The 115,343-nt window shown below is 64.8% G+C and carries 97 protein-coding genes, 4 tRNA genes and 3 rRNA genes (1 of these 104 only partly in view); 51 read left to right on the top strand and 53 right to left on the bottom strand.

Annotated features, from left to right (window positions below):
• Positions 1-53 precede the first annotated feature (53 nt).
• From ACTDXD_RS12635 to ACTDXD_RS12625, 3 genes are all read right to left on the bottom strand, one after another.
• Complete coding sequence (locus ACTDXD_RS12635) at positions 54-557, bottom strand: cysteine dioxygenase (protein ID WP_440127332.1); 504 nt, start codon at positions 555-557, stop codon at positions 54-56.
• Positions 558-743: 186 nt separating this feature from the next.
• Entirely contained in the window at positions 744-1,637 is an 894-nt protein-coding gene (locus ACTDXD_RS12630) for an amidohydrolase family protein (protein WP_440127331.1), read from the bottom strand.
• Between the two features lie 41 nt (positions 1,638-1,678).
• Positions 1,679-4,411 carry a calcium-translocating P-type ATPase, PMCA-type gene (locus tag ACTDXD_RS12625; RefSeq protein ID WP_440127330.1) on the bottom strand — a complete coding sequence of 911 codons (2,733 nt, stop codon included), beginning with the start codon at positions 4,409-4,411 and terminating at the stop codon, positions 1,679-1,681.
• Positions 4,412-4,531: 120 nt separating this feature from the next.
• On the opposite strand from ACTDXD_RS12625, the gene ACTDXD_RS12620 reads away from it, so the two are divergent.
• Positions 4,532-4,951, top strand: coding sequence for a pyridoxamine 5'-phosphate oxidase family protein (locus tag ACTDXD_RS12620; RefSeq protein ID WP_440127329.1), 420 nt, complete (start codon positions 4,532-4,534; stop codon positions 4,949-4,951).
• A 37-nt stretch (positions 4,952-4,988) separates the two neighbouring features.
• Complete coding sequence (locus tag ACTDXD_RS12615; protein ID WP_440127634.1) at positions 4,989-5,867, top strand: cation diffusion facilitator family transporter; 879 nt, start codon at positions 4,989-4,991, stop codon at positions 5,865-5,867.
• An 8-nt stretch (positions 5,868-5,875) separates the two neighbouring features.
• Here ACTDXD_RS12615 and ACTDXD_RS12610 read toward each other — a convergent pair whose 3' ends face one another.
• Positions 5,876-6,478 (bottom strand): LysE/ArgO family amino acid transporter, encoded by a 603-nt coding sequence (locus ACTDXD_RS12610; protein WP_440127328.1) that lies wholly within the window; start codon positions 6,476-6,478, stop codon positions 5,876-5,878.
• A 72-nt stretch (positions 6,479-6,550) separates the two neighbouring features.
• On the opposite strand from ACTDXD_RS12610, the gene ACTDXD_RS12605 reads away from it, so the two are divergent.
• Positions 6,551-7,438: a LysR family transcriptional regulator ArgP gene (locus ACTDXD_RS12605; protein ID WP_440127327.1), complete on the top strand. Its 888-nt coding sequence runs from the start codon at positions 6,551-6,553 to the stop codon at positions 7,436-7,438.
• A gap of 36 nt (positions 7,439-7,474) precedes the next feature.
• Positions 7,475-8,062 carry a DUF1707 SHOCT-like domain-containing protein gene (locus ACTDXD_RS12600; RefSeq protein WP_440127326.1) on the top strand — a complete coding sequence of 196 codons (588 nt, stop codon included), beginning with the start codon at positions 7,475-7,477 and terminating at the stop codon, positions 8,060-8,062.
• A 3-nt stretch (positions 8,063-8,065) separates the two neighbouring features.
• Here ACTDXD_RS12600 and ACTDXD_RS12595 read toward each other — a convergent pair whose 3' ends face one another.
• From ACTDXD_RS12595 to ACTDXD_RS12575, 5 genes are all read right to left on the bottom strand, one after another.
• Positions 8,066-9,967: an ABC transporter ATP-binding protein gene (locus ACTDXD_RS12595; protein WP_440127325.1), complete on the bottom strand. Its 1,902-nt coding sequence runs from the start codon at positions 9,965-9,967 to the stop codon at positions 8,066-8,068.
• Positions 9,964-11,691, bottom strand: coding sequence for an ABC transporter ATP-binding protein (locus ACTDXD_RS12590; RefSeq protein WP_440127324.1), 1,728 nt, complete (start codon positions 11,689-11,691; stop codon positions 9,964-9,966). Before ACTDXD_RS12590 ends, ACTDXD_RS12595 begins: the two co-directional genes overlap by 4 nt.
• 42 nt (positions 11,692-11,733) lie before the next feature.
• Complete coding sequence (locus tag ACTDXD_RS12585) at positions 11,734-14,070, bottom strand: MMPL family transporter (protein ID WP_440127323.1); 2,337 nt, start codon at positions 14,068-14,070, stop codon at positions 11,734-11,736.
• 48 nt (positions 14,071-14,118) lie between these two features.
• Positions 14,119-14,709: a TetR family transcriptional regulator gene (locus ACTDXD_RS12580; RefSeq protein WP_440127322.1), complete on the bottom strand. Its 591-nt coding sequence runs from the start codon at positions 14,707-14,709 to the stop codon at positions 14,119-14,121.
• Positions 14,710-14,806: 97 nt separating this feature from the next.
• Positions 14,807-15,268, bottom strand: a complete 462-nt coding sequence (locus ACTDXD_RS12575; RefSeq protein ID WP_440127321.1) for an RrF2 family transcriptional regulator — start codon at positions 15,266-15,268, stop codon at positions 14,807-14,809.
• A 138-nt stretch (positions 15,269-15,406) separates the two neighbouring features.
• Between ACTDXD_RS12575 and ACTDXD_RS12570 the strand changes: the two genes are divergently transcribed.
• Positions 15,407-16,342 carry a sterol desaturase family protein gene (locus ACTDXD_RS12570; protein WP_440127320.1) on the top strand — a complete coding sequence of 312 codons (936 nt, stop codon included), beginning with the start codon at positions 15,407-15,409 and terminating at the stop codon, positions 16,340-16,342.
• Here ACTDXD_RS12570 and ACTDXD_RS12565 read toward each other — a convergent pair.
• A complete protein-coding gene (locus ACTDXD_RS12565) occupies positions 16,320-17,009 on the bottom strand; it encodes a YceI family protein (RefSeq protein ID WP_440127319.1) in 690 nt (229 codons plus the stop codon). The two genes, ACTDXD_RS12570 and ACTDXD_RS12565, sit on opposite strands and share 23 nt — an antisense overlap.
• Positions 17,010-17,083: 74 nt before the next feature.
• Entirely contained in the window at positions 17,084-17,695 is a 612-nt protein-coding gene (locus ACTDXD_RS12560; protein ID WP_440127318.1) for a TetR/AcrR family transcriptional regulator, read from the bottom strand.
• Between the two features lie 179 nt (positions 17,696-17,874).
• On the opposite strand from ACTDXD_RS12560, the gene ACTDXD_RS12555 reads away from it, so the two are divergent.
• Together ACTDXD_RS12555 and ACTDXD_RS12550 are read left to right on the top strand one after the other, a co-directional pair.
• Entirely contained in the window at positions 17,875-18,810 is a 936-nt protein-coding gene (locus ACTDXD_RS12555) for a metal-dependent hydrolase (RefSeq protein ID WP_440127317.1), read from the top strand.
• On the top strand, positions 18,810-19,964 hold the full coding sequence (locus tag ACTDXD_RS12550; protein ID WP_440127316.1) for a DUF7802 domain-containing protein: 1,155 nt from the start codon (positions 18,810-18,812) through the stop codon (positions 19,962-19,964). Before ACTDXD_RS12555 ends, ACTDXD_RS12550 begins: the two co-directional genes overlap by 1 nt.
• On the opposite strand, the gene ACTDXD_RS12545 is transcribed toward ACTDXD_RS12550, so the two are convergent.
• A complete protein-coding gene (locus tag ACTDXD_RS12545; RefSeq protein WP_440127633.1) occupies positions 19,956-21,413 on the bottom strand; it encodes an MFS transporter in 1,458 nt (485 codons plus the stop codon). The genes ACTDXD_RS12550 and ACTDXD_RS12545 overlap by 9 nt on opposite strands.
• 176 nt (positions 21,414-21,589) lie before the next feature.
• On the opposite strand from ACTDXD_RS12545, the gene ACTDXD_RS12540 reads away from it, so the two are divergent.
• On the top strand, positions 21,590-22,129 hold the full coding sequence (locus tag ACTDXD_RS12540; RefSeq protein ID WP_440127315.1) for a TetR family transcriptional regulator: 540 nt from the start codon (positions 21,590-21,592) through the stop codon (positions 22,127-22,129).
• Positions 22,130-22,256: 127 nt separating this feature from the next.
• On the opposite strand, the gene ACTDXD_RS12535 is transcribed toward ACTDXD_RS12540, so the two are convergent.
• From ACTDXD_RS12535 to ACTDXD_RS12525, 3 genes are all read right to left on the bottom strand, one after another.
• Positions 22,257-22,347 (bottom strand) — tRNA-Ser (locus tag ACTDXD_RS12535).
• A gap of 46 nt (positions 22,348-22,393) precedes the next feature.
• Positions 22,394-22,870, bottom strand: coding sequence for a nucleoside deaminase (locus tag ACTDXD_RS12530; protein ID WP_440127314.1), 477 nt, complete (start codon positions 22,868-22,870; stop codon positions 22,394-22,396).
• Entirely contained in the window at positions 22,871-23,407 is a 537-nt protein-coding gene (locus ACTDXD_RS12525) for a tRNA adenosine deaminase-associated protein (protein WP_440127313.1), read from the bottom strand.
• A gap of 66 nt (positions 23,408-23,473) precedes the next feature.
• Between ACTDXD_RS12525 and ACTDXD_RS12520 the strand changes: the two genes are divergently transcribed.
• Together ACTDXD_RS12520 and ACTDXD_RS12515 are read left to right on the top strand one after the other, a co-directional pair.
• On the top strand, positions 23,474-24,415 hold the full coding sequence (locus tag ACTDXD_RS12520) for a prephenate dehydrogenase (protein ID WP_440127312.1): 942 nt from the start codon (positions 23,474-23,476) through the stop codon (positions 24,413-24,415).
• Positions 24,412-25,749, top strand: coding sequence for an amidase (locus ACTDXD_RS12515; protein ID WP_440127311.1), 1,338 nt, complete (start codon positions 24,412-24,414; stop codon positions 25,747-25,749). Before ACTDXD_RS12520 ends, ACTDXD_RS12515 begins: the two co-directional genes overlap by 4 nt.
• Here the strand turns inward: ACTDXD_RS12515 and ACTDXD_RS12510 are convergent.
• A complete protein-coding gene (locus tag ACTDXD_RS12510; protein WP_308198856.1) occupies positions 25,746-26,357 on the bottom strand; it encodes a putative glycolipid-binding domain-containing protein in 612 nt (203 codons plus the stop codon). The genes ACTDXD_RS12515 and ACTDXD_RS12510 overlap by 4 nt on opposite strands.
• Before the next feature lie 280 nt (positions 26,358-26,637).
• On the opposite strand from ACTDXD_RS12510, the gene ACTDXD_RS12505 reads away from it, so the two are divergent.
• Entirely contained in the window at positions 26,638-27,840 is a 1,203-nt protein-coding gene (locus ACTDXD_RS12505) for a GIY-YIG nuclease family protein (RefSeq protein WP_440127310.1), read from the top strand.
• A 111-nt stretch (positions 27,841-27,951) separates the two neighbouring features.
• Here the strand turns inward: ACTDXD_RS12505 and rrf are convergent.
• The 4 genes from rrf to ACTDXD_RS12485 form a co-directional block, all read right to left on the bottom strand.
• A 5S ribosomal RNA gene (gene rrf, locus ACTDXD_RS12500) occupies positions 27,952-28,068 on the bottom strand.
• Positions 28,069-28,204: 136 nt separating this feature from the next.
• Positions 28,205-31,339: ribosomal RNA gene (locus ACTDXD_RS12495) — 23S ribosomal RNA — on the bottom strand.
• A 304-nt stretch (positions 31,340-31,643) separates the two neighbouring features.
• Positions 31,644-33,165, bottom strand: a 16S ribosomal RNA gene (locus ACTDXD_RS12490).
• Together the 16S, 23S and 5S rRNA genes form the textbook arrangement of a ribosomal RNA operon.
• 483 nt (positions 33,166-33,648) lie before the next feature.
• Positions 33,649-34,245, bottom strand: a complete 597-nt coding sequence (locus ACTDXD_RS12485) for an AAA family ATPase (RefSeq protein ID WP_440127309.1) — start codon at positions 34,243-34,245, stop codon at positions 33,649-33,651.
• A gap of 108 nt (positions 34,246-34,353) precedes the next feature.
• On the opposite strand from ACTDXD_RS12485, the gene ACTDXD_RS12480 reads away from it, so the two are divergent.
• Together ACTDXD_RS12480 and ACTDXD_RS12475 are read left to right on the top strand one after the other, a co-directional pair.
• Positions 34,354-35,499 carry a DNA cytosine methyltransferase gene (locus ACTDXD_RS12480; RefSeq protein WP_440127632.1) on the top strand — a complete coding sequence of 382 codons (1,146 nt, stop codon included), beginning with the start codon at positions 34,354-34,356 and terminating at the stop codon, positions 35,497-35,499.
• A gap of 24 nt (positions 35,500-35,523) precedes the next feature.
• The gene (locus ACTDXD_RS12475; RefSeq protein WP_440127308.1) at positions 35,524-35,937 is read left to right on the top strand and encodes a very short patch repair endonuclease; all 414 of its coding nucleotides are present in this window, start codon (positions 35,524-35,526) and stop codon (positions 35,935-35,937) included.
• A 48-nt stretch (positions 35,938-35,985) separates the two neighbouring features.
• Here the strand turns inward: ACTDXD_RS12475 and ACTDXD_RS12470 are convergent, their stop codons facing one another.
• Together ACTDXD_RS12470 and ACTDXD_RS12465 are read right to left on the bottom strand one after the other, a co-directional pair.
• Positions 35,986-37,134, bottom strand: a complete 1,149-nt coding sequence (locus ACTDXD_RS12470; RefSeq protein ID WP_440127307.1) for an acyl-CoA dehydrogenase family protein — start codon at positions 37,132-37,134, stop codon at positions 35,986-35,988.
• Complete coding sequence (locus ACTDXD_RS12465; protein ID WP_440127306.1) at positions 37,134-38,366, bottom strand: acyl-CoA dehydrogenase family protein; 1,233 nt, start codon at positions 38,364-38,366, stop codon at positions 37,134-37,136. Before ACTDXD_RS12465 ends, ACTDXD_RS12470 begins: the two co-directional genes overlap by 1 nt.
• 287 nt (positions 38,367-38,653) lie before the next feature.
• Between ACTDXD_RS12465 and ACTDXD_RS12460 the strand changes: the two genes are divergently transcribed.
• A complete protein-coding gene (locus ACTDXD_RS12460) occupies positions 38,654-39,547 on the top strand; it encodes a TIGR03619 family F420-dependent LLM class oxidoreductase (protein ID WP_440127305.1) in 894 nt (297 codons plus the stop codon).
• A 14-nt stretch (positions 39,548-39,561) separates the two neighbouring features.
• On the opposite strand, the gene ACTDXD_RS12455 is transcribed toward ACTDXD_RS12460, so the two are convergent.
• Complete coding sequence (locus ACTDXD_RS12455) at positions 39,562-40,383, bottom strand: class I SAM-dependent methyltransferase (RefSeq protein ID WP_440127304.1); 822 nt, start codon at positions 40,381-40,383, stop codon at positions 39,562-39,564.
• A 143-nt stretch (positions 40,384-40,526) separates the two neighbouring features.
• Here ACTDXD_RS12455 and ACTDXD_RS12450 point away from each other — a divergent pair, with 143 nt between their 5' ends.
• The 5 genes from ACTDXD_RS12450 to ACTDXD_RS12430 all read left to right on the top strand — a co-directional run bounded on the left by ACTDXD_RS12450 (position 40,527) and on the right by ACTDXD_RS12430 (position 45,752).
• Positions 40,527-41,705 carry a Rieske 2Fe-2S domain-containing protein gene (locus tag ACTDXD_RS12450; RefSeq protein WP_440127303.1) on the top strand — a complete coding sequence of 393 codons (1,179 nt, stop codon included), beginning with the start codon at positions 40,527-40,529 and terminating at the stop codon, positions 41,703-41,705.
• 32 nt (positions 41,706-41,737) lie between these two features.
• On the top strand, positions 41,738-42,919 hold the full coding sequence (locus ACTDXD_RS12445; RefSeq protein ID WP_440127302.1) for an acyl-CoA dehydrogenase family protein: 1,182 nt from the start codon (positions 41,738-41,740) through the stop codon (positions 42,917-42,919).
• Positions 42,920-42,960: 41 nt separating this feature from the next.
• Positions 42,961-43,866, top strand: a complete 906-nt coding sequence (gene bphC, locus ACTDXD_RS12440) for a biphenyl-2,3-diol 1,2-dioxygenase (RefSeq protein ID WP_440127301.1) — start codon at positions 42,961-42,963, stop codon at positions 43,864-43,866.
• A gap of 180 nt (positions 43,867-44,046) precedes the next feature.
• The gene (locus ACTDXD_RS12435) at positions 44,047-44,802 is read left to right on the top strand and encodes an IclR family transcriptional regulator (protein ID WP_440127300.1); all 756 of its coding nucleotides are present in this window, start codon (positions 44,047-44,049) and stop codon (positions 44,800-44,802) included.
• Positions 44,799-45,752 carry an alpha/beta hydrolase gene (locus ACTDXD_RS12430; protein WP_440127299.1) on the top strand — a complete coding sequence of 318 codons (954 nt, stop codon included), beginning with the start codon at positions 44,799-44,801 and terminating at the stop codon, positions 45,750-45,752. Before ACTDXD_RS12435 ends, ACTDXD_RS12430 begins: the two co-directional genes overlap by 4 nt.
• Here the strand turns inward: ACTDXD_RS12430 and ACTDXD_RS12425 are convergent.
• Positions 45,734-46,423, bottom strand: coding sequence for a PadR family transcriptional regulator (locus tag ACTDXD_RS12425; RefSeq protein ID WP_440127298.1), 690 nt, complete (start codon positions 46,421-46,423; stop codon positions 45,734-45,736). The genes ACTDXD_RS12430 and ACTDXD_RS12425 overlap by 19 nt on opposite strands.
• Before the next feature lie 121 nt (positions 46,424-46,544).
• Between ACTDXD_RS12425 and ACTDXD_RS12420 the strand changes: the two genes are divergently transcribed.
• Entirely contained in the window at positions 46,545-46,823 is a 279-nt protein-coding gene (locus ACTDXD_RS12420) for a hypothetical protein (protein WP_247273605.1), read from the top strand.
• 32 nt (positions 46,824-46,855) lie between these two features.
• Here ACTDXD_RS12420 and ACTDXD_RS12415 read toward each other — a convergent pair whose 3' ends face one another.
• The 6 genes from ACTDXD_RS12415 to ACTDXD_RS12390 all read right to left on the bottom strand — a co-directional run bounded on the left by ACTDXD_RS12415 (position 46,856) and on the right by ACTDXD_RS12390 (position 51,277).
• Positions 46,856-47,698 carry a mycofactocin-coupled SDR family oxidoreductase gene (locus tag ACTDXD_RS12415; RefSeq protein WP_440127631.1) on the bottom strand — a complete coding sequence of 281 codons (843 nt, stop codon included), beginning with the start codon at positions 47,696-47,698 and terminating at the stop codon, positions 46,856-46,858.
• A gap of 17 nt (positions 47,699-47,715) precedes the next feature.
• Positions 47,716-48,510 (bottom strand): SDR family oxidoreductase, encoded by a 795-nt coding sequence (locus tag ACTDXD_RS12410; RefSeq protein ID WP_440127297.1) that lies wholly within the window; start codon positions 48,508-48,510, stop codon positions 47,716-47,718.
• Entirely contained in the window at positions 48,507-50,144 is a 1,638-nt protein-coding gene (locus tag ACTDXD_RS12405; RefSeq protein ID WP_440127296.1) for a flavin-containing monooxygenase, read from the bottom strand. The genes ACTDXD_RS12410 and ACTDXD_RS12405 overlap by 4 nt, the downstream gene beginning before the upstream one ends.
• 138 nt (positions 50,145-50,282) lie before the next feature.
• A tRNA-Arg gene (locus ACTDXD_RS12400) sits at positions 50,283-50,355 on the bottom strand.
• A 43-nt stretch (positions 50,356-50,398) separates the two neighbouring features.
• Positions 50,399-50,490 (bottom strand) — tRNA-Ser (locus tag ACTDXD_RS12395).
• Between the two features lie 76 nt (positions 50,491-50,566).
• Positions 50,567-51,277: a dienelactone hydrolase family protein gene (locus ACTDXD_RS12390; RefSeq protein WP_440127295.1), complete on the bottom strand. Its 711-nt coding sequence runs from the start codon at positions 51,275-51,277 to the stop codon at positions 50,567-50,569.
• A gap of 62 nt (positions 51,278-51,339) precedes the next feature.
• Here ACTDXD_RS12390 and hisC point away from each other — a divergent pair, with 62 nt between their 5' ends.
• Both hisC and ACTDXD_RS12380 read left to right on the top strand, forming a co-directional pair.
• Positions 51,340-52,419 carry a histidinol-phosphate transaminase gene (gene hisC, locus ACTDXD_RS12385; RefSeq protein ID WP_440127294.1) on the top strand — a complete coding sequence of 360 codons (1,080 nt, stop codon included), beginning with the start codon at positions 51,340-51,342 and terminating at the stop codon, positions 52,417-52,419.
• Between the two features lie 98 nt (positions 52,420-52,517).
• A complete protein-coding gene (locus ACTDXD_RS12380; protein ID WP_440127293.1) occupies positions 52,518-54,203 on the top strand; it encodes a bifunctional metallophosphatase/5'-nucleotidase in 1,686 nt (561 codons plus the stop codon).
• Positions 54,204-54,224: 21 nt separating this feature from the next.
• Here the strand turns inward: ACTDXD_RS12380 and ACTDXD_RS12375 are convergent, their stop codons facing one another.
• From ACTDXD_RS12375 to ACTDXD_RS12365, 3 genes are all read right to left on the bottom strand, one after another.
• Complete coding sequence (locus tag ACTDXD_RS12375; protein WP_440127292.1) at positions 54,225-55,196, bottom strand: alpha/beta hydrolase; 972 nt, start codon at positions 55,194-55,196, stop codon at positions 54,225-54,227.
• Positions 55,197-55,341: 145 nt separating this feature from the next.
• Positions 55,342-56,013 carry a response regulator transcription factor gene (locus ACTDXD_RS12370; RefSeq protein WP_440127291.1) on the bottom strand — a complete coding sequence of 224 codons (672 nt, stop codon included), beginning with the start codon at positions 56,011-56,013 and terminating at the stop codon, positions 55,342-55,344.
• Positions 55,998-57,332, bottom strand: coding sequence for a sensor histidine kinase (locus tag ACTDXD_RS12365; protein ID WP_440127290.1), 1,335 nt, complete (start codon positions 57,330-57,332; stop codon positions 55,998-56,000). Before ACTDXD_RS12365 ends, ACTDXD_RS12370 begins: the two co-directional genes overlap by 16 nt.
• Before the next feature lie 133 nt (positions 57,333-57,465).
• Here ACTDXD_RS12365 and ACTDXD_RS12360 point away from each other — a divergent pair, with 133 nt between their 5' ends.
• From ACTDXD_RS12360 to ACTDXD_RS12345, 4 genes are all read left to right on the top strand, one after another.
• Complete coding sequence (locus tag ACTDXD_RS12360) at positions 57,466-58,353, top strand: ABC transporter ATP-binding protein (protein ID WP_440127289.1); 888 nt, start codon at positions 57,466-57,468, stop codon at positions 58,351-58,353.
• Complete coding sequence (locus ACTDXD_RS12355; RefSeq protein WP_440127288.1) at positions 58,350-59,897, top strand: hypothetical protein; 1,548 nt, start codon at positions 58,350-58,352, stop codon at positions 59,895-59,897. The genes ACTDXD_RS12360 and ACTDXD_RS12355 overlap by 4 nt, the downstream gene beginning before the upstream one ends.
• Positions 59,884-60,528 carry a hypothetical protein gene (locus ACTDXD_RS12350; RefSeq protein WP_440127287.1) on the top strand — a complete coding sequence of 215 codons (645 nt, stop codon included), beginning with the start codon at positions 59,884-59,886 and terminating at the stop codon, positions 60,526-60,528. Before ACTDXD_RS12355 ends, ACTDXD_RS12350 begins: the two co-directional genes overlap by 14 nt.
• Positions 60,529-60,669: 141 nt before the next feature.
• Complete coding sequence (locus ACTDXD_RS12345) at positions 60,670-61,161, top strand: DUF222 domain-containing protein (protein ID WP_440127286.1); 492 nt, start codon at positions 60,670-60,672, stop codon at positions 61,159-61,161.
• 130 nt (positions 61,162-61,291) lie between these two features.
• Here ACTDXD_RS12345 and ACTDXD_RS12340 read toward each other — a convergent pair.
• Positions 61,292-61,379: transfer RNA gene (locus tag ACTDXD_RS12340), tRNA-Ser, on the bottom strand.
• A gap of 27 nt (positions 61,380-61,406) precedes the next feature.
• On the bottom strand, positions 61,407-61,877 hold the full coding sequence (locus ACTDXD_RS12335) for a MarR family winged helix-turn-helix transcriptional regulator (protein ID WP_346777576.1): 471 nt from the start codon (positions 61,875-61,877) through the stop codon (positions 61,407-61,409).
• A gap of 111 nt (positions 61,878-61,988) precedes the next feature.
• On the opposite strand from ACTDXD_RS12335, the gene ACTDXD_RS12330 reads away from it, so the two are divergent.
• Positions 61,989-62,975 carry an NAD(P)H-quinone oxidoreductase gene (locus ACTDXD_RS12330; protein WP_440127285.1) on the top strand — a complete coding sequence of 329 codons (987 nt, stop codon included), beginning with the start codon at positions 61,989-61,991 and terminating at the stop codon, positions 62,973-62,975.
• Positions 62,976-62,977: 2 nt separating this feature from the next.
• Here the strand turns inward: ACTDXD_RS12330 and ACTDXD_RS12325 are convergent, their stop codons facing one another.
• On the bottom strand, positions 62,978-64,177 hold the full coding sequence (locus tag ACTDXD_RS12325; protein ID WP_440127284.1) for a cysteine desulfurase-like protein: 1,200 nt from the start codon (positions 64,175-64,177) through the stop codon (positions 62,978-62,980).
• Between the two features lie 154 nt (positions 64,178-64,331).
• On the opposite strand from ACTDXD_RS12325, the gene ACTDXD_RS12320 reads away from it, so the two are divergent.
• The 6 genes from ACTDXD_RS12320 (at position 64,332) to ACTDXD_RS12295 (ending at position 70,797) form a co-directional block, all read left to right on the top strand.
• Positions 64,332-64,910, top strand: a complete 579-nt coding sequence (locus ACTDXD_RS12320; RefSeq protein WP_440127283.1) for a bacterial proteasome activator family protein — start codon at positions 64,332-64,334, stop codon at positions 64,908-64,910.
• A 59-nt stretch (positions 64,911-64,969) separates the two neighbouring features.
• Positions 64,970-65,824, top strand: a complete 855-nt coding sequence (gene wzt, locus ACTDXD_RS12315) for a galactan export ABC transporter ATP-binding subunit Wzt/RfbE (protein WP_440127630.1) — start codon at positions 64,970-64,972, stop codon at positions 65,822-65,824.
• Positions 65,817-66,707, top strand: a complete 891-nt coding sequence (gene glfT1, locus ACTDXD_RS12310) for a galactofuranosyltransferase GlfT1 (RefSeq protein ID WP_440127282.1) — start codon at positions 65,817-65,819, stop codon at positions 66,705-66,707. The genes wzt and glfT1 overlap by 8 nt, the downstream gene beginning before the upstream one ends.
• A 97-nt stretch (positions 66,708-66,804) precedes the next feature.
• Positions 66,805-68,589, top strand: a complete 1,785-nt coding sequence (locus ACTDXD_RS12305; protein ID WP_440127281.1) for an AMP-dependent synthetase/ligase — start codon at positions 66,805-66,807, stop codon at positions 68,587-68,589.
• A gap of 173 nt (positions 68,590-68,762) precedes the next feature.
• A complete protein-coding gene (nhaA, locus tag ACTDXD_RS12300) occupies positions 68,763-70,055 on the top strand; it encodes a Na+/H+ antiporter NhaA (RefSeq protein WP_440127280.1) in 1,293 nt (430 codons plus the stop codon).
• 49 nt (positions 70,056-70,104) lie between these two features.
• The gene (locus ACTDXD_RS12295; protein WP_440127279.1) at positions 70,105-70,797 is read left to right on the top strand and encodes a universal stress protein; all 693 of its coding nucleotides are present in this window, start codon (positions 70,105-70,107) and stop codon (positions 70,795-70,797) included.
• A 33-nt stretch (positions 70,798-70,830) separates the two neighbouring features.
• Here ACTDXD_RS12295 and ACTDXD_RS12290 read toward each other — a convergent pair whose 3' ends face one another.
• On the bottom strand, positions 70,831-71,340 hold the full coding sequence (locus tag ACTDXD_RS12290) for a BCCT family transporter (RefSeq protein ID WP_440127278.1): 510 nt from the start codon (positions 71,338-71,340) through the stop codon (positions 70,831-70,833).
• Positions 71,341-71,391: 51 nt separating this feature from the next.
• Positions 71,392-71,916 carry a MarR family winged helix-turn-helix transcriptional regulator gene (locus ACTDXD_RS12285; protein WP_169689281.1) on the bottom strand — a complete coding sequence of 175 codons (525 nt, stop codon included), beginning with the start codon at positions 71,914-71,916 and terminating at the stop codon, positions 71,392-71,394.
• A gap of 47 nt (positions 71,917-71,963) precedes the next feature.
• On the opposite strand from ACTDXD_RS12285, the gene ACTDXD_RS12280 reads away from it, so the two are divergent.
• Entirely contained in the window at positions 71,964-73,103 is a 1,140-nt protein-coding gene (locus ACTDXD_RS12280) for a PLP-dependent aminotransferase family protein (protein WP_440127277.1), read from the top strand.
• An 11-nt stretch (positions 73,104-73,114) separates the two neighbouring features.
• Positions 73,115-73,963 (top strand): galactan export ABC transporter permease subunit Wzm/RfbD, encoded by an 849-nt coding sequence (gene wzm, locus ACTDXD_RS12275; protein ID WP_440127276.1) that lies wholly within the window; start codon positions 73,115-73,117, stop codon positions 73,961-73,963.
• On the opposite strand, the gene ACTDXD_RS12270 is transcribed toward wzm, so the two are convergent.
• The 3 genes from ACTDXD_RS12270 to rfbB form a co-directional block, all read right to left on the bottom strand.
• Positions 73,951-75,456 (bottom strand): glycosyltransferase family 39 protein, encoded by a 1,506-nt coding sequence (locus tag ACTDXD_RS12270; protein WP_440127275.1) that lies wholly within the window; start codon positions 75,454-75,456, stop codon positions 73,951-73,953. The two genes, wzm and ACTDXD_RS12270, sit on opposite strands and share 13 nt — an antisense overlap.
• Before the next feature lie 6 nt (positions 75,457-75,462).
• Positions 75,463-77,367: a glycosyltransferase gene (locus ACTDXD_RS12265; RefSeq protein WP_440127274.1), complete on the bottom strand. Its 1,905-nt coding sequence runs from the start codon at positions 77,365-77,367 to the stop codon at positions 75,463-75,465.
• A 147-nt stretch (positions 77,368-77,514) separates the two neighbouring features.
• Entirely contained in the window at positions 77,515-78,522 is a 1,008-nt protein-coding gene (gene rfbB / locus ACTDXD_RS12260; RefSeq protein WP_440127273.1) for a dTDP-glucose 4,6-dehydratase, read from the bottom strand.
• 33 nt (positions 78,523-78,555) lie between these two features.
• On the opposite strand from rfbB, the gene rfbA reads away from it, so the two are divergent.
• Entirely contained in the window at positions 78,556-79,431 is an 876-nt protein-coding gene (gene rfbA, locus ACTDXD_RS12255) for a glucose-1-phosphate thymidylyltransferase RfbA (protein WP_440127272.1), read from the top strand.
• Positions 79,432-79,435: 4 nt separating this feature from the next.
• Positions 79,436-80,017, top strand: coding sequence for a dTDP-4-dehydrorhamnose 3,5-epimerase family protein (locus tag ACTDXD_RS12250; RefSeq protein ID WP_440127271.1), 582 nt, complete (start codon positions 79,436-79,438; stop codon positions 80,015-80,017).
• A 52-nt stretch (positions 80,018-80,069) separates the two neighbouring features.
• Here ACTDXD_RS12250 and ACTDXD_RS12245 read toward each other — a convergent pair whose 3' ends face one another.
• Both ACTDXD_RS12245 and ACTDXD_RS12240 read right to left on the bottom strand, forming a co-directional pair.
• Positions 80,070-80,912, bottom strand: coding sequence for a DUF559 domain-containing protein (locus tag ACTDXD_RS12245; protein ID WP_440127270.1), 843 nt, complete (start codon positions 80,910-80,912; stop codon positions 80,070-80,072).
• A gap of 121 nt (positions 80,913-81,033) precedes the next feature.
• The gene (locus tag ACTDXD_RS12240; protein ID WP_440127269.1) at positions 81,034-81,513 is read right to left on the bottom strand and encodes a GtrA family protein; all 480 of its coding nucleotides are present in this window, start codon (positions 81,511-81,513) and stop codon (positions 81,034-81,036) included.
• 128 nt (positions 81,514-81,641) lie between these two features.
• Between ACTDXD_RS12240 and ACTDXD_RS12235 the strand changes: the two genes are divergently transcribed.
• The 3 genes from ACTDXD_RS12235 (at position 81,642) to ACTDXD_RS12225 (ending at position 85,830) form a co-directional block, all read left to right on the top strand.
• Positions 81,642-83,066 (top strand): FAD-binding protein, encoded by a 1,425-nt coding sequence (locus ACTDXD_RS12235; RefSeq protein ID WP_440127268.1) that lies wholly within the window; start codon positions 81,642-81,644, stop codon positions 83,064-83,066.
• A complete protein-coding gene (locus tag ACTDXD_RS12230) occupies positions 83,066-83,827 on the top strand; it encodes a decaprenylphospho-beta-D-erythro-pentofuranosid-2-ulose 2-reductase (RefSeq protein WP_440127267.1) in 762 nt (253 codons plus the stop codon). The genes ACTDXD_RS12235 and ACTDXD_RS12230 overlap by 1 nt, the downstream gene beginning before the upstream one ends.
• A gap of 122 nt (positions 83,828-83,949) precedes the next feature.
• Complete coding sequence (locus ACTDXD_RS12225) at positions 83,950-85,830, top strand: galactan 5-O-arabinofuranosyltransferase (RefSeq protein WP_440127629.1); 1,881 nt, start codon at positions 83,950-83,952, stop codon at positions 85,828-85,830.
• Here ACTDXD_RS12225 and ACTDXD_RS12220 read toward each other — a convergent pair.
• On the bottom strand, positions 85,808-86,242 hold the full coding sequence (locus ACTDXD_RS12220) for a DoxX family protein (RefSeq protein WP_440127266.1): 435 nt from the start codon (positions 86,240-86,242) through the stop codon (positions 85,808-85,810). The genes ACTDXD_RS12225 and ACTDXD_RS12220 overlap by 23 nt on opposite strands.
• A gap of 125 nt (positions 86,243-86,367) precedes the next feature.
• Between ACTDXD_RS12220 and ACTDXD_RS12215 the strand changes: the two genes are divergently transcribed.
• The 5 genes from ACTDXD_RS12215 (at position 86,368) to ACTDXD_RS12195 (ending at position 89,507) form a co-directional block, all read left to right on the top strand.
• The gene (locus tag ACTDXD_RS12215; protein ID WP_440127265.1) at positions 86,368-86,679 is read left to right on the top strand and encodes an SAV_915 family protein; all 312 of its coding nucleotides are present in this window, start codon (positions 86,368-86,370) and stop codon (positions 86,677-86,679) included.
• On the top strand, positions 86,676-86,951 hold the full coding sequence (locus tag ACTDXD_RS12210; protein ID WP_440127264.1) for a hypothetical protein: 276 nt from the start codon (positions 86,676-86,678) through the stop codon (positions 86,949-86,951). Before ACTDXD_RS12215 ends, ACTDXD_RS12210 begins: the two co-directional genes overlap by 4 nt.
• Complete coding sequence (locus ACTDXD_RS12205) at positions 86,948-88,108, top strand: hypothetical protein (RefSeq protein ID WP_440127263.1); 1,161 nt, start codon at positions 86,948-86,950, stop codon at positions 88,106-88,108. The genes ACTDXD_RS12210 and ACTDXD_RS12205 overlap by 4 nt, the downstream gene beginning before the upstream one ends.
• A 287-nt stretch (positions 88,109-88,395) precedes the next feature.
• Positions 88,396-88,776: a hypothetical protein gene (locus ACTDXD_RS12200; protein WP_440127262.1), complete on the top strand. Its 381-nt coding sequence runs from the start codon at positions 88,396-88,398 to the stop codon at positions 88,774-88,776.
• Positions 88,770-89,507 carry a hypothetical protein gene (locus tag ACTDXD_RS12195; RefSeq protein ID WP_440127261.1) on the top strand — a complete coding sequence of 246 codons (738 nt, stop codon included), beginning with the start codon at positions 88,770-88,772 and terminating at the stop codon, positions 89,505-89,507. The genes ACTDXD_RS12200 and ACTDXD_RS12195 overlap by 7 nt, the downstream gene beginning before the upstream one ends.
• On the opposite strand, the gene ACTDXD_RS12190 is transcribed toward ACTDXD_RS12195, so the two are convergent.
• Positions 89,483-89,902 (bottom strand): hypothetical protein, encoded by a 420-nt coding sequence (locus ACTDXD_RS12190; RefSeq protein WP_440127260.1) that lies wholly within the window; start codon positions 89,900-89,902, stop codon positions 89,483-89,485. The two genes, ACTDXD_RS12195 and ACTDXD_RS12190, sit on opposite strands and share 25 nt — an antisense overlap.
• Before the next feature lie 331 nt (positions 89,903-90,233).
• Between ACTDXD_RS12190 and ACTDXD_RS12185 the strand changes: the two genes are divergently transcribed.
• Entirely contained in the window at positions 90,234-90,800 is a 567-nt protein-coding gene (locus tag ACTDXD_RS12185) for a helix-turn-helix transcriptional regulator (protein ID WP_440127259.1), read from the top strand.
• Here the strand turns inward: ACTDXD_RS12185 and ACTDXD_RS12180 are convergent.
• Positions 90,745-93,522: an FAD-binding and (Fe-S)-binding domain-containing protein gene (locus ACTDXD_RS12180; RefSeq protein WP_440127258.1), complete on the bottom strand. Its 2,778-nt coding sequence runs from the start codon at positions 93,520-93,522 to the stop codon at positions 90,745-90,747. The two genes, ACTDXD_RS12185 and ACTDXD_RS12180, sit on opposite strands and share 56 nt — an antisense overlap.
• A gap of 82 nt (positions 93,523-93,604) precedes the next feature.
• On the opposite strand from ACTDXD_RS12180, the gene ACTDXD_RS12175 reads away from it, so the two are divergent.
• From ACTDXD_RS12175 to ACTDXD_RS12160, 4 genes are all read left to right on the top strand, one after another.
• A complete protein-coding gene (locus ACTDXD_RS12175) occupies positions 93,605-96,862 on the top strand; it encodes an arabinosyltransferase domain-containing protein (RefSeq protein ID WP_440127257.1) in 3,258 nt (1,085 codons plus the stop codon).
• 44 nt (positions 96,863-96,906) lie between these two features.
• The gene (locus tag ACTDXD_RS12170; protein WP_440127256.1) at positions 96,907-100,218 is read left to right on the top strand and encodes an arabinosyltransferase domain-containing protein; all 3,312 of its coding nucleotides are present in this window, start codon (positions 96,907-96,909) and stop codon (positions 100,216-100,218) included.
• 180 nt (positions 100,219-100,398) lie between these two features.
• Positions 100,399-101,385 carry a hypothetical protein gene (locus ACTDXD_RS12165; RefSeq protein ID WP_440127255.1) on the top strand — a complete coding sequence of 329 codons (987 nt, stop codon included), beginning with the start codon at positions 100,399-100,401 and terminating at the stop codon, positions 101,383-101,385.
• Between the two features lie 60 nt (positions 101,386-101,445).
• Complete coding sequence (locus ACTDXD_RS12160; RefSeq protein ID WP_440127254.1) at positions 101,446-102,093, top strand: TetR/AcrR family transcriptional regulator; 648 nt, start codon at positions 101,446-101,448, stop codon at positions 102,091-102,093.
• Here ACTDXD_RS12160 and ACTDXD_RS12155 read toward each other — a convergent pair whose 3' ends face one another.
• Entirely contained in the window at positions 102,094-102,720 is a 627-nt protein-coding gene (locus tag ACTDXD_RS12155) for a TetR/AcrR family transcriptional regulator (protein ID WP_440127253.1), read from the bottom strand.
• 77 nt (positions 102,721-102,797) lie between these two features.
• Between ACTDXD_RS12155 and ACTDXD_RS12150 the strand changes: the two genes are divergently transcribed.
• Positions 102,798-103,208, top strand: a complete 411-nt coding sequence (locus tag ACTDXD_RS12150) for a RidA family protein (RefSeq protein WP_440127252.1) — start codon at positions 102,798-102,800, stop codon at positions 103,206-103,208.
• 61 nt (positions 103,209-103,269) lie between these two features.
• Here ACTDXD_RS12150 and ACTDXD_RS12145 read toward each other — a convergent pair whose 3' ends face one another.
• The 6 genes from ACTDXD_RS12145 to ACTDXD_RS12120 form a co-directional block, all read right to left on the bottom strand.
• Positions 103,270-104,811 carry an acyl-CoA carboxylase subunit beta gene (locus ACTDXD_RS12145; RefSeq protein WP_440127251.1) on the bottom strand — a complete coding sequence of 514 codons (1,542 nt, stop codon included), beginning with the start codon at positions 104,809-104,811 and terminating at the stop codon, positions 103,270-103,272.
• 7 nt (positions 104,812-104,818) lie between these two features.
• Positions 104,819-109,723, bottom strand: coding sequence for a polyketide synthase Pks13 (gene pks13 / locus ACTDXD_RS12140; RefSeq protein ID WP_440127628.1), 4,905 nt, complete (start codon positions 109,721-109,723; stop codon positions 104,819-104,821).
• A 50-nt stretch (positions 109,724-109,773) separates the two neighbouring features.
• Positions 109,774-111,663 (bottom strand): long-chain-fatty-acid--AMP ligase FadD32, encoded by a 1,890-nt coding sequence (gene fadD32 / locus ACTDXD_RS12135; protein WP_440127627.1) that lies wholly within the window; start codon positions 111,661-111,663, stop codon positions 109,774-109,776.
• 650 nt (positions 111,664-112,313) lie between these two features.
• Positions 112,314-113,270, bottom strand: coding sequence for a cutinase family protein (locus ACTDXD_RS12130; protein ID WP_440127250.1), 957 nt, complete (start codon positions 113,268-113,270; stop codon positions 112,314-112,316).
• A gap of 31 nt (positions 113,271-113,301) precedes the next feature.
• Entirely contained in the window at positions 113,302-113,865 is a 564-nt protein-coding gene (locus ACTDXD_RS12125) for a DUF732 domain-containing protein (protein WP_440127249.1), read from the bottom strand.
• Between the two features lie 156 nt (positions 113,866-114,021).
• A protein-coding gene (locus ACTDXD_RS12120) for an alpha/beta hydrolase-fold protein (protein WP_440127248.1) crosses the window boundary here: on the bottom strand, positions 114,022-115,343 show its 3' portion. The gene runs 574 nt beyond the window's last position; 1,322 of the gene's 1,896 nt are visible here — the last part of the coding sequence; its start codon lies off the right edge, out of view; it ends in the stop codon at positions 114,022-114,024.

The following is a 115,343-nucleotide window of genomic DNA, read 5'->3' as shown; positions in this document are numbered from 1 at the left end:
GACGATTCGAGACGACGTGAGTTATGCCATGCCCCGCATCACCGATCCGGGCACTACCACTTCGTGCCTGCGCGCTCCGAAGCGAGCAGCCGGAGCGCGCCGTCGTCGATCCGGTACCGGCTCATCGTCGACAGGGCCGGCGCGTACACGTGGACGCTGATGGCTGGGACGTCAGACTCGTTCGCCACCTCGTGAATGTGGCGGGCGCCGAACCCGCGAACCTCACCGGATCGAATTTCGTTCCGCGACAACGTCACCGGCGATCCGAGCAGGACAGCGTCGGGCGGCGCGTGCACGGTGGTCTCGGTGAGCACGCCCCGCGCCACCGCGAAGGCACCCGCGCTGCCGCCGTGATCGTGGATCTCGGTCCGCTGACCGGGGAGCCAGGTGAGCAACCACACCTCGTGGTGGTCGACGACGGGCAGCCGGGTGTACCAGCGCTCCTGCTCGTCGAATCGAACGGCCGACAGCCATCGGCCGGGATCGCGTGCGATCTGCAGCGCGAGGGAGGTGAGATCGAGGTCGGCACGGATGGGCAGGTCTGGCTGAGTGAGCATGGGGAACGTCCTGAAATCGGGGCACAGAGGTACCCGGGCGGAACAGAAGAGAGCGGCGATTTCAGCGACAACAGCAGCGATGCGCGTCGTCGGCACGGTTCGAGCCCGTGCAGAGACCGCGGTGCGCGTTCGCCGGGAAGTTCACGCAGACCATGTCACCGGTTACGGAACCGCACGTCAAGAGTTCTACTCACCACCGTTCGAAAAGAAACGTGCCGGATTGCCCGTGCGCAATCGCACGCCGACCGAGCCGCCGAGTGCGAGAGGTGCGGCGTAGGGACGGTCGGACCCGAGCAACACCCGGTCCTCGCCCAGATGCGCCAGCACCGTTGCCACGATCTCCCGCCCGTACGACGACGTCTCCATGTACACACCCGGTGCGGGCACATCCACGGGCCCGCCGCGGGTGGCCATGCGGTCGGCGTGCAGTGGGGCCAGGCCCGCGAGCATGGCGAACAGCACCCGCAGCCTCGGGAATCGGCGCGCACCGAACTCGTGCCAGGCGAACCATGCGGTGTGCATCTGACCGACGTACGACACCATCGCCGGCCACCACGCCGGCACATCGGGCGCCGCTGCCGGACCGGGGTGAACGAACAGCGGTGCGCCTGCACGCTCGAGTTCTGCCAGCAACGGCGCGCACCGATCGAACCCCTCCCGATCGATCAGTGCGGTGGCCGGTATCTGCAGGCCGACGCACCCGGCGTCGAGCACATCGCGCAGCATCCGCGGGTCGGGCTCGACGACATTCGCGGCCGCCCACACGCCGAACGGCGCAGGCAACGCCAGCGCACCGTGGTGGTAGGCGTCGAGCAGTGGGCCGGACTCGCCCGAGGGAAGTACCTCGATTCCCAGCGCACTCGACATCGACACCAGGGCGAGATCGATTCCGTCCCGGATGGTGAGAGCAGCTCTCGCGGGAACCGAATGGTCGGCGGGATCGACCTGATAGGGCGGCTCGCCGGACAGGTGCAGTGTCCAGCCGTCGAGCCGGGGCGGGCTGCTGCGGTCGCGGAGGGCGTCGACGAACGACGACGGCCACAGGTGCTGGTGTACGTCGACGCGGGGTCGTCGCTTCATGTGCTCCAGCGTTGCCTCCCCCGCGGTATCGAGTCAACCGTTCACGTCAGAACGGGCCTCTCGACTCGTGCCGACCTCCTCGCCTCGACTCGTCGCGCCACGAACTTGCCGATCTCGTCGACCCACAACACCGTCGATCCCACCGCGACCGCGAGCGCCCACTGGTACGACGTCAGTGAGGTGGTGTCGAAGAATCCCTGCAGCACGCTCATCTGCACCACACAGATCTGCATCACGATGACCGCGACAATCGCGATCCAGATCGTGTGATTGGTCAACGTCCGCATCGAGAACACCGAGCCGAGGTTCGATCGCACGTTGAAGAGATTGAAGACCTGGTAGAACACGAACGTCGTGAATGCGAGGGTTGTCGCGAACAGCGGGTCGGAGGCACTGTCGGGGAACCACTTCGGACCGTAGTAGAGGACCGTGATCGTTCCTGCGGTCATCAGCACGCCGAGACCGAGGATCCGCTGTACGCGATCCCGGGTGAGCAATGCTTCCTTCACCGGTCGCGGCGGCCGGTTCATGGCGTCCGGCTCGGTGGGGTCGACTCCGAGGGCCAGCGCGGGTGGACCGTCCATGATGATGTTCACCCAGAGGATCTGCAGTGCGGTGAAGGGTGCGCCGCCCGCCAGCCCGAGCACACCGGCGGTGAGGAAGATCAGCACGAATCCCCACGCCGTGGTGAGCTGGAACTTCACGAACTTGACGATGTTGTCGTAGATCCCCCGGCCCTCGGACACCGCTGCGACGATCGTCGCGAAGTTGTCGTCGGTGAGGATCATGTTCGCAGCGCCCTTGGAGACGTCGGTGCCGGTGATGCCCATCGCGACACCGATGTCGGACTGCTCCAGCGCAGGCGCGTCGTTGACACCGTCGCCGGTCATGGCAACGATCTGGCCATCTGCTTGCAACGCCTTGACGAAACGGATCTTGTGTTCGGGCGCTACTCGGGCAAGGACACCGAATTGTGCTGCTGTCCCACGGAATTCGTCGTCACCGAGCGCATCGAGGTCGGCGCCCGCTGCGGCTCGCCCGCGGATACCCAGTTCGTCGGCGATCGCCGACGCAGTGACGAGGTGGTCACCCGTGATCATGTGCACCGAGATGCCGGCATTGTGCGCCACCTCGATGGCATCCTTCGCTTCGGAGCGTGGCGGGTCGGCAATGCCCACGATCGCGTACACGGTCAGACCGGCCACCGCGTTCTGCAGTGCCTCTGCGTCGCCGCGAGGTACCGCATCGAGTGCGCGGCCGGCGATCATGAGAGTGCGCAGCCCCTCCGAAGCAAGATCCTCGACCGCGCGACGTATCCGCGTGCGGGTGGAGTCGTCGAGCGGGACCGTGCCGCCGGCACGCAGGGTCGACGAAGCTCGCTCGAGCAACACACCGGGCGCGCCCTTCGCGAAGCACTGATAACCGCCGTCCGGACCGGTGTGGAACGTCGCCATGTACTTGTAATCCGAGTCGAACGGCACTTCCTCGATCCGGGTCAGAGCCGTCCGGCTGCCCTCGACGTCGATTCCACCCTTCTCCGCGAGCACCACCAGCGCACCTTCGGTGGGGTCGCCGACGAGGATGCCGTCGCGTACCGTCGCGTCGTTGCACACGGCCATGCCGAGCAGAGCTTCGGTGAGATCGGGGACGGGCCTGCCGTCACCAACGAGAATCTTGCCCTCGGTCCCGTATCCCGTGCCGGTGACGCGAAAGCTGCGGCCGTGCACCAGCAACCGCTGCACCGTCATCTCGTTGAGCGTCAAAGTGCCGGTCTTGTCGGTGGCGATGTGGGTGGTACTGCCGAGCGTTTCGACAGCAGCGAGTTGCTTGACGATCGCGCCCCGAGCCGCGAGCCGCGACGCGCCCATCGCCAGCGTGAATGCGACGACCGCGGTGAGCCCTTCGGGGATGGTCGCGACCGCGAGTGATACGGCGGTGACGAGAAGTTCGGACCAGGTCTGTCCGCGCAGTAGGCCGAGGACGAACACGAGCGTGACCGTGATGACCGCAATGATCGTGAGAGTCTGCGCGAGCTGTCCGATGCGCCGCTGCAGCGGAGTCTGTTCGGCACCGGCGGTACCGAGGAGCGCGGCGATCGCTCCCATCTCGGTGCGCATGCCGGTGTCGGTGACGATCATCGAGGCGCGGCCGCGGGTCACCTCGGTGTTCATGAACAGCATGTCGTGGCGGTCGCCGAGTGGGGCGTGGGGGTCCTCGACAGGATCGACGGTCTTGTCGACGGGTTGTGACTCACCCGTGAGTGCGGCTTCTGCGACCTGGAGTCGTACAGCGGCGACGAGACGGCCGTCGGCGGGCACCGAGTCGCCGGCCTCGAGTTGGACGATGTCACCTGGGACGAGATCGGCGCGGGACACTTCGACGCCGCGTCCGTCACGCAGGACCCGCGCGGTCGAGACCGACATCTGCTTCAGTGCCTGCAGACTGTTCTCGGCGCGGGCTTCCTGCACGTAGTTGAGGACAGTGTTGAGGACGATGACCGCGAAGATGACGACGGGAGTCTCCCACTCCCGCGACACGGTCGCGCTGACGACGGCCGCGACGACGAGAACGAGTGTCATCTTGTCGGCGAGCAGCGAGAGTACTTTCCGCCACGCGGGAATGCTCTTCGCCTCGTCGAGCACGTTGAGCCCGTACTCCGCGCGGCGGCGCTCCACGTCATCCGCGGCCAGCCCCCGATCAGGGGCGACATCGAAGGACTCGGCGACATCGTCTGCGGGTCGGGTGTGCCACTCCGTCACGGTCTCGGCTGCCATCGACATTCCTCCGCGTGCTCGGTGGGTCGTTCTCACCGTAACTGCATGTGGTACTTCTGCGCTGGGCGTACGTTCGTGATGTGGTGGAAGGGCAGCGTCGAAATTCGAGTAGGAGCAGCGATGAGCGATTTCCCGAAATCGGATCAGCCCGTCGTTCGCCTGTCCGATGAACAGGCCTGGGAACGACTCGCGTCCGAGAAGGTGGGACGCCTCGTCACGGTCGTGGGTGAGCGTCCCGAGATCTATCCCGTCAACTATGTCGTGTCGGACGGCAAGGTGTACTTCCGGACCGGGGAGGGAAGCAAGCTCTCCGAGCTGACCGTGCATTCCACCGTCGCGTTCCAGACCGATCACATCCACGAGGACACCGCGTGGAGCGTCGTCGTGCACGGGAGCGCTCGCGTGCTGCGGAGCTTCGACGACGCTGCCAGGATCGATGCGCTGGGCCTGACCCCGTGGGTTCCGACACCGAAGTTCAACTACGTCGAGATCACGGCGACAGAGATCACCGGCTTGCAGTACAACCTCATAAAGGGCTGATACGGCGGTGACCTCGACGCAGTCGAACCGGCTGCTCATGCGGTTCATGTGGTTGTCGGTCGCGGCGGCACTGACGACGATGGCCCTCAAAGCCCTTGCCGCGTGGTTGACGGGATCGGTGGGTCTGTTCTCCGACGCCCTCGAGTCCGGCGTCAACCTGGTCGCAGCGATCGTGGGTCTGCTCGCGTTGCGGCTGGCTGCGAAGCCCGCCGACTTCAACCACGATTTCGGTCACGGTAAGGCCGAGTATCTATCCGCTGCCGTCGAGGGCACGATGATCTTCGCGGCCGCGGCCGCAATCCTGTGGACGTCGATCGCGCGACTGCTGTCGCCGCAGCCTGTCGAAGAAGCCGGCCTCGGTCTTGCGCTCTCGGCCGGGTCATCCGTGATCAACCTCGTGGTCGGCTTCGTGCTGATCCGTGAAGGCAGGAAACACCGGTCGATCACACTGGTCGCAGACGGCAAACATCTCCACACGGACGTGTGGACGTCGGTGGGGGTATTGGCGGGCGTAGCGCTGGTGGCAGTCTCGGGGTGGGACGTGCTCGATCCGATCGTGGCGATCGTGGTGGCCCTGAACATCCTGCGCATCGGGTACGGGCTCGTGAGGCAGTCCGTCGTAGGCATGCTCGATGCCTCACTCCCCGCGGAGGATGTCGCCGTCGTGAACGCGGTACTCGACCGGTATCGCACATCGGAGCCGGTGGAGTTCCTTCCCGCCCGCACGCGTGAGTCGGGTCGCCAGCGCTTCGTGTATCTGACGGTGCGGGCGCCGGGCGACTGGTCGGTGCGTGCCGGGCACGAACTACTCGACCGGCTCGAAGCCGATCTTCGGGACGCGTTGCCCGGAGTGACGGTGTTCACCCACCTCGAGCCGTTGGGCTATCGCAGGCGTGGCACCGCTCCTCGCGCGTAACGCAGCTCTCAGGAGGACACCACGAGTCCGGCGCCGAGACCGAACATCAGGACCGCGACACTGCCGTCGAGAATCCGCCAGGATCCTGGCTTGGCGAACCAATTGCGCAGGTAACGCGCGCCGTACCCGAGGGCGACGAACCACACGGCACTCGCGGCGATGGCTCCCGCACCGAACCACCAGCGTCCGGGGTTTCCGTAGTGGTTGGCGACGGATCCGACCATCAACACGGTGTCGAGGTAGGTGTGAGGGTTGAGCCAGGTGAGTGCGAGGCAGGTCAGTAGCGCGGCACCGATCGTGACAGCGCCACCGGGTGCAGCCGACAACGCCGAAGGACGCAGCGCACGCCGCGCGGCGAGCAGCCCATATCCGATGAGGAAAGCGGCTCCTGCCCAACGGATCACATCGATGACGCCGGGTGCGTGATCGAGGATCGTCGCAATTCCCGCGATACCCGCCGTGATGAGGAGCGCATCGGAGATCGCGCACACTGCGATCACGGGCAGCACGTGTCGTCGCGCGATGGCCATGCGCAGAACGAACGCGTTCTGCGCACCGATCGCGACGATCAGTGACAGACCTGTGACGAAGCCGGCGGCGAGAAGGGACATGCGTTCCACGCTAGGAATCCGGCCATCATAAGAACAATTGATTCAGCTAACGCTGCATTAGAGTTGCTTCATATGGACGTCGACTTCTCCCAGCTGCGGACCTTCGCGGCAGTCCTCGACGAAGGCACCTTCGACGGAGCCGCTGCGGTCCTGCGGATCACACCGTCGGCGGTGAGCCAGCGCATCAAGGCCCTCGAACAGCACGTGGGCCAGGTTCTGCTGCGCCGCACCCGCCCGGTGTCCGCCACTCCGTCCGGCGAAGTGGTGATGCGTCTGGCGCGGCAGGTCGCGCGACTCGAACAGGACGCCTCCGAAGAACTCGGCTTCACCGCCGACGAACACGCCTACGTGACGATTCCCCTTGTGGTCAATGCCGATTCGATGTCCACATGGATGCTGCGCGCGCTTGCACGCATGCCGGTCCGCCACCGCGCCCTGTTCGAACTGCACCGCGAGGACGAATACCACTCCACCGCATTGCTCCGCGACGGCACCGCGATGGCTGCGGTGACCTCCGTCCCCGAACCCGTGCAGGGCTGCACCTCCGAGGAGCTCGGATCGATGCGGTATCACGCAATGGCCAGTGTCGACTTCGCCGAGCGGTGGTTTCCCGACGGCATGTCCCCGGAGGAGCTGCAGAAGGCACCGATGCTGACCTTCGATCGCAAGGACGATATGCAGGATCGATTCCTGCGCAAGCGAACCCGTCGCCGGATTACGGCACCCCGCAACTACGTTCCCGGGGCACTCGAATTCGTCGATGCCGCGCGCCTCGGACTCGGCTGGGGCATGCTTCCTGATCCGATGCTCACCGACAACACCGATCTGGTGAGTCTCGCACCCGACCACCCGCTCGACGTCCCGCTGTACTGGCAGCGCTGGAGACTGGACTCCCCCGTCCTCGACGCCCTCACCGCGGCGGTCCGTCGCACGGCGCGGGAAGTGCTCCGTCAGCCGTAGGATTCGACTACACACCATTCCGGGGAGGCGAACGACATGACGGACCGGCCCGACGAACACGATCTGCGATTGAGCGACGACGAACGGCTGCATTCCTTGAACGTCATCAGTGAGCACTTCGCGGCGGGGCGGCTGGATGCCGACGAATTCTACGAGCGTTCCGGCGAGATCGCGGCTGCCCGCGCGCTCGACCCCCTCCGCAATGCATTCCGCGGACTTCCGGGAGGCGCACCGTTGGAAGTGGTCGACAACCGGATCCGGAAGGTATCCACCGAGATCGCCGAAACCACACCCGTCGGCACTCCGTCACGCAGCGCCGAGACTGAGCTGTCGTCTCTGCTCCGGCGAGGAAATCTGGTCGAATCCCTCGACTGGGTGATCATCGGCATCACCCTCGTGACGTTCCTCGTACTGAACAATGTGTTCGATTGGGACCACGCCTGGCTGGTCTGGCCCAGCCTGGTCGTGACCCTGGGACTACCTCGATTGATCTTCAACTACAGCGACTCCGACGAGGAGCTCTACGAAGAGTTGAAAGAATCCGAGAACGAAGAGCGCAAGAAGCGGTTGAAGCAGGCCGCGGACCGGATCAAGCAGCTCGAGAGCAACGACCGCGACACCTGATGGTCAGTCGACGAGTGCCTTGAACTGCGCCTCGTAGAGGCGCGAATACGCGCCGCCACGCTGGAGCAGATCCTCGTGAGCGCCCTGCTCGACGATCCGGCCGTCCTCCATCACCACGATCCGATCCGCGTCGCGAATCGTCGACAAGCGATGGGCGATCACGAAACTCGTGCGATCGTCGCGCAACCGCGCGGTGGCCTGCTGCACGAGGAGTTCGGTGCGCGTGTCGACCGAACTCGTGGCCTCGTCGAGGATCAGGATCGAGGGCTTCGACACGAACGCCCGGGCGATCGTGATGAGCTGCCGCTCACCGGCACTGAGGCTTCCGGCTTCCTCGTCGACGATCGTGTCGTAACCGTCGGGCAGAGCCCGCACGAACCGGTCGACGTAGCTCATCCGTGCGGCCGACATGATCTGGTTCTCGGTTGCGTAGGGATTGCCGTAGGCGATGTTCTCGCGGATCGTGCCCCCGAACAGCCAGGTGTCCTGCAGCACGATGCCGATCCGGGTACGTAACTCCTCGCGGAGCATCCCCGTGATGTCCACACCGTCGACGAGGATCCGGCCCGAATTCACCTCGTAGAAGCGCAGGATCAGATTCACCAGCGTGGTCTTACCCGCCCCGGTCGGTCCGACGATCGCGATCATCTGCCCTGGCTCGGCGCGCAACGTCAGGTTCTCGATGAGCGGGCGTTCCGGAGTGTACGAAAACGACACGTTCTCGAACTCGACGAGGCCGTGCCTGCTCCACGGCATCGTGGGCGCCGCGGGCTCGGGCTCCTGCTCTTCCTCGTCGAGGACCGCGAACACGCGGGTGGCGGATGCCGCGGCCGACTGCAAGAGATTGATCATCGCGCCGATCTGGGCGAGGGGCTGCGACAGCTGCCGCGAATACTGGATCATCGCCTGGATCTCACCGAGCGTCGACGTGCCCGACGCCACACGCAGACCACCGATGACCGCCACGACGACATATCCGATGTTGCTCAGGAAAGTCACCAGCGGCATCACCAGTCCCGACACGAACTGGGCCCGGTACGCAGCCTGGAACAGCGTGTCGTTGGTTGCGGTGAATCGCCGTTCGATCTCCTCGGTCCGGCCGTACGCGGTGATGAGCTCGTGCCCGGTGAACGACTCCTCGATCTGCCCGTTGAGCGTGCCCGTCGCATCCCATTGCGCCGCGAAATGCTTGCGTGAACGCTTCGCCACGAGAATCGTCACCACGGCCGCGGCAGGGACGAGCAACAGCGCGATCACCGCGAGCAGCGGCGAAATCCAGAACATCATCACCACGAGCCCGAGAAGGGTGAACACCGCCAGCACCAACTGGCTGATGGACTCCTGCATACCCGTCGACACGTTGTCGATGTCATTGGTGACACGGCTGAGCAGATCACCGCGCGAATGCGTATCGAAGTAACGCAGCGGCAGACGATGGATCTTCCGCTCGACGCTCGCGCGCATGTCCCGCACGGTGCGCTGCACGATCTCGTTCAATCCGTACGCCGCAACCCAGATCAGCGCGGACGACAACAGGTAGAGGGCGAGGACGATGACGAGGGTGCGCCCCAGACTCGTGAAATCGATTCCTACTCCGGGGATCACGTTCATTCCGGCGACCATGTCGGCGAACTGGTCGCGACCCTCCGCACGTAGCTGCGCGATCGCGGCATCCTTCGAGAGCCCCGCCTGCAACTGCATCCCGATCACACCGTTGAAGATGATGTCGGTACCTCGGCCGAGCACGAGGGGCGCGATCGACGAGCTCACCACACCGAGCAACGCCGCGATCATCACCGAATACACGACGTACCGATGCGGATGCAGCAGACCGAGGATGCGGATGATCACGCCCAGACGTGACTGCGGGGCGGCCTGTTGTCCGGCCGTGTCGGGCGACGTCATACGGCGGCCATTCTCTGCGATTCGACGATCTCGGTGTACGTCTGGGAACGACCGAGCAGTCCGAGGTGCGTCCCGGTCGCGACCATGGCGCCGCCGTCGAGAACGACGATGCGATCCGCGTCCTGCACCGTCGAAACACGCTGAGCGACGATGAAGACGCACGCGTTGCGCGTTTCGGGTTCCAGCGCCGCGCGCAGTCGCGCGTCGGTCGCAGGGTCGAGCGCCGAGAACGCGTCATCGAACAGATAGATGGCGGGTTTACGTACCAGTGCGCGGGCGATCGCGAGTCGCTGTCGCTGCCCGCCCGAGACGGTGGTGCCCCCCTGTGACAACACCGATTCGAGCCGGTCCGGCATGGCGTGGACGAACTCGGCGGCCTGAGCCACTTCGAGTGCGTGCCACAGTTCGTCGTCGCTCGCGTCGGCGCGGCCGTAGCGGAGATTGTCGGCGATCGTGCCCGAGAACAAATACGCCTTCTGCGGCACGACGGAGATCCGCGACCGAAGCACCTCGGGATCGAGGCGCCTGACGTCGACACCCGATACCAGCACCTGCCCGTCGGTGACGTCGATGAGTCGCGGGATCAGACGCATCAATGTGCTCTTGCCCGACCCGGTACCGCCGATGATCGCGGTGGTGGTGCCGGGCTCGGCCCGGAAGCTGATGTCGCGCAGCACGGGCGCGTCGGCACCCGGATAGGAGAACCCGGCACCCCGTAGTTCGACGTCGATCCGAGCGCCGAGTTCGCGCACCGGTTCCGTCGGTGCCGCGACGGTCGGTTCGGTGTCGAGGACCTCGAGGATGCGCCCTGCGCACACGCTTGCGCGCGGCATCATCATCGCGATGAACGACGACATGAGGACAGCCATGAGGATCTGCGCCACGTAGGTGATCATCGCGGTGATCGAGCCGACCTGCATGGAGCCGGAATCGATCCTGGCACCGCCGACCCACACCACAGCGACGGTACTGACGTTCGCAATGAGCAGCACCGCCGGATACAGCACCGAATTGACGCGGCCGACGCGCAGCGCCGTCGCGGTGAGATCGTCGTTGGCGCGGTCGAAGCGGGCCTTCTCGGTGTCGTCGCGAACGAAGGCCCGCACGACACGGATGCCGCTGACCTGTTCGCGCAGCACCCGATTGACTCCGTCGAGCCTTATCTGCATGACCCGGAATCCCGGCAGCATCAGTGCGATGAGCACGACCATCGTCAGGATCAGGGCCGGTACCGCAACCGCCAGTACCAGGGAAGTGCCGACATCTTCGCGCAACGCCATGATGATGCCGCCGACGCCCATGATCGGGGAGGTCACCACGATGGTGCAGGTCATCAGCACGAGCATCTGAACCTGCTGTACGTCGTTGGTGTTGCGGGTGATCAGCGACGGCGCTCCGAAGGTGCCGAATTCGCGGGCGGAGAACCCGCCGACCCGCTGCACGAGCGCCAGCCGGACGTCTCGTCCGAACGACATGGCGGCTCGCGCAGCGAAGTACACGGCGCCTATCGAGCAGCCGACCTCCACCGCGCTGATCCCCAGCATGAGGAGCCCGGTACGCATGATGTAGTCGATATCGCCGACTGCCACGCCCTGATCGATCAGGTCGGCGTTCAAGCTCGGCAACAGCAGCATGCCCGTGGTGGCCGCGAGCTGCAGCATGACCACAGCTATGAGCGAACCCTTGTAGCGCACGAGAAAGCGCCGTAACAGCCGAACCAACATGGGCAATACGCTACCTGCGTCTCCGGACGAACCTCGCGGACCTCACACCCGGCTGGACTCCGGGGTCGCGCCAACGGCTTCCAGCTCGCGCGTGAGCTTCTCGCCCTCGACGTCGACGTTCGGCAGGATCTTGTCGAGCCACTTCGGCAGCCACCACACCTTGTCTCCGAGCAATGCCATCACCGACGGGATGATCACCATGCGGACGATGAACGCGTCGAAGAAGACGGCGGCGGCGAGCGCGAAGCCGATGGACTTGATCAGCGAATCCGGTTCGGCGATGAACGCGGCGAACACCGAGATCATGATGATCGCGGCGGCGCTCACCACGCGGGCGCCGTGCGCGAAGCCACTGCGCACCGCGTCCAAGGCGGATGCACCGTGTACATAGTCCTCGCGCATGCGGGTCACCAGGAACACCTGGTAGTCCATGGCCAGGCCGAACACCACGCCGATGAGGATGATCGGCATGAAGCTCACGATCGGCTGCGGGTTCGAGATGAGACCGCCGAAGCCGTTCTGGAAGACCGCCACGGTCGCGCCGAAGGTGGCCAGGACGCTCAGCAGGAAGCCGAGTGTCGCGGTGAGCGGCACCAGGATCGAGCGGAACACGAGCATGAGCAGGATGAATGCGAGACCCACGACCACCGCGAGGTACGGGACGAGCGCGCTCTGCAGGCTCTCCGACACGTCACCTTCCAGCGCGGTCTGACCCGTCACGCCGTACGAGAGGCCGTACTCGTCGTTCAGTGCTGCTTCGTCGGCGCGAATCTCCGAGACGAGATCCATCGTTGCAGGATCGGTCGGGCCGCTTCGCGGCGTGATGAGAATCTGCGCGGTGTCACCGGCTTCGTTCACCGCGACGATCTGGGCGTTGACGACCTCTTCGTGCTCGTACAGCGAGCCGAGGACCGCACCGAAGACGGCGTCTGCCGAAACGTCCGCGTCGCGGGCATCGGCGACAACGACGAGCGGGCCGTTGCGTCCCGGTCCGAATCCTTCGTCGATCAGATCGTAGGCCTGGCGTGCGCTGGTGGCAGGATCGCCCGTCGCCTCGGTGGGCAGGGCAAGCCGCAGGCCGGTCGCGGGGAGTGCGAGAACGCCGAGGAGGACGACGCCTGCGACGAGCGGAATCAGCGGACGACGGGTGATGGCGCCGATGAACTTCTGTGCAGCGCCGGGCTCACCGCCCTCGGAGTCGCGTGAATTCAGTCCGGGAATGCGGCCCGCGAATGCCTTTTCACCGAAGAGACCGAGCACGGCGGGCAACAGCGAGATCGCGATGAGCACTGCCATGAGCACAGTGAATGCGGCGGCGTACCCCATCACGGACAGGAACGGGATGCCGACGACGCTCAGCGCCATGAGCGCGATGATGACGGTCAGGCCGGCGAACACGACGGCGGAACCCGCGGTACCGACGGCACGACCGGCGGCCTCGGCACGATCGGAGGTATTGAGCAGCTCGTGCCGGAAGCGCGAGACGATGAACAGCGAGTAGTCGATGGCGACGGCAAGGCCGATCATGATCGCAAGTGTCGGCGTCATCGAACTCAGGTCGAAGAAACCGGTGGCGATGGTAATGCCCATGCTTCCGATGCCGACACCGACGAGCGCAGTGATCAGCGGCAGACCGGCTGCAACGAGTGAGCCGAAGGTGAGGGTGAGCACGATCGCGGCGATGCCGATACCGATGAGTTCCGCGGTGCCGCCGGGCATCGTCATCTCGGCTGCGGCGGTGCCGCTGACCTGCACGGTCAGACCTGCATCACGAGCGATGTCCGCAGCTGCGGCGATCTGGTCGCGCATGGCCTGGTCGACGTCGGTCATTTCGCCGTCGAACGGCACGGTGACGAAACCGACGGTGCGGTCGGCGCTGAGCGGCGACAGGGCCTGTGCATCGGCGCGCGCGGCCTCCTCGGGTGTGCCCTGCTGCGCGGCCAGTCCCAGCATCTGCTGAGTGAGACCGGCGTCTGCCGTGACCGGGTTGGTCAGAACGCCTGCCTGTTGTTCGGGGGTGGCGGTGGCCGGGTCGACCTTGGCAGGCGCGGAAACCGTGTCGATCCCGCGGATCGCGGCGAGAGTCTCGTCGATGGCCGCCATGTTCTCGGGGGTGTCGAGGGTCTGTCCGTCGGGCGCGGCGAAGACGTACCGTGCGCTGAGTGCGTTCATCGGGTCTTCGGCCGTCGGGAACCGCTCGGCCATCAGATCCTGCGTCTGCTGCGCGGGGGTGCCGGGCAGGGTGAACGAGTCGGTCGTCGGGCCGGACAGCGTTGCTGCGCCGACTCCGAAGAGGACGAGCAACGCGATCCAGAACGAGAGGACTGCGCCTTTACGCCGGTAAGCGAACTTGCCTATCCGGTAGAGGTAGGTCGCCACGGCAGGCACCCTTTCTTCGATCGAACATGGTCGTGGTCGTGGGGGGTGTTACGAGAATCCCCGTCGCAGCAGCTCGAAGGCTTCCCGGATGAGGTGTTCGGGTGAGGACGCGGAATTCGCCATGGACATCTCGATGGCCGATTTGATCGCTCCCAAACTGACGTAGTGCACCAGGTTGGGGTAGATATCCGTGGCCGGATCAGTGCCCGTACGCTCGGCGATGACATCGACGAGCAGCTGCGATGAGCGTTTCGCGACCTCGATGTGTCGGGATTCGTTACCCGAGCCCTCCTCGACGAACGCGACGCAGGTGCTGATGTCGTCGAACGACCACTGCGGGTCGGTCACGAGCCCGACGGCACATTCCTCGAGCGAAGACATGATGGGCTCGTCCGCAGGGCGGTGCCGAAGAAGATCGATCCAGGTTTCGATCAGGCCCTCGAAGTGCACGAGGACCGCTTCTTCCTTGCTCGCGAAGTAGTTGTGGAAGGTGCGTGTCGAGACGCCGGCCCTGGCGGCGATCGCATCTGCAGTGACCTCATGCAGGCCGTGTTCGCGCGCGAGTTCGGCAGCGGCGTCCGCGAGAGCCGCGCGGGTGGCGGCTTTCTTGCGGTCGCGCAATCCGAGTTGAGTGCTCACTCCAACAACGGTACAGATTTTGCAGAGCCGTGTAACTTTGCAGAGTTCTGCAATATTTATGCGATCGGCCACACCTGATCGCCGCGAGTAATGCAGCTCACACCACGCGGCGCTCCCATGCGCCCGGATCCGAGGTCAGGTCGCGAACGAACTCCGACAGCTCGTCCGCAACAACATCCGCGAGCGTCACATCCTCGAGCACCGCACGCAGGTTCACCCGCACCGCAATCCATACGTCCCGCAGCCGTTCGGCCGCCCCCGTGTACTCCACACTCTCCGGCCGCTCCCCCCGCACCGACGCGAGTGGTCCTTCCACCGTGCGAATGATGTCGGCGATGGAGATCTCGTCGGCCGGTCGCGCCAACCAATAACCCCCATCCGGACCCCGACGACTGCGAACGAGACCACCCCGGCGAAGATCGGCGAGCACGGCCTCGAGGAATTTGTGCGGGATCGACTGGGCGGTCGCCAGCATTTCCGCCTTGGCCGGGCCGCCGTCACATGCGGCGAGCTCGAGTAGGGTCCGCACGGCGTAATCGACCCTTGCGCTGATATGCACTCTGCTCTCCCTGCAACATTCGACCGCTAATCCCTACCAATACTGGGGGAAATCCGCACAACCCGCCCAGCAATAGTGACGGGTGCCACAGGTGGAGTACATTGGACGGTCGTCCACGTACTACCTGGAGGCCCCGCAATGAGGGAGACCCTGTTCAGCGCGTGGGGATCGCTGCTCGAACCGTTGCACGACCCCGTCGCCCTCGCGATACCGGCGTTTGCGCTGTTCCTGATTCTCGAGTGGGTCGCGGCCCGCGCGCTGGAGCACGCCGAGCCGGGACCCGACGGACGCGTCCGCCCCCCGCGCGGTGGATACGAGATGCGCGATGCGCGGGCAAGCCTCTCGATGGGGCTGATCTCGATCGTGACGAGCGCCGGCTGGAAGGTGCTCGCACTCATCGGATACTCGGCACTGTGGGTGTACGTCGCACCGTGGCACCTGCCCGCCGACGCCTGGTACACGTGGGTGATCCTGCTGCTGGGGATCGACTTCCTCTGGTACTGGTATCACCGGATGGCGCATCGGGTTCGGCTCGTCTGGGCGACTCATCAAGCGCACCATTCGAGTGAGTACTTCAACTACGCAACCGCTCTGCGCCAGAAATGGAACAACAGCGGCGAGATCATCATGTGGTTGCCGTTGCCCCTCCTCGGCATCCCGCCCTGGATGGTGTTCGTGGGGTTCTCCGTAAGTCTCGTCTACCAGTTCTTCGTGCACACCGAGCGAGTGAGCACACTGCCCCCGCCGATCGAGTTCGTGTTCAATACGCCGTCGCACCACCGGGTGCACCACGGGTCGGATCCCGAGTACCTCGACCGGAACTACGCGGGCATCCTCATCATCTGGGACCGGATGTTCGGCACGTTCAAGGCCGAGCGGCAACGGCCCGTGTACGGGCTCACAACGCCCGTGGGCACCTTCGATATCTGGGATCTGCAGACTCACGAGTACCGGGCGATTGCGCGCGACTGGCGGTCGGCGACATCCTGGCGCCACAAACTCGGCTACGCCTTCGGGCCGCCCGGATGGACTCCGACGCAGTCGAAGACGGTCAGTTCACCGTCTCGAGGGTGATCAGGAAGTCCACACTTCCGGACTCGTCGACAGCGACGAATCCGAGGTTCGGAGGCTCGATGCCCCAGTCGGTCCAGGTGGCAGGAATGCTGCCCGACGCCACGATGCTCCCGCCGGTGCGCAGAACGTCGACGTCCACCGTCACGGTGCGCTCCTCGCCGCGCAGAGTGAGGATGCCGGTCGCCGGCACGGTGGCGACGGTGCCGTCCGTCGGCAAGGACGACACATCCACGGGCTCGGTCAACGTGAAGGTCGCGGTCGGGTGGTTCGCGGTGTCCATCACCATGCCGCGGAACTGACCGTCGCGTTGGGAGATGTCGGTGGCGATACCGTCGACCCGGACGGTGATCTCGGCTGCGGTGAGAGATTCGTCGGCGATCGTTGCAGTGCCCGAAACCTGGTCGGTGCTCCCCACCACGGTGACGTCGGCGCCTCTCAGGATCTCGTGCACCGTGTAACCCGCCGCGGTCCGGTTGGGATCGGCGCCCGGGGTCACGGTCCACTCGCCGTCGAGCTCACCGGTTGCGGCCTCCGCGCCGGACGTCGATACCGAGGCAGCCGGCGCGTCGTCCTCCGCAATGAAGTTGCCGTAGAGCCACGGCGCGACGAAGAAGCCCAGCAACGCGATCACGACGACGGCGACGAGGACCCACACAGCTTTCCGCATGGGGCGAGATTAGAAGACGTTTCGACCCCGCGGGGACTCTCCGCCGAATTCTTCCGCGAAATCGGGGTTGCTTGTCATCGAGCAACGACTTGGGCCGCGACCGCTGCCCCCACCCACCGGCGCAGATAACGACGCATCTCGTCGTCGCTTCGTGGCGGGTTGCCTGGAGAGACGAAGAACGACTGCATAGTCCGCAGAAGGTATTCGACGAGTTCGTGCAGCGTCGCGTCGTCGTAACCGTAGCTCTCCCACTCGACATCGAACCGTCGGATCATGGTCATGCCGAAGGCCTGCGCTTCGTCGGATGTCATGTTCTCGGGGTGGACGTTCGCGTACGAACTCGACAGCAGAAGCCCGAGGTGCGGAGTGCGGCGCACTTCCGCGAGGGTGAAGACGACGGCTTCGACGGTCGCGTCGACGGGGTCGACGATGCCTTCGACGCAGTCGGCCAGACGGTCGAGGAACCCGGCGACCGACGCGATGGCCGCAGCCTTCATCAGCGCATCTGCACTGGGAAAATAGCGGTAGACCGTCTGCCGGATGACGCCCAGCGATTCCGCGACCTGCGCGATGCTGATCGCCGCGCCGGTGCGCCCGATGATGTCGACCGCGGTCTCGACGATGCGCCGGGTTGCCTCATCGTCGCTGTCGGGCGGACTCCCACCCCACCCTCGCCTACGTGCCACAGCCGCCTCCTGAAATGAGGGGCCCGACATTATCACGTAGCCCAATCCCGGAGTGGGTATGCCAGGAGTTTTACACGAAAGTCATCATACATACCTGAGTCCAGTCGTATGATACTTCCAAATCGTCGGTCCTACCTGCCCCGACCTGACCGGACAGCCCCGAGAACGAGGTAGAAGAAATGACAAACCTGCACGTCCGCAAGATGCGTTTCGCGTTCGAGGACCACGACGTGCCTTTCCTGTGGAACCCCGAGAACCCCGCCTTCTCGAGCATGGCCAACGCGGTCTCGTTTCTCGCAGTCGGTTTCGAGAAGATGATCGTCCAGATGATCACCGAGGCGAAGCCGCAATTCGCTGACGCCGTGGTTGCCGAAGAAGCCGATGCGTTCATGCGACAGGAAGGGCAGCACTCCACCGCGCACCGCCAGCACGTCCGCGCCCTGATCAAGAGATACCCCGGCCTGCAGGAAACGCTCGACGAGGTGATCGGGGCCTACGACAAGCTCACCGCCGAGACGTCGCTGAAGTACCGACTGGCCTACACCGCAGACCTCGAAGCGACCTTCACCCCTGTCTTCAAACTCATGCTCGACAACGACGCGTCGCTGTTCCGCCCCGGCGACGACCGGGTCGCATCCCTGTTCATCTGGCATTTCGTCGAGGAAGTCGAGCATCGAAGTTCGGCGCTGATCATCTACGACTCCGTCGTCGGCAGCGACGTCTACCGCATGCGCGTGGCCGCCTCGGTGTTCAAGCACGTACTCGACGTCATCCGAATCGCGTGCGCGGGCTTCAACAAGCACGTCCCCCTCGAAGACCGCAAGATCGACGCACTGTCGATGTTCGCGTCGTATCGGCGTAAGCAGAAGCTGCTCCGGATGATTCCGGGGATGCAGGCCGCGAATGCCGGGCCGATGCCACGTGCGTTCGACGACCTCGGGCTCGGCGAACAGCTCATCGCGCTACGCGGCATCATCCGAAGCCAATTGCCGAAGCACAACCCCGAGCATGAAGATCTACCCGAACTCGCCGGAGTGTGGTTCGAGCGTTTCGACGCCGGATATGACGTCACCAAGTGGTACACCGCGGAAACCGCTGCACCGGGGGTCAATTGATGTCGGATCTGTGTTCGCCCACCTTCGAAGACCTCGCGACGAGACTCGGCTTCTCCTGCGACGAGGCAGGCGGGCTCGTCGAACTCCGCAACCCGCTGGCGCTCGAGAACTGGACGTTGCCGGTACTCGAGTTCACCATCGTCGTCGGCGCAGTGCTCGCTCTCGTCTACGCCATCATGCGACTGCGCCGGCACGGTGACCCCACCAACCTGGTGCTGTGGCTGGGCGCGTGCGCATACCTGTTCATCATCGAACCGCCCCTGTACTTCCCGGCCGCGTTCGGGATCGAACAGCACGTCGACACGATGTTCGCGCACAACGTGTTCACCGTCGAATTCATGTGGGGCAGACTGCCTCTATACATCGTCGCGATCTATCCGCTGCTCGCGACGCTGTCCTTCGAGATTGTCCGGATGCTCGGGGTATTCCGTAGATACGGCGTGATTGCGGGCGCAGTGGCCGTCGGCTTCGTCCACCACGCCTTCTACGAGATCTTCGACCACCTCGGGCCACAACTGCGCTGGTGGGAATGGTCCCTGGACAATCCGATCAACCAACCGTTCTTCGACTCCGTTCCGCTGCCGAGCGTCGTAGTGTTCGCCGCACTGTGGCCGATGTCCCTTGCCCTGTGTACACAATTTTTCGTCGGCCGCCACATCGACCGGGGAGAGAGCTTCTCCGGCCTCCAATTGGTCTGGCGCACAGTCGTCATCGGAATCCTGGCATCGGTAGGCACATTCGTCCTGCCGATCCCTGCCACCGTCGTCGGAATGGGGAGCACGACGGTGCGCGGGTTCATGTACGCACTCGAACTCGTCGTCCTGTGCGCGGTTGCGATCTGGGTGCTCGCTCGCCAGTGGTCGCGGCTGCGCCGCGGCGACTCCGACGCCCCCGCCTACACGAACGTGTTCGTCCAGCGGTTCTCGCTGGTGTACCTCGGCGTGCTGGCGGTCCTCTGGATCACCGCGTTGCCCGACTATTTCTCGGCTGTCGACGGCGTCACCGACAATGGCGATCCCATCGGCAACCTCTGGTATGTCGCGGCGTGCTTCGTCGTCGCCATCGCGTGTGTCGCCGCGACCTTCACCGTTCCCCGAGCCGGGTCCGCAACCGATGCCACGACCGTCGGAATTCGGGAAACGTCATCATCGTGAAGCAGGTGCGCGCATTGTGAGCATTCGCGCTGCCAGCAGCGCGGAGATCACCATGAGCACCATTCCGATTCCCGACGTGATGGTCACACCGCTGTCGAACGCCTCTCCCGCGGCTCCGAGCAAGGCTGTCGCCTGCTCCGCGGGCAGGGCGTCGGCAACGGCGTGGGCACCGCCCAAGGTTTCCCGAGCGGCGGTCGCGGCTTCCGGGTCGAGGCCGGCCGGAACCCGCAGGTTTGCGCCGTAGGAGGCGGTGAGGATCGAGCCGAGCACGGCGGTTCCCAGCACCGCGCCCATTTCGTACGCTGTCTCGGACACCGCCGACGCCGCGCCTGCCTTCTCCGGCGGCACGCTAGAGACGATCAGGTCGTTCGACAGGGTCTCGGCGGCGCCGATCCCTGCCCCGAGAACCGCGAACGCCACGATGATCGGAGCAAGGGCCGTGGGCGAGGCCAGCATCAACACGAGCGCGTATCCGAGCGCCGACAGCAACAACGCCGACACGATGATCGTCGACGGCCGGACCCATCGCACCAATGTGACCACTGCCAGACCCGCCACCACCATCACACCCAGCCCGGGAACGAGGCTCAGACCGGCCTGCATCGGGCTCTGCCCGATCACCAGCTGGAGGTGCTGGGAAACGAAGAACAGGAACCCGACGAGAGAGACCACCGAGAGCAAGTTCACCAGGACCGCACCGCTGAACGTGGGCACACGGAACAGCCGCACGTCGAGCATGGGATCCGGCCGGCGTAGCTGACGTCGCACGAACAACACGAGCGAAACGACCCCGACGACGGCGAATGCAGCCGTCATGACGACCGATTTGCCGTTGGCGAGATTCTTGATTGCGAACACCAGCGGCGCGAGCGCGAGCATCGACAGTGCAATGCTCACCACGTCGATACGTCCCGGTGTGGGGTCTCGGGATTCCGGCACGAAGACCGGGCCCAGAACGAGCAGCGGGATCAGCACCGGCACCGCGAGCAAGAACACCGAGCCCCACCACGCATGTTCGAGAAGGAACCCGCCGACGATCGGACCGAGCGCGGCTCCCGCCGCGAAACACGACGCCCACACCGCGATCGCGAGCCGACGTTGCTCCGCGTCGAGGAAGATGTTGCGCAGCAACGACAGTGTCGATGGCATCAGCATCGCCCCGAAGAAGCCCAGTGCCGCACGCGACGCGATCAGCGCTTCCGCCGATGGCGCATAGGCCGCGATCACAGAGACCGCAGCAAACCCTGTTGCACCGATCAGCAGTAGCCGTCGTCGCCCGATGCGGTCGCCGAAGCTGCCCATCGAGACGAGCAGGCCCGCCAGAATCAACGGGTAGATGTCGATGATCCACAGCTGTTGTGTCCCGCTCGGCCGCAGCGCTGCGGAGATCTCGGGTAGCGCGAACGCAAGCACGGTGTTGTCGACCGAGACCAGCAGCACCGGGAGCATGAGGACCGCAAGGGCCACCCACTCACGGGGGCCTGCCTTGGGGACATCTGCGGTTGCGTCCGGTGATGAGACAGGCGTGAACGACACGGCAATCGACTTTCGAGAGAGTTGAGATTCGAACCCTCGTTACTATACCATCTGGACGGTGCAGTAACGAGGGTCGTATCATCTGCCCTGTGCCGCCCCCTCCTGCCGCCCGCGCCAAACTGCTCGACGCCTTCGTAACCATCCTTCTCGAACAGGGTGAACGCGCCGCAACCCTCGACGCGGTCGCCGCCGCTGCAGGCGTGTCGAAAGGCGGCCTGCTCTATCACTTCCCCTCGAAGGACGCCCTCGTCGAGGGCCTCGCCGATCACGTCGAAGAACTCGCAGCGGGGGATGCCGCACTCATGCGGGACGCCCCCGAGGGTCCGGCCGCCTACTACATCCGTACGTCCGTCTACGCCGACACGCCACTCGACCGCGCCATCATTGCCACCACACGGCTGAGCCAGAACGCGATCCCGCGAGCCCGTCTGGCACTGAATCGGATCAGCCAGGGTTGGATGGACGTCCTTACCGACACTGTCGCCGACCCCGCAACCGCGCGCGCTGTCATGTTGATCGGCGACGGCCTCTACTACAGCGCGGCGATGTCCGGCGAGACCGACGACACACCGCCAGAAGACGTCGACGAACTGCTCGAGGTCGTGCAGCGTCTGATCGACCGCCCCTGAACCGCATCGGACATACAGCCGCATCGGACAGCCGCACGGTGCCGACAACGCGCGGCTGCCTTTTTCGTGCGCGGTCGCACACCCACAACAGAAAGTCCCCCACCTGTGTGAACAGGTGAGGGACTCGTGGCGGTGGCGGTGGGATTTGAACCCACGGACGGGGGTTACCCGTCACACGCTTTCGAGGCGTGCTCCTTAGGCCGCTCGGACACGCCACCGCTAGAAGACTTTACCGGATCGGGTCGCCGTGCCGAAATCGCCTGGTCATGACTCGAACGGAGGCGTGCGCCGGCCGCGGAAGAACACTTCCAACATCTCCGCACACTCTTCCTCCAGCACCCCACCCCGGACCTGGGGGCGGTGCGTGAGCCGACGATCACGTACGACGTCCCACAGCGACCCCACAGCACCCGTCTTCGGCTCCCACGCACCGAAGACCACGCGCGACACCCGAGAAAGCACCAGCGCACCAGCGCACATCGTGCACGGTTCCAATGTCACGGCGAGAGTTGCACCCTCGAGCCGCCACCCGTCCCCGTAGACCTGCGCGGCAGCCCTCAGCGCCAGCACCTCGGCATGAGCTGTCGGATCGCCGGTCGCCTCGCGTGAGTTCGCGCCGCGAGCGAGCTCGGTACCGTCGGGTGCGAACACCACCGCGCCCACCGGGACATCCCCGGTGGGCGCAGCGGCCGCAGCTTCCAACGCGACCCGGATCAGCTCCTCGTCGTCGCGCAGTCCCATCTAATTCATCTTGTCGAGCGTCGCGCTCAACACGTCGTCGAATCCGAGTCGCTGCGCGATCTCTTCGATCTGCTCGTCGGGATACAGATCCGTCTCCGACAGGATCACCGCCAACACCGGCTCGGGCAGCCCCATGTCGGCCAGGATTGCGAGGTCACCCTCTTCCCAGGGCTCCACATCGTCGAGTTCGTCAGGGTCGATATCCGGGATCTCGACGTTCAGTGCATCGAGAACATCGGCCGCGATGTCGTAATCCACGGCCATCGAGGCGTCCGACAACAACAGTTGAGTGCCTGCCGGTGCAGGACGAACGACGATGAAGAATTCGTCGTCCACATTGAGCAGACCGAACACTGCTCCGGAGCTCCGGAGCTCACGCAATTCCGTCACCGCCGCGTCGAGGCTCGTCAATGCTGATGCTGACAGTGCACGGCACTTCCAGCGTCCGTCCTCACGCGTCACTGCAACGGCAAAACCTTCGAAGTCCTCTGTCGAACTCACCGCGGGGCTCTTGTCCCCGACACGCTGTGCAGCCATGCGCGCAACGGTAGTCGGCCCGGTCCCACGAATGAAGCCCACCGGTGAATATGCCAATCTGAAGCGGTGCCCACACCTGCCGCCGCGCCCCCAATCTGTGTACTCGGTCTCGGTCTGATCGGCGGATCCGTGCTCCGGGCCGCGACAGCGACGGGCCGTCGAGCCTGGGGATACAACCGATCGGCACATGCGGTGGACGCCGCCGTCGCGGACGGGTTCGACGCATCCACCGATCTCACAGCCACACTGGCGCGTGCGGAAGAAGCTCGAGCACTGGTGGTGCTCGCTGTGCCGGTGCCCGCCGTCGACTCGATTCTGGCCGCCATCGCCACGCACGCGCCCAACGTGGCGTTCACCGACGTCGTCAGCGTGAAAGCACAGATCGCCGACGCAGTCGCTGCTCGCGGACTGTCGGCGCGCTTCGTCGGGGGTCATCCGATGGCCGGGACAGCCGAGTCGGGGTGGGAAGCCGGGTCCGCGGATCTCTTCCGCGACGCCGTGTGGGTCGTCACCGTCGACGACGACACGGATCCCGAGTTGTGGCAGCAGGTCGCCGCGCTTGCCCTCGACTGCGGTTCTGTCGTCGTCCCCGCCGAATCCCGCGAACACGATGCCGCGGTCGCGCGGATCTCCCATCTGCCGCATCTGCTGGCCGAAGCACTCGCGATCTCTGGAGCCGCAGGCGGCGACCTCGCGCTCGGGCTCGCAGCCGGATCGTTCCGCGACGGGACACGTGTCGCGGCGACCGCACCCGGCCTCGTCGACGCGATGTGCGAAGGGAACGCCACTGCACTTCTCGAGACCCTGGACGAGACCCTCGACGTCCTACGCGCGGCACGTGAGCAGCTCGCAAACGGCAGCACCGGCGACCTCACTCGCCGCGGTCACGCTGCCCGCACGCGTTACGAACAGCGCCGACGCCATCCGATCACCGGGATCATGCCCGGCGACGACAATTGGATCGAACGCCTGAGAGAAGCCGGACGGCAAGGAGGTGTGTGGGTGTGACGAACCTTCGCGATACCGCTGCGGCCCTCACCACCGGAAAACTCACCGCGACCGAACACGTCCGCCAGGTCCTCGCAGATCTCGACTCGCTGGCAGGCACACCCTGGTCCAACATCGTGGCCGCCCGCGACGACGCTGCAGCCCTCGAGAGCGCAGCACGTGCGGACGCCGAGATCGCTGCGGGTAACTGGATCGGCCCGCTGCACGGCGTCGCGATCGCGGTCAAGGACAACATCGATGTCGCGGGGCTGCCGACGCGCTGCGGCAGCAATGTCTTCGCCGACGAACCGGCGGCCGACCGGGACGCCCGCATCATCGAGAGGTTGCGTGGGTCCGGTGCGATCATCGTCGCGAAGACGCACCTGCACGAGTTCGCGTACGGACCTACCGGCCTGGTCAACGCCTCGGGTCCGGCTGCTCATCCGCACGATCCTGCCCTCATCAGCGGAGGATCGTCCTCCGGTTCCGCGGTGCTCGTCGCGAAGGGCATCGTGCCGGTCGCCATCGGCACCGACACCGGTTGCAGCGTCCGCACACCTGCGGCGTTGTGCGGCATCGCCGGATTCAAGCCGAGCAGCGGGGCACTACCCGTCGAGGGTATCTTTCCGCTGTCCACAACCTTCGACCACGTCGGCCTGCTCACCACCGACAGCCTCGACACCGCACTCGCATGGGGGGCGATGCCAGGAGTCGCGCATCTACGTTCCCCGGTGTCAGGGCTGAGAATCGGCCGGCTCCGCGGCGGAATCTGGGACCTCGCCGACACGGAGTTCGACGCTGCAGCAGACCTGGCATGCCAGACCCTCACAGATCTCGGCGCCGAGGTCGTGGATGTCGCTCTGCCCGAAACGGACGATCTGCTCGGCGTGTACCCGATCATCACCGGATCCGAGGCATACGAAACCCACCGCGACAGGTTCGAGGCCGACCCTGGTCGCTATCAGACGCCCACGGCTACGCTCCTGGAGGCTCAGAGGGATCGGCCCGCCCACGAGTACCTCCGTGCGCTACGGACGGCTCAGAAGCTCCGGCACGGTGTCCTCGAGCGCTTGCGTCGCACCGAGAACCTCGACGCACTGATCACTGCCACCACGGGCATCCGATCCGCGAGCCTGAACAGCGATCCTGCCGAGCTGCGAGCGCCCCTGCTCCAACGCTGCATCCCGTTCAGCGTGCTGGGTGTACCCGCGATCTCGGTGCCCGCGCCCGGCGACGCAGGCATCGGGCTGCAGATCGTCGGGCTCACCGCAGGCACCGGTGGGCACGGTAGCCACCCCGCAGAGTCCGCGGCGCTTGCTGCCGCGCTGGCGGTGGAGGGCGTCGACGAAAACTAGATGCGTTCGGCCAACCCGCGATAGGTGACGACGAATCCGTCTTCGTCGACCGTGACGGAGGAAGACGACACCGGTGACAGAACGTGGATCCCGTCCGCGGCGCTGCTGTAGATCACCGTGGCTTCCTGCACTGTCAGGTCGAGCAGATTGACATACACAACAGGAACTTCGAGTTCGTCGGCGCCTTCTTGCAGGCGGTAACGCCGGATCGGCAAGGCGTTGAAAAATGGGCTGAGGATCACATCGACGTCGAGCGCCCCACCGAATGATGCTCGCTGATGGTGGGTCCCACTGTCCACCATCCAGATGCCCTCTCCGGACCGGCTGATGGACATGTGCCGCTCACCGGCTGCCATCGTCGTGCGCACCGACAGCCGACGGGTCACTCCGTCCTCATCCGTCACGAGGTCGTAGGAGGCGCTGAACGCCGGATGTTCAGAACATTCGGCTCCGACGATACGGCCGGTCGCCTTGATGCGCTGGCCGCTCAGCTGCACACGTACCGATTCCATCCGGGGCGCGTCCAGCGACCGCCAGGTCAAGAGCGCGGGCCAGTTGGACGCTGGGGTTGCCGCAGGACGAACGGCATCAGAGTCTGGGCTGCTCACGATCTATACCGTATGCGACAAGTCGTCGCCGAGCGGCATCGGTGCCGTAATTGGAGATCCCACGGCAAGGAGACTTCTCACAGCACAGTTCTCCCCCTCGTGGGGGGAGCTCCCTACACCACGCCTACCTGCATCGATGTCTCCAGACCTCGGATCGATCCACCCATCGAGTCCATTCATCGGCTGTGCGGACATCCGCCACGGAATGAAGATCGAAAACTGTCCGACGCAGCCGTCCCGGAAACGGTTCCTCCGCCCTGTATTGGCCTAGAGTCGCTTCATGCGCACCGTGTGGACAGTTCCTCTGAACATCGCCCAGACATTGCTGGAGTCTCCGGAAATCCAGATGTTCCTGACCAGCAATGAGCTTCCGGAAACCGCGGACGACCCACGGCAGAGACTCTCCGAGTTCACACTCGCGCTGGGTGCCCTGGCACGCAACAGTGGACGCACATTCAGTTCGATCGACTCCGCCAACCGCGAACTGTTCGGGGGTGCTGCCGGTGCAGTTCCCGTAGCACTCCGGCTGACCGTTCTGCGCGCTATCGTCACCAAGGTCGACGACCGGACGCCGACACCCAGACCGCTCCAGAAGAACGTGATCGACCAGCTCGGTGCGTATGTCTACGCGATTGTGGACTCCCGCGACCGCAGCATCCTCTACGTCGGAATCGGTAGAGCCAATCGCATCTTCACACTCACCTGGACAGCGCTCGGTGAAACCCACAAACTCGAGGAGTCGAAAGAGAAGGCGCCCGTCGCGACGCCTGAGACCGAGGCGGCACTCCGTCGCATCAAGGCGGTGTACGACTCCGGCTACTCGGTCGAACACTTCATCATCGCCGATGCGCTGCGCCCCGCGACCGATCCGGAGCACACGGCAAGTGACGTCGCGCAGGCAGTCATCAGCTCGCTCGGGCTGCTCGAACCGCATCGCGGAGAACCGGTACTGACGAACCTCGCAGGCACGAACGAGGAGTCCGAAGCCGACCGCACCGCAATTCCGATTTCGGAGATCGTGCGTCAGTACTCGGCCCAGGCCGCGCCCGAACCTCCCACGCCGTGTGTGGTTCTGCGTATCAACGAGGCAAAGAAGGCGTCGACGGAGGCCGTACGTGAACTCGCGTCGCGTCCCTGGCCGGCAGGGACCGCAGCCCGAGGAATCGACGGACTGCCGATCATCGTCGTCGCCGACAACATAGTGCGCGGTGTATATCGAGCGACAGGTTGGGAAGCGGGTGCCCGCACCGAAGAAAACGGCGGCACAATTCTCTACCGGTTCCGCGGGGAAGCCGACCCCGAGCTCGAAACAGCCTTTGTCAATACACGTCTGACTCCGGATCGTCTCGGACTCAAACGCTGGCCGACGAGTGGTTGGGCACCACGCCTCACCCGCGCACTTCCGACGCCCGGTGGGCACCCGAAACCGAAACCGGCACCCCGACCGAACACCACCCGACCCCACACGAAACCCACACACTGAAACAACAAGAGCCAGGGAGGACAGGGACACCATCCCCGCCCTCCCTGAACTCTCTCCACCTACGAAAACACGAAAGGGACCCCACAACGTGGGGCCCCTCTCGGAACAAATGCACGGCGGCGACCTACTCTCCCACACCCTGACGAGTGCAGTACCATCGGCGCAGACAGGCTTAGCTTCCGGGTTCGGAATGGGACCGGGCGTTTCCCCATCGCTATAACCACCGTAACTCTATGAAACTATACCCACGCTCACGCGTGTCGAACCGAGTGAACACAGCCCCCTCACGTCAGGAGCTCCGCCCACCCAATTCTGACGAATCGGGTGCTGTTTCAGACACCGCACAGTGGACGCGTAACACCTTCATGATAAGTCCTCGGCCTATTAGTACCAGTCACCTCCACACATTACTGCGCTTCCAGTTCCGGCCTATCAACCCGGTGGTCTGCCGGGGGCCTTACCCCAATAAAGGGTGAGAAACCTCATCTTGGAACAGGCTTCCCGCTTAGATGCTTTCAGCGGTTATCCCTTCCGAACGTAGCCAACCAGCCATGCCCCTGGCGGGACAACTGGCACACCAGAGGTTCGTCCGTCCCGGTCCTCTCGTACTAGGGACAGCCTTCCTCAAGTTTCTTACGCGCGCGGCGGATAGAGACCGAACTGTCTCACGACGTTCTAAACCCAGCTCGCGTGCCGCTTTAATGGGCGAACAGCCCAACCCTTGGGACCTACTCCAGCCCCAGGATGCGACGAGCCGACATCGAGGTGCCAAACCATCCCGTCGATATGGACTCTTGGGGAAGATCAGCCTGTTATCCCCGGGGTACCTTTTATCCGTTGAGCGACACCGCTTCCACATGCCGGTGCCGGATCACTAGTCCCGACTTTCGTCCCTGCTCGACCTGTCAGTCTCACAGTCAAGCTCCCTTGTGCACTTACACTCAACACCTGATTGCCAACCAGGCTGAGGGAACCTTTGGGCGCCTCCGTTACATTTTAGGAGGCAACCGCCCCAGTTAAACTACCCACCAGGCACTGTCCCTGAACCCGATCAGGGCCCGAGGTTAGACATCCAATACGATCAGAGTGGTATTTCAACAACGACTCCACAAACACTGGCGTGCCCGCTTCACAGTCTCCCACCTATCCTACACAAACCGAACCGAACACCAATACCAAGCTATAGTGAAGGTCCCGGGGTCTTTTCGTCCTGCCGCGCGTAACGAGCATCTTTACTCGTAATGCAATTTCGCCGAGTCTGTGGTCGAGACAGCAGAGAAGTCGTTACGCCATTCGTGCAGGTCGGAACTTACCCGACAAGGAATTTCGCTACCTTAGGATGGTTATAGTTACCACCGCCGTTTACTGGGGCTTAAATTCTCAGCTTCGCCACCACAAGGGCAGCTAACCGGTCCTCTTAACCTTCCAGCACCGGGCAGGCGTCAGTCCGTATACATCGTCTTACGACTTCGCACGGACCTGTGTTTTTAGTAAACAGTCGCTTCTCTCTGGTCTCTGCGACCCCACCCAGCTCACACCGTAAAGGCGATCACCAGACGAGGTCCCCCTTCTCCCGAAGTTACGGGGGCATTTTGCCGAGTTCCTTAACCACAGTTATCTCGATCGCCTCAGTATTCTCTACCTGACCACCTGTGTCGGTTTGGGGTACGGGCCATGTGAAAGCTCGCTAGAGGCTTTTCTCGGCAGCATAGGATCACTGAATTCACCACAACGGCTACGCATCACCTCTCAGGCACATGAGTGGCGGATTTGCCTACCACTCGCCCTACAGGCTTACACCGGCTATTCCACCAGCCGGCCCAGCTACCTTCCTGCGTCACCCCATCGCTTGACTACTACCACCGAAGGTCCCGTGCATCCACACACCCATCCCCCGAAGGGAACAGACCTGCTTCAGGACGGTTAGTACCAGTGATTCATCAGGGGCGCGTTCACACGGGTACGGGAATATCAACCCGTTGTCCATCGACTACGCCTGTCGGCCTCGCCTTAGGTCCCGACTCACCCTGGGCGGATTAACCTGGCCCAGGAACCCTTGGTCATTCGGCGGACGAGTTTCTCACTCGTCTTTCGCTACTCATGCCTGCATTCTCACTCGCATGGCCTCCACAACTAGTTCACACTGCTGCTTCCACGGCCACACGACGCTCCCCTACCCATCCACACCACTGCACAAGTTTCCGCAGAAACAAGCGTGTGTCATGCGAATGCCGCGGCTTCGGCGGTGTACTTGAGCCCCGCTACATTGTCGGCGCAGGACCACTTGACCAGTGAGCTATTACGCACTCTTTCAAGGGTGGCTGCTTCTAAGCCAACCTCCTGGTTGTCTCAGCGATCCCACATCCTTTTCCACTTAGTACACGCTTAGGGGCCTTAGCCGGCGATCTGGGCTGTTTCCCTCTCGACTACGAAGCTTATCCCCCGCAGTCTCACTGCCGCGCTCTCACACCCTGGCATTCGGAGTTTGGCTGACGTCAGTAACCTTGTAGGGCCCATCGGCCATCCAGTAGCTCTACCTCCAGAGTGAAACACGCGACGCTGCACCTAAATGCATTTCGGGGAGAACCAGCTATCACGGAGTTTGATTGGCCTTTCACCCCTACCCACAACTCATCCCCTCAGTTTTCAACCTAAGTGGGTTCGGGCCTCCACGACGTCTTACCATCGCTTCACCCTGGCCATGGGTAGATCACTCCGCTTCGGGTCTAGAACATGCCACTGCACCGCCCTATTCGGACTCGCTTTCGCTACGGCTACCCCACACGGGTTAACCTCGCGACATGCCACTAACTCGCAGGCTCATTCTTCAAAAGGCACGCCATCACCCACCAGCCACCAAAGGCTGCACAGGCTCTGACGGATTGTAAGCGCACGGTTTCAGGTACTATTTCACTCCCCTCCCGGGGTACTTTTCATCTTTCCCTCACGGTACTAGTCCGCTATCGGTCACCAGGGAGTATTCAGGCTTATCGGGTGGTCCCGACAGATTCACACCGGATTTCACGGGCCCGGTGCTACTTGGGTACCTTTCACGAGAGCCGGCAAATTTTCGTCTACGGGATTCTCACCCTCTACGACAGGCCGTTCCAGACCACTTCGACTAATCCACCGGTTTCTTACTCTCGCTCATCATGACAGTGATGAGAAGAAAAGCCCCACAACCCCACAAGTGCAACCCCTGCCAGGTATCACACACCCATGGTTTGGCCTCTTCCGCGTTCGCTCGCCACTACTGACGGAATCACATATTGTTTTCTCTTCCTGTGGGTACTGAGATGTTTCACTTCCCCACGTTCCCTCCACACGCCCTATATATTCAGGCGCGGGTAACACGACATCACTCGTGCTGGGTTTCCCCATTCGGAAATCCTCGGATCACAGCTCGGTTGACAGCTCCCCGAGGCATATCGCAGCCTCCCACGTCCTTCATCGGCTCCTGGTGCCAAGACATCCACCGTACGCTCATAAACACTTACAACAAAGATGCTCGCGTCCACTGTGCAGTTCTCAAACAACACACAACAACCCCTACCGGAACCCACCCTGAAGGCGGAAAACTTTCGCAGGTCATCGTCGCTGATCAAACACAAACAACGTGTTCTCTCAGGACCCAACAGTGCACCGATATAACCCCTCGAATTCGCCACAGTGGACAAACCCGGATGAGAAGTACTTGTCAGCGTTCCACCCATGAGCACCACCGGACAACATGTGTGTCCGTAATGGCTCTGCCTGCTCCCCCGACACCAACGTGTCGATCCGAGACAGGAGATGCTCCTTAGAAAGGAGGTGATCCAGCCGCACCTTCCGGTACGGCTACCTTGTTACGACTTCGTCCCAATCGCCGATCCCACCTTCGACGGCTCCCTCCCACAAGGGGTTAGGCCACCGGCTTCGGGTGTTACCGACTTTCATGACGTGACGGGCGGTGTGTACAAGGCCCGGGAACGTATTCACCGCAGCGTTGCTGATCTGCGATTACTAGCGACTCCGACTTCACGGGGTCGAGTTGCAGACCCCGATCCGAACTGAGACCGGCTTTAAGGGATTCGCTCCACCTCACGGTATCGCAGCCCTCTGTACCGACCATTGTAGCATGTGTGAAGCCCTGGACATAAGGGGCATGATGACTTGACGTCGTCCCCACCTTCCTCCGAGTTGACCCCGGCAGTCTCCTGCGAGTCCCCACCATTACGTGCTGGCAACACAGGACAAGGGTTGCGCTCGTTGCGGGACTTAACCCAACATCTCACGACACGAGCTGACGACAGCCATGCACCACCTGTATACCGACCACAAGGGAAACCACATCTCTGCAGTCGTCCGGTATATGTCAAACCCAGGTAAGGTTCTTCGCGTTGCATCGAATTAATCCACATGCTCCGCCGCTTGTGCGGGCCCCCGTCAATTCCTTTGAGTTTTAGCCTTGCGGCCGTACTCCCCAGGCGGGGCGCTTAATGCGTTAGCTACGGCACGGATCCCGTGGAAGGAAACCCACACCTAGCGCCCACCGTTTACGGCGTGGACTACCAGGGTATCTAATCCTGTTCGCTACCCACGCTTTCGCTCCTCAGCGTCAGTTACTGCCCAGAGACCCGCCTTCGCCACCGGTGTTCCTCCTGATATCTGCGCATTTCACCGCTACACCAGGAATTCCAGTCTCCCCTGCAGTACTCGAGTTTGCCCGTATCGCCTGCAAGCCCGCAGTTGAGCTGCGGGATTTCACAGACGACGCGACAAACCGCCTACGAGCTCTTTACGCCCAGTAATTCCGGACAACGCTCGCACCCTACGTATTACCGCGGCTGCTGGCACGTAGTTGGCCGGTGCTTCTTCTCCAGGTACCGTCACTTGCGCTTCGTCCCTGGTGAAAGAGGTTTACAACCCGAAGGCCGTCATCCCTCACGCGGCGTCGCTGCATCAGGCTTTCGCCCATTGTGCAATATTCCCCACTGCTGCCTCCCGTAGGAGTCTGGGCCGTGTCTCAGTCCCAGTGTGGCCGGTCGCCCTCTCAGGCCGGCTACCCGTCGTCGCCTTGGTAGGCCATTACCCCACCAACAAGCTGATAGGCCGCGGGCTCATCCTGCACCGAAAAACTTTCCACCAAAAACCATGCAGCCTTTGGTCATATCCGGTATTAGACCCAGTTTCCCAGGCTTATCCCGAAGTGCAGGGCAGATCACCCACGTGTTACTCACCCGTTCGCCACTAATCCACCCAGCAAGCTGGGCTTCATCGTTCGACTTGCATGTGTTAAGCACGCCGCCAGCGTTCGTCCTGAGCCAGGATCAAACTCTCCGTTAAAGACTCATAATCAAAACCCCGAAGGGCTGATCAGTCAAAGACATCGAGCCAAATCACTAGCAAAAAAACTCAAACTAGCAAAACACTGACCACCACAGACGGAAGAATGTGATGATCAGCAAATTCGACCACCGAACATCATCGGTGATCGCACCAAAATAATTGGCACTGACATTCATCGGCACACTGTTGAGTTCTCAAAGAACACGCACACATCATCACTCACCGGACACATCCGGCTCGTTCCGAGGCAACTGTTCCAGCCTAGACCGTTTCACTCACGGACGCAAATCCGTGTGCGGTTCGGAACCAGGGGCGGTGCGAAACCTTACCAGAAGGTGTCGTACCAGTGAAATTCAGGCGTCTTCGTCCAACCTCGTTGTCCCTGACCGTGTGGTCCGGGTCGGTGTCCGTGTCGCTCTGACCTGGAATAAGTTACGCGAGGTCCTGCCGGAACACCAAATCGCCAGGTCAAATGGGTTTTTATCCGGAAGTGCGCCCGTCATCGGCACCGAATCGGTCAGTGGAGGACCGAAGGTCGTCGTGGATACGGCCCACCACCGCATCCGCAGACCAGGACACGTCGAACACTGTCTCCGCCACGAAAGGCAGGAGCTGGAGCCCCCGGTACCACGTGCCCATGTCTGCAGGACTGAACTCGGCTGCCTCCGGACGCGTGGCATGTCGGGCAAGAGTCTGCTCGAACGAGAGGTCGAAGACATAGAAGAAGGAGCGGTCGGTCGACCTCGCGAGACGCTCGAGCATTTCGCCGTACCGGTCGGGGTCGAGAATCCCCTCGATGATGGTCAACCGCCCCCGCTTCATGCACTCCGTCGCGATCATCTCGATGAGGTCGATGTTGAGACCTCCCGGTTCATCGCGCTCACGCAAGATCGTGCGACGGACGTTGTCTTGGGCGACGACCGCGCACTCTGCCTTACCGAAGCGGTGCCGTAGGGCCTTGGTCACTGTGCTCTTACCCGACCCCGAAGCACCACGGATCACCACGAGCGGGGGTTCGGCGTGTGCAACCACGAAATCACCGTAGCGAAGGACCGAAGCCTCGGTGAGGGTGTTCATCGCGGGACGACACCGTGTTCATGCGTCGACTCACGGATCAGTACAACTCTCGAGTAACGTCTCCGTTTGAGCCGAGCGAGGAAGGGTGCCGTGACGTCGACGGGGAACATGGTCGGGTTGTTCGCCGGAATCGGCGGCCTCGAACTGGGGCTGACGGAGCACGGTTGGAATACAGAGCTCCTGTGCGAGGTGGACCCAGGAGCACAAGCTGTCCTCGGCACGCGGTTTCCGAACATTCCCCTCCATCCCGATGTGACGCGCCTGCGCTCTCTTCCTCAGAACACGGAACTGGTCGCGGCAGGTTTCCCATGCCAAGACCTTTCTCAGGCCGGCCGGACCGCGGGGATCACGGGGTCGAAGTCCAGCCTCGTCGATGAGGTCTTCCGGCTTGTGAAGAGGAAGAACGGTCCCCGCTGGCTGGTCATCGAGAATGTGCCGTTCATGCTGCAGCTCGGCCGGGGTGCTGCGATGCGGCACATCACCGACGCGCTGGGTGAGCTCGGGTACATGTGGGCATACCGCGTCGTCGACGCTCGCGCTTTCGGTCTACCGCAGCGCAGGCAGCGTGTTCTGATGGTCGCCTCCCGTACCGAGGATCCCCGGACCGTGTTGTTCGGCGAGGACGCAGGCATGCCCATCGAAGGCAATCCCGACCTCTATCCGTGCGGGTTCTATTGGACAGAGGGTGTCCGCGGCCTCGGATGGGCGATCAATGCAGTCCCCACTCTCAAGGGCGGCTCGACGCTGGGTATCGCAAGTCCGCCTGCGGTGCGGTTGCCGTCGGGCGAGATAGTGACCCCCGGCCTGATCGACGCCGAACGACTCCAGGGCTTCGACCCCGATTGGACAGCACCGGCCGTCCAGGCTGCCGGCGTCCGGCCCGGACACCGGTGGCGGCTCGTCGGCAATGCGGTGAGCGTACGGATGGCGTCGTGGGTAGGTCACCGCCTCAGCCATCGGATCGAGTACTCCCCCGACCACGAAACGCCTCTGGCAACGGGCGACGCCTGGCCGAGCGCAGCCTGGGGGATGCAGGGCAAGACCTTCCGGGTCCACGAATCACTGTGGCCGGTCCACTCTCCGTACGAGGATCTCGGCGGGTTCCTCGACGAGTCCCGGTTGCTGTCGGCAAGAGCCACCGCCGGGTTCCTGCGCCGCGCGCGCTCCGGCAAGCTGCGCTTTCCTCCGGGCTTCCTCGACGACGTCGAGAATCATCTGGACCGTATGGGCGGCTTCCCGACAGTCGCAGCGTAGGGATTCGAGCACAGGGGGGTTCGTATGGCGTCGTCCGACCGACCGCCCACCGATGCTCGCACGCGCGCACGAATGAGCAGGCAGCGTCGCCGCGACACGGCACCCGAGATTGCGCTCCGGCGGGAGCTACACCGACGCGGGCTGCGGTTCTTCGTCGATCGCGCCCCGATAGCAGGTATGCGACGACGCGCCGACCTGGTCTTCCCCCGGCGACACGTTGCTGTCTACGTGGACGGGTGCTTCTGGCATCGGTGCCCTCTACATGCGACTGCCCCGAAGAACAATGCCGAGTGGTGGGACACCAAACTCGCGGCGAATGTTCGACGCGACCGCGACACGGATGCACGACTGACCGAGGCGGGGTGGACAGTCGTGCGGGTATGGGAACACGAAGATGCGACGACGGCGGCCGACCGTGTCCAGCGCTCCCTCGAATAGGGAGACGCCCTCACGGTAGGCCGCCGTCGCTGTGGTTACGGCTTTAGGTTACGGCTTGACCAGCTCTGCGTATCGAGCGATGTGCTGTTCGGCGCTGCCGAACTCGTACTCGATTGCCGTCAGCCGCTTGAAGTAGTGGCCGACGGCAAGTTCCTCGGTCATGCCCATCCCACCGTGCAATTGGACTGCGTTCTGGCCGATGAACCGTGCCGCACGGCTGGTTGTCGCCTTCGCGGCCGAGACTGCGCGAGCCCTGCCTACGTCGTCGGAGTCGAGGTGCAACACCGCAAGGTACACCGCAGAAACGGCCTGTTCGAGCTCCATGTACATATCGACCATGCGATGCTGCAGGACCTGGAAGCTGCCGATGGGCTGGCCGAACTGCTGGCGCTGCTTGCAGTAGTCGACGGTGTCGGCGAGCACCTTGCGCATCAGTCCGACGGATTCCGAGGCGACCGCCGTGATCGCCTCGTCCACAGTCCTGGAGATTGCACTCCAGGCCTTGCCCTGCTCGCCTAACAGTGCATCGGCGGGTAGTCGCAGCCCGGTGAACTCGAGGTCGGCTGCGCGGCGGTCGTCGATCGTCCGATACGAGTGGACCGCCACACCGGCGGGCGGAGCGCTGGCGTCGAACTCGAGCAGGAACAGTGAGATCCCGTCGGTATCGAATCGATCGCCCTCGGTACGCGCGGTGACGAGTATGTGGGTGGCCAGCGGCGCGCTGCCCACCACGATCTTGGCGCCGTCGAGCACCCATTCGTCGCCGTCACGCCGCGCTGTCGTGGTGACGTCGTGCAGTACGTATCCGGAAGTCTCCTCGGTCGCTGCGAACGCAGTAACGGCGTCGCCTGCCGCGATCCGTTCGAGGGTGGACTTCGCGCGGTCGCCCCCTGCGCGTCCGAGAAGTCCGCCCCCGAGAACCACTGTGTCGACATATGGCTCGATGACGAGCGCCCGGCCTAGTTCTTCCGCCACCACCATGAGTTCGACCGGGCCACCACCCATGCCACCGACGTCTTCGGGAAGAGTCGCACCAAGGATGCCGAGTTCGTCGGCGAATGCGCGCCACGCCTCGGGCTGCCAGCCCGCTCCCGTGGTCGCGGCCTTCCGGCTGCGGCCGAGGTCGTACCGGCTCGCGAGGAATTTGGCGACCGAATCACGAAGGAGCTCCTGCTCCTTGCTCAAACCGAAGTCCATCAGAGCCCCAATGCTGCTTTGGCGAGAATGTTTCGCTGAATTTCGTTGCTACCGGCGTAGATCGATCCGGCGCGGTCGTTGAAGTAGCGCAACGGCGCGACCGCTTGCCATTCGTCGCCACTGAGGTAGTCGCCGCTGGGCGGCACGAAATCCGCGACCGGGCCGCCAGGCTTCGTCGCGTGCGGCTGGTAGACGCGGCCGCGAGGACCGGCTGCTTCGAGCGTGAGCCGTGTAAGCGTCTGGCTGAGTTCGGTGCCGAGCACCTTGAGCATCGACGACGCGGGTCCCGGATCCTTTCCCGCCGCCAATGCGGCCAGCGTGCGATATTCGAGGATCTCGAGGACCTCGGTGCGGATGCGCGCGTCCGCGAGCGCCGCGGAGAACGACGGATCGTCGATGAGCTTGCCACCGGAGGGGCCCGGTTGCTCTGCTGCGGCCGTCGCGATCCGCTCGGCCATCACCTGCAGGGCGGGCGCTGCGGCTGCGCCACCGCGTTCGAAGACGAGCAGATACTTGGCGACCGACCATCCCTCGTCGATCTTGCCGAGGACGTTGCTCTTCGGCACCCGCACCTCGTCGAAGAAGACCTGATTCTGCACTTCTTCACCGGAGGTCATCACCAGCGGACGGATCTCGATGCCCGGCGCCGACATGTCGATCAGCACGAACGTGATGCCGTGCTGCTTCTTCTCGGACTTCGTCGTGCGCACGAGCGCGAACATCCAGTTCGCCTCGGTAGCATGCGTCGTCCAGATCTTGCTGCCGGTCAAGATGAGGTCGTCGCCGTCGTCGACCGCTGCCATCGTGAGCGACGCCAGGTCCGATCCGGACTCCGGCTCGGAGTAGCCCTGACAGAAAAAGACCTCACCGGTGAGGATTCCGGGGAGGAAGAAGTCCTTCTGCTCCTGCGTGCCGTAAGCGATGATCGCGTGCGAGACCATTCTGATCCCCATCGGCGACAGCGTCGGAGCACCGGCGAGGACCGACTCGCGGCCGAAGATGTAGTGCTGTGTCTGCGTCCAATCGCAACCTCCGTACTCGACCGGCCAGGCGGGGGCGGCCCAGCCACGTTCGTGCAGGATCCGCTGCCACTCCATGCTGGCCTCGTGATCGGAGTACACGCTCGTTGCAAGCGTGCCGGCACGACGCAATTCGGGTGTCAGCTTCTCATCGAGAAACGAGCGGACCTCGTCTCTGAATGCGGCTTCGGCCGCTGACCACGCAAGTTCCATGTTGTCTCCCAGCAGGGTCGCTCGCCGCAACCTTTTGGTGCGAATTGCCGTTAACTTTTCAGGATCGAACGGAGATTACTGGCGCGCGTACCCGAACGTCAACAGGGAATCCATGATTCCCACATCAGGTTCAACCGTCAGAATAGGTGAGACCCGGCGTTCACGTAATTGCTTCAGCAGCCTTGCATGCCCGACGGTCCAGAACAGAATTCTGATATTCGCCTATAGTGACTCTCGTCACGGGAGCTCTTACGTCTGGCAGGCACACCCACACAGGAGTCGAGCACATGAAGTTCTGGAGCGGCACAGCGTTCATGAAAACCGCAGAGATGCCTGGGGTCGCACGAATGCTCGACGAAGCGGGTTTCCACGGCATGCTGATCTCCGACCACCTCGTCTTTCCCAAGGAAATGACGACGATCTACCCCGGCCACGAAAGTGGCAAGATGTTCTGGCCCGCCGACACCGAGTGGCCGGATGCATGGGTGCTGATCGGCGCTATGGCAGCAGTCACCGAGAACCTGCACTTCGGGAACAACGTCTACATCGCGCCCTCACGCCCCATCATCGAGGTCGCCAAGCAGGTCGGCACTGCAGCAACGATCGCAGGCGGACGCGTGTCGATCGGGCTGTCCGCCGGATGGATGCGCGAAGAGTTCGAGCTCCTCGGCCAGGACTTCGACAACCGCGGCCCTCGGCTCAACGAGATGATCCAGGCACTGCGCGAACTGTGGAAGGGCGGCTGGGTGTCATGGAAGGGTGAGTACTACGACATCCCCGAGATGATGATCGAGCCTCATCCGCCCGAACCGGTGCCGATCCTGTGCGGCGGAGAATCGAAGGCAGCCCTGCGGCGGGCCGCACGATATTGCGACGGCTGGGTCGGCACCGCCTACACCCTCGACGACGCCGAGCATTGGATTCAGCGCATCAACGATCTCAGACGCGAGTACGGACGCGAGCACGAACCGTTCGACATCATCATGGGACTGCGCGACACCCCGTCCCTCGAACTGTACAAACAGGCCGAGAAGATCGGCGTCACCGGTGTGATGGTGTCGCCGTGGGCGAACTGGGAGCGCACGCACTCCGGCGACCACAACCATCTGCTGGGCAGCGCAGAAAGTTACCGGGCCCCCATCGCCGACTTCCGGGAGAAGATCATCGACCGGCTGACCTGAACTGGCCCGTCCCCCTACTTCGCCGGCGCCGTCTCGAAACGGTTGAGCTTGTACGTGGTCACCGGCGGCGGCACCAGATAGCGCAAGACTTTGAGTCCCAACCGGTACCGCAGCGGCCACGTCCGCCCCACCTCGGATTGGGGTGACGCGAACGTCCTCGATTCGAGCAACGTCAATCCGAGGGGTTCGAGCGTGTGCGGCTCATCGCACGTCCACACCATCCGGGCGGGCACCGCTTTGAAGACCGGATTGCGGTCCTGGCTGTTCATCATTGCCCGGCCACCGGTGTCGAATGAGATACCGGCCCCGGGGAATTCCTCCACGATGCGTTCGAGCACCGTATGCACCTGATCCGCCGGAAAGTACAGGAGCACCGCTTCGCTCAGCAGGAAGACGGGCCCGCCACGCTCCTTGACCTGCTCGAACCAGTCGGTGTCGAAGAGCGAACCCGCAGTCGTCGTGTAGCGGTCCGAATCGGAGAAGAAACGCCTGCGCAGTTCCATGGTGTCGGGGACGTCGAGATCGAACCAGTTCACGCGACCGTTGTCGAGTCGTTCGAATCTTGTCGACAACCCGCATCCGAGATCTACGACTGTGCCATCGGGATGTTCGGCGAGAAAGCTGCGCACGTAGCCGTCGAAGATCGACGCACGCAGCACCGATCCCGACAGCGACGGACCGCGGAACTTGGCGAAGTCGTAGTCGAGGGTGTCGACGAGCTCAGTGGCCTTGCGGTCGCCGAGCACGCTGTGACGGCGACGCGCATCGAGCGCCCGTCCGTAGAGCGGGATCAGCAGCGTTTCCTGAATTTCGCCAAGCGAGACGGAGTCACCCATCAGCCCAATATAGGTTAGGGAAACCTAATTCGAAATGCCTTCTGTGAATTTCCGCCCGCCCAGCGGGAGCCACGGTTCCCTTCGCTTCTCCTCACTCCGGACCATGCAATGCATCACATTCACAGCCCACCCCGGAGGCCTGCATGACCGCACTCTCCAGCCAACCCGACACACCCACCTCGAATGATGAGGAAATCCGCGTCATCGAAGCAGCCGCTCCCCCGGAGCGATTCGCACGCGGATGGCACTGCATCGGACTGATTCGCGACCTCGCCGACGGCAAGCCCCACCAGATCGACATCTTCGGCACCAGCGTCGTGGTATTCGCCGACAGCCAGGGGAAACTCAACGTTCTCGACGCATACTGCCGGCACATGGGCGGCAACCTGGCACAGGGCACCATCAAGGGCGACTCGATCGCATGCCCATTCCACGACTGGCGTTGGAACGGCAAAGGCAAATGCAGCGACATTCCCTACGCTCGCCGGGTCCCGCCCTTGGCCCGCACCAGAGCGTGGACCACTCTCGAACGCAACGGTCAGCTGTTCATATGGAACGACCCCGAAGGAAACCCGCCGCCGGCGGACGTGACGATTCCGCACATCGAGGGCTACGGCACCGATGAATGGACGGACTGGTCGTGGAAGACCATCCGTATCAAGGGTTCCCACTGCCGGGAGATCATCGACAACGTCGTCGATATGGCGCACTTCTTCTACGTGCACTACTCGTTCCCGCGCTATTTCAAGAACGTGTTCGAGGGACACACCGCCACGCAGTACATGCGCTCGACCGGACGCGAGGACGTCATCGTCGGCACGAACTACGACGATCCCAATGCCGAGTTGCAGTCCGAAGCCACCTACTTCGGGCCGTCGTACATGATCGACTGGCTCGAATCCCAGGCCAACGGGATGACCATCAACACCGTGCTGATCAACTGCCACTATCCCGTGAGCAACGACGAATTCGTGCTGCAGTACGGCGCAATCGTGAAGAAGCTGCCCGGATTGTCCGACGACGCAGCCGCGGGTATGGCCGCCCAGTTCGCAGACGGTGTACAGCTCGGATTCGAACAGGACGTCGAGATCTGGAAGAACAAGGCCCCGATCGACAATCCGCTGCTGTCCGAGGAAGACGGCCCGGTCTATCAGCTCCGTCGCTGGTACAAGCAGTTCTACGTCGACGTCACCGACGTCACCGACGACATGACGACGCGCTTCGAGTTCGAAATCGACACCACCCGCGCGGTCTCCAACTGGCGTCAGGAAGTCGACGAGAACATCACCGCCGGCCGCGTCATCAACTCCACCGCGCCCTGACCCGGCGCCCGCAGCAAGAACAGGAACACCCGATGACCTACGAAGTACTGAGCCGCGTCGATGCGATGGCCGACGAATTGTTCACCGAAGGTGAGGAAGCCGAGCGCATCGGGAAGCTCGCCGACGAAACGGCCAAGCGGATGAAGGAAGCCGGCTCGATCAAGATGCTTCAGCCGAAGCAGTACGGCGGCCACGAGGCACATCCTCGTGAATTCGCCGAGACGGTGATGCGCACGGCGTCGCTGAATCCGTCGGCCGGATGGATCCACGGCATCGTCGGCGTCCATCCGTGGCAGCTGGCATTCGCCGATCCGCGCGCACAGGAAGAGGTGTGGGGCGAGGACGACAACACGTGGATGGCGTCGCCGTACATGCCGGGCGGACTGTGCGTACCGGTCGACGGCGGCTACACGTTCTCCGGACGTTGGCAGTTCTCCTCGGGCACCGACCACTGTGACTGGGCGTTCCTCGGTGCTCTGGCCTGCACACCGGACGGCAGGCCCGAAGAACCGATGCGCATGCTCCACGTGATCATCCCGCGCACCGACTACACGATCATCGAGGACTCGTGGGACACCATGGGACTGCGCGGTACGGGGTCCAAGGACGTCGTGGTCGAGAACGCATTCGTTCCGGACTACCGGGTCATGGACTGCGACGAGGTGATCGACGGAACCGCGGTACGCCGATACGGGCGCACCGAGACGCTCTATCTCATGCCGTGGTCGACGATGTTCCCCCTCGGCATCACCTCCGCGACCGTCGGCATCGCCGAAGGGATGGTCCATCACGCCGAGGTGTATCAGGGCGACCGGATCAACGCGCAGGGTACCGCGATCAAGGACGACCCCTACACCCTGTTCGCCATCGCCGAAGCCGTCGCCGACCTGCAGGCCGCCCGCGACACACTGCTGGCGAACGTGGACCGGATGTGGGACCTCGTCGATTCCGGGAAGACACCGACGTTCGCGCAGCGCGCCGAGGGACGGCGCACCCAGGTGCAGGCCGCGTGGCGTGCGGTGAACGCGATCGACAAGATCTACCCCCGCTGCGGCGGCAACGCTCTGCGCATGGACAAGCCCCTGCAGCGTTTCTGGCGCGATGCGCACGCCGGACTGCACCACGCGATCCACGTGCCGAGCACGGTCTTCCACGCGTCGTCGCTCAGTCGCCTCGGTGTCGAACCACAAGGTCCTCTGCGGGCAATGATCTGACCGACCCACTCATACTCATCTCATCGGAAGGGCATTTTTCGATGCCGGATTTGAAAGCTCTGGGCTACGTGAAGGTCCAGACGAACGATATGGACCGCTGGCGAACGTTCGCGTTCGACGTCCTCGGGTTCGCGCCCGGTTCCGGACCCGACCCCGACGCGCTGTATCTGCGGATGGACGAACGCGCCGCACGCATCGTGGTCGTTCCCGGTGACACGGACGAGGTTGTCGCCGTGGGCTGGGAGGTACGTGATCATGCTGCGCTGCAACGCGTGACCGAGAAACTCGAACTGGCCGGTGTCGCCGTCAAGCGGTTGTCTCTCGAGGAGGCCGACGCTCGGCGCGTGGAGGAGGTGATCACGTTCCAGGATCCGAGCGGTGCGGTCCTCGAGGTGTTCCATGGCGCTGTTCTCGATCATTCGCCGGTGGTCACACCGTTCGGCGCACGTTTCGTCACCGGAACGCAAGGGCTCGGCCATGCGGTACTGCCGGTCACGGATCCGGACGCGTCATTCGAGTTCTACACGGAGACCCTCGGCTTCCTGCCCCGCGGCGCCTTCCGTCTGCCCACTCCGCCGGAGGTCGGGCCGATGAGGATCCGGTTCCTCGGCATCAACGAGCGGCATCACAGTCTCGCGTTGTGCCCCGCCGCGCACGGGGGCGCGCCGGGTCTGATCCACGTGATGGTGGAGGTGGATTCACTCGACGCCGTCGGCCAGGCGCTCGACCGTGTCGTGAAGGACGGGTTCTCCGTTTCGTCGACTCTCGGCAGGCACACGAACGACAAGATGGTCTCGTTCTACACCCGCGCACCCGGCGGCTGGGACATCGAGTTCGGTACCGAGGGGATGAAGGTCGACGAGGCGCACTACAGCTCGGAAGAGATCACCGCCGACAGCTATTGGGGTCACGACTGGTCGGGCAGCGAGCCGCTGGCGGCGATGTAGGCGGATCCCGCACCGGGAGGTGTCGTCGGGCCCCGCGGTTCCCACCGGAACCGCGGGGCCTGCATGTTTGTGACCGAATTCACGAATACCCTTCCCTTCGCGCAACGAATGTGCCACTATTTCGATTAGAAATTGCCACGTCAAGCTACACATTCGCTTGGTGATCGCAAGGGAGCATCCGTGACCGTTCAAAGCTCGCACCCGCCCGTGCCCACAGCAACCCTCGACCGACTGTCCTCGGTCCTCGACGCCTTCGACGGACCCGGACGGTTGACCCTCTCGGGCGTCGTCCGCCGCACCGGGCTACCGCGCTCGTCGGCGCACCGCATGCTCGACCAACTCGTCAGAATGCGCTGGCTGCGACGCGACGGGCGTGACTACGAACTCGGCATGCGGCTGATCGAACTCGGATCGATCGCGCTCGACCAGGACCGAGTGCACCGCGCAGCCGTCCCCGTCCTGCACGAACTGCATCGGATGACCGGCTGCGTCGTCCATCTCGCCGTACTCGACGACACCGACATCGTCTATCTCGAGAAGATCGGTGGACGCCTCGCCGGGTCGGTACCCACCAGGGTCGGGGGCCGCCGGCCGGCACGGCACACCGCGGCGGGCAAGGCGATGCTCGCCGCCACCGCACTCGACGACGCCGATCTCGTACGAGTACGAGAATCGGGCTTCGCCTTCGAGAAGGAAGAATCGCTGCGCGGATTCGGCTGTGTCGCAGCGTCGATCGGACCGGAACACGATCCTGTTGCGGCCATCTCGGTGTGCGGTCCGGTACGTTCGATGCCGTTCGATCATCGCCTCGCCAACCCTGTGCGTGCCGCCGCCACCCGAATCTGGCGCGACTACCAGGACCAACTCGTCGGTGTCTCCCCCGTCCTCGGCCGGAACCGGGCGTGGAGTACGCACCGGGTCATGGAGCCGGCATGACCGACGCCCCGCACACGTCCCCCTCACCGCCGGTCCGCGCGATGCTCGACACACTGAATGCGAATTTTCCCGCAGTGCACACCATGACCGGCCCGGCCGCCCGCGCAGCGGTGGCCGCACGCCGCGCACCGAATCCGTCGCCCCAGCCTGTCGGCCGCATCGAGGACCACCGAATCGGCTCCGGAGTACGAGTGCGTGTCTACGTGCCCGACACGTCCGCACCCGCCCCGCTGATCGTATTCGCGCACGGCGGCGGGTTCGTGTTCTGCGATCTCGACTCGCACGACGGGATCTGCCGGGCAATGTGCAATGCCACCGCCTCCGTCGTGGTCTCGGTCGAGTATCGGCTCGCCCCGGAGCATCGCGCCCCTACGGCCGCAGAAGATGTGTATCTCGCGCTCGAATGGGCCCACGACCGTGCACCACAATTCGGCGCCGATCCGGCGCGGCTGGCAGTCGCGGGCGACAGCGCAGGCGGAAACCTCGCCGCGGTGGTGGCCCTAGCAGCACGAGACCGCGGCGGGCCACATCTGCGCGCACAAGCACTGCTGTATCCGGTGATCGACGACGACTTCGGCACCGACAGCTATCGACGCTACGCCGACGGTTACTACAACACGCGCGCGGCAATGCAGTGGTACTGGCAGCAATACGCACCAGGCGGCGCACTCACAGCGGACGTGTCACCGATGCGCGCAGATACGCTCACCGGCCTCCCCCAGGCCATGATGGTCACAGCGGGCCTCGACCCGTTGCACGACGAAGGGGTCGCCTACGCGCAGCGGCTACGCTCGGATTCCGTTCCGGTGCGGCACTTGGATTTTCCAGGACTGTTCCACGGATTCCTGTCGTTTCCGTCGCTCGCTGAAAGCACCGCGGCCGCCGACGCCGTCTGGGCGGCATTCCGGAAGCTTCTCACCCCGGCCCCTTCTCATTCGCTCCCGCGCTGAAGTCCGATCACGATCTCCTCGACACTGCGCCACGATCCCGGGTCGAGCGGCACTATGCTGCCCGATCCGGTGAGGCGGGCCTGCTCGAACTCTCTTGCTGCCTGGTCGATCTCACCGAAAAGAGTACGCGACAGTTCGATCTCCGCATCGAAGTAGCGGACCGCCCACTGCAAGCTCATGCGGGGAAATGCCCACGCCGGCTCGCGTGACGAATGCTCGGCGTGCAGTGCTGCGCGATCGCGCAGTTCTTCCATGTTGTCGATGTGAGCTCGGACAAGCTCTTTGAGATGTTCGGGGTCGTTGAGGTGACCCAACCACATTCGGAGCATCACGCCGTGCTTGAGGACCGGGATTTCCACCGGGGCGCTACGCGACCATGCCCCGACCGCGTCTTTGCCCGCTGCCGTGACGCTGTACACCCGGCGTCCGCGCACACCTGCCTCCGCGACCGCGCGCGACTCCACGAGCCCCATGTTCTCCAGCTTCTTGAGCTCGCCGTACACCTGACTGACCGACGGGCTCCAATAGAAGAAGCCGATGCTCCAATCCGCCCACTTCTTCAGATCGTTGCCCGACAGCTCCTCACCGAACGAGAGCATGCCGAGCACAGCCCAGCTCGTCGCAGGTAGCGACGGATACGAAGGCTCGACATATTCCGGGTGATCCGACATCCATCCGAGCCTAACAACCGCCGAGCGAACCGGAGGACCTCATCGACCGCTGAGCGAACACGTCCGCTGGGCGGGAGAAAGGGGGTCACACCGAACCACTCTGTCCGTACCGTGACCAGGCATGATGGAACGACCTGATCATATGGAACCCGTGTCGTGCGGCTGCGGCACCACCGTGTTCGTCGAAAAGTTCAGTGCAGCCCATACGAGCGTGCAGTGGCCCGCACGCACGGTGTGCCCTCAGCTCGTCCACGAGCAGACGCCCGGTGGCTGGAACCCGACCTGCCCGTCGCTGCGGCGCGCGATCGACGACGCCTGCGAATCCGGTCGTATCGGTGAGACACTGCGCCACGATCCGCCACCGGTCCGCTTCAGCCGCGTCGACGCCGGAGACCACTGACCACCGGCCCGGCATCGATGTAGGTCATGTGCTCAGCGTTGAGTGCTGCCGGCATCGACGGGCAGCGCCACCGCCGTGATGTAGCGGGCCTCATCCGAAGCGAGGAACAGAGCAGCGTTGGCCACGTCGACCGGATCGATCCACGGCACGTCGAGAAGGTTCATGGTGCGTGCAGCCTCGGCGAACTCTTTCCTGCTCGGCTCTGTTGTGTCCGGGCAGAACTTCGCCCGCACAGCCGGATTCTGGATCATCAGGGTGTCGACATTTGTCGGGTGCACTGTGTTCACCCGAACTCCATGCGGTGCAAGTTCTTTTGCGAGCGATCGCATGAGACCGACCACACCGTGCTTCGCTGCGGTGTAGTGGGCGACGCCCACCAGACCCCGAAGACCCGCGATCGAGCTCGTCAGCACCATCGCCCCACCGCCGCGCGCAATGAGGTGCTCGGCGGTCACTGCGCACGTGATCCACACCCCGGTCAGATTCACGTCGAGCATAGTGCGCCACTGCTCTTCGGACAGCTCGACGGCAGGCGCGGACGACGTGATACCCGCTGTTGCGCACACGATGTCGAGCCCGCCCCATTCGGAGACCGCTTCGTCGACCGCAGCGGCCATACCGTCGCGATCTCGCACGTCCACCACCGCGGTCCGTACTCTCGCGCCGCAGGCACGAACCATCTCGGCGGTCTCGGAGAGGTCGTCCACGCTCGCCGGCGGAGTCACGACCGACTCCACTGCGCCGCACAGGTCCAGCGCGATCACGTCCGCGCCTTCCTCGGCGAACCGCACCGCTTGCGCCCGCCCGATTCCTCGGGCCGCGCCCGTGACGAGCGCGACCCTACCCTGCACCCTGCCCGCATTACGTTTCTGCACACTCGGTTTCGTCACGTTCACACCTTCTCCGTCAGACCTGCATCGACCGGGAGGCACGTGCCGGTCATGTAGCGGGATTCATCCGACACGAGGAACACCACGGCGTTGCTCACGTCCACCGGATCCACCCACGGGACGGGCAGGATGTTCCGTGCGGCGAGGACTGCCGCGGCGTCGGTCTCCGTCGGGTCGGCGATGTCCGGGCACAGCCGCGCGAACACCCGCGGATCGATGATCATCGGCGTGCGTACCGACCCCGGTTGCACCGTATTCACCCGGATACCCCGGCCACCGAGTTCGTTCGCGAGGGTGCGGGCAAGTCCGATCACGGCATGCTTGGCGGCACTGTACGGCGCGGCCGTCGCGATCGCTCTGGAACCCGCAGTGGACGCGATGATCACCACCGCCCCTCCGTCGGCCAGGTGCGGCTCGGCGGCCGACACGGTGTTCCACACGCCGGTGAGGTTGACATCGAGTGCCCGCTGCCAGTCATCGGTGGCGATCGTCCACGCCGGACCGGGCGTGTCGTAGACGCCGGCATTGGCAACCACGGCGGTCAGCGGACCGAGAGCCGCCGACGCCGACGCCATCGCCTCGGCCATCGCCGCCCGGTCGCGCACGTCCACAGTGGCAGTCACGCATCGCTGTCCGGTGCGCACAACAGCCTCGGCGACCGAATCGATGTCGGTGCCGGCAAGATCGAGTGCCACGATGTCTGCGCCCTCCTGCGCCATCCGGACGCAGTGACTCGTCCCCATGCCGCCGGCTGCACCCGTCACCGCAACGACGGCGCCGTCCAGACGCCCCGTCATTCGGTCACCGCCGCAACGATGTCGAAGTTCCGACTCCCGACAAGGTCGAATCCGTCGTACCCAGTTTCTGCGACGCGCGCACAAATCTCCCGGTAGGAAGCGAATCCACCGATGAACAACATGAAACCGCGGGGCTTGCCGGGAATGTTCGCTCCCGTGTACCAGGAGTCCGCGCGTGGGAACAGCGTCCGGTCGGCGCGCTCGGCCAGTTCGGCCTGCCACCGGTCGACAGCATCGGCACGCGCTTCCAGACCACGGTGGCCGTTGATGTCGACGTGGGCTATGGCGTCGGCGATCCAGTCGATGTGGTCCTCGGCTCCGAGGATCATATTCGCAAGCACACTCGGGCTGCCCGGCCCGGTGACGAGGAACAGGTTGGGGAAACCGTCGACGCCCAGCCCGAGATAGGTCCGTGGGCCGCCCTGCCAATGCTCGCGCAGCTTCCGGTCGCCGCGCCCGCGGATATCGATCCGGTCGAGTGTGCCGGTGAGGGCGTCGAAGCCGGTCGCGTAGACGAGAGCATCCAGATCGTGATGCGTCTCGGTGGTACGAACCCCGGTGCCCGTGATCTCGGTGATCGGCGTCTTGCGTAGATCCACGAGAGAGACGTTGTCGCGGTTGAAAGTCGTGTAGTAGCCCGAATCGGTGACAATCCGTTTGGTACCGATCGGATGATCCTTCGGGATCAGACGATCGGCGACCTCCGGGTCGTCGACCATCGCGCGGATCTTCCCCTCGACGAACGCCCTGGCGGTGTCGTTGGCTTCCAGGTTCGAAGTCTGGTCGGGGAAGGTCTTCGCGAACAGGACACCACCCATGTTCCAGCGCTGCTCGTAGGCGGCACGACGTTCCTCCTCGCCGACTTCGAGTGCGCCCTTCGGGTGCGGATGGAATGGGGACCCGCCTCCGCTGAGCCGCGACAACCTGCGCCGCTCCGCGTACCCCGCCTTGTGCTCACGCCGCTGCTCATCGGTCAACGGTGCATTGCCCGCGGGCACCGAGTAATTGGCGGTGCGCTGGAACACGGTCAGATGTTCCGCGTGCTCAGCGATCACAGGAACCGACTGGATTCCCGACGAACCGGTGCCGATCACTCCCACCCGCATGCCGCTGAAGTCGACACCCTCGTGCGGCCAGGCGGCAGTGTGGAACACAGAGCCCGCGAATCGGTCACTGCCGGGGATCGCTGGAGTGTTCGCAGTCGAGAGGCTTCCTGTCGCAAAGACACAGAACCGGGCGCGCACCCGCTCACCGCTGTCGGTGCTCACCTCCCACACGACGCTGTCCTCGTCGTACACGGCCGACACCACACGCGTACCGAACGTGAACGCGGAACGCAGATCGAAACGGTCGGCGACGTGGTTCAGATAGCGCAGGATCTCGGGCTGGGTCGCGTACTTCTCACTCCAGTCCCAGTCCTGCTGCAGTTCGTCCGAGAACGAGAACGAGTAGTCGACGCTCTCGACGTCGCACCGCGCGCCCGGGTACCGGTTGAAGAACCACGTGCCACCGACGTCGTCCCCTGCCTCGAAACCGCGGACCGAGAGCCCGTCGCGGTTGAATCGGTGTACCGCATACATCCCGGCGACACCAGCGCCGACCACGACGACGTCCACATCTGCTGGTTGTGTCATGGCCGCGACGGTAGAGACCCCATCAATCGGTCGGATACGGGTTCTCCCGCTGGGCGGTCCATTCACGGCGGGAAGGTGTCGAGCCCCCACCGACGAAGAAAATCCCCACCAGCGTTACTGCTGGTGGGGATTTCTGTGTGCGCCCGAAGGGATTCGAACCCCTAACCTTCTGATCCGTAGTCAGATGCTCTATCCGTTGAGCTACGGGCGCATGCGTATTCAGTTTTTCTATCGACGGTGACGCTACACCATCGTGGCGGAGGCGAGAGGATTTGAACCTCCGGTCCCCTGTAAGGGGGACAACTCATTAGCAGTGAGTCCCATTCGGCCGCTCTGGCACGCCTCCTTGCGGGGTTTCGATTCTCTCGAACCGCCGGGGCAAAACATTACACAACCACTCCACAGAAAAGCAAAACGCCTGATCAGCGGAGGTTGCTGTCGAACCAGTCGAAGATTCTGCGCCTCGCGTCGACGATCGCGGCCTCGCGCGGATCCTCGTCCGGATCGACGCCGGAATGCACGACCGGTGGTTCGTCGGGACGGTGCTCGAGACCCTCGTAGCTCACCACGAGCGTCGGCGCATCCGATTTGCTCGCGGATTCACTGAGTTGCTCGACCTCACCGCCGGGAGTGTTCGGGTCGTCGGTGCCGTACAGACCGAGCCACGGGGCACGCAACGAACGCACCAGATCGACAAGTGGGGGGACGACCGGGCGCAGCGACCGGACGATACCCGGAGCGGCGACACTGACGACCGCACCGACAGGCCGCGTGGTTCCGACCCACGTCGCCACAGTGCCCGCCTCGTCGAAGCCGAGGAGGCCCACCGTGTCCATCCGGATTCCGGCATCGGCGATCCATGCGAACGTGGCGTCGGCGTTGACACGGCCTGCCTCGGCGAACAGAGCCGCCTCATCGGAGCCTGGTCCCCGGCTGTGAAGGTCGGGTGCCACGATCAACCAGCGTTCGTCGGCGAGAGCCTGCATGAAGTCGAGAAGTTCCGGCGAGAACACGCGCGCGCGATGCAGCAGCACGATGCAGCCCCGGGGGGTCACGTCCGGACGAACGACGGTGAGCGGCAACTCCCCCGCGTCCCCTGCCAACGGTGCAGCATCCTTGCTGATTTCCGGCATGGTGTCCACGATGACATGACCATCCGAGTCGCGCACGCAAACTTCGGGAGCATAATCGGCTGGTGACTCCGCGTACCCGCCCCGACCTTGCATCGATCCCTGCCTACGTTCCCGGGCGCACCGTTCCGAACGCGGTGAAGCTCGCCAGCAACGAGACGACCCTGGGTCCGCTACCCAGTGTTCGCGACGCGATCCTGGAAGCAGCAGCCACCGTCAACCGGTATCCCGACAATGGCTCCGCCGAGCTGATCGCGGCGCTCGCGGCACGTCTCGACCTGCCCGCCGACCGTATCGCTGCGGGGTGCGGATCGGTGAGCCTGTGCCAGGAGCTCGTGCAGATCACCTGCAACGACGGTGACGAAGTCATCTACTCGTGGCGATCGTTCGAGGCCTACCCCGTGGTCTGTGCCGTCGCGGGCGCAACGGCGGTGCCGGTACCGAACACCCCCGACCACGGCCACGACCTGAAGGCCATGCTCGCGGCGATCACCGACCGCACGCGGCTGATCTTCGTGTGCAATCCGAACAACCCGACGGGTTCGTGCCTCGGGAAGGACGAGTTGGAACAGTTCCTCGACGCCGTCCCGTCCCACATCGTCGTGGCCCTCGACGAGGCGTATTTCGAGTACATGCGCGCCGCCCCCGGCGAGGATCTCCCGGACGGAATCCCGCTCGCTGCGGGGCGCCGCAACGTGGTGGTGTTGCGGACCTTCTCGAAGGCCTACGGCCTGGCCGGCCTCCGGGTCGGCTACGCCGTCGCCGATCCGGAAATCATCGTCGCGATGAGCAAGGTCCACACAACCTTCTCCGTGAACTCACTCGCCCAGAAAGCCGCGATCGCATCGCTCGAGGCAGCGGGCGAACTGCTCGCACGCACCGACGGTGTCGTCTCCGAACGGGAACGCGTGCGCGCTGCCCTGATCGAGGCCGGCTACGTGGTACCGCCCAGCGAGGCGAACTTCGTATGGCTTCCGCTCGGCGAGAAATCGGCGACGTTCTCGGCTGCCGCCGCTGAGGCCGGTGTGATCCTGCGCAACTTCGCAGGGGAAGGCGCCCGGATCTCGATCGGCGATCCACACGAGAACGACCTGTTCGTGGCCTATGCAACCGGCGCGGGCCGGGAAATCGCGGGCGTCGCCTGATCTTGGCGAGACCCAACCGTTACCGCTGGGTATCGGACGCGTTATTCGCCGCTGTCAGACTCGACCGGTTGCAATGACCGGCGAGTACGGAGGAACGGATGGGTGGACGCGCTGCACTGCGACGTGCCCTGTCCATCGCCGCGGCACTCTCCGCCGTGGCCTCTGCCACAATCGGGCATGCAGGAGCGCTACCCCCCGACGCGGTTCCGCTGCGTCTGATCACCTTCGGTGACCTCCACGGCAACCTGCTGCCGCCGCAAGGCCCGCAGAGCGAAGTGGTTCGCTCGGACGGCCAGTCGGTACCCGCAGGCGGCGCCGCCTATCTCGCCTCATATGTCGACCAGCTCCGCGGACAGGCCGACGATTCGGTGCTGTATGCAGTGGGCGACTCCTGGGGTTCGTCGCCGATCGAATCGGCGATGTTCCACGACGAACCGACAATCGAATTCCTCAACGATCTCGATGTCACGGCCGCAGCGCTCGGCAACCACGAGTTCGACAACGGGTTCACGGAGTTGCAACGACTACGCGACGGCGGATGTCACCCCGAAGACGGCTGCCGGTTCAGCGAGTCCTACGAGGGCGCGAACTTTCCCTTCCTCGGCGCCAACGTCACGACCGCCGACGGCGCGCCGGCTGCACTGCCCTTCGATGTCAGCTATGTAGACGGAATTCCTGTTGGTGCGATCGGGGTCCTACCCCGCAACACTCCGGAATACATTCGCAGCGATTCGATCGAGAATCTGCATTTCGGCGACGAGATCGAGGCGGTGAACCGCACTGCCGACACTCTCGACGCACTCGGGATCCGTTCCATCATCCTGTTGTACAAGGGCGATATCGCCGCAGGCAGCGACGCCGATCCGTGCAGCCTCGACAACGGACGCGCCAAGGAGGTCACCACCACCGTCTCGTCGCATGTCGATCTCATTGTCACCTCCGACGGCGAGGGACAGTTCAACTGCAGCTATCCCGATCCGTCCGGACAGCAACGCACAGTGCTGCAGGGCGCCTCGCGAGGGCGGATCCTCTCTGTCGCAGATATCATGATCGACCGGGCGACCCGCGACGTCGTGCGCGACCGGACGGTCGCGTTCAACCAGGTGATCACCCACGACATCACGCCCGATCCGCGCACCGAAGATTTCATTGCCAAGGTGGCCGACAGGTCGTCCGACACGGCCGCCCAGGAAGTCGGGCACATCGCAGCGGACATCACCCGCGACCGATCGCCCAGCGGTGAATCGTCACTCGGAAACCTCGTCGCAGACGCCCAACTCGCAGCGACCGCGCCGCTCGGAGCGCAGATCGCCTTGACCAACCCTGGCGGACTCCGCGGCGACCTGTACTTCGACGACGACGGCGCCGTCACCTACGGCGAGGCCTACGGAGTTCAGCCGTTCGGGAATTTCCTCCAGATTCTCGAGATGACCGGCGCTCAGCTCACCGCGGTTCTCGAACAGCAGTTCCAGACAGACATCACCGGCGCTGCCCTGGAGCGGATCCTGGCACCGTCGCACAATCTGCGCTACACCCTCGACAGGTCGGCTGCCCCAGGACAGCGAGTCCGCGACATCACTGTCTCGGGTGCGCCTCTCGACCTCGGAGCCACCTATTCCGTTGCAGTCAACGACTATCTCGCCGGTGGCAGCGACGGATTCTCTGTATTCACCGAAGCCCGGTCGCGTGTCGGGGCAGGCGAGGAACTCACTGCTCTTACCACGTTCCTGTCGGATCCTGCCCCGAGCCGCCCCCCGGCCCGCGACCGCATACGCCTCCATTGACGTCCCGCGGACGCCTCGACGTCAGAGCCCGAGCGCATCCGCGAGGGTGGGCCATGCCGTCTTGATGTCTTCTTCCCAATACGCCCACGAGTGCGTGCCCCACGGTCGATACACGACGGTCGCAGGAATGTGCAGCTCGCGAAGTCTGCGGTCGAAGGTGAGGGTGCAGATGAACGCCCCCATCTCGAGAGGGACACCGGTCGACATCGGCTCGTCGGCGGCCGCGAAATCATGGGGACCCAGCAGTCCGTTGCCGGTGCTGATGAACACTTCTTTGCCGCGCAGCTGTCCAGCGTGCACGTACGGGTCGTGCGCAGCCCAATCCGGGTCGTCCGGCGGACCCCACATGTTGTCAGGGTTTCCACCCTTGTAGACGACCGTGGCGCGCACCGAGTTTCGGGTCGAGTCCTGCTGGGTGTCGAGGCAGCCACTCAACGCCGCCACTCCCTCGTACAAATCCGGATTGCGGGTGATCAGCATCATCGCTGCAGTCGCGCCCATCGACAGCCCGGCAACCGCGTTGGTTCCGTTGCCGTTGAATCGCGCATCGATGATCGGGGGGAGTTCCTCGGTGAGGAAAGTTTCCCACCGGTTGACCCCGAGAATCGGGTCCGGTTGCTTCCAATCGGTGTAGTAACTGCCCGTACCCCCCACCGGCAGCACCACGTTCACATTCTTGTCCGCAACGAAATCGACGATGTCGGTTTCCTGCGTCCAGGTGCTTTCGCGGTAATCGGATTCTTCACCTGCGCTGACGCCGTCGAGAAGATACAGAGTCGGGCGGGGCCCGTCCCACGCCGGATGCAGCACCTGAACCTGGACGATCCGGCCCATCGAGGGCGAGAAGACGAACAGCGCCGTGCGGCTGTCGGTGATGTGCTCGGTGTGATCGATCACCGCCGCCTGAGACGACGGCTGAGCGTGCCCGACCGCAGGACCGGACAGTGGTAGCAACAACGCCACGGCAAGCGCAGCGATGAACCTCTTGTGCATACAGCTCCTCGTCCCCCGACGACCGGAGTTCGATCTCAACCCGTCCAGCATGTCCGGGTCAAGTCAACTGGAAGCGACCCTAGTCGTCGGCGCCGTACACCGTGCGAATTCCGACCATCTCGGACGATTCGGACGTCGCAGCGCCTCAGTCGAGCTCATCTCGACGCAGATACGCGAGGACCGCCAGCACGCGGCGATTCGTGTCGTCGGTCGGCGGCAACGCCAATTTGCCGAAGATGTTGCCGACATGCTTGCCGACGGCCGATTCCGTGATGAACAGCTCAGCGGCGATGGCCGCGTTCGAATGCCCCTCTGCGATCGAGGCGAGCACCTCCCGCTCGCGCGGCGACAACTGCGCCAACGGATCTCGTCGGCGACGAAACAACTGCTGTACGACCATGGGATCGATCACCGTGCCGCCGGACACCACTTGACGCAAGGTGGAGACGAACTCCTCGACATCGACGACACGGTCCTTCAGGAGATAGCCGACGCGCCCTCCGTCTGCCCCGAGAAGCTCATCGGCGTAGCTCAGTTCGACGTACTGGCTGAGAGCGACCACAGCCAGTCCGGGATAGCTGCGTCGCAATTCCACTGCCGCGCGCAAACCTTCATCGGTGAATCCCGGCGGCATCCGCACATCGGTCACAACCAGGTCGGGGCGATTCTCGGCCACAGCCGATTTCAGCGTGACAGCGTCCGGGACCGAGGCCACCACATCGAATCCGAATCGCTCGAGCATCGCGGCGAGACTTTCGCGCAGCAGTGCGCCATCCTCCGCGAGGATCACTCGCACGACGGTCAGCTCTCGATCCACGGCAACTCCACACGGACGACGGTAGGCCCGCCTCGCGGGCTGGACAGCAGCATTCTGCCGTCGATCGCCGCGACCCGGTCGGCCAGCCCCGTCAGACCACTGCCCCGTTCCGGATCCGCACCGCCGCAGCCGTCGTCCACAACCTCGACGACAAGCAGATCCCCGGCGCGCCGGGCAGTCACCCCGACGGCCGTCGCATCCGCATGTTTGGCGATGTTGTTGAGCGCTTCGACCACCACGAAATAGGCTGCGACCTCGACGTCCGGCGCCGGGCGTGGCGAAACCTCCGCGGTGACGGAGACCGGGACGCCGAAGTCCTCGGTCAGTTCACGCAGGGCGTCGGGTAGACCGCGGTCGGTGAGCACCCTGGGATGGATTCCCCGGATGAGTTGCCGCAGTTCTGCCATCAATCTCTTCGCCTGGTCGTGTGCCTGCGACACACTCTTCGCGGCGGCGGAACCCGGTGGAAGGTCGAGTTTGGCCATACCCAACTGCAGGGTGAGATTGACGAGCAACGACTGCGCGCCGTCATGCAGATCCCTCTCGATCCTGCGACGCTCCGCTTCGAAAGCATCGACCAGTCGGGCCCGGGACCGAGACACCTCGACAAGCCGAGCGCGGAGCGCGTCCGGGTCGTCGCCGCACAACAACGACCGGGCGAGCGCACCGTGCAGTCCCGCGATCAGAGCAATCACATACGGGACCGCCGGCAGCAGAAGCAGACCTGCGATCGCGTAGGGGACAGCCTGATCGACCGAGGTGATCTGGCTGAAGCCGAGCGCCACCGCCTCTTCACCGTCACCCACCACCAGGGGACTGACCACCATCACGACGATGAGTCCGACGATCACCGCGGCCAGCAGCAACAACGCGGGAATCAATGTGAGCAGCAGGACTGTGTAGCCGAGCTCCCTCCATGTCGCGGCCTCGGTGTAGCGGGTGCGCACCCACGGCCACAGACCCGCGGCGGGAGGAGCGCGGTGCGCCGAGAGTGCCCGATCGCTGCTCACCAGACGCAGCCGCATACGTTCCAGAGTCGCCAGCGGTATCGCTACCAGCGGGCCGAGCCCGAACACCAGCACCACGCCGAGAACACCGAGGAGCAACACCCTGCCGAGCGGTTGCGGATACATGCCGTCGCCCGCCCACACGATCAGGACCAACCACGGTACGCAGAACGCCGCGAACGGCAGCGCCACCGCACACACCACCGGGACACCGGTCAGCAGATAACTCAGCGACCGCCATGGCCACCCCGACAGCAGGAAGCGCCGCCGTGTGATCGCGGTGAGTACCGTGGTCGGTTCATCGGAGGACACACGAGTGAGCCTATCGACGCGGCCGGTGTTTCGGGATGACGCCAAGTGCAGCCGAATGGTGGTGCTGGCACCACCTTCGATCGGCCATGTGGACCCAGTGACTGCACCCCCTGCCGAATGGTCGGCTGTAGTCATGCAATTGGACCTGAACAATGTGACCAAAGCCTATCGAGGTAAGCAGGCGATCACCGACGTCAGCATGCGGATCGGGCCTGGAGTTCTCGGCCTCCTCGGACCCAACGGAGCAGGCAAGTCGTCGCTGATGCGCATTCTCTCCACGCTCACCCGGCCGACTGCAGGCACCGTCACGTGGAACGGCACCGACATCGTCGCTCGGCCGGAACCGCTCCGACGCGTCCTCGGTTACCTCCCACAGGATTTCGGAGTCTATCCGAATCTCAGTGCCCGAGAGTTCCTCCGGTATCTCGCCGCAGTCAAGGGACTGAGCACGCGGTCTGCGAAGGAGCGGGTCGACGAACTCCTCGAACTCGTCAACCTGACCGACGCCCGATCGCGACCGGTGGGCAAATTCTCCGGCGGTATGCGACAGCGCGTCGGCATCGCGCAGGCACTGCTCGGCGACCCTGAACTCCTCGTCGTGGACGAGCCCACGGTCGGGCTGGATCCTGAGGAACGCATGCGTTTTCGTAACCTCCTTGCCGATCTGGCGGCCGACCGGATCGTCATCCTGTCCACCCACATCGTGTCGGATATCGAGGCGATCGCCGACGACATTGCAATCCTCACCGCCGGCGAACTACGTCGGCGCGGCACCCCTGAAGAACTCCTCCGCTCCGCGAACGGTCTGGTGTGGGAAGCCGTCGTACCCATCGATGCCGTAGCCGACATCCGGCTGCGTGCGACGATCACCCGCACCGTCCGAACATCACAGGGCGTGCGTGTTCGTGCGGTCGCACATACCCCTCCGGTTCCGAGCGCGTGTCCTGTCGAACCCGACCTCGAAGACGCGTACGTCAGTGCGGTCCATACCCCGACAGCACCTGCCGGGGTGACACGATGACCCGCGCGGCTGCTGCCGTCGCGATGGCAGATTTCCGGGATCGTGCGCGGCGCCCCGCGTTCCTGGTGACGGTCCTCGGTGCCGTCGCCCTCGGGTATGTTGCCGTCCCGCCCGCCACCGCCACGTACGCGATGGTCAAAGTCGGGTCGTTCCGAGGCGTATACGACAGCGCATACATCGGAATGATGCTCGCCATGATCGGCAGCCTGTGGCTGCCACTGTTCGGGTTCTACGTCGTCCGTAGCGGCATCACGCGCGACGTCGTCACCGGCGTGGGCGAAACGCTTGCTGTCTCTCCGCTGCGTACGCCGATGTATCTGTTGGGAAAGTACCTCAGCAACCTGCTGGTGCTGGCAGCGATGGCTGCCGCACTCGCCTTCATCGCACCGGTGATGCAGCTCCTCCGTGGGGAATCCACAGGCCTCGACATGACGGCGCTCTGGCTTCCGATCGCGGCGTTCTGCCTTCCCGTTCTGACCGTGGCCGCAGCAGCCGCCGTTGTCTTCGAGACGATTCCGTTCTTGCGAGGAGGGGCGGGAAACATCCTGTGGTTCTTCGTCTATCCGTCGATGTTTCTCGCCGGCATTCCGCTGGTCTACGGTTCGATCACCGCGGGGTTCCAAGCCGACCTGGCGATGCAGTACCCCGGTGCGGATGACGAGATCTCGATCGGGCTCACCGCGGAACCCGGTGCGCTCGGACAGTTCACGTGGTCCGGCATGGACTTCGACCCGGCTCTCGTCGCAGCCGGTGTGGGATTGATTGCGATATCGACGCTCGTCGCGGTCGCGCCGTCGTTCTGGTTCAGCCGGTTCGATCCGTCACGACTGCAGATCTCCTTGCCGAAAGCTTCCACCCAGCCACTCGATCCGATTCCGGAACCGACTGCAGCGCCGTCATTTTCACAGACCGTACATGGACTCTCCCCGGCCGAGCACGGACACGCGTTCCTGGGGCTGCTGATCGGCGAGGTACGTATCCATCTCGGCAGCGTGTCGCGGTGGTGGTGGCTCACGCTCGCGATCGTGACCGCCACAGCCCTCGCGGTTCCCGCTGATCGCGTCGGCACCGCTCTGCTCTTCGCATGGTTGCTGCCGGTACTGCTGTGGTCGCGACTCGGCACACTCACACACGAACAGGGCGTCGATCCCCTTGTGGAGTGCGGTGTCTCGTCGCGCATCCGTCTCATCGCCGAGTGGGGTGCAGGTGTGCTCATTGCGGTCGTCGCCGGTGCGGGCCCCCTGGCGAAGATGCTCCTCGCACTGGACTCGGCCGGCGTAGCCGCGTGGGTTGCGGGCGCCGCGCTGATTCCTGCCCTTGCACTGCTGATCGGGTCGATCGGACGGGGCGCACGTGTATTCCAGGCGGTCTACCTGGTGATCTGGTACGCCGTACTCAACGGGGTCGCCGCCGTCGACGTCATGGGCGCGCTCCGCACCGACGGGTCACTCAGTGGCCCGTCCCCACTGTTCTCACTCGGTATCAGCGCAGTGTTGATCGCCGCTTCCCTACTCGTTCTGGAGGTTCGTCATGCCCGTCGTTGAAAACCTGACCCGGAAGTCCTTTCTGCCCGCCGGGGTTGCAGCACTGACACTCTCGGCTCTTGTACTCGCCGGATGCACCGCCGGTTCGACGAGTCAGGAACAGCTGAGTGACAGCTACAGCGGCGCGATCGCCTCCGTCACACTCGAGCTCGATGATGCAGGCGCGAAGCAACTCGGTGTCACCACCGCGTCGCTGAGCGCACAGGTGATCGGCTCCGACCGTGACGACATCGAGGTCCGGCGCACCCTCGAGTTCACCGACGGCGACAAGCCTGATGAGACGATCGACACCGATTCGTCGGGTCTGACGATCAGCGCGCGGTGCCCCGACAGGTTCGCCGTGGGTAGCCCCACCTGCGTCGCCCGCTACGAGATTGTCGTCCCCTACGGCACCGTCGTCCACGGCAGCTCCAAGTTCGGCGACCTGGCGGTGACCGATACCCGTGCGGCCGTCGCCCTCGAATCCCGATACGGCGACGTCATGCTGGCCGCAGGGCCCGGCAGCTACGCGGTGGACGCCGTATCTGCGACGGGACCGACCACAGTCGAGATACCGCAGGACCCCAGCGGAATCCCGATACGGATGCGATCCGGAGACGGTGCCGTCACCGCCACAACGCAGGTCGGATGACGTTGTACTTTCGAACAGACGATCGAGTTTCTATTGTCATTCGAAAATGTATTCCATATAGTTCGATCATGGGTGGGGAACTCTGGAGACTCAACGACACACAACTGATGGCCGAGACACTCGCCATCTCCGCCGAAATCCATGCCCCTGCAAGTGCAGCGGGTGGACCTGATCATCGCGATGGTCGAACGCGACACCGTGAAAGAACACGGCCACCGCAGCCCCGCACACTGGCTCGCCGCAGCCACACACCTCGAAATCGGCGAATGCCAGCGCATCATCTCGCTCGCGCAACTCCTGCGACTCGAACCCGAAGTCCGCGCCGCCTACTCGGCAGGCGCACTCGACGCCGAGAAAGCCCGGCAGATCGCCTACTTCTGCCAGCACTACCCCACAACCATGAACCCCTGCGACTTCACCAAAGCCCGCACCATCCTGCTCGACCACGCCAGCCAGAACATCGCCACCAAAGCCACCGTGCGGGCACTGATCCACCGACTCGAACACCTCTTCGGCACCGGCGACGGCCCACCACCGGGCGAAGACACCGACCGCAACGCACTGTTCGTCTCCACCACCCTCCACGGACGCATCGTGATCAAAGCCGACCTCGACGCAGTCACCGGCGCGTAGTTCGGCAACAGAACACAAAGACAGCCACCGTCACCAGGGCACCCGTGTGCCCCGGAAGCGGTGGCTGTCAGGCCTGCGGAACGGATTGCGTAGGATATGGCCCCGACCTGCAGGCATCAGGTCGGGGCCTTGGCGGAAGCGGAGGGATTTGAACCCCCGGTCGCTCTCACGACGCTCGCTTTCAAGGCGAGTGCATTCGGCCGCTCTGCCACGCTTCCGTGCCAAATCCTAACTGCATCCCCGAACTACTTTTCAGCGAGGGCCCCGTCCACGCGCGCAAAAATCCGGGCAAGGGTCTTCAGCTCGCTCTTGCTCAGCAGATCGATGAGGTTGGTACGCACGTCATCGACGTGGGTGGGAGCGGCTTCCGCGAGGCGACGACGACCTTCATCGGTGACGGTGGCGAGCACGCCGCGACCGTCGTCCGGGCACGAGCTCCGCACGACCATCCCGTCGGTCTCCATACGCCGGATCTGATGGGTGAGGCGACTGCGGGACGACAGCACACCGTCGGCGAGTTCACTCATGCGCAGGGAACCCTCGGGAGCTTCGGTCAGCATGACGAGGATCCGGTATTCGGCAAGAGACAACCCGTGCTGGTCATGCAGGTTCCGATTGAGCACTTCCATCAACCGGCTATTGCCGTCCATATACCGTCGCCAGGCGTTCTGCTCCTCCGCGGTCAGCCAGTTCGGTGTGTCATGTTCGCCGGTCACGCGGGAAGTGTAATCACGTGCCTACCCGAGAAGTTACCGCCAGGTACTCCGCGGAGAGCATGTTCGCGAGTCATTGCCCTATCTCGAGCCCGTCACGATAACGTCGTCGGCATGCACGCAATCGTCGCCACCGAACCCGGTGGGCCCGAGGTTCTCCAGTGGATCGAACAGCCGGACCCGGAGCTCGGTCCCGGCCAGGTTCTTCTCGATGTCGCCGCCACCGCGGTCAACCGAGCCGACCTGCTGCAGCGTCGGGGTCTGTATCCGCCACCGCCCGGGGCCAGTGAGATCCTCGGACTCGAATGTTCCGGTGTGATCGCCGAGCTGGGCGAGGGTGTCTCCGGGTGGAAGATCGGCGATCGCGTCTGCGCGCTGCTCACCGGCGGTGGGTACGCGGAACAGGTTGTGGTTCCCGCCTCGCAGCTGCTTCCGGTACCTATCGGCATGGACCTCGCTGCGGCAGCATCTCTGCCCGAGGTCGCGTGCACGGTGTGGTCGAACGTCGTCATGAGCGCCGGCCTGACCCGCGGAGATGTCCTGCTCGTGCACGGCGGCGGCGGCGGTATCGGTACGCATGCCATCCAGGTCGGTAAGGCCCTTGGCGCAACGGTGGCCGTCACGGCGTCCGCAGGCAAACTCGATCGCTGCCGTGAACTCGGTGCAGACCTGGCGATCGACTACCGTGCCCAGGATTTCGTCGCCGAAGTGAAGAAGGCCTACGGCGGCGCGAACGTGGTGCTCGACAACATGGGCGCGGCGTACCTGTCGCGCAATATCGACGTCCTGGCCCCCGATGGCACGCTCGTGGTGATCGGGATGCAGGGCGGCACCAAGGGCGAATTGAATCTCGGCAAGCTGCTCGCCAAGCGTGGACACGTCGTTGCAACGGGGTTGCGCGGCCGACCGGATACCGGGAAATCGGGTAAGAGCGCGATCGTCGCAGCGGTCCGTGAACATCTCTGGCCGCTGGTTGCCGAAGGCAAGGTCCAACCCATCGTGCACGCCGAGCTCCCCATCGCGGAAGCCGCCAAGGCCCACGAACTCCTCGACTCCCCGGAAACAGTGGGCAAGGTGGTACTCGAGATCGACCGTAGGTGAGCTCAGAGGTTGCGGAGTTCGCGGACGAGCTGGTCGATCTCGAACGCCGTGGTGTAGGGCGCGAGGCCGACGCTGACAGCGCCGCCCTCGTCGCTCACACCCAGTGAGTCGAGCAACCGGCTCGTCCCGCGAGTGCTTGCGACAGTCGCGATGCGGCGATCGGCCAGGTGCGCAGCCACCTTGTCGGCGGGCACACCGTCGATCGTGAAGCTGATCGTGGGCACCCGACTCGACGCACGTCCGAGCACCACGACACCGGTGAGACTGTCGAGCTGGCGCAGAAGCCGCTCGAAGAGCCTGTCCTGGTAGTGCTGCATCGAACTGATGGAAATCTCGAGCCGTTCCCGTCGGGTACCGGTGGCTTCGTCGTCGAGCGAGGACAGGAAATCGATCGACGTGGTGACGCCCGCGAGCAGCGCGTATTGATGGCCCCCGACTTCGAGCCGTTCCGGTCCTCGGGCCTGCGGGTCGAGTGACATAGCCGGGACCCGGTCGAGGTGCGCAGCGTCGGCGAAGACCAACGCGCCGATCTGGGGTCCGCCCCAGGCGGCCGCGTCGACGGTGACGATGTCGGCGCCGAGATCGGCCATGTCGAGGTGGGCGTACGGTGCGGCACCTGCGGCATCGACGACCATGAGGCCGCCCACGTCGTGGACCAGGTCGGCCACCGCCCGGACGTCGGGCGCCGAGCCGACGATCGACGAGGCCGCCGACAAAGCGACCAGACGCGTCGTCGGGGTGATCAGTTCCTCGTACTGCCAGGCCGGCATGTCGCATGTCTCGATCTCGACCTCGGCCCACCGCACCTGCGCGCCGTAACGGCTCGCCACCCGCAGCCACGGCGCCACGTTCGCCTCATCATCGAGACGCGACAGCACCATGCCGGTACCGAGCCCGAGTCGCGGGCTCAGCGATTCGGCCAGCCAGGCGAGCAGCACGGCGCGACTCGGTCCGAGGACCACGGCGGCAGGATCGCCGCCCACAACGTCGGCGATCGCGGTGCGTGCCGCGTCGAGAATCCCTGCGCTTCGACGGTTCGAGACATGCCGGCCCGCCGCCGATCCTGCAGCATTTCGGAAGGCTGTCGACACGGTGCGCGACACCGCGTCAGGGATCTGCATGCCTGCCTGAGGATCGAGGTGGATCCAACCGTCGCCGAGCGAGGGGATCAACCCCCGAATCCGGGCAACGTCGTAAGCCATGGCAGACACTCTAAATCTTGGAGTCAACCGGCGGTTGTTCGCTCCCCGGGCAACGCTCGACCGGTCGGTACGCTCGAACGGGGAAATCGCGGACATTCCACGCACAGATCGGGCCGATGACCCAGCGCTCGCCCGGAAAGGCCAGAATTGACCCATGACGCATCCCGAGAATGACGATGTTCTGGTGATCGGCCCGGACGGACAGCCCGTCCGTATTCCCCGCGGCGAAGTGGGGCAGCCCGAGGTGCCGGGATCACAAGAAGCGTCCGCGGACGAGGCCGGTTCCGGCGAGACCCTCGCCGACATGGTCGAGCAACCCGCGAAGGTCATGCGTATCGGCACCATGATCAAGCAACTGCTCGAAGAGGTGAAGTCCGCGCCCCTCGACGACGCGAGCCGAGCACGGCTCAAGGAGATCCACCATTCCTCGATCCAGGAACTCGAAAAAGGTCTCGCGCCCGATCTGCGCGAAGAACTCGAGCGGCTCGCGCTGCCGTTCAGCGAAGACTCCGTGCCGTCCGACGCCGAACTCCGTATCGCCCAGGCTCAGCTCGTCGGGTGGTTGGAGGGCTTGTTCCACGGCATCCAGACGGCTCTGTTCGCTCAGCAGATGGCGGCCCGCGCGCAGCTCGAACAGATGCGCCAGGGCGCGCTGCCGCCCGGATTGAACATCCAGGCCGGACCGGACGACCAGCAAGGCCACGGCCACACGGGCACCGGCCAGTACCTGTAGGCGTCGGACATCAGAAGCGGACCGGTAGGCTCGAAACTCGTGTCAGCGTCTGGAGCAGCATCGTGAGCCGAGTCAGCATCGAAACCCGAAACGCATGCGTCGACTTTCCGATCTTCGACGCCAAGACCCGGTCGCTGAAGAAGGCGTTCCTGGGCAAGGCCGGCGGCTCGATCGGCCGCAACGACTCCGACGTCGTCGTCGTCGAAGCGCTCCGCGACATCACCATGTCGTTGAAGGAAGGCGACCGAGTAGGCCTCGTCGGCCACAACGGAGCTGGAAAGTCGACACTGCTGCGCCTGTTGTCGGGCATCTACGAGCCGACGCGCGGCGCGGCGCGGGTGCGCGGACGTGTCGCGCCGGTGTTCGACCTCGGTGTGGGCATGGACCCCGAGATCTCCGGTTACGAGAACATCCTCATCCGCGGCATGTTCCTCGGTATGAGCCGCAAGCAGATGCTGGCAAAGGTCGATGAGATCGCCGAGTTCACCGAGCTCGGCGACTATCTGTCGATGCCGCTGCGCACCTATTCGACGGGCATGCGCGTGCGTGTCGCGCTGGGTGTGGTCACCAGCATCGACCCGGAGATCTTGCTCCTCGACGAAGGCATCGGCGCAGTCGATGCCGAGTTCATGAAAAAGGCTCGCATCCGGTTGCAGGAACTGGTGGCGCGTTCGGGCATCCTCGTCTTCGCGAGCCACTCCAACGAGTTCCTCGCGCAGTTGTGCGACCGGGCCATGTGGATCGATCATGGCCAGATCCGGCAGGAAGGCGGCATCGAGGACGTGGTGCGCGCCTATGAAGGCAACGACGCGGGCGACCACGTGCGCACTGTCCTCGAAGAACTCGAACGTGAACGCACCGCCGGATCGGCTTCTGTCGTCGATGCGGACCCGACGGGCGGCAACGGTGCCTGACGAACGCATCATCGGCGTCGTCGTCACCCATCGTCGCCGCGAACTTCTGGCCGAATCGCTGAAGGTGCTGGCTGCGCAGACGCGCCCCCTCGATCATCTCGTCGTGGTGGACAACGCGGACGAAGACGAGGTGCGTGTGCTCGTCGACGCGGTCGAGATACCCACGACCTATCTCGGGTCGAAGCACAACCTGGGGGGTGCCGGTGGCTTCGCGCTCGGCATTCTGTTCGCGCTGTCGCTGGGCGCCGACCGGGTGTGGCTCGCCGACGACGACGGTCGGCCTGAGGGTGATGAGGTTCTCGCGAGGCTGCTCGACTGCGCGGAGCGAAACGGGCTGGCCGAAGTCTCCCCTGTCGTCTGCGACATCGCCGAGCCGGACCGGCTGGCGTTCCCCCTTCGCCGCGGAGTGGTGTGGCGGCGGTGGCGTCATGAACTCGGCGACGAGGATCTGCTGCCGGGTATCGCGTCGCTGTTCAACGGCGCATTGTTCACCGCGGATGCGATCGACGCTGTCGGCGTCCCCGACCTGCGGCTGTTCGTGCGCGGCGACGAGGTGGAGGTCCACCGACGGCTGGTACGTTCGGGGCTTCCTTTCGGGACGTGCCTGCAGACCGCCTACCTGCATCCTGATGGCGCCGACGAATTCAAGCCGATCCTCGGCGGACGGATGCACACCCAGTTCCCCGACAACGATGTCAAACGCTTCTTCACCTACCGCAACCGCGGCTATCTGCTGTCACAACCCGGTCTGCGACGACTGCTGCCGCAGGAGTGGGTGCGGTTCGGCTGGTACTTCCTGGTGACCCGACGCGACCCGGCCGGTTTGCGTGAGTGGGTGCGGCTACGCAAGTTGGGACGCGAGGAGAAGTTCGAGCGTCCCTGAGCGCGGATCCGTAGCGCTCCAGCCATTCACACCAATCCGCCCACGAACGTGTGCAGTCCCCTTTACACTTTTCGCACCATTCTTCCCTGGAGCGATCATGACAAATCGAGACAGTGCACCGTCCACCCTCTGCCATGCTTTCCAGTCCACCGCCGCGGCGTACCCCGACAGCATCGCGCTGCGCACACCGGACGATTCTGTCCGGTACACATGGAGCCAATACGCCGACCGCGTCGAGAAGCTCGCCGCCGGACTCGCCGGCCTAGGCGTTCGGCACGGCGACACCGTCGGCCTGATGCTCACCAACCGGCCGGAGTTCCATCTCGTCGACACTGCAGCATTCCACCTGGGCGCAACCCCCTTCTCGATCTACAATTCGCTCACCGCCGAACAGATCTCGTACGTGCTCGGCAATGCAGGCAACCGTGTGATGATCTGCGAAGAGCAGTTCGTCCCGGTATTGACGGAAGCGATCGGCACCACGAAGGTCGAGCACCTGGTGTGCATCGACGCAAAGCCCGAGGGAACGCTGTCGCTCGACGATCTGGAAGCTGCCGCCGATGCAGAATTCGACTTCGAGGCGGCGTGGAAGGCCGTGCAACCGTCGGACCTGCTCACTCTCATCTACACGTCCGGCACCACAGGACCCCCGAAGGGTGTCGAACTGACCCATGCGAATCTGCTTGCCGAATTGAAAGCGACCACCACGTTCCTGCCCACCGGTGTCGCCGACCGGATCGTGTCGTATCTACCGGATGCGCACATCGCGAACCGGTGGGGTTCACACTACTCGAGCATCTACGGCGGTATGCAGATCACGACACTCGACGACCTCAAACAGGCGATCGCGGTGTTGCCGAGTGTCCGCCCAACGCTGTTCGGCGCCGTGCCGCAGGTCTGGTACAAGCTCAAGGCCGCGATCGACAAGACACTCGCCGAGGAATCCAGCCCGGTCAAGAAGAAGCTCGCGTTGTGGGCAATCGATGTCGGCCGCACGCGCGCGCGGCTGCAGTCCGACGGCAAGCCCGTCCCGAGGACGCTCGAATTGCAGCATGGTCTCGCCGACAAGCTGGTGCTGTCGAAGATCCGACAGAAGCTCGGACTCGACGAGGTTCGCGCCGCCGTCACCGGCGCCGCCGCGATCTCACCCGAGGTTCTCGAATTCGTACTGGCACTGGGAATTCCGTGCTCCGAGGTGTGGGGTATGTCGGAGACGTCCTGCGTGGTGACCATGAACCGGCCCGACGCCATTCGCATCGGGACGGTCGGCCGAGCGGTCCCCGGCGTGGAGATCAAGACCGCCGAGGACGGCGAACTCCTCGTCAGAGGCCCTCTGCTCATGAAGGGGTACCGCAACGATCCGGAGAAGACCGCCGACGCGATCGATTCCGAGGGATGGCTGCACACCGGCGACATCGCAGAGATCGACGCCGACGGCTACGTTCGACTCATCGACCGCAAGAAAGAACTCATCGTCAACGCCGCGGGAAAGAACATGTCGCCCGCCAACATCGAAGGTGTCCTCCGCGCAGCGTGCCCGATGCTCGGAGGGGCCGTCGCCATCGGCAACGACAGGCCGTTCAACGTCGCATTGCTCGCACTCGACCCCGACGCACTCGCAGCCTTCGCACAGGAGCACGGATTGTCCGGCACCCATGAGGAACTTGCCGACGATCCCGTCGTCCTCGATGCGATAGAGAAAGCAGTGCAGGTGGCGAATTCGAAGCTGTCGCGGGTCGAGCAGATCAAGAAGTACACGGTCCTGCCGACCATCTGGGAACCGTCGGGTGACGAACTGACCCCCACGATGAAGCTCAAGCGCAAGCCGATCGACGCCAAGTACGCCGAGCAGATTGCGAGTCTCTACGACACCACCCCGTAGATTCTTCTCGGCGTCGGACACTCTCGTACCGCACCGGTGGCCGCCGGTGCGGTACGGTTACGTGCGGTGTGCCGGGAAGTCTGGTCGGCGAGTGTTTTCTGCTGTCGAACCGGAGGTCTCATGATTCCGTCGTGCCATCGCAACGATTCCTTGTCCGTATCCGGAGGCGTGTGATGCCCGGAATCTTCTCGTCACTTCCCTTGCTGTCACGCGGTTCCTCGGAAGAGTCACGTCGCGTCACGGACATACTGCGCAAGGAGACGGTCGGCGGCGCCCTGCTGTTGCTTGCTGCGCTCGCGGCGCTGATCTGGGCGAACTCCCCGTGGTCGGATTCGTATCACACGCTGCGCGACACCACGTTCGGTCCGGAGTCGTTGCATCTCCATCTGTCGCTGGGCACGTGGGCCGCCGACGGACTGCTGGCAATCTTCTTCTTCATCGTCGGTGTCGAACTCAAACGCGAATTCGTCGAGGGTGATCTGCGCGATCTCCGACGCGCGGCGATGCCCATCGTCGCGGCAGTCGGCGGGATGATGGCCCCGGCATTGATCTTCGTTGCGATCAACCTGCAGGGTGGTGCCGCAGCACTGAACGGCTGGGCGGTTCCGACCGCCACCGACATCGCATTCGCCGTGGCCGTTCTCGCGGTGATCGGGTCGCATCTGCCCACAGCGTTGCGGACTTTCCTGCTCACCCTCGCGGTGGTCGACGACCTGCTCGCAGTGACGGTGATCGCCGTGTTCTACACCGACGAACTGAACCTGCTGTATCTGGGTGGTGCCCTGATTCCGCTGGCCGCCTTCGGTTTCGCGATGCAACGCGGGGTGACTGCGTGGTGGGTTCTGGTGCCTTTGGGCGTCATCACGTGGTGGCTCGTCCACCAGTCCGGGGTGCACGCCACCATCGCCGGTGTGCTGCTCGGCTTCCTCGTTCCCGTGTCGCGGCACGTGAACGGCAAGAAGATCGCGGTCGCCGAACATGTCGAACATCGGGTCCGCCCGCTGTCTGCGGGAATCGCTGTGCCGATATTCGCGTTCTTCGCCGCCGGCGTCACTGTGGGAGGCCTTTCGGGCCTGACCTCCACGATCACCGATCCCGTCTCCGTGGGAGTGACGACCGGCCTCGTCGTCGGCAAGGTCATCGGGATTTTCGGAACCACCTATCTGATGGCGAAATTCACCCGAGCGCGCCTCGACGACGATGTGCGCTGGGTCGACGTCTTCGGTGTGGCGCTACTCGGCGGCATCGGATTCACGGTCTCCCTGCTGATCGGCGATCTTGCGTTCGGCGCGGGATCGGTCGAGGCAGATCACGCCAAGGTCGCTGTGCTGTGTGGATCGGTACTGAGCGCTGTTCTGGCTTCGATCGTCCTCACCATCCGTAACCGTGCGTACCGGCGCATCGCCGAGCACGATCGGGTCGACGACGACGGCCATGGAATCCCCGACATCCACCAGGGACGATGATCACCTCCCGGCCGATCTTCGTTCCGTCACATTTCAGGAGGAGGGCGCCGTGAACTGGACGGCACTGTGGGTTTTCATCGGCGTGTGGGTGCTCACCGGGCTCGCCACCGGACTGTGGATGGCCCGCAAGGGGCACGACCCACGATGGACACTCATCGCGGTGATCCTCGGCCCCTTGTTCGTACCCATCGCATTCGAGCGCATCGAACGGAATCCCCGGTCCGTGACGTCGGAGCCGGTCGCGATGTGGGGTGCCGGTGGCGAGGAGTCCGGCGGTCTGCGCGTGATGGTGGGATTCGACGGATCGAAGGAGGCCGAACAGGCTCTGCATACCGCGCGGCAACTGTTCGCGCCGGGAGGCGGGGTACTCGAACTCGTCGCGGTGGTGTCATACGACGACGCATCCGACATCGACTCCGAAGTACTCGCCGGGGCGAAGGAACGGCTGGAAGCGGCAGCATCCGGCTCCGAGGAGGTCCCGGTCGGCTACGCGGTCATCGCCGGTCCGGCAGGGCAGAGCCTGCGATGGTTCGCGACCGAACAGCATGCCGATGTACTGGTGATCGGCAAGCGCGGCCGGGGCATGTCGAACCGGATGCTGGGCAGCGTCGCCGCGTATCTCACCGAGCACTGCCCCGTACCGGTCCTCGTCGTCGATCCGGCAGAGCATGCGTCGACCGACGACAAGCAGTCGGCCCCAGTGGCCATGCGCGTTCCCGCAGAAGAGGTCGAAGGGCCCTAGAGTCACAGCCGACGTTATTCGCCGGGTTTGTCGTCATCGATGCGCTCGACGTCGTCGGCGGTGACGGGTATCGACGGAGTTCCCTCGATAGCGGGGACCGTGGGTGGCGTCAGCTTCGATGCATAGTCGTGTTCGGCCGAGTAGCTGAGGAAGCCGAGGTGGGCCTCGATCAGGTCCGAGTCTGACGCTGCCCTCCTTCGAAAGCGCAACCCAGAGCACGAAGATGATGACCAAGGTGACCGTGACGACGTAGAACCAGCCCACATTGGTCGCGATCCACGTCACGACCGTGTGCATGGTCTCCTTGGCCTGATCGGGCATCACCATGGCCCAGATGGAGAACGCCAGGACGACGGCAGCCGAGATGACGAAGACGCGCCAATTGACGCGGGGTCCCCGGTGTTCGGCGAGCTCGGTCGGCCCCTTGCTCAACTCGGTGCTGGAGATCGGGGGCAGATCTTCGAGCGCAGGCTCCCTGCGTCGTTCGGGTACTCCGAATTGGCTGCGTTCGATTCTCGGATGCGGCGGTTCTGCGTCGGTCAACCAGTACTCCTTGCATGCAGAGCTTCGTCGACCGCGCGGGTCGATGACTTACTATCCCCCCGAGATCGGTGCGTGCGCAGCAGTTGTCGTGAAAGTCGAGAGTGCACGAGCGTCCTGATCGAGAGGGTCTGCGCGCAGCAACTCCATCACCGCCCGCCACGACGTTTCCGCACCGCTTCCTGCCTGACGGAACACGTCGTCGAGAAGGCGCATCTGCGCAGCGGTCAGCTCGGCTTCGAGGGTGCGTCCGTCGTCGGTGATCGTGAGCCGACGGACACGCCGGTCGTTCACATCGGGTGCGATGGCGATCAGCCCCTGCCCTTCGAGGTCCTTGATGGGCCGGTGCAGTGCCTGCTTGGTGATACCGAGGATGTCGAGGAGTTCGCCTATCGACAGCCCGTCGTCGCGGCGGACGAAGTGCAGGATGCGGTGGTGCGTCCGGCCGAGTCCGCGTTCAGCGAGTAGTCGATCGGGTAGCGCGGTGAAGGCTCGGTAACCGAAGAAGAAATCTTCGATCGCCTCTCTCAACTCCGCCTCACGATTTGGGTCAAACACGTTGACCTTATTCTCACTCATGTCCTAGAGTACGTCAACAACATTGACCTATTTGATGGGAATCGCCCATGCTCTCCCAACGCATCGCTTCGCTTCGCCCATCACCGATCCGCGAAATTCTCTCCGTCATCGACCGGCCGGGCATGGTGTCGTTCGCGGGCGGGCTCCCCGCATCGGAGACCCTTCCGCACCTGGCCCACTCCGACGACCCCGCCCTACTCCAGTACGGACCGAGCGAAGGCGACCCGGAACTGCGGGCCGCCGTGTCCGAGCAACTACGCGCGCTCGGCCTCGACGCACCCACCGAGCGCGTGATGATCCTGTCCGGCAGTCAGCAGGGCATCGACCTCGTCTCGAAGCTGTTCATCGACCCCGGCACGCCCGTGGCCGTCGAATCCCCCACCTACCTCGCGGCACTGCAGGTCTTCCGCCTCTACGGCGCCGACTTCACAAACCTCGACTGGGACCGCGCACCGACCGCGCCCCTCGCCTACGTCGTGCCTACCTTCGCGAACCCCACCGGAAGGTGCGCGACACGCGACGAGCGTGACAGTCTCGCCCGCGCCTGCCTGGACAGCGGCACAACGCTGTTCGAGGACGACCCGTACCGCGAGCTCACGTACGAACCGTGCGACCGAGTGCCCGTCGCGGCCCGCATGGGCGGCGGATCATGGGTGTATCAGGGTTCGTTCTCCAAGACATTCGCACCCGGACTTCGCCTCGGGTTCCTCGCAGCGTCCGAGGATCTGTTCCCGCATCTGGTGATGCTCAAGCAGGCTGTCGACCTGCACAGCTCCACCTTGTCGCAGCGACTCGTGCTGAGCGCCGTCACCGACCCGAGCTGGGCGCAACGCCTCGACGACCTCGCGTCGTTCTACCGAAACCGCCGCGACGTCTTCGACGACGCACTACGCCGTCACCTCGGCGGGCTCGCCGAGTGGCAGGCCCCCGCAGGCGGGCTGTTCTTCTGGCTCCGCCTCACACGGCCACTCGACACCCGAACGCTTCTCCACACGGCAATCGATCGCGGCGTCGCGTTCATGCCTGGCGAGGAGTTCTTCCCCGACCGTCCACAGCTCGGCACCATGCGGCTGAACTTCAGTCACGCCGATGCCGCTGACACCGAGCGCGGACTCCGGACACTCGCGACGCTCCTGGATGGAGCCGCCGACCACCACACCGAACAGACGTCATTTCAGCGCGGGTAGGCTCGGGACCCGTGTCTGATGCCCTCACCGTCGATGACGAGCCGATCGAATCGTCCTCCCGCACATTCAAGCGTGCATTCGAGGACCTCCGCGATGGGTTCGCGCATCGTGAGCTGTGGTTCCACCTCGGATGGCAGGACATCAAACAGAGGTACCGGCGCTCGGTGCTCGGCCCGTTCTGGATCACCATTGCGACGGGCGTCTCCGCGATCGCGATGGGCGTGCTGTACGGCACATTGTTCAACCTCGACGTACCCACGTTCCTGCCGTATGTGGCCCTCGGCTTCATCATCTGGAACCTGATCAGCGGTTCGATCCTCGAGGGCGCCGACGTGTTCATGTCCAATGAGGGCCTGATCAAACAGTTGCCGACGCCGCTGAGCGTGCACGTGTATCGCCTGGTGTGGCGACAGATGATCTTGTTCGCGCACAACATCGTCATCTACGTGGGCATTCTCATCGTCTTTCCGCAGCCGCTGCATTGGACCGCCATCGCGGCGATCCCGGCGCTGGCGTTGATCGCCATCAATGCGGTGTGGGTGTCGTTGGTGTTCGGCATCCTCTCTACCCGCTACCGCGACATCTCCCCACTGCTCGGCAGCATCGTCCAGTTGCTGTTCTTCATGACGCCGATCATCTGGACCGAGCAGACCCTCGTCGGCACGGGCAACGAGGGCCGGGCAAAGATCGCCGAGATCAATCCCCTCTATCACTTCCTCGATATCGTCCGCACCCCGCTGCTCGGCGGCGACCAGCAGCTCTACCACTGGGTCATCGTCCTCGTGATCACCGTGCTCGGCTGGGGACTCGCCCTGCTCGCGATGCGCAACTACCGCGCACGCGTCGCCTACTGGGTCTGACCGAGTTGCAGCCTGATCAGCTGCAACCGGTGGACCGCGTCGCGGTCGGTGATCTCGAATCCCGCCTCGGCCAGTTCGTGGAAGGTCTCCGTGTCGGTGAATCGATACGGCTCGAATCGCCACCACACATTGTTGGGATGCCACAGCTTCCAGGGGGTATCGCGCTCACGATCCGCGATCACCCACAGCACCGTGCACCGGGCGGCCGCACGAACGGCCGATTCGGATGGCGCCGCATCACTCGACCACAGTTGAGTTCGCTCGGCCGCGCTGCGCCCCAGCCCGACATCATCGAGACCCACCACCGAATCCGGCCGCGCATCCATGACCGCTCGCGGGGAGGTCGGTGCCCACGAGATGGTCGGCTCGAATGCGACGCAGTCGCCTGCCTCCGACACCTCGATGAGCCGGTCGGCGACCGCGCTGTAATCCATCCCACCTGCCTTCCCGAACGGCTGACGCTGCGCGATGTAGGCCGGTGACACTGCCACAGCCAGCGCGACGAACACGACGAGCAGCGTCCACCACCGAGTCGCGACCCGAGCCAGCGCCCAGCCCACCAGCAGCACCATCGCAGGCACCGTGAACGACAGGTACCGGTCGAGATACAGATTGCGCGACACCAGCGAACCCGCGAGCAGCACCGTCATCGGCACGGCGAATCCAGGGAGCGCCACCGCCAGCAGCATCCGCTCCCCCGGTGTCACACCCATCCGCACCGCAACGACCCCACCCGCGACGACGATCACCGCGCACAGTGCCGCCGCCCACGGTGCTTGCGGGAACCACTGGTCGACCAGGATCGTGCGCACCACAGTGGCGTCGAGCGGCGGGATCCACGACACCTGCTGGATCTGGGTCGACGCCAGCACCATGAACGGCGCCGACAGCGCCGCTCCGGCTACCGCTGCGACGGCGAACCTCACACGGTCACGCGAGAGCAACAGGACTGTCACCGCGTGCGCGAGGACCACTGTCGCGGAGTAGACGAACAGCACCGTCGAAACCGCAGCCAGCAGGGCGTACGCCACCCACCAGCGTGTGTGGCCCGCGGTCAGGGCCTTCACCAGCAGCAGGGTCAACAGCGCTGCCCCTGCGATCGCGAAAGCATAGGAGCGCGCTTCGGTTGCTGCCCACGTCACCCGCGGTGTGATCGCGAACAACACACCCGACGCGACAGCGACTCGTGGCCCGCCGAGCTTGTGTCCGGTCGCGGTGATTGCGGCCGCGCCGACCCCGAGCGCCACCGCACCTGGGATCCGGGCGGTGAACTCACTGATTCCCGCCAGCGAGAACCACCAGTGCAGAAGCAGGTTGTGCAGCCCGTGCACAGCATCGCGCTGGGCGTGCAGTTCGAGGAGCGCCCCGAGGGGACGATTCGCCGCCGAGACGGTGGCGGCCTCGTCCCACCAGAACGACGGAACCCACGAAAAAGCCGCACCTACGAACACGGCCGCTCCCCCGACGATCAGGGGAAGCGGCCATGCCCTCACGTGCTACTACTCGCCGATGCCGTAGAGGCGCGCCCAATTCTCACGGCTGGTCAGCTTGGGCATGGCGTCGTGCCACGTCTTCTTCATCTGCGGCGCTTCCTTGCGGAGCTGCCAGCACACCTTCGCGGCATGCTTCGCGAGTGCGACGGCGGTGTCCTTGTCGCGGCGGCGCACCCGCACCGCGTTCTGCGACGCGTCGGTGACCACGGCGGTGTCGAACAACGACACGTGCCACCAATTCGCGAAGTGCGCAGGCACTGTGACCTGACGGCGGTCGACCTTACCCCGGAACTGCTGCACCGCACGCTTCACGAGGACGAGCCCCTCACGCTTCTTGTCGGGCTCGAAGTCCCACACCTTCATCTGGGTATGCGGATCCGATTCCTTGCCTACCTGCGACGCCGGCAGCGGCTTCGTCTCGGGATAGCGGTCGCGCAGTTCGCGCAGCTCCTTCAGCACAGACTGCCCTCCGTCGTAGAGGAAGTCGGGCCCCGCGAGGAAGTCCTCGGCGGCCTTGATGAAGGTCGCGGCCAAGCCGTACTGCATCGACACGATCAGCTCGCTGATCTTGCGGAACAGATACTTCGAGATGTCGTTGCCGTCGAACCGGCCGTACAGCGCCGACACGACGAGACCGTTGCGGATGCTGAAGTACCGCGCCCAGTCGTCGTAGTCCTTGAGGTGGAAATCGGCGTGCCACACACCCGCGTTGGGCAGCGTGACGGTGGGATGCCCGGCGAAGCGGGCTCGGATCCCGTACTCGATGTCGTCCCACTGGAAGAACAGCGGAATCGGCAGGCCACACTCGGCGATGATCTCGGCGGGCAGCAGGCACGTCCACCAGCCGTTCCAGCCTGCGTCGAAGCGGGGATCCTGCTTCTTCTTGATGAGATCGATGCCCATCTTCGCACCGGGGGTGAGCTCACCCGCAGTGATCTCGTCGAGCACCTCACGCTCGGCACTGACATGCAGGATCTGCGGGTTGCTCAGCGACAGCATCTGGGCGCCGACGATCGTGGGCTGCACCGTCATGTTCGCGAACGCGTTGAGTCGCAGCACGGATTCCGGCTCGCACAGAATGTCGTCGTCCATGACGATCACGTTGGCGTGCGCCGAGTTCGGAGAGCCGGTGATCTCGTACATGCCGCGGGAGAATCCGCCCGCGCCACCGAGGTTCGGCTGCGTGAGGTAGATCAGCTTCTTGCCGAGCTTCTCTTCGACCTCCGCGAACGAGGGACGCGAACGCACCTGGTCGGTGCCTTGGTCGACGATGCACACCGCGTCGATGTCGGCCATCGCATCGTCGTCGGAGGCGAGGGTGCCGACCGTGATAGTGCAGTCATCGGCGCGGTTGAACGTACAGATGACGACGGCGGCCGGTCGCAGGTGCTCGGGAGCGGCGACGGTCCAGCGCGCGTCGGAGATGAGCAGCGAGCCGTTGCCGGACTCCACGGAGAACCACATCGCGCCGCCGTCGACGAACCGCTCGATGGGAAGTTCGAGATCGAGGTCGCCCGAACCCGATACTTTCGAGGTGGTGACGACGCGCTCGCGACCGCGAGCGTCGGATGCCGACACCGTGAAGGTCGCACTGCCCGAGGAGGCATAGGTGAGCTGCAGGTTCACCGTCTTCACATCGGTCCACCGTTGCCAGAAGGTCGCGGCGAACCGGCCGAAGTAGGTGTTGGTGTGGGCGGTCGCGCCCTCGGCGAGCTGGAGGCCGTGCCGGTCGGCGGCCGCGTCGCCCTTGGTGACCACGTACATCTTCTCTGGTACGCGCGGCGAGAGCGACCCGAACAGTCCGCGTTGAACGATCAGCCGATCACGACGTGCGGGCTCGATGAGGGCCTCCTCCAGCGCGTCGACGTTGCTTCCGTCAGTTGTCGTGTCGCCGGCAGGTGCCTGCTCCATCGAGTAACTCCCCGATCTCCTCGATCCTGTTGGTCCGGATGCGACATTATCAGCGGGAACGCTGCCATTCGCCGATCACGTGAGAGTTGCGACCGATTGGTGAGGATCGCGGGAAATGCACCTTTTGCGTCCTGACGGGCACCGCCCTCACTCGTCGAGTGCGCGTTCCGTTCGGCGGTAGGCGGCCTCGGTCGCGCTCTTGTGCGGACGCCACCACTTCTCGTTCGCGCGGTACCACTCGATGGTCGCGTGCAGGCCGGATCGGAAATCCCTGTACACAGGCTCCCACCCGAGTTCGGTCTTCAGCCGGGTCGCGTCGATCGCGTAACGCAGGTCGTGGCCAGGGCGGTCGGGAACGAAATCGAAGCCGGCGGGGTCTTTCCCGCACAGTTCGAGGACAGTCTCGACGACCGTGCGATTGTCCGTTTCACCATCTGCGCCTATGAGATAGGTCTCACCGATGACACCCTTGTCGATGATCGTCCACACCGCACGGTTGTGGTCGTCGACGTGGATCCAGTCGCGCACATTCGTGCCGGTGCCGTACAGCTTGGGCCGCACCCCGGTGAGCACGTTGGTGATCTGACGGGGAATGAACTTCTCCACATGCTGGTACGGCCCGTAGTTGTTCGAGCAGTTCGAGAGGGTCGCGCGGATACCGAACGAACGCACCCAGGCGCGGACGAGCAGGTCGGAGCCTGCCTTGGTCGACGAGTACGGACTCGACGGGTTGTAGGGCGTGTCCTCGGTGAACTTCGCCGGATCATCGAGTGCGAGGTCGCCGTACACCTCGTCGGTGGAGATGTGGTGATAGCGCACGTCGTGCTTGCGGACGGCTTCGAGCAGGGCGAATGTGCCGAGGAGGTTGGTCTGCACGAACGGCGAGGGGTCGGCCAGCGAGTTGTCGTTGTGGGATTCGGCGGCGAAGTGCACCACGAGGTCGGTGTCGGTGACGAGTTTGTCGACCAGCCCGGTGTCGGCGACGTCGCCGTGGACGAAGGTGATCGCGTCTGTCACGGGTTCGAGGGACTCGAGGTTGCCCGCGTAGGTGAGCTTGTCGAGGACGGTGATCTCGACGTCGGGTCGGTCGGCCACGGTCTGGTGGACGAAGTTCGCGCCGATGAATCCGGCGCCGCCGGTGACGAGCAGCTTCATTACGCCAACCCTACCCATGGGACACTGACCGGCATGCGCGGAATCATCCTTGCCGGCGGGACCGGTTCGCGGCTGCACCCCATCACCCTGGGGATCAGCAAGCAGCTCACTCCCGTCTACGACAAGCCGATGATCTACTACCCGCTTTCGACCTTGATGCTCGCTGGAATCCGCGACATCCTTCTGATCACCACCCCGCACGACGCCGGCCAATTCCGGCATCTACTCGGAGACGGGTCGCAGTTCGGCATCGACATCACCTACGCGGTCCAGGACGAGCCCGACGGACTGGCACAAGCGTTCGTTCTGGGCGCCGATCACATCGGCGGTGAGACCGTGTCTCTGGTATTGGGCGACAACATCTTCTACGGGCCGCGGCTCGGCACACAGCTCAAACGGTTCGACGATCTCGACGGCGGTGCCGTCTTCGCGTACCGGGTCTCGGACCCGTCGGCCTACGGGGTGATCGAGTTCGATTCCGATGGTCGCGCACTGTCGCTGGAGGAGAAACCGGCCGATCCCAAATCGCACTACGCGGTACCGGGACTGTATTTCTACGACAACGACGTCGTCGAGATCGCGCGGTCGCTGAAACCTTCCGCGCGAGGCGAATACGAAATCACCGACATCAACCGCGCATATCTCGAGACCGGCAGACTTCAGGTCGAGGTGCTGCCCCGCGGCACCGCGTGGCTCGATACCGGCACCTTCGATTCCCTGCTCGACGCGTCGAACTTCGTGCGCACCATCGAACAGCGTCAGGGCTTGAAGATCGGAGTGCCCGAGGAGGTTGCGTGGCGACGCGGATTCATCACCGACGACGAATTGGCAGCCTTGGCACACCCTCTGGTGAAGTCGGGTTACGGCACCTACCTGCTGGATCTGGTCGCAAGGGGAAAGGACTCCTGAGGAAATGCAGTACCGAGAACTGAAGATCGCGGGCGCATGGGAGATCACCCCGAAGCAGTTCGGCGACGACCGCGGCGTGTTCCTCGAATGGTTCAAGCAGTCCAGCTTTATCGAAGCGACCGACCGGGAACTCGATCTCGCGCAGGCCAATTGCTCGGTGTCGGCCGCGGGAGTGCTGCGCGGAATCCATTACGCGGATGCGCCGCCGGGGCAAGCAAAATACGTGACGTGCGCGTCGGGGTCGGTGCTCGACGTCGTCGTCGACCTTCGTGTGGGGTCGCCGACGTTCGGGCAGTGGGATTCGGTGCTGCTCGACACCGTCGATCGTCGTGCGATCTTCTTGTCAGAGGGGTTGGGGCACGGGTTCCTGGCGTTGGAGGACCATTCGACGGTGATGTATCTGTGCTCGACGGGCTATGCCCCCGAACGTGAGCACGAGGTTCACCCGCTGGATCCGGCCATCGGGATCGAATGGCCGACGGTCGGGCCGGGCGGGCGTGTGCTCGAGTACGAACTCTCTCCCAAGGACCGGGCAGCGCCCTCACTCGCCGAAGCGCATGCTGCGGGACGGTTGCCGCGGGTGTGACCCGAACTTTGGTGTTCTCAACAGCGATATACGCCGTCGAGAACACCAAAGTTCAGCGGGCCAGTGCCCGACGGATATGGCAAATCACCTCGTCCGGGTCGTGGGCGAGCGCGTGCCATGTGAAGCGAAGTACGTGCCAGCCTGCGTTGACCAGTATGTTCTGGCGCTCTGCATCACGCCGGTGTCGCGCGGCGTCTCGGTGCCATGCCCATCCGTCGATCTCGATGGCGACGCGCTGCGCCTCGAACGCCACGTCGATCTCGAAACCATGACTCTTCACGTGCGGTCGCCATCCGGTGAGACCTGCGGCCTTCAAGAGGCTGTAGAGGATTCGCTCTGCCTCGGAGTGTCCGCCGCTGCGCGCAGTACAGAGGAGACGCTCGGCGGCCCGCGACCCATGTCGCCCGGGGTTACGTCGATGGGCACGCTCCAACAACCCCAGTGTGGTGTGCCGTTGCAGCGCCCTGTCCATGAAGACCGATCCGTTGTCCAGTTCGACAGCTGCCTCGACCACGGCGAGCGGCAACCCCGTGACCTGGAGACGACGCACCGACGTCACGTCCTCAGGCAGTAGGTCTCGTCGTCGCAACTTCACGCCGTGAGGCGCTTTGATCGCACGACGGTGCGGCACGGTGACGTACTGCCGTTTCGGTGCGCGATCGAGGAGTCCGTGCCACCACGCAGCGCTCGGCCCCCATGCCGTCGCTCCCTCGCCGGCGCCGTACACCGCTGCGCGCAGGCAGGCGGCCGGCGTCTGTTCCCGGTCCGCGCGCAGATACACACCGGGCGCAAGTGACCGCCACTCTCCGGCCCGTACATAGTGGTCGATTGTCGCGATGCTCAGCCCGCACCCGACCGCCTGGTCGCGGATGATGACGCCGTCCTGTCGGGCCATGAGCACGTGAATTCGTTGACGTGGCATACCCGGTTCGACGCAGCCCGGCCCCACCCGGTTCCACCGCACCGAAGCTTTGGTGTTCTCAACAGCGATATACGCCGTCGAGAACACCAAATGTTCAGCGGATCCGGAAGATCACGACCCTCTGCACGACGAAGTTGATCACCGTCGCCACGCCCTGGGCGACGACGAAGGCAAACGGGGTGACCCACCAATCGTCACCGAGCGACTCGTTGAGCACCCTGTTGATCCCGACCTGGGCTGCGAACGTCACCGCGTACAAGATCACAACAGCGGCGAACCGCAACCGGCTCGGCGGCGCCTGGAAGGTCCAGCGCCGATTGATGAGGTATGCGGTGGTGGTACCCGCGATGAAGGACAGCGCCTTCGCAAGATCACGGGTGACACCGAGCGCCATGAGCAGCACATACAGGCCGTAGTCGACGATGGCCGACAGCCCTCCGGTGATCACGAACCGCACCAGCTGCGTCTTCAGGTCGAGCGCTTCGTCGGCGGTCGAGTCGGTCAGCGGCAGCTCGGGAGCGAGCGGAGCGTGGTGTTCCGGCAGCGGCTGAACGTGGTCGTGGGGTTCGGGCACGGAGTCGAGGGTAGCGTCCGGCGCGCCACAATCCGCACCGCCACTACATGGAGATTCTCACCGAAACGCAACGAGTGACCTACGGCATCTTGCCGGGTAGTGAGCTGACGCAGGTAGCCTCTACCTCGATGTCTACGACAGCTGAAGAGCAGGCGAGCGAGCCTCTCCCCACCCAGACACGCACCCTGACCGGATGGGGGCGCACCGCGCCGACCACCGCCGAGGTGCTCTCCACACCCGACGTCGAGCTGATCGCCAAGGCCGTGGCGCAGGTCGCGGAGCAGAACGAGTCGAAGCCGACGCACCTGCGCCGCGGTGTCATCGCGCGCGGTCTCGGCCGCTCCTACGGCGATCCCGCGCAGAACGCGGGTGGGCTCGTCATCGATATGACGGCGCTGAACAAGATCCACAGCGTCGACCGCGAATCCCGCAAGGTCGTGGTGGACGGCGGCGTGACGCTCGACCAGCTGATGCGTGCGGCGCTGCCGTTCGGCCTGTGGGTACCGGTCCTGCCCGGCACCCGCCAGGTGACGATCGGCGGTGCCATCGGCTCCGACATCCACGGCAAGAACCACCACAGCGCCGGCAGCTTCGGCAACCACGTGCGCTCGATCGACCTGCTCACCGCAGACGGACAGGTCCGCACCTGCGGCCCGACGGGACGCAACTCCAAGCTGTTCTGGGCCACGGTCGGCGGCATGGGTCTGACGGGCATCATCCTGCGCGCGACCATCGAGATGACGCCCACCGAGACTGCGTACTTCATCGCCGACAGCATGCGCACCGAATCCCTCGACGAGACGATCGCCGTGCACAGCGACGGCTCCGAGGACAAGTACGACTACTCGAGCACGTGGTTCGACGCGATTTCCGCGCCCCCGAAGCTGGGCCGCGGAGCTGTGTCACGGGGTTCGCTGGCAACACTCGATCAGCTCCCGAAGAAACTGCAGAAGAATCCGCTGGCCTTCGACGCGCCGACGCTGCTCACCCTTCCCGACGTGTTCCCGAACGGTCTTGCGAACAAGTTCGACTTCTCGATCGTCGGCGAGCTGTACTACCGCAAGACGAAGAACGCGACGGGCCAGATCCAGAACCTGACCGCGTTCTATCACCCGCTCGATCTGTTCGGCGAGTGGAACCGCGCTTACGGGTCCAAGGGTTTCCTGCAGTACCAGTTCGTGGTCCCCACCGAAGCCGTCGAAGAGTTCAAGAAGATCATCGTCGACATCCAGCGCTCCGGGCACTACTCGTTCCTCAACGTCTTCAAGCTGTTCGGTGAGGGCAACAAGGCACCGCTGAGTTTCCCCATGAAGGGCTGGAACATCTGCGTCGACTTCCCGATCAAGGCGGGCCTGAACGAGTTCGTGCGCGAACTCGACAAGCGCGTCCTCGAGTTCGGTGGTCGCCTCTACACGGCGAAGGATTCGCGGACCGACGCGGAAACCTTCCACTCGATGTACCCGCGGATCGACGAGTGGCTCAAGGTGCGCCGCACGGTCGACCCCACCAACGTCTTCGCCTCCGATATGTCCAGAAGGTTGGAACTGCACTGATGATCAATGCCGTCGGCAATCCCCAGACCCTGCTGCTTCTCGGTGGCACCTCCGAGATCGGCTTGGCCATCGTCGAGGAGTACCTGCGCAAGTCGCCCGCCCGCGTCATCCTCGCGGCGCTGCCGGACGACCCGCTGCGCGACGCATCCGTCGCCCAGATGAATGCTGCGGGTGCGACGAAGGTCGACGTCATCGACTTCGACGCGCTCGACACCGAATCCCACCCGAAAGTCATCGACGAGGCATGGGCAGGTGGCGACGTCGATATCGCCGTCGTCGCATTCGGTCTCGACGGTGACTCCGAGGAACTGTGGCAGAGCCAGGCCAAGGCCGTCCGCGTCGCGAATGTGAACTACACGGCGTCGGTGTCCGTCGGTGTACTCATCGGCGAGAAGATGAAGGCGCAGGGCTTCGGCCGGATCATCGCGATGTCGTCGGTGGCCGGTGAGCGCGTCAAGCGTGCCAACTTCATGTACGGCTCGTCGAAGGCGGGCCTCGACGGCTTCTACCTGGGTCTCGGCGAGGCGCTGCGCCCGTTCGGTCCCCGCGTCACCGTGGTGCGCCCCGGCCAGGTTCGCACCAAGTTCAGCGCGCATGTCGACGAAGCGCCGCTGACCGTGAACAAGGAAGATGTGGCCGCGCTCGCGGTGGCCGCGTCCGACAAGGGCAAAGAGATCGTGTGGGCGCCGGGTCCGTTCCGGTTCGTGATGATCGTGCTGCGGCACATCCCGCGCGCAGTCTTCCGCAAGCTGCCGATCTGACGGCACCGGCTACACCGTCTGGGACCCGGGCTTCACTAGGCTCGGGTCCCGTGACAGTCGCCGAGAGTCCCACCGTCATCCCCATCGCTCCGTTTCGGAAGGTCGCGACGACCGCCGGTCGCATGGTTGCGGCCGTGGTCGTCGCGATCGTCGTTTCTGCAGTGGGACTGTTCGCGTTCGCGCGAGTGCAATGGCCGGCGTTCAATTCGTCGAACGTCACTCAGGCCGTCACGACGGTGATGCAGTTCGTCGCGCTGGCTGCGCTCGGATGCTCGATCTACCTGCTGCGTCGTCGCAAGTGGGTGACGGGCGCGCGCGTGCTGTCGTGGGCGGCGCTGTCAGGACTGGTCACGGCGACCCTCGGCATGCCGCTGGCCGCGACGAAGCTGTATCTGCACGGAATCTCCGTCGACCAGGAGTTCCGCACGCAGTTCCTCACGCGACTGACCGACAGCGCGGCCCTGCGCGACATGAACTACGCCGACATGCCCCCGTTCTATCCGGCGGGCTGGTTCTGGATCGGTGGCCGTGTCGCGAATCTGCTCGGGATGGACGGCTGGGAGGCATTCAAGCCCTATGCCATCGCCTCACTGGCTGTCGCGGCCGTTGTGGCGCTGGTGCTGTGGTCGGAACTCGTCCGGTCGGATCTCGCCGTGTTGGTGACGACCGCATCGACGGTGATCGTCCTGGCGTACGGGTCGCCGGAACCGTACGGCGCGGTGATCGCTCTGCTGATCGCACCGGCGCTGGTGCTGGCCTGGGGCGCCCTCAACCCCGTGCGCGTTTCTGGTAGCGAGGACTACCAGAAACGCGCACGGCAGGGGTGGGGCGCGGTGGTGGGTACCGGCCTGTTCCTCGGGATCGCCGCGACGTTCTACACGCTGTACTTGGGCCTGGCCGCGTTCGCGGTGACGGTGATGGCGCTGACTGCGGCAGTGCTCGCCAAGCGGGCCGAAGGTTCGTGGCGCAGCGTGATGCCGGTGCTCGTGCGATTCGTCTCCATCGCGGTGATCGCGGGGGTGGTCGCGCTGATCGTATGGGCACCGTTCCTGCTCGACGTACTCAGGGGCGGTTCGACCGCCGGCTCGGGTTCCGCGACCCACTACCTACCCGACACGGGCGCGAGCCTGCCGCTGCCGATGTTCCACATGTCGCTGATCGGATTGTTGTGTCTGCTCGGCAGTGTGTGGCTGATCGGGCGGGCGACATCATCGCGGCGTGCTCAGGCGCTCGGGCTCGGCGTCATCTCTGTGTACCTGTGGTTCTTGGCGTCGATGGCGTTCACCGCGATGGGCAACACGCTGCTCGCGTTCCGGCTCGAAGTGATCCTGCTGGTGCTACTCGGTACGGCGGGTGCATTCGCGTTCGTCGAATTCTCGCGATGGATCAGCCTCGCCTCGAGCGACAACCCGAATGTGCGACGTGTGCTCGTCGCGGTGGGCGCGCTCGGTGCGCTGGCGTTCACCCAGAACATTCCGCAAGTCCTCGGGAACGAGATCACCGTCGCCTACACCGACACCGACGGCAGCGGTGAGCGGGCCGACCAGCGGCCGGCAGGCGCTGCGTCGTATTACGCGGAGATCGACGAGACGCTGCGCTCACAACTCGGCGGCGACCGCGACGACCACGTGATCCTCACCGCCGACACCGCGTTCCTCGCGTACTACCCGTACTTCGGCTTCCAAGCGCTGACGTCGCACTACGCGAATCCCCTCGCAGACTTCGCGGGTCGGGCAGCAGCGATCGAAGAATGGTCGGAATTCGGATCGTCCGAAGAGCTTCTCTCCGCGTGGGATTCGCTGCAGTGGCGAGCCCCCGACGCCATCGTCTTCCGACAGGGCGCCGAGGGCTACACACTTCGGCTGGCCGAGGACGTCTACCCGAACGACCCGAATGTCCGCCGATACACGGTCACCTTCCCCGAGACCCTGTTCGACGATCCGCGTTTCACAATCACCGAGGTGGGGCCGTTTGCTGTGGTCACCCGCGCCGAAGTGGCATGATGTTTCGAACTCCGTTGTCGCGCAGCCACAATCCTCCCCACACGAAGATTCCTGTGTAGATCGGGAACAGTGTGGTGCTGACGATCGGCTGCTCGGTGAGCAGGTTGGTCGCGACCGCTCCACCGAGGTATCCGGTGAGCAGTACGGCGCCGAGGATCGCGGTCGTCGGCACGACGTAGAGCACGAGGCAGATCAGCAACACGATCCCGAACACCCTGTTCAGGCTCGGATCGAAGCCGAGGTCGGCCATCGCATCCTGCACCTGCGAGGTGTTCATGAGGTGAATGACGGAGTCGAAGAGCAGGAACAGGACGACGAGGCCGCTCACGATCAAGCCGGCGATGTGGGCGCCCCGACCGGGCGTCTCGGCGGGGGTGTGCGCGTCGCGGTTGGTGGCGGAATGGGTGGTCATGACGATCTCCTCGATTCGATGCGCTGATGTCACCGATACCGACCCGGCTCCGCGCGGAAACTCATCGCCGTTGCGGTAAGGTCGCGGCGGGTCGTACGGGGGGTGCGACCGTATCGGGGGATTCGATGAGTGAGATTCTGTACGTGCCGATCAGGCGCCGCGACGGGTCGGGGCAGGTTCGGTTGGAGATGCGCACCCTGCCCGACGGCCGGCTGGCATTGCCCGCCTACACGTCACTGCAGGAACTGGTCCGTTGCTCCGGGCCGCGGCAGGCATGGATGGGCGTCGACAGCGGCGGACTGCAGGAAATCCACCGCACCACCGGATACGACGTGGCCCTGCTCGACGCAAGACAACCACCGCCACCGGTCGACGACGAATACCGACAGCCCCGAAGTTGGCTGCAGGATCCGCTCGGGAGGACAGGAACCAGGTGAGCATCGACATCGGAGACCTCAACGCGGTCGCGAGCCGTCTCGCAACCGGAGCGAGCGGAATCAACAACCTCGATTCCGAACCCGCCGAGATACCCGACGCCGGTGTTTCCACAGCACTGCTCGTGGACGCACTCGGGTCGATCGCAGCCGCATTGGACGTGGCGGTCCGGTCGCTGGCCAACGCAGCGGACGCCACGCAGGCCAGCCTGCGCAGCTATCAGGAGACCGTCGAACACAGCGCCCAGGAAATCGCGAAGGCCGGTGAACAATGAGCCTCGACACCCACGTTTTCGGCGACCCCGACTCCTGCTACGCATGCGCGGATTCGCTCGCCTACCTCGCAACCGGCGTGAACGAACAGTTGAAGTCGGCACGCGACGGCCGCTCCGAATCCGAGTACGAGTTCCGAAGCACTGCCGGCGACGAATTCCGGGAGACGCTCGACCGCATCATCGCCGGAACCACCGCGGCCGCGAACGAGATCGACGTGGTTGCCGCCGCCCTGCGTGTACTCGCCGATGAGCTCGTCACCGCACGAGCACGAATGTCGCAGGCCGAGGTGGCACCGTCGGAAGCGGGCATTCCCGTGGAGTTCGGTACCGGGATCGGCGGTCCGATCGCGGTAAATCCGAACTCGTATGATGTTGCACCCCAGCTCCTTCGAGCAAAGCAGGTTGTGGCCTATGAAACTGCGGCGGGGCTCGTCGCGGAAGGTCGAGGGATCGAGGTCGCAGCGCACAGCGCGTTCGCGGAAGCACTGCGTGGGCCGACGACGATCCTGAAGGACGCGGAAGCGCAGTGGGGTTGGCTGGCTGCGTTCGCAGTCACCGGATATGTCGGCACTGCCTTCGCAGAGCTCGCCAAATGGGGGCCGATCGCCGATAACCGAGGCGCGAATCTGGCCCGGCTACACGAACTCGCCGCGGAAGCAGCCCGGCTGGGCGACCCGTACCCGGAAGCCACAGCAGCCAGAGCTGTTCGCGCCTTCCAAGGCGGGGCCGACGACGCGGCGCGATTCGCTGCGGAGAACTCCCGGCTGCTCGCGGGGCTCGGTGACAACAAGGTCGTCCAGCTGCTTGGCAAGAACATCGGCGATTTCGTGCCTGACGGATTGGCACTGATATCGCTCGGATCCAAGATTCCTGTGGTCGGCCTCGGATTGACCGTAGGCCAAACCGCAACGGACGTGTACAACGCCGAGTCCACCGGCGACGCCGTACAGGCCGTGGCGAAGGACGTCGGTGGCTTTGTTGCGGGAACCGTTGCAACCGAATTGATCCTCGCTAGTGCTGCCGGCGGACCGGTCACGCTGCTCGCCGTCGGCGCCGGGATCGGGGTCGCATTCGGTGTCGGTGAGGCAATCGAGCACTGGGACGACATCTCCGGCGCTGCCGGCTCAGCGGCACGCTGGGTCGGCAACCTGTTCTGAGGAGCACGATGTACGCAACCGACCTACCTCCGATCCCCGAAGCGGCGACCGGAGAACCCCGGCCGCCCCGCGCACCGCGCATCCATCACGGCACGGAAACTACACCGTTGGACCGTCTCCCTCGGAACCGCCCAGAACCACCACCGGACGACTTCGGACCGATGCTCGAATGGAGCCAACATACGCTCCGTGAACAGTGCTTGGCCGCAGCCGCAATGGCGGGTCTAGTCATTGCTCCCGTTTCAGTGCAAGCCGGATTCGAATGGATTCAATGGTGGTGGTTCTGGGTGATCATCTTGACCGGTGCGTGGATGATGTTCCGTGCCTACGGAAACTCTTGGGCCGCTGCCGGTGCCACCTGGGTGCAATGGCGCAGCAGCTGGGTCGATACCTACCGACTCACTCGCATCCGCTTCTCCGCCGACGGCTATGCCCGCGTCCTACGACTGAAAGACGCCCACGGCAACAAAATCCACTCTTTCAAGATCCACGACCTCCAGAACAACCCCGACCTGTGGGACCTCGTCTACAACGGGATCCTCCACTCCGTCGCATCAGGCAACTGCGACATCGACGCCAAAACCCGCCGCGTCCTGAAAATCCCGTACGAACTCGGACCACGCCCGGTCAACAACAATCGCAGCAAGGGAAGACGCCGCGGATGGTGAACACCCCCGACCTACCGCCGATCCCCGACCCGGTCACCGGCGAGCCTCGGCCACCCCGCGCACCACGCATCCTCGGCGGTCAACCGAACACCCCCAGCGATCAGTTGCCGCACAGTATCCCCGCGCCACCGCCGATCGAGTTCGGCGCGGCACTCGAGGTTGCACAGCCGCGCTTCGGTGATCGGTTCGGCGCCAGCATCGCAATCCCTGTCCTATTCGCCTTGTACGGGACGGTGATCTGGGGAGGATTCGGGTGGATACACCATTGGTTCAACTGGGCACTTATCGTCTCCTTTTCCTTGCTGGTGCGCCGAGGGAATGATCGCTGGACCGCTGCCGGAGCGACCTGGCTGCAGAAGCACACGAGATCGGTCGACACCTACCAACTGACCAAAGTACATCTCCGCGTATCCAGGGCCGACAGGCAGTTGTTCTTCCGAGATGCACACGGCCGCAAGATTGACCATATGCGAATCGCGCAGATTCAGGCCAACCCCGCACTGTGGGACCTCGTCTACAACGGCATCCTTCATTCGGTGGCATCGGGCAACTGCGACATCGACTCCGACACCCGGAAACATCTGAGAATCCCCTTCGAGATCGGGCCACGACCCAAGCGGTTCGCCCCGCGCAAGGGACGCGCTACGCTCGACCCGCTGCGCCGAACCACCGGTCGCCCCGCCAATCTCATACCTCGCACTGGTCGTCACCGCGCTCCGGATACCGAGTGACGTGGCACCTGACACCGACCCGATTGTCGTCGCGTGAGCGCCGCTGCTGCCGCCAGTGCGACGAGAAGTCCGATGTCCACTCGTGCGACGCGCACGAGCGCACTGCTCGAGCCGTCGATGCTGTACGCGAGACCAACGAACGACCCCAGCCCCACCGCACCCGACAGAAGCGCTGGGGGCCGATAGCGCGGTCGGGCCGCACTACCGATCAACGCCACGCCAACGAGTCCGAAGAAGAGAGCGCGGTGACGGAGAAGAAGTTCGACGTCCGGGTCCGCCACCGTGATTCCGTACAGTTCTTCGATCCGACGTCGTGACAGCACCGCCGTCGCCGGGACGAGATGCGCAACCCCAACCCCTGCCATCAGGACCGAACCGATTCGACTTCCGAGCATTTCGCGCTCCTTTGTGTGTGTAGTGGTCTCTAGACTCGCGTGTATGGCTCCTGCCGCGCTTCCAGAAACATGCGCTACACCCAACTCGGATCCGCCGCCGGCTGCGACGCTGTGGATAAGGCCCGGCCTGGCCGCGTATCTCGGTCGCTCACTCGGTCTCGACCCGCACTCCACCTCGGTGCACTGTCTCGTTGTCGGCGTCGATTCGCCATTCACAGTAAGGGTCGTAGGCGAAGCAGACGTTGCCGCGCGAAGCGCGCTGATCCCTCCTCGACTCGTTCACCAGGTCGTTTCTCCGCCGGACAGCCGGATCCTCTTCTGTTATTCGGACGTGAACCATGTTGACGGATCGGAGCACATGGGCCGAATGGGACGCCGCGAGGGACACCTCGGGATCAATCACCCGGCCGAGGCAACTCTGGTCGACCTGTGCAGGTGTGCCGCTCCGGATGGCGCCGCCATCATGGCGGTGGTCGTCGGATCACCCCGACGTCACCTGGATCCCCGTATCGCGCGGACTCTCGAACGCATTCGCACCGATCCGCCGTCCGTACGCAACGCCGCACACCTGGCGCTCGCGGAGGGACTTTCCCCGTCGTACTTCCTCCGTCTGTTCAGCCGCGAGACGGGCACGAGTTTCCGTCGGTATCGCCTGTGGGCGAGAATGCTCCACGTTGCCCGATCCATTTCGGAAGGCACTGATTTCACGAGCGCCGCCATGTCGGCAGGGTTCGCGTCGCCGTCCCACTTCAGCGACTCGTTCCTGCGGATGTTCGGCCTCACCGCCACGTCACTCGCTACGACGGGCGCGAACATTGTGGTCGACGATGCGGCCCTGTCCCCTACGGCAACCGCGACGCGAGCAGCTCCGCCAGATGGGTGCCGCGACGATCGGTGAGGTCGCTGAGCTGAGTGCGACACGAGTAACCGTCGGCGAGCACAACCGTGTCGGCGGCGGCGGATTCGACAGCGGGAACCAGCTGGTTGTTCGCGACCGCTACCGACACGTCGTAGTGGCCACGCTCGACCCCGAAGTTTCCGGCGAGACCGCAGCAGCCGCCGAGCCTGGTTACCTTCGCGCCGGCACGTTTCAGGAGCGCGGCATCGGCTTCCCACCCCATGATCGCGTGGTGGTGGCAGTGCGGCTGTGCGACGACGGTGGTGCCCGACAGCGACGGCGGCTCCCAGTCGCCGAGCAGTTCGGCAAGTGTGCGGGTGGACTCGGCCACGACACGTGCCGGCTCGGAGCCGAGCAGTTCGACGGTGTCGGACCTCAGCACCGCGGTGCACGACGGTTCGATACCGACGATCGGCGTACCCGCACGAAAAAGCTCGGTAACTGTGCGGCCCAGAATCTTTCGTGCCTCGTCGAGCTGGCCGGTGGTGATCCACGTGAGAGCACAGCACTGTTGCTTCTCGGTGATCCGGACACGGTACCCGGCGGCTTCGAGCACCGCGACCGCCGCGATTCCGACCTCGGGAGTGAAGTAGTCGGTGAACGTGTCGACGAACAGCAGCACGGGCTCACCTGTGCGTAACCGCTGTCCCGCGGTCTCGGCGAACCAGCGCCGGAAATTGCGGGGCGCGAAGGCGGGTACGTGCCTGCGCCTGTCCATGCCCCCGAGCATCAATCCCGCCGACCCCATACCTGGAATTTTGGCAATCGTGTTGATCACCCTGGGCATTCGAGTGGCGAGCGCTGCCCACTGCGGCAATCGGCCGAGGGTGTAGTGGCTGATCGGACGTCGGCGACCGCGGTAGGTCTGGTGCAGTACCTCCGACTTCCACGTGGCCATGTCGACTCCGGTGGGGCAATCCGACGCGCATCCTTTGCAGGACAAGCACAGATCGAGGGTTTCGTGCACCTCCGGCGAGGCCCACCCTCCGGAGACGAGCGAGCCGTTGAGCATTTCCTGCAGCGCTCTGGCCCGGCCGCGTGTCGAATCCTTCTCCTCGCGGGTGGCGAGGTACGACGGGCACATGACCCCGCCGACGGGCGTCGTATCGGCGCGACACTTCCCGACGCCTGTGCACCGGTGCACGGCCTGGGTGAAGTTGCCGTCGTCCTCCCGGTACCGGAACGCGAGGCCGGTGCGGACGGCGGGCGCCGCAGGCACGCGGAGGTCGGCGTCGACGGGACTCGGGTCGACGAGGACGCCGGGGTTGAGCAGGTTCTCGGGGTCGAAGACGGATTTGACGGCGCCGAACAGGCGCAGTGCGTCGTCGGAGTACATCAACGGGAGCAGTTCGCTGCGGGCCCGTCCGTCGCCGTGTTCGCCGGACATCGAACCTCCGTACGATGCCACCAAACGTCCTGCAGCAAAGAGGAACTCGCGGAACAGCCCGGGCATCTCGAGTGGGATGTCGAGACGGATGTGGATGCAGCCGTCGGCGAAATGTCCGTACGGGTAGCCGGTGATCCCGTAACTGTCGGTGAGCTGCTCGAAATCGCGTAGGTAGTCACCGATGCGGTCCGGGGGCACCGCGGCGTCTTCCCATCCGGCGTGCGCGGGCAATCCCCGCGGGCTGCGCGCGGACAACCCGGAGCCGTCCTCCCTGATGCGCCACAGTGCCGCGGCGCGTGCCGGATCGTCGATGTGCAGGGCGTCGATTGCGCCGGAGAACTCGACCATCGATACCGCACGGTCGTGGACCTCGCCGAAGTCGTCGCCGACGAGTTCGACGAACAGCCACGCCGCACCACGCGGAAGTGGTGGGACCGCGCCCGGCCCACGCCGGGTACGGACGATGTCGACGATGCGCGAATCGAGGCCTTCACACGCCGTGGGACGGAACCGGAGCAGAGTGTGGGCGGCGTTGCCTGCGGCGACGATGTCGGGGTAGCCGAGGGCAACCATGGTGCGCACCGGCGAATCGGCGACCAGCTGCACTGTCGCCTCGGTGAGCACACCGAGGGTCCCTTCACTTCCGACGAACAGTTTGCGCACGTCGAAGTGGTTTTCCGGAAGTAGGTGTTCGAGTCCGTAGCCGGAGACCTGCCTGCCGAACCGGCCGAATTCGGTGCGGATCGTCGCGAGGTTCGCGTCGACGAGATCCCGCAACGGATCGAGCATCGGCGCACCGCCGGGAAGTGAGAGCGGATGCCCGGTACCGGTGAGGACCTCGATGCCGACGACGTTGTCGGAGGTGCGGCCGTAGCCGAGGGCGCGAGCGCCGCACGCGTTGTTGCCGATCATCCCGCCGATCGTGCAGCGGTTGTGGGTCGACGGGTCGGGGCCGAACCGTAGTCCGTGCGGCGCTGCGGCGCGCTGCACAGTGGCTTGAACTGCTCCTGGTTGCACGCGCGCGATGCGGTGCCGAGGGTCGATCTCGAGCACACGCCCCATGTGGCGGGAGAAGTCGAGCACCACCCCGGTTCCGACGGCGTTGCCCGCGAGCGAGGTGCCCGCGCCGCGGGAGGTGAGCGGCACTCCTTCACGGCGGCACACGTCGAGGGCTGCCGCTACATCGTCGACACTGCGAGGCCGGACGACGACCTGCGGCGGCACCCGATAGAGCGAGGCATCGGACGAGTACATCGCACGAGTGGTGCTGTCGTCTCGAACATCGGAGATCCCCGCTTGGCGGAGGCGAGTGCCGATCGCCGACGAGATCTCCATGCTGACCGATGCTAACTGTGTTGTGTCGCTCGCCGGATCAGGTCGAGCAGAACAATTCTCCATTCGCTTAGCATCGTTCCCTGTGTCAGACGATTCCCCGGGTTCGAGCGTCCGTACCGCGCGCCTCATTGCAGTCCTCACAGGTCTGCTCGGAGTCGTCCTGGCAGCGGCCATCCCGTTTCTCCCTGTGAAGCAGGAAGCCGCGACCATTCAATGGCCGCAGAACGACGGCCTCGCCAGTGTCGAAGCGCCGCTCGTGACGTACACACCGCTCACGTTGCGAGTGAGCGTTCCGTGTGCGGCTGCCGCAGCTCTCGGGGACGACGGCGGCACGCTTGTGTCGACGGTGCCTCCCGGTGCGCCCGACGCCACGGGCAACGCGCTTGTGATTCGTGCCGTACCCGGTGAGGACGGCGCGCCGGGCACCGTCGAGGCGGTGCTGCGGAACTCGGTGCTCGTCTCCGCGCCACTCGACGCGCCGTGCACCGCGGTCACCGTAGCGTCCGATTCGGAGCGGACCGCGGCACAGATCGTGGGTGCGGACCCGGCTGTCGATGTCACCGTCGGAGGCGATGTTCGCCCCCAGATGGTGGGGGTCTTCTCTGACCTCGACGACTCCGCCGTTCCGTTGACCACAGGCGCCGACGCCGACCGACTGTTTGTGCAGGCGGAACTGGATTCCCGATTCACGTCCACGCCCACGGTGATCAAACTCGTCGCGATGATTCTGTGTGCTCTGTCGACGCTGTCCTCGTTGGTTGCTCTGCACCGCATCGACGGGGTCGATCGCCGCAGAGCACGCAGGTTCCTGCCGTCGCACTGGTGGCGGTTCACGCCGGCCGACGCCGTGGTGATCGGAGTCCTTCTTCTGTGGCACGTCATCGGAGCGAACACCTCCGACGACGGCTACATCCTCAACATGGCCCGCGTGTCCGGCGAGGCCGGGTACATGGCGAACTATTTCCGCTGGTTCGGGGTGCCGGAGGCCCCGTTCGGCTGGTTCTACGACGTGCTGGTCCTGATGTCGGAGGTGTCGACCGCCAGCATGTGGATGCGGCTGCCCACGCTCATCGCAGCAATCGTGTGCTGGATGATCATCAGCCGCGAGGTGATTCCGCGTCTCGGTGTGGCCGTGCGTCACAGCACTGTCGCGTTGTGGACCGCCGGTCTGGTGTTCCTCGCGTTCTGGCTGCCGTACAACAATGGCCTGCGGCCCGAACCGATCATCGCTGTCGGAGCCCTGCTCACGTGGTGTTCGATCGAGCGTGCCATTGCGACCGGCCGCATGCTGCCCGCCGCGGTCGGCGTGCTCATCGCCGCCTTCTCGCTCGCAGCAGGCCCCACCGGGCTGATCTGTGTGGCCGCGCTCATCGCGGGCATCCGTCCGCTCACGAAGCTCATCGTTGCGCGGCGGTCGCTGGTCGGGGTGCTTCCGCAACTCGCCCCGATCCTCGCGTCGGGCACCGTCGTGATGATCGCCGTGTTCGCCGATCAGACTCTGGCCTCGGTGCTCGAGGCCACCCGGGTGCGGTCCGCGGTGGGTCCGAACGTGCCGTGGTTCGACGAACGACTGCGATGGGACGCGCTGCTCACTGTGGCACCCGACGGTTCGCTCGCTCGCCGCTTCGGAGTGTTCGTCATGCTGCTGTGCCTTGTCGTGTGCGTGATGCTCATCCTCAGGAAGGGTCGCGTCCCGGGTACCGCGATCGGCCCGTCGAGGCGCATCCTCGGGATCGTTTTCGCATCGTTGCTGTTGATGATGCTCACGCCCACGAAGTGGACCCACCACTTCGGTGTCTATGCGGGTCTGGCAGCGGCCGTCGCCGCTCTCGCCGCGGTAGGGGTGGGTGCAGCGGGGATACGGTCGGCCCGCAACCGTGCGTTGTTCACCGCGGGTGTGCTGTTCGTGCTCACGATGTCGTTCACGGGGTCCAACGGCTGGTGGTACGTCTCGAGCTACGGCGTCCCGTGGTGGGACAAGCCGCCGTCCATCTCGGGGTACGGGTTCTCGACGGTGCTGCTCGCTCTGACGGTGCTCGCGCTCATCGTGGCGGCATGGTTCCATCTGCGCGAGCCGTTCGCAAAGCCGAAGCCTGCACGGAACGGTCGAGCTCGGGCACTTGCGTCGGCACCGCTGACCGTCGTCGCAGCGGGCGTCGTGCTATTCGAGGTGCTCTCCCTCGTCAAGGGCGCCGTATCGCAGTACCCGGCCTACTCGATCGCGCGCTCGAACGCCGCCGCATTCTCGGGCGGGTGCGGTCTCGCCGATCACGTTCTCGTCGAAGCCGACCCGAACTCCACCATGCTCGCTCCGCTGAGTGGCTTCGCAGCAGACGCTCTCGGCGCCGGCCGCGCCGACGGGTTCACTCCCGACGGCGTCGCGCTGGATCTGACCGCGGACGCCGAGATCACCACCACCGGCGGCGCGAACTCCCTCGAGGCCGACGAAGGCGGCACCACCACCTCGACGACGGCGGGCACCGGCGGCGGGCGCCGTAGTGACGCCGGGATCAACGAGAGCACGGTGCGGCTACCGTTCGGGCTCGACCCCGCACGCACCCCGGTGCTCGGCAGCTACCGGAGCGGCACACAGCACGCGGCCGAGCTCGAATCCGGGTGGTACGCGCTGCCCGAACGCACCGCTGATACACCGCTGCTCGTCGTCACCGCGGCGGGTCGTGTGCAGTACGTCGACCCGGATGGTGTCATCACCCCCGGTCAGGACGTGCTCTTCGAGTTCGGTGTCTCCTCGGGTGAGAACGTCGACGCGATCGGGCGGATCGCACCGATCGACGTGGGACCGGCGCCGTCCTGGCGTAATCTGCGGGTGCCGAGCGACGCGATTCCCGCGGACGCCGACGCGGTGCGGCTCGTCGTCGAAGACGGCGACCTGTCGCCGGACCAGTGGGTCGCGGTGACGCCACCGCGGATGCCGCAGCTCGACACGTTGCAGACGGTCGTCGGTTCCGAGGCGCCCGGTCTCCTCGACTGGTCGGTCGGGCTCGCCTTCCCGTGCCAGCGCCCGTTCGGCCACCGCTACGGTGTCGCCGAGGTTCCCGAGTACCGCATCCTTCCGGACCGGGTGGGCGCCGATGCAACCAACGGATGGCAGGACTCCATCGGCGGCGGACCCCTCGGATGGATCCCGCTGTTGCTCACCGCGGAGACCGTGCCCACCTATCTGAACCACGACTGGGATCGCGACTGGGGGTCGCTGGAGCGGTACCGACGGATCGACCCGGACGCACGCACAGCGACCATCGCGGTCGACGAGATCACCCGCTCCGGTCTGTGGAGTCCGGGAGCGATCCGTGACGGAGTGCCCGATCTGCTCGAATGAGGGCGCGTGACCGCGCTGGTCACTGCCCGATACCATCGACTCCCGTGCCCGACGCCACGACGAACGACTCCTCCCCAGCGGTGACCGCCACACGACCGGTCGGTGAGGACCTGCGTTCGCAGTACCGCACCGCGCGGCTCATCGCGGTCGTCGCCGGAATCATCGGGATGGTGCTCGCCCTCGCGACACCGTTCCTGCCCGTCAAGGTCACCGAGGCGACGGTGTCGTGGCCGCAGAACGGCTCGATGACGGACGTCGAGGCGCCGCTCATGTCGCAGGTGCCCCTGCAGCTGACGGCGACCGTGCCGTGTGCCGCGATCGCACAGCTTCCCGATAGTGGCGGCATGGTCCTCGCTACCGCGCCTTCTCGCGGGCAGGACGCCGCACTCAACGCGATGTTCGTCCGGGTCGGGCCGGAGAACGTCGACGTTCTCGATCGCAATGTCGTGGTCGCGACTGCGCCGCGCGCCGAGGTCACCTCCCCCGCATGCACCGAGATCAGAATCTTCTCGGATATCGAGCGCACCACCGCCGAGTTCGTCGGCCTCACCGACGACAACGGCAATCCCCGAGCGGGTGAACTGACCGGCGACCTGCGGCCCCTCGTCGTCGGCGTGTTCAGCGACCTGTCCACCGATGTCCCCGGTCTCGACGTGCAGATCGATGTGGACTCGCGGTTCTCGTCTACGCCCACGCTCGCGAAGTCTCTCGCGATGATTCTCGCGGTGCTGGCGACGGCGCTGGCACTGGCGGCGCTGGCGAAACTCGACGGCACCGACGGCCGCGGGCACCGACGTTTCTTCCCGTCACATTGGTGGAAGTTCCGCGGCGTCGACTTCGTGGTGGTCGGCACACTGATCGGCTGGCATTTCTTCGGCGCGAACACCTCCGACGACGGCTATCTGCTCACCATGGCGCGGGTGTCCGATCACGCCGGATACATGGCCAACTACTTCCGGTGGTTCGGTGTCCCCGAAGCCCCGTTCGGCTGGTACTACGACGTGCTGGCCCTATTCGCGAAGATCTCGACGGCAAGCCCGTGGATGCGTCTGCCCGCGTTGCTCGCCGGGATTCTGTGCTGGATGGTGATCAGCCGCGAGGTAGTGCCGCGCCTCGGTCGTGCGGTCCGGCACAATCAGATCGCCCTGTGGACAGGCGGCCTCGTGTTCCTCGCGTTCTGGCTGCCGTACAACAACGGTCTGCGGCCCGAGCCGATCGTCGCCGTCGGCGCTCTACTCACGTGGTGCTCCATCGAACGCGCGATCGCCACCGGACGGTTGCTTCCTGCTGCCACGGCCGTGGTCGTCGGCGCGTTCACGCTCGCTGCTGCTCCGACGGGCCTGATGTGTATCGCTGCGTTGATCGCCGGTATCCGGCCCATGACGCGCATCATCGTCCGCAAGCATCGCGAGGTCGGCACATTGCCGCTGCTCGCCCCGATCGGCGCCGCCGGACTGCTGGTCCTCGTCGTCGTCTTCTCCGACCAGACTCTCTCCGCGGTCCTCGAAGCCACCCGGGTGCGCACGATCATCGGTCCCAACGAGGAGTGGTGGAACGACTTCCTCCGCTACTACTACCTGATGGTGCAGACCGTCGACGGTTCGCTGCCCCGCCGCTTCGCGTTCCTGGTCATGGTCCTGTGCCTGTTCACGACGCTGCTCGTGCTCCTGCGTCGTCGTCGCATTCCCGGTATCGCGGTGAGCCCGTCGTGGCGCCTGATCGGCATCGTGTTCGGAACGATCTTCTTCATGATGTTCAACCCCACGAAGTGGACCCATCACTTCGGGGCGTATGCGGGCATCGCAGGATCCCTGGCCGCGTTGACCGCGGTGGTCGTGTCGGCGCAAGCGCTGCGGTCACGCCGCAACCGCACGATCTTCCTCGCAGGACTGCTGTTCGTCCTCGCCATCTCGTTCGCGGGTATCAACGGCTGGTGGTATGTGTCGAGCTACGGCGTGCCGTGGTTCGACAAGACCGTGTCGCTGTCGGGGTACCAGTCGAGCAGTTTGTTCCTGGTTCTGTTCGGTCTCGCCCTCGTCCTCGTCGCCTGGCAGTACCTCCGCGAAGGCTATGCGCCGCCACCGGAGAAACCCACGTCGGAGAAGGGGCGGCGGATCCGTACGTTCGCGGCCGCGCCACTGACCGTCGTCGCGGCGGTGATGGTGTTGTTCGAAGTCCTGTCGCTGCTCAAGGGCGCCGTGTCGCAGTATCCGGCGTATTCGTTGGCACGTTCGAACGTCGACGCCCTGACCGGCTCCTCCTGTGGCCTCGCCAACGATGTGCTGGTGGAGAGCGATCCCAACTCCGGACGTCTCGAACCGCTCCTCGATCCTGCCAACCCGCCCGCCGGCGGTGACGCTCTCGCAGGAGCCGGACCGGTCGGGTTCTCCCCCAACGGCGTCCCGAGCGATCTGACAGCCGACTACGTCGAGGTCAAGCCCGGGCAGGGCAACACCGATACCCAGAGCATCGGCGTGACCTTCGAGACCGGGGCCGGCGGCGGTACCACCGGCGGTTCGGGCGCGGAGACGATCAACGGCAGCACCGTGAAGTTGCCGTTCGGTCTCGACCCAGCGGTCACTCCGGTCCTCGGCAGCTACCAGGACGGTGTCCAGGAACCCGCGATGCTCACGTCGAGCTGGTTCCGGCTACCCGAACGCAGCGACGACGCTCCGCTGATCGTCATTTCCGCGGCCGGTCGCATCTGGTCGTACGACGACACCGGCGCGCTGACCTACGGGCAGTCGTTGCTGCTCGAGTACGGTACCCGCAACCCTGACGGAACATTCGAGGTCAAGGGCAGCTACCTGCCGCGCGATATCGGACCCGCGCCGTCGTGGCGGAATCTGCGGATACCGATTGCGGACCTGCCCGAAGATGCCGATGTCGTCCGCATCGTCGCGAACGACCCCAATCTCACCGGTGACCAATGGCTCGCGTTCACCCCTCCGCGTGTTCCGCAGCTCGACACTCTCGACTCGGTGATCGGCTCCGAGCAGCCGGTGCTGCTGGATTGGGCCGTGGGCCTGCAGTTCCCGTGCCAGCGTCCGTTCGACCACGCATATGGGGTGGCGGAGATGCCAAACTATCGCATCCTCCCCGACCGCCCGCTCGCCGTGTCGTCCACCGACACCTGGCAGGCAGCCGAATTCGGTGGGCCGCTGGGGTTCACCGAGGTCCTCGCCCGTCCCGAAGCGATCCCGACGTATCTCGACGGCGACTGGGCGCGCGACTGGGGTTCGCTCGAGCGGTATGTGCGGTACTACCCCGATGCCGAACCGGCCGACGTCGTGACCGAGCAGTCAACGCGCTCGGGTCTGTGGAACCCTGGCACGCTGAGGGTCTACGAACAGTAGGCTGGCCGCGGCCCCCATGGCCGAACGTCACCTTCATGCATTCCAAGTAGCCAAAGGTGACGTTCGGCTAAACCGACTGGCGCACCGGGTTATCCACAGGCGGGTGGTTCATCCACAGGTTCGCCCATCAACACGCGTAACGGCCCTGTTCCGTCCGTTGCCATCGGCATCATGGTCGCCATGAAACGGGGAGCATGGGGCGACGACCCTTCAGCACTGCACGCACTGAGCGTCAATGGGATCATCCGGACGGCGACACTGCTCGACTACGGTGTCACGTCGGGCGCGATCAGCGGACGCTGCCGTAAAGGTGGTCCGTGGCAGCGGATCCTGCCCGGCGTCATCGGCCTACACAACGGTCGGCTCAGTACGACCGACCGGCACACGGCAGCGCAGCTCTACGGAGGCGCCGACGCAGTACTCTCAGGACATGCCGGTTTGACGCTTCACGGCTACCAGCATTCCGCCACGATGAGTGACGTTCTCCTACTCATCCCGCATGAACAACACCGACGGAAGTTCTCGTTCGTGGACGTCGAACGATCGTCGCGCCTCCCCGATCCCGTCTGCAAAGGAAAGCTGCGCGTCGCGCCTGTAGCCCGGTGCCTGCTCGACGCTGCCCGCCGTATGTCGCGAACAGACCGATGCCGGGCTCTGCTGACATCAGCGCTACAACGCGGCGACGTCTCCGTCGACGAGCTCGCACAGGAACTGGCCGAGGGAAGCAGACGAGGAACTGCGGTGCCGCGGGGCGTCATCCGCGAGCTCTCCGACGACGCGCATTCCGTCGCCGAGGTGTGGGCGCAGAAGCTCTATGCGACGAGCGATCTACCTGCGATGATGCACAATGTTGATGTCTTCACCGACGACGGCGCCTGGATCGCTCGTCCCGACGGTTGGATGGACGACGTCGCCGTAGCGTGGGAGATCGATTCACTCGCGCACCATTTCAGCCCTGCGGACCACGAGAAGACGCTGCAGCGGCGAGCCCGCATGCAGCGGCACGGACTCATCGTCGTCGCGCACCTGCCGAGCCAGATCCGTAACTCGCCCGCGATAGTTCTCGCGGATCTACGTGCAGCCTACGAGCAAGCCTGCCGACGCCCGCGCCCTCCAGTCCGACTTGGCCGAATGTCACCTTCATCCACTTCGAGTAGCCAAAGGTGACGTTCGGCCATACCCGGGGGAGCGCACAGAACTGCGTTCCGATTCTCTAGAATGGCGAGGGTGACCACCGAAGACATCACCGGCACCAGCGCCATGTCGGCCCGCGCCACCGAAGCGGTACAGCGAAGCCTCACTCCGCGGCAGGAAGCCGCGAGTCGCGACGTCGATCGCTTGATCAAGGCCGGACGAGATCTGCTGACCGCCGGATCGCCTGCGCGTGTCGCCGATATCGTGGCGGCCGCCGGACTGTCGAACGATGCGTTCTACCGCTATTTCCGCAGCAAGAGCGACTTCGTCGACGCAGTGGTCGAGGAGGGCGGACACCGCCTCGTCAACCATCTGCGCAGGAAGATCGATGCAGCCGAGACGCCGGAAGCGGCGTTGCGTGCGGGCGCGACTGTGATCTTGAAGCAGGGCGTCGACCCCGAGATCGCTGCCGCGACGCGCAACGTTGTAGGCGGGGGCGCTGGTGGCCGATCGCATGCCCCGAAGGTGCGGGAGGAGCTCGAGCTGACTCTCGCTCGCGTCCTCGTCGGTCCGATCACCGATCTCGGCTCCACCGACCCGGAGCGGGATTCGACAACGACCGCGATTCTGTTGCTGGCGCAGATGGAACATCTGCTGTGGAAAGACACGACGGACTTCGATCCGGGCACTGAGGTCGAGCACATCCTCAGCTACATCCTCAGTGCCCTGCACACCGGCTGATCATCTACGTTCGCGGCCGGCCCGCTGCTTCCACCCCTCCTCGACAGATGCGCGGCACCTGTCGGGTTCGTCTCCCGCCTGGACGAACAGTGCGGTGAGCATGACTACGCAATGGTCGACGGTGGTGTGCGGTAGCGGTCCGTTCGCCACGAGCGACACGAGTCCGTGGTCGATGGCCCAACTCTGGATCGCCAGTTCGAGCGGGTCGACGTCGGCGCGGAAGCGTCCCTCGTTCCGCGCTCGTCGCGCAGCCTGGACCAGGAACTCCAGGGTGGCGTCTGCCGCCTCGAGATCTTCCAGTTCGACGCTTGCATCGAACATGACGCGGTACAGGTCGGGATGATCGAGGGCGTTGTCGATGTAGGACGCGGACAACGCCGCCAGGTCTCTGACCCCGTCCCCCGATGTCTCCACCGTTCGGAATCCGGACCCGAGCCGCGTGAATCCTTCCTGCCGAAGGGCTTTCCACAGACCGTCCATACCACCGAAGTAGGTGTAGACGGCCATGGTCGACACTCCTGTCCCTGTCACCAGCGAGCGCAGGGTGAGGGGTTCGCGGGCTCGCAGCATCTGCGCTGCGCGCTCGACGAGGAGGGTGCGCACCGCTGGATCCTTCGCTCTCACCATGACGCTACTTTACATAGCATTGCACTGTTATAGTTTGGAGGTCCGCTTCAGACTTCGACCACCCCCAGGAGACCTCCATGGCCGTCACGCTCGTCAATCCTGCAGGACTTCCGCAGACCGACCTCTACAAGCAGGTATCGGTCGCCACCGGATCGAAAATGGTGTTCATCGCCGGGCAGGTCGCGCGCGACGCCGACGGCAACAGAATCGGCGAAGGCGACCTCGCCACACAGACCGAGCAGTGCTATCTCAACATCGCCACCGCCCTGGCCGAGGTCGGTGCAGGCTGGGACGACATCGCGAAACTGACCGCCTACATCGTCGACTGGACTCCCGAGAAGATGGCCCAGCTCGTAGAAGGCGGCGGCCGAGCAGCCGCCACATTGGGCATCGAGGGACCACTGGCGCCCCTGACCGGCATCGGTGTCTCAGCACTCGCCGAACCCGACCTCCTGGTGGAGATCGAAGCCACCGCCATCCTCGACTGATATGCGAAAGTCCCACCGGCACAGCCACATCGACGGCCGGTGGGACTTCTCGATCACACTCTCAGAGCGGAAGCAGGTGGTGCTTGCGCGGGTTCTTGAACACCTTCTTGTCGCGGAGAAGCGTCAATGCCTTCCGGATCTCGAGACGCGTGGTCTTCGGCTCGATCACCGCATCGATATAACCGCGCTCGGCCGCGATGTACGGCGTCGCGACATGCTCGTTGTAGAAGTTGATGAGCTGCTGACGCACCACCGGAGCGTTCTCGCCAGCCTCGGCGATCTGCTTCCGGCCGATCACCGCGACCGCAGACTCCGCACCCATCACCGCGATACGCGCGGTGGGCCACGCGAAGTTGATGTCGGCACCGAGCTGCTTCGAACCCATCACCGCGTAGCCACCGCCGTACGACTTGCGCACCACGACGGTCACCTTCGGTACCGAAGCTTCCACGTACGCGAACAAGAACCGTCCGCCACGCTTGATGACGCCGATCTTCTCCTGGTCGACACCCGGCAGGAAACCCGGCGTGTCGACGACGAACACCAGCGGGATGTCGTATGCGTCGCACACTCGCACGAAGTGCGCGGCCTTGTCGGCGGCAGCCGCATCGAGTGCACCCGACAGGTACAGCGGCTGGTTCGCGACCACACCGACGGGGCACCCGTCGACGCGCGCGTAGCCGGTGATGATGTTCGGGGCGGTCTGCGAGCGGACCTCGAAGAAGTCGCCGTCGTCGAAGATCTTGAGCAGGATGTCGTGCATGTCGTAGCCGGAGTTGTCGGCGTCGGGCATGAACGAATCGAGCTCGATGTCGTCGGTCGTGATCTCGGGTTCGAGACCCGGGTTGATCACGGGAGGCTTCTCCTGCGCATTCGACGGCATGTAGCTCAGATACTGGCGCACCCAGTCGAACGCGGCCTTCTCGTCGGGCGCGACATGGTGCACGTTGCCGTACTCGGCCTGCTTACGAGCGCTGCCGAGCTCCTCGAGACTGACATCCTCACCGGTGACCGCCTTGATGACGTCGGGGCCGGTGACGAACATGTACGCCTCTTCGGTCGCCACGACGACGTCGGTGTTGATCGGCGCGTACACCGCACCACCGGCGCACTTGCCGACGATGACCGAGATCTGCGGCACCAGTCCGGACAGCGGTTCGGTGCGCTTACCGATCTCGCCGTACCAAGCGAGCGAGGTCACGGCGTCCTGGACGCGGGCTCCGCCGGAATCGTTGATACCGACGACCGGGCAACCGATCTTCAATGCGTGTTCCAGAACGGCAGACACCTTGCGGCCGAACATCTCACCGACACTGCCACCGAGAACGGTCTGATCGTGTGAGAACACCGCGACGGGCCGGCCGTCGACCAGGCCGTGTCCGACGACGACCGCGTCGCCGTAGAACGCGTTCGGGTTGCCGGGCGTCTTCATCAGCGCGCCGATCTCGACGAAGGTGCCCTTGTCGAGGAGCATGTCGATGCGCTCCCGAGCGCTGGGAATGCCCTTCTGAGCACGTTTGGCGATCGCGGCTTCCCCTGCGGGTTCGTTCGCGATCTCCAGTTTTGCGCGCAGCTCGGCCAGCTTTTCTGCCGTGGTGGTCACTACTCGTTCAGCTCCTCGAGGCCTCGATGTCGGCCAGCTTGCGGGTCAGGTCGGCCCCCACCTTGCCGATGTACGGCTCGTCGACGATCTGGATGTGATCGCCACCGATGTGGATGATCTCCAGATTCTCGACCACGTCGCCCCAACCCCCGTCAGGCGCCCGTGTCGCGAACGCCGGCTCGAGATCGATCGCGTCGTCCTGGTACTTGTCGGCCATGTACAGCACGACGTCGCCGTCATACCGTTCGAGCTTCGCCGTCTGAATGGCACGGTTGTCGAGCCACGACGTGCGCTGATGCTCGATGATGCCGCCGGGGATCTCGACACCGCTCATCTCGAGCAGACCCATGAGAATCTTGATCTGCTCTTCGTCGCTGCCCGCGTCGGCAAGCAGGTCGTACGGAAGCGGCGCCTCGACACCGTAGGTCTTCTTCGCAAAGGCCGAGTAGCGCTGCCAGCGTTTCCGGATCTCCTCCGGAGTGTCCTCGATCTGCTCGCCTGCCATGACCGTGTCGAGAAGACCGATGATCCGCACGTCCTTGCCTTCGGCGCGCAGCAACCGGCCGACGGCATAGGCAAGAACCCCACCGAGCGACCAGCCGTACAGCACGTACGGGCCGTCGCCCTGGATCTCCTTGATCAGCGGCAGGTAGACCTTGGCGCGCTCGTCGATCGGCCCCTCGGTGCGTTCGAACCCGTACATCGGGGTATCCGCGGGCAGGCGGCGCAGCAGTGGCTCGTACGCGACGGTCGAGCCCCCCGCCGGATGGAACACGAACACCGGCACCGACGCCGATCCCTCGGGCCGCGGCCGCAGAGCGCGCACGAGTCCGTCGATCTTGTCGGAGGATTCGAGATACTGCCGGACCGTTTCCGAGAGCTGCTCGATCGTCGACGCCTCGCGGACATCGTCGACGGTGATCTCCCCGCCGGAACGCTCGGTGAGCCGCGTGGCGAGACGCTCGGCCGCAGACCCTTCGAGAGTCGGCAACGGGTTGAAGATGCCCTTGGCGGACTTCCCTGTGACCACGGCCCACGATGCGAAGGTCAGGCGTTCCGCGGCGTCGCGGGGAGGAACGTCCGGCCCGGACGATTCAGTTGCAGGTTCTTCCTGCGCGGCTGGCTCTTCCGGGGCGACAGCCTCCGTCAGGATCTGCTCGGCCTCACCCAGGACGGTGGTGTCCTCGATCTGCTCCAGCGGCACCTCGGTCGCGGCCTTCTCCGCTGCCTGCTGCTCGGCGAGCTGCGCGACCTCTTCGCGATTCTCCACCGCATAGTGCAGGTACTTCGCGACGTCGCGCAGGGACGCGTCCTTGACCGCCGCCAGCTGCAGCTGCGGGATGTCGAATTCGTACTCGACGCGGTTCTTGATGCGCACCGCCATCAGCGAGTCGAGGCCCAGCTCCATGAGCGGGATCTCGGCGGGCAGATCCTCGGGTGCGTAACCCATGGATTCGGCGACGATCAGCGTCAGGCGATCCTCCAGAGTCTGGGACCCTTCGGGGTCCCACTTGTCGCCGAATGCCGGAGCGTCCTCGGACAGTTCCTCGACGTCGTCGGACGGACGAGCCGGGGCGGCGATCACCGGGGCAGCCAGCGCCTCACCCGAAGTGACGACGCCCTCGTGCACGAGGGTGAAGCCGCCCTCCGTACGAGCGTGGACCTGCACCGACGCGCCACCCGGATGCGGAGTGAGTGTCGTGGTCACCGTGGCTGCATCAGGCAGCTCGGCATGCCGTATGGACGCGGTGAGCGCGACATCGGCCAGAACCTGCGACGCGGCGGTGGTGACGAGCTCGGCGGGATCGGTGACCGCCCCCGCCTGCACCTCCCACACGTGGCGACCGTCGGGCAACGCGACGTGGGCGCCGGGGACACGACCGTGGCCACCGCCGCCGCCGATGCGGGCGTCGACCCAGTACGGCTTACGCAGGAACGCGGTACGCGGAATGTCGGCATAGTCGCCCTCGGGCAACAGACTGTGCAGATCCACCGCATGCCCGTGGACGTAGAGCTGCGCGAGCGCGGTGAGCACGCCGAGCGACTCGTCTTCCTTGCGTTTGAGCGTCTGGATGAAGACGCCGTCCTGCACACCGGCGTCGAACGCGGTGGCGGCGACCGACATCAGCGTCGCGGGATTCGCGTTGAGCTCGACGAACGTCGTGTAGCCGTCGGTGAGCGCCTTCCGGATCGCCTGGGTGAAGTACACGCTGTGCCGCATGCCCTTCGTCCAGTACTCGACCGGGTGGATGCCCGCGTGACCGGCGCGGTACAGCGTTTCCTGATCGACGGACGAATACACGTCCACCTTCAGGCGCTGTGGCTCCATGCCCGCGAGTTCGGCAGCGAGCTCGCCCAGGATCGGATCGACCTGCGATGTGTGGCTCGCGCCCTTGGTCTGGAGGACCCGGGCGAACTTCTCCTCCGCCTCGGCGCGCGCGACGATGGCGTTGACCTGCTCCTGCGGTCCGCCGATCACAGTGTGAGTGGGCGCCGCATAGACACACACCTCGAGCTGCGGGAAGTCGGGGAGAACCGAGGTGATCTCATCGGAGCTGTACTCGACGAGCGCCATCAGGCGAATGTCGTCGCCCTCGAGCTGGCCCTCGGCCTCACCCATCAGGCGCGACCGGGCGCAGATCACGCGCACGGCTTCCTCCAGCGACAGGCCGCCCGAGATGTACGCGCCGGCCGCCTCACCCATCGAGTGGCCGACGATGGCGGCAGGATCGGCGCCGTGGTGGCGCAGCACCGCAGCGAGACCGACCTGGATGGTGAAGATACCGACCTGCGCGGTCTCGACGTCGTAGTCCTGCGCGTCGTCGAGGAACTTCTCCTTCATGGAGTAGCCGGACTCGTCGAGGATGAACTCGTCGACCTCGTCGACCGCAGCGGCGAACACGGGGTTCTCGAGGTACAGCTGCTTGGCCATTTTGCGGTGCTGCGCACCGAAGCCGGACAAGACCCACACCGGGCCGTTCGCGGCCGGGCTGTCCGCGGTGAAGACGTTCGGCGCGGGCTTTCCCGCGGCGACAGCACGCAGACCGGCGATCGCCTCGGCGCGGTCGGCGGCGATGACGACCGCACGGGACCGGCCGTGGTTGCGACGCGACAGCGTGCGGGCCACGTCGGCCAGCGCAGTGGTGCTACCCACCGAGGTTTCGAGCCAGTCGGCGAGATCCGCCGCAGCGCGGCGACGACGCGACGGCATCGGTGCGGACACCGCGAGCACGACGGGCAATTCGCGTGCGGGCTCCGACGCAACGGCATGCTGCGCGGCCTCGGCGCTGTCGGGCAGCACCTCGACCTCGGCCTCGGCGTCGATCTGACCTTCCGGCCCGGTGTACTCGTGCACCACCACGTGCGCGTTGGTGCCACCGAATCCGAAGCCGGAGATGCCCGCGACAGCGCGACCGGAATAGCGCGGCCACTCGGCCCCCTCAGGGATCACGCGGAGATTGGCCTTGTCGAAGGCGATGTACGGGTTGGGCGCGGTGTAGTTGAGCGTGGCCGGGAGCGCGTTCTCCTGCATCGCGAGAACGACCTTGATCAGGCCTGCGGCGCCCGCGGCGGCCTCTAGGTGCCCGAAGTTCGTCTTCGCGGAGCCGAGCAGTGCCGGCTTGTCGGTGTCGCGGCCACGGCCGATGACACGGCCGAGGGCGTCGGCTTCGATCGGGTCGCCGAGCACTGTGCCGGTGCCGTGCGCCTCGATGTAGTCGACACCCGACGGCAGGATCTGAGCGTCGCGGTAGGCGCGGCGCAGCACGTCCGCCTGCGCGTCCGGGTTGGGCGCGACCAAACCGTTGGAACGTCCGTCCTGGTTGACGGCCGATCCGGCGATCACAGCGAGGATGTTGTCGCCGTCGCGTTCGGCGTCTTCGAGTCGCTTGAGGACGACGAGGCCGCCGCCCTCCGCGCGCACGATGCCGTTGGCGTCGGCCGAGAACGCCTTGATCTTGCCGTCGGCGGTGAGCATGCCGGTTTCGTCGAAGCCGATCGTCCCCGCGGGGGCGAGAAGCATGTTGACGCCGCCGGCGATCGCGACGTTCGCTTCACCACCGCGCAGTGCACGCACCGCCTGGTGGACCGCGACGAGCGACGACGAGCACGCGGTGTCGATGCTGATCGACGGGCCGCGGAAGTCGAAGAAGTACGAGACGCGGTTGGAGACGATCGACGTGGACGTACCGGTGATCGCATACGGGTCGGCGGCCGTCGGATCGGACGCCGCGATGAGCATGTAGTCGTTCGCGGACGAGCCGATGAACACGCCTACCGAGCCGCCTTTGAGGTCGCTCGCCGGGATGTGCGCGTGCTCGAGCGCCTCCCACGTCAGCTCCAGCGCGAGACGCTGCTGTGGGTCGACCATCTTGACCTCGCGCGGCGACATGGCGAAGAACTCGGCGTCGAAGCCCTTGACGTCGTCGAGGTAGCCGCCGCGCGTGTTCGCATTCGCGATCGCCTCGGAGACGAGCGGATCGCCGTAGAACTCCGACCAGCGGCCTTCGGGCAGATCGGTGATGCCGTCGCGCCCCGATGCCAGCAGGTCCCACATCTGGGCCGGGGTGTCGATGTGCCCCGGAAGACGCGTCGACATACCGACGATCGCGATGTCCTTCGAACCGAGGCCGCCACCGGCGACATAGAACGCGTCGTCGGTACCTTCCGGCACCTCCGGTTCGCCCTCGATGATGCGAGTCGCCAGCGACGCGATCGTGGGGTGCTGGTACGCGACCGTCGCGGTCAGCGTGACACCGAGGAGATCCTCGATGTCACCGCTGAGCGCCACAGCGTCGCGCGACGCCAGCCCGAACTCCTCCATCGGACGGTCGTCCGAGATCTGGGAGACCGGCTGGCCGGTTGCGTCGGCAATCCAGTTCCGCAGCCATTCGCGCAGCTGCGCAACGGTCATTTCAGTGTCAGCCATCAACCCACCACGCTACCCGGACGGAGGACAATTTCTTACACGCTGTCGGGGAACGCCTGCTGCTGGTATCCACCACGCAGCGTTCCCTCGATGTAGGCGGCCTTGCATGCCCGCCGCGCAATCTTCCCACTCGACGTGCGCGGAATGGATCCGGCCGGTACGAGAAGCACATCACGCGCGGTCACGCCGTGTCGCGCGGAGATCGCGGCACGTACGGCGTCGGCGATCGGCTGCGGGTCTGCCTTGCCAGCGCCAGGGGCGCGCTCGGCAACAATGACGAGTTGCTCGGACGAGTCGTCGGTGTCGAACTGCAGGCCGGAGGCCGAGTTGTCGAACACGACCTTGGGCAGCTGGTTCGCAGGCACCGCGAACGCGGCGACGAAGCCCGGGCGCAGCGCGGAGCTCGCTTCCTGAGCGGAGAACTCGAGATCCTGCGGGTAGTGATTGCGGCCGTCGACGATCACGAGGTCCTTGACGCGCCCGGTGATGTACAGCTCACCGTCGACGTAGACGCCGTAGTCACCCGTGCGCAGCCAGTTGGCGTCTTCGGGCGTGCCTTCGGCCTGGCTCTTCTCTGCGACCCGCTTCGTGATCCTGTTGTGGAAGGTTTCGGTGGTCTCGTCCTTCCGACCCCAATAACCGATTCCGATGTTGTCGCCGTGCAGCCAGATCTCTCCGACGTGACCTTCCGGAGCCTCTGCGCCGGTCTCGGCGTCGACGATCGCGGCCCACTGACTACGGGCGACATAACCACACGAGACCTGCGGGATCGCGCCAGGCGCATCGCGGTCGACAAGTACGACCCGGCCGGCGTTGAGCTCGTTGCGGTCCACGTAGAGGACCTTGGCTTCTTCGGAGTTCTTCGTCGAGGACACGAACAGCGTGGCCTCGGCCATGCCGTACGACGGCTTGATCGCGGTCTTCGGCAGTCCGTAAGGCGCAAACGCCTCGTTGAACTTGCGCATGGACGACGTCGTCACCGGCTCGCTGCCGTTGATCAGCCCGATCACGTTGCTCAGGTCGAGGGCCTCGCCGTCCTTCGGGACGCCGCGCGCTGCCGCGTGCTCGAACGCGAAATTCGGTGCGGCCGCGAACGTCCCTGCTCCGTCGGAGACCGCTGCGAGTTCACGGATCCAGCGGCCGGGCCGCTGAACGAAGGCGCGGGGACTCATGATCGTGATGTATTTGCCACCGATCGCCGGGAGGATGACGGTGAGCAGACCCATGTCATGGAACAGCGGCAGCCAGGTGACACCCCGAGAGTTCTCGTTGAGCTCCATCGAGTCGGCCATCTGGATCACGTTGGTGAGCACAGACCGGTGGGTGATCTCCACGCCGGCGGGCACTCGCGTCGATCCGGACGTGTACTGGAGGTATGCAATGTCGTCGCTGGTCGCCTCAGGGCGCTTCCATGAGTCGGCGACGGTGTCGGGAATCGCGTCGACGGCAATCACGCGGGGGCGCTGTGCAGCGGGGAGGGGTCGGAAGAACTGGCGCACACCCGCAGCGGACGAGGTGGCAGTGAGGATGGCGCTGGGCGTGCAGTCGCCGAGGACAGCGTGCAGGCGGTCGGTGTGCCCCGGCTCGTCCGGATCGAAGAGCGGCACGGCGATGACACCCGCATAGATCGCTGCGAAGAACGACACCACGTAATCGAGGCCCTGGGGCGCAAGGATCGCGACGCGGTCGCCGGGACTGGTGACCTGCTGCAGCCGAGCAGCGATCGCACGGAGCCGCACACCGAACTGCGCCCAGGTGAGCTCGTCCACATCGCCATCACGGTTGCTCGAGTAATCGATGTACCGGTAGGCCAGCTCGTCACCGTTCGAGGCAGTGTGCTGCTCGAGGTGATCGAGCAACGTGCTGCCGTCCGGCAGTTTGATCTGCCCGTACTCATCGATGAACTCTTCGAACCCGACGCTCAATTCCTTCTCCCTGTCGAAGCGATCCCACAACCACTCGACATGGTTGCGCCCCATTTACGTTGTCCGCGCTACCGGATCGTCGTGCCTGCACAGCACTCACAGCCTCCGGCAGTCAACCTGCCAGTACTGTCCATCGATCCGAGATCACGAATATGTTACAGATCGGCTCAGCTCGCTCCCCCCGCGAGCAGCGGATCGTGTGGCGCGAACCCTTCCGTCCGAGATGGGAAGCACCAAAGATACGACACCCGGTCTCCCATTCGCGAAATGCGGTCTCGTTCGGCGGTCTGTTCGGACACACCGGTTGCGAGATATACAGATTCGCCGCCGGTGCCGCTGCATCGGCAGCGCATGCCGTCGCCGCATCGGCAGTGCACACAGCCCGGCCTTCCCTTCGGAAGCGTGGACCGGTTCTCGGTGTGCCTCCCGCTCGACACGACTTTTCGTGACGAGGATCATTCCGATCTGCCCACCGTTTCCCAAGCTCTCAGCCGGTGACGGCACAACATTCATCCCCTCCGGTCCCTCACGGTATTGCCCGCGGCCTCCCCCGGCCTCACGAGCGCCGCTCGTGCCTGGGCACGCAGCGGCCATCGGTCGATTGTACCGGGTACGTGACCCGGGACACTACCCGCTGGTAACCGAGGGGGTCACTCTTCCGGCGGATGTGGTGCGGATTCGATCTTCTCGGCAGCCCATCCGGTGATCCACTGGGTCGCAGTCGTGCCCGATTCATCCACAACGAACGTGTTGTACAGCGCGTGGATCGGGTTGTTGACGTACTCGAGAACGCGAGGCGCAGCGGTCATCCAGTTGGTCGGGTTGAGCGCATCCGGCGGAGCATCGCAGATGCTGTCGGACGGTGCACAGATCTGGAAGGTGCGATCGTCGAGTGCACCGAATCCGCCAGGGCGCTCACCGGTCATCGTGATGCCCGGAAGCCTCAGACCTGCGAGCGAGAGTTCGGCGCCGACTCCCGCGACCGGCGGGCCGATATCGATGCCGGAAACCCCGTCACGACGACCGTCCGCGATCAACGCGACACCGAGAACACGGTCGGCGGGGACCGGTCCGTTGCCCGCGCCGATCTGGGCCGCGACGTCCCCGGTGATGACCGCGCCCTGGGAGAACCCGGTCAAGACGTAAGTGGTGAGCGGGCACTCCGCAGACCGGCCCGCGAGGAATTCGTTCGTCGCGGCGGTTCCGGCACTACGGCTGTTGTTGTAGGACTGCTGGCCGTCGGGCGGGAGCGCAACCGGATTCGAGAACTGAGCGACGTACGGGACCGTGTAGACGTCGGCGCGCTGGGGGTCGAACTGTTCCTGCAGCGGTCGCGTCACGTTCAACATCAGCGACGCAGGGTTGGCCGTCGGGTTGTACGGGTCGTCACCGACCGCGGACTCCCACGTACCGGGCACCGCAACCACCTGGACGTCGGGGCAGGACGCAGGCTGCGACTGCGGTTCCTCCTGTCCGGGCGGCACTACCGGCCCGGGAACATCCAAGCGCCCCGCGAGCATGTACCAGAGAGCCAGCACCAGGACCAGAAGCAGCAACGCCCCGAGTACGACGATACTGCGCCCGCGACGCCGCTTCGTTCTGGCCATCAAGTGCTTCTCCCTCTATCTGCAGTGCCTGTCAGCTGCAGTATGTGTCGTGGGCGACCGAAATGTACGTGTCGGCGGTCGCGGACGCGTCCTCCTCGGTGATCTCCTCACCGGCAGCGACGGATCCGCTACCGACGAGAGCTGTCACCATCGTCTTGATCTCGTCGGGATTACCGCCCTGGGCCTCGGCCCCGCAGACGTAGTCCGCGATTGCGATCGCGCTCGCCTCGTCGGAGGGCTCGACGCCCTCCTCGCGCAGCGCGGCGAGGAACGCTTCCCCGCTCTCGCTCGGGGCAGGCTGGGACCCTGCCGGCGGCGCTGTCGCTGCTTCGCCCGGGCTCGTCGGGGCAGCGGCGGTGCCCTCGGGGTCTGTGCCCTCGGCATCGGAGGCGTCCGGAGTGGGGGTGCCGTCCGCATCTTCCGAGGCGGTCGCCTCGGCAGAGGTCGTCGCCGAAGCGGTGGTCGTCGTGGTCGAAGGAGTATTCGTGGCCGTCGAATCGTCGCTACCGCACGCGGCCAGCACAGCCGCGGAAGTCAGGGCCGCGGCGATCGCTCCGAGGACGCGGGTCGAGCGGGAGCGGGTCCGTGCAGGCATCTGGGGTGTCCTCACATCCGGAATTCGAGTGATCTGAACTGGGCTCGGTCCAGGCTACAGAGCGCACACGGTGCCGGCCGGAGCGCCTGCTCCGACCGGCACCGTGCGTCCTACGACGTCACCCGATGTTGGGAATCACGGAGGGGCTGTACAGAATCACGGATGGACCGTGGGTACGTCACCGACGACGGAGACCGAGCCGTGCTGGAACTTCTGCTCGATTCCACCTTCGATCGGCGTCTCGTCACCGATCGGATAGCCGAGCCGACCGTTCTCGGCTCCCTCGGCCACCCAGGCCTCGAACACGCGGCCACGCACCGGCCATGCGCCGCTCTGATGAGTCCAGTAGATGTTGCCGTGCTCGAACTCGGAGAACCGCCCGTCATCCTTGATCACGTGCTCGCTCGACTTCGGATAGCCGAGCACCCCCGTCTCGTAGCCGAGTTCGCCGTACTTGCCCAGAATCTTCCCCAACACAGCGTTGGCGCCGGTCGCTTCGGTCCAGTACATCGCGCCGATCTCGAATCCCTGAACGCTGCCGCGCTGATCCGGGGTACCGACCTCGTCGAGCACCGGATATCCGAGCGGACCGGCTTCCCAGCCCTGCTTCTTCCATTCTTCGAAGATCGCGCCTTGCACCGCGCGGGCTCCGTGCTCGGGAGTCCAGTAGATGGCTCCGTTCTGGAAGTGATTGAAGCGACCCCTGCCATCGGCCGTGCCGCGTTCTTCTGTCGTCGGGTATCCGAGCCGTCCGGCAGGACCGCCCACGCTCTGGTACTTGCCGCCGATAGCACCCGCGACAGGAACCGCGGTGCTGCCGGACGAGAACACCCGGCCATGCCGGAAGTCCTGCACTGAGCCACCCGCGACGGGATACTCGCGCGTCAGGCAGTCGCCGAGCCAAGGATTCGCGGCCGCGACATCGCCGAATGCGCCGAGCGGGGCGCACTCGGGTTTCTGGGTCTCGACACCGAGCGTATTGGCGAGCTGCGGCCACAACTGGTGCAGCTCGAACTCCCAGTACGGCCACGAGTGCGTGCCGGACGGCCGGTACACGATCTGCGCGGGGATGCCGAGTTTGTTGAGCTTCGTCGCGAACGCCTGAGAGGTCAGGCGAGACAGGATCTCGAGCCCCATGCCGGCATAGTTGGTGCTCACGCCGGGAACCGCGGTCGGTTGATCGTACGGACCCGTGCTGCCGCTGCCACTCGAGACATACATGCTCACACCGCGGAGTTTCTCGGCGAGCAGATACGGGTCGTGGGACTCCCATCCTTCGCTGCCGGGTTCGCCCCACATCGCGTCGACGTCGAATCCGCCCGCGTCCTGCATGGCGTAACGAATCGCCTCGGGCATCCCGAGTGTCGTGGTGGTGAGAATCCCCGACAGCGACCCCGCGAATTGGAAGAAGCCCTCGTTGCGGGCAGCGAGGAACATCGCGGCGGTGCCACCCATCGACAGGCCGACCACCCCGCGCT

Source organism: Rhodococcus sp. SJ-3 (assembly GCF_051918125.1).
GTDB lineage: Bacteria > Actinomycetota > Actinomycetes > Mycobacteriales > Mycobacteriaceae > Rhodococcus.
Note: the sequence above shows the minus strand (reverse complement) of the source record. Positions and strands in the feature narration are given on the sequence as shown.

Bases quoted from the DNA above. Each gene is read 5' to 3' on its own strand.
- ACTDXD_RS12600 (WP_440127326.1), top strand. From the start codon at position 7,475: ATGACGGACCGGCCCGACGAACACGATCTGCGATTGAGCGACGACGAA.
- ACTDXD_RS12455 (WP_440127304.1), bottom strand. From the start codon at position 40,383: ATGGGTGACTCCGTCTCGCTTGGCGAAATTCAGGAAACGCTGCTGATC.
- ACTDXD_RS12230 (WP_440127267.1), top strand. From the start codon at position 83,066: ATGATCAATGCCGTCGGCAATCCCCAGACCCTGCTGCTTCTCGGTGGC.
- ACTDXD_RS12190 (WP_440127260.1), bottom strand. From the start codon at position 89,902: ATGCTCGGAAGTCGAATCGGTTCGGTCCTGATGGCAGGGGTTGGGGTT.
- ACTDXD_RS12605 (WP_440127327.1), top strand. From the start codon at position 6,551: ATGGACGTCGACTTCTCCCAGCTGCGGACCTTCGCGGCAGTCCTCGAC.
- ACTDXD_RS12350 (WP_440127287.1), top strand. From the start codon at position 59,884: ATGCCCGTCGTTGAAAACCTGACCCGGAAGTCCTTTCTGCCCGCCGGG.
- rfbA (WP_440127272.1), top strand. From the start codon at position 78,556: ATGCGCGGAATCATCCTTGCCGGCGGGACCGGTTCGCGGCTGCACCCC.
- ACTDXD_RS12465 (WP_440127306.1), bottom strand. From the start codon at position 38,366: ATGGAACTTGCGTGGTCAGCGGCCGAAGCCGCATTCAGAGACGAGGTC.
- ACTDXD_RS12405 (WP_440127296.1), bottom strand. From the start codon at position 50,144: ATGACACAACCAGCAGATGTGGACGTCGTCGTGGTCGGCGCTGGTGTC.
- ACTDXD_RS12480 (WP_440127632.1), top strand. From the start codon at position 34,354: ATGGTCGGGTTGTTCGCCGGAATCGGCGGCCTCGAACTGGGGCTGACG.
- ACTDXD_RS12235 (WP_440127268.1), top strand. From the start codon at position 81,642: ATGTCTACGACAGCTGAAGAGCAGGCGAGCGAGCCTCTCCCCACCCAG.
- ACTDXD_RS12155 (WP_440127253.1), bottom strand. From the start codon at position 102,720: ATGGTGAGAGCGAAGGATCCAGCGGTGCGCACCCTCCTCGTCGAGCGC.
- ACTDXD_RS12590 (WP_440127324.1), bottom strand. From the start codon at position 11,691: ATGTTGGTTCGGCTGTTACGGCGCTTTCTCGTGCGCTACAAGGGTTCG.
- ACTDXD_RS12285 (WP_169689281.1), bottom strand. From the start codon at position 71,916: ATGAGTGAGAATAAGGTCAACGTGTTTGACCCAAATCGTGAGGCGGAG.
- ACTDXD_RS12525 (WP_440127313.1), bottom strand. From the start codon at position 23,407: ATGGCTGCACAGCGTGTCGGGGACAAGAGCCCCGCGGTGAGTTCGACA.
- ACTDXD_RS12565 (WP_440127319.1), bottom strand. From the start codon at position 17,009: ATGCGGAAAGCTGTGTGGGTCCTCGTCGCCGTCGTCGTGATCGCGTTG.
- ACTDXD_RS12505 (WP_440127310.1), top strand. From the start codon at position 26,638: ATGCGCACCGTGTGGACAGTTCCTCTGAACATCGCCCAGACATTGCTG.
- ACTDXD_RS12280 (WP_440127277.1), top strand. From the start codon at position 71,964: ATGCTCTCCCAACGCATCGCTTCGCTTCGCCCATCACCGATCCGCGAA.
- ACTDXD_RS12550 (WP_440127316.1), top strand. From the start codon at position 18,810: ATGTCGGATCTGTGTTCGCCCACCTTCGAAGACCTCGCGACGAGACTC.
- ACTDXD_RS12195 (WP_440127261.1), top strand. From the start codon at position 88,770: ATGGTGAACACCCCCGACCTACCGCCGATCCCCGACCCGGTCACCGGC.
- pks13 (WP_440127628.1), bottom strand. From the start codon at position 109,723: ATGACCGTTGCGCAGCTGCGCGAATGGCTGCGGAACTGGATTGCCGAC.
- ACTDXD_RS12375 (WP_440127292.1), bottom strand. From the start codon at position 55,196: ATGCACAAGAGGTTCATCGCTGCGCTTGCCGTGGCGTTGTTGCTACCA.
- ACTDXD_RS12345 (WP_440127286.1), top strand. From the start codon at position 60,670: ATGCCCCTGCAAGTGCAGCGGGTGGACCTGATCATCGCGATGGTCGAA.
- ACTDXD_RS12625 (WP_440127330.1), bottom strand. From the start codon at position 4,411: ATGGCAGCCGAGACCGTGACGGAGTGGCACACCCGACCCGCAGACGAT.
- ACTDXD_RS12635 (WP_440127332.1), bottom strand. From the start codon at position 557: ATGCTCACTCAGCCAGACCTGCCCATCCGTGCCGACCTCGATCTCACC.
- ACTDXD_RS12460 (WP_440127305.1), top strand. From the start codon at position 38,654: ATGAAGTTCTGGAGCGGCACAGCGTTCATGAAAACCGCAGAGATGCCT.
- bphC (WP_440127301.1), top strand. From the start codon at position 42,961: ATGCCGGATTTGAAAGCTCTGGGCTACGTGAAGGTCCAGACGAACGAT.
- ACTDXD_RS12610 (WP_440127328.1), bottom strand. From the start codon at position 6,478: ATGTCCCTTCTCGCCGCCGGCTTCGTCACAGGTCTGTCACTGATCGTC.
- ACTDXD_RS12130 (WP_440127250.1), bottom strand. From the start codon at position 113,270: ATGGCCAGAACGAAGCGGCGTCGCGGGCGCAGTATCGTCGTACTCGGG.
- ACTDXD_RS12475 (WP_440127308.1), top strand. From the start codon at position 35,524: ATGGCGTCGTCCGACCGACCGCCCACCGATGCTCGCACGCGCGCACGA.
- ACTDXD_RS12615 (WP_440127634.1), top strand. From the start codon at position 4,989: ATGCGGTTCATGTGGTTGTCGGTCGCGGCGGCACTGACGACGATGGCC.
- ACTDXD_RS12330 (WP_440127285.1), top strand. From the start codon at position 61,989: ATGCACGCAATCGTCGCCACCGAACCCGGTGGGCCCGAGGTTCTCCAG.
- ACTDXD_RS12390 (WP_440127295.1), bottom strand. From the start codon at position 51,277: ATGCCGGAAATCAGCAAGGATGCTGCACCGTTGGCAGGGGACGCGGGG.
- ACTDXD_RS12215 (WP_440127265.1), top strand. From the start codon at position 86,368: ATGAGTGAGATTCTGTACGTGCCGATCAGGCGCCGCGACGGGTCGGGG.
- ACTDXD_RS12250 (WP_440127271.1), top strand. From the start codon at position 79,436: ATGCAGTACCGAGAACTGAAGATCGCGGGCGCATGGGAGATCACCCCG.
- ACTDXD_RS12425 (WP_440127298.1), bottom strand. From the start codon at position 46,423: ATGTCGGATCACCCGGAATATGTCGAGCCTTCGTATCCGTCGCTACCT.
- ACTDXD_RS12420 (WP_247273605.1), top strand. From the start codon at position 46,545: ATGATGGAACGACCTGATCATATGGAACCCGTGTCGTGCGGCTGCGGC.
- ACTDXD_RS12150 (WP_440127252.1), top strand. From the start codon at position 102,798: ATGGCCGTCACGCTCGTCAATCCTGCAGGACTTCCGCAGACCGACCTC.
- ACTDXD_RS12545 (WP_440127633.1), bottom strand. From the start codon at position 21,413: ATGCTCCCGGTGCTGCTGGTCTCGGTCGACAACACCGTGCTTGCGTTC.
- ACTDXD_RS12595 (WP_440127325.1), bottom strand. From the start codon at position 9,967: ATGACGTCGCCCGACACGGCCGGACAACAGGCCGCCCCGCAGTCACGT.
- ACTDXD_RS12355 (WP_440127288.1), top strand. From the start codon at position 58,350: ATGACCCGCGCGGCTGCTGCCGTCGCGATGGCAGATTTCCGGGATCGT.
- ACTDXD_RS12180 (WP_440127258.1), bottom strand. From the start codon at position 93,522: ATGGAGATCTCGTCGGCGATCGGCACTCGCCTCCGCCAAGCGGGGATC.
- ACTDXD_RS12225 (WP_440127629.1), top strand. From the start codon at position 83,950: ATGGTTGCGGCCGTGGTCGTCGCGATCGTCGTTTCTGCAGTGGGACTG.
- ACTDXD_RS12305 (WP_440127281.1), top strand. From the start codon at position 66,805: ATGACAAATCGAGACAGTGCACCGTCCACCCTCTGCCATGCTTTCCAG.
- ACTDXD_RS12485 (WP_440127309.1), bottom strand. From the start codon at position 34,245: ATGAACACCCTCACCGAGGCTTCGGTCCTTCGCTACGGTGATTTCGTG.
- ACTDXD_RS12265 (WP_440127274.1), bottom strand. From the start codon at position 77,367: ATGGAGCAGGCACCTGCCGGCGACACGACAACTGACGGAAGCAACGTC.
- ACTDXD_RS12430 (WP_440127299.1), top strand. From the start codon at position 44,799: ATGACCGACGCCCCGCACACGTCCCCCTCACCGCCGGTCCGCGCGATG.
- ACTDXD_RS12530 (WP_440127314.1), bottom strand. From the start codon at position 22,870: ATGGGACTGCGCGACGACGAGGAGCTGATCCGGGTCGCGTTGGAAGCT.
- ACTDXD_RS12620 (WP_440127329.1), top strand. From the start codon at position 4,532: ATGAGCGATTTCCCGAAATCGGATCAGCCCGTCGTTCGCCTGTCCGAT.
- ACTDXD_RS12220 (WP_440127266.1), bottom strand. From the start codon at position 86,242: ATGACCACCCATTCCGCCACCAACCGCGACGCGCACACCCCCGCCGAG.
- ACTDXD_RS12470 (WP_440127307.1), bottom strand. From the start codon at position 37,134: ATGGACTTCGGTTTGAGCAAGGAGCAGGAGCTCCTTCGTGATTCGGTC.
- ACTDXD_RS12360 (WP_440127289.1), top strand. From the start codon at position 57,466: ATGCAATTGGACCTGAACAATGTGACCAAAGCCTATCGAGGTAAGCAG.
- rfbB (WP_440127273.1), bottom strand. From the start codon at position 78,522: ATGAAGCTGCTCGTCACCGGCGGCGCCGGATTCATCGGCGCGAACTTC.
- ACTDXD_RS12570 (WP_440127320.1), top strand. From the start codon at position 15,407: ATGAGGGAGACCCTGTTCAGCGCGTGGGGATCGCTGCTCGAACCGTTG.
- ACTDXD_RS12410 (WP_440127297.1), bottom strand. From the start codon at position 48,510: ATGACGGGGCGTCTGGACGGCGCCGTCGTTGCGGTGACGGGTGCAGCC.
- ACTDXD_RS12245 (WP_440127270.1), bottom strand. From the start codon at position 80,912: ATGGCCCGACAGGACGGCGTCATCATCCGCGACCAGGCGGTCGGGTGC.
- ACTDXD_RS12205 (WP_440127263.1), top strand. From the start codon at position 86,948: ATGAGCCTCGACACCCACGTTTTCGGCGACCCCGACTCCTGCTACGCA.
- nhaA (WP_440127280.1), top strand. From the start codon at position 68,763: ATGCCCGGAATCTTCTCGTCACTTCCCTTGCTGTCACGCGGTTCCTCG.
- ACTDXD_RS12125 (WP_440127249.1), bottom strand. From the start codon at position 113,865: ATGCCTGCACGGACCCGCTCCCGCTCGACCCGCGTCCTCGGAGCGATC.
- ACTDXD_RS12165 (WP_440127255.1), top strand. From the start codon at position 100,399: ATGAAACGGGGAGCATGGGGCGACGACCCTTCAGCACTGCACGCACTG.
- ACTDXD_RS12320 (WP_440127283.1), top strand. From the start codon at position 64,332: ATGACGCATCCCGAGAATGACGATGTTCTGGTGATCGGCCCGGACGGA.
- ACTDXD_RS12555 (WP_440127317.1), top strand. From the start codon at position 17,875: ATGACAAACCTGCACGTCCGCAAGATGCGTTTCGCGTTCGAGGACCAC.
- ACTDXD_RS12450 (WP_440127303.1), top strand. From the start codon at position 40,527: ATGACCGCACTCTCCAGCCAACCCGACACACCCACCTCGAATGATGAG.
- ACTDXD_RS12380 (WP_440127293.1), top strand. From the start codon at position 52,518: ATGGGTGGACGCGCTGCACTGCGACGTGCCCTGTCCATCGCCGCGGCA.
- ACTDXD_RS12445 (WP_440127302.1), top strand. From the start codon at position 41,738: ATGACCTACGAAGTACTGAGCCGCGTCGATGCGATGGCCGACGAATTG.
- ACTDXD_RS12325 (WP_440127284.1), bottom strand. From the start codon at position 64,177: ATGGCTTACGACGTTGCCCGGATTCGGGGGTTGATCCCCTCGCTCGGC.
- ACTDXD_RS12630 (WP_440127331.1), bottom strand. From the start codon at position 1,637: ATGAAGCGACGACCCCGCGTCGACGTACACCAGCACCTGTGGCCGTCG.